This window comes from Modestobacter sp. DSM 44400 (assembly GCF_900107175.1).
Classification (GTDB): Bacteria; Actinomycetota; Actinomycetes; order Mycobacteriales; family Geodermatophilaceae; genus Modestobacter.
The window spans coordinates 285,092-396,216 of record NZ_FNOZ01000001.1; the positions used below are offsets into that span (position 1 = coordinate 285,092).

Annotated in this window: 121 protein-coding genes, 4 tRNA genes and 4 pseudogenes (2 of these 129 running past the window's edge); 20 read left to right on the top strand and 109 right to left on the bottom strand. The window is 72.0% G+C overall.

Annotated features, from left to right (window positions below):
• The 16 genes from tsaD to BLW04_RS01425 form a co-directional block, all read right to left on the bottom strand.
• Positions 1 to 339, bottom strand: the start of a protein-coding gene (gene tsaD, locus BLW04_RS01355; RefSeq protein ID WP_175483849.1) for a tRNA (adenosine(37)-N6)-threonylcarbamoyltransferase complex transferase subunit TsaD. The gene continues 702 nt to the left of window position 1, outside the view; the window shows 339 of its 1,041 coding nt (coding positions 1-339); the start codon lies at positions 337 to 339; the stop codon falls past the left edge of the window.
• A 150-nt stretch (positions 340 to 489) separates the two neighbouring features.
• The gene (gene rimI, locus BLW04_RS01360; RefSeq protein WP_091536823.1) at positions 490 to 921 is read right to left on the bottom strand and encodes a ribosomal protein S18-alanine N-acetyltransferase; all 432 of its coding nucleotides are present in this window, start codon (positions 919 to 921) and stop codon (positions 490 to 492) included.
• A 17-nt stretch (positions 922 to 938) separates the two neighbouring features.
• Positions 939 to 1,577 carry a tRNA (adenosine(37)-N6)-threonylcarbamoyltransferase complex dimerization subunit type 1 TsaB gene (gene tsaB / locus BLW04_RS01365; RefSeq protein WP_091536343.1) on the bottom strand — a complete coding sequence of 213 codons (639 nt, stop codon included), beginning with the start codon at positions 1,575 to 1,577 and terminating at the stop codon, positions 939 to 941.
• A gap of 102 nt (positions 1,578 to 1,679) precedes the next feature.
• Positions 1,680 to 1,868: an HAD family hydrolase gene (locus BLW04_RS29440; protein ID WP_371327761.1), complete on the bottom strand. Its 189-nt coding sequence runs from the start codon at positions 1,866 to 1,868 to the stop codon at positions 1,680 to 1,682.
• The gene (locus BLW04_RS27970; RefSeq protein WP_254780936.1) at positions 1,781 to 2,164 is read right to left on the bottom strand and encodes an HAD family hydrolase; all 384 of its coding nucleotides are present in this window, start codon (positions 2,162 to 2,164) and stop codon (positions 1,781 to 1,783) included. The genes BLW04_RS29440 and BLW04_RS27970 overlap by 88 nt, the downstream gene beginning before the upstream one ends.
• 167 nt (positions 2,165 to 2,331) lie before the next feature.
• Positions 2,332 to 2,784, bottom strand: a complete 453-nt coding sequence (gene tsaE / locus BLW04_RS01375) for a tRNA (adenosine(37)-N6)-threonylcarbamoyltransferase complex ATPase subunit type 1 TsaE (RefSeq protein ID WP_091536345.1) — start codon at positions 2,782 to 2,784, stop codon at positions 2,332 to 2,334.
• Positions 2,781 to 3,407 (bottom strand): uracil-DNA glycosylase, encoded by a 627-nt coding sequence (locus tag BLW04_RS01380; RefSeq protein ID WP_091536348.1) that lies wholly within the window; start codon positions 3,405 to 3,407, stop codon positions 2,781 to 2,783. The genes tsaE and BLW04_RS01380 overlap by 4 nt, the downstream gene beginning before the upstream one ends.
• Positions 3,404 to 4,570, bottom strand: coding sequence for an alpha/beta fold hydrolase (locus BLW04_RS01385; protein WP_091536350.1), 1,167 nt, complete (start codon positions 4,568 to 4,570; stop codon positions 3,404 to 3,406). The genes BLW04_RS01380 and BLW04_RS01385 overlap by 4 nt, the downstream gene beginning before the upstream one ends.
• On the bottom strand, positions 4,570 to 5,733 hold the full coding sequence (gene alr / locus BLW04_RS01390; RefSeq protein WP_091536353.1) for an alanine racemase: 1,164 nt from the start codon (positions 5,731 to 5,733) through the stop codon (positions 4,570 to 4,572). The genes BLW04_RS01385 and alr overlap by 1 nt, the downstream gene beginning before the upstream one ends.
• Positions 5,730 to 7,214 (bottom strand): NAD(P)H-hydrate dehydratase, encoded by a 1,485-nt coding sequence (locus tag BLW04_RS01395; protein ID WP_091536355.1) that lies wholly within the window; start codon positions 7,212 to 7,214, stop codon positions 5,730 to 5,732. Before BLW04_RS01395 ends, alr begins: the two co-directional genes overlap by 4 nt.
• Positions 7,211 to 7,588 carry a holo-ACP synthase gene (locus tag BLW04_RS01400; protein ID WP_091536358.1) on the bottom strand — a complete coding sequence of 126 codons (378 nt, stop codon included), beginning with the start codon at positions 7,586 to 7,588 and terminating at the stop codon, positions 7,211 to 7,213. Before BLW04_RS01400 ends, BLW04_RS01395 begins: the two co-directional genes overlap by 4 nt.
• Positions 7,589 to 7,698: 110 nt before the next feature.
• Positions 7,699 to 9,561 carry a glutamine--fructose-6-phosphate transaminase (isomerizing) gene (gene glmS, locus BLW04_RS01405; RefSeq protein ID WP_091536361.1) on the bottom strand — a complete coding sequence of 621 codons (1,863 nt, stop codon included), beginning with the start codon at positions 9,559 to 9,561 and terminating at the stop codon, positions 7,699 to 7,701.
• Positions 9,562 to 9,621: 60 nt separating this feature from the next.
• Complete coding sequence (gene glmM, locus BLW04_RS01410; protein ID WP_091536364.1) at positions 9,622 to 10,968, bottom strand: phosphoglucosamine mutase; 1,347 nt, start codon at positions 10,966 to 10,968, stop codon at positions 9,622 to 9,624.
• Between the two features lie 25 nt (positions 10,969 to 10,993).
• A complete protein-coding gene (rpsI, locus tag BLW04_RS01415; protein ID WP_091536366.1) occupies positions 10,994 to 11,413 on the bottom strand; it encodes a 30S ribosomal protein S9 in 420 nt (139 codons plus the stop codon).
• Positions 11,410 to 11,853, bottom strand: coding sequence for a 50S ribosomal protein L13 (gene rplM, locus BLW04_RS01420; RefSeq protein WP_091536369.1), 444 nt, complete (start codon positions 11,851 to 11,853; stop codon positions 11,410 to 11,412). The genes rpsI and rplM overlap by 4 nt, the downstream gene beginning before the upstream one ends.
• A 196-nt stretch (positions 11,854 to 12,049) precedes the next feature.
• Entirely contained in the window at positions 12,050 to 12,535 is a 486-nt protein-coding gene (locus tag BLW04_RS01425; protein ID WP_305777648.1) for a beta-class carbonic anhydrase, read from the bottom strand.
• Positions 12,536 to 12,672: 137 nt separating this feature from the next.
• Here BLW04_RS01425 and glp point away from each other — a divergent pair, with 137 nt between their 5' ends.
• The 3 genes from glp to BLW04_RS01440 are packed head-to-tail and all read left to right on the top strand — an operon-like array spanning position 12,673 to position 14,851.
• Positions 12,673 to 13,893: a molybdopterin molybdotransferase MoeA gene (glp, locus tag BLW04_RS01430; RefSeq protein WP_091536372.1), complete on the top strand. Its 1,221-nt coding sequence runs from the start codon at positions 12,673 to 12,675 to the stop codon at positions 13,891 to 13,893.
• Entirely contained in the window at positions 13,890 to 14,363 is a 474-nt protein-coding gene (gene moaC / locus BLW04_RS01435) for a cyclic pyranopterin monophosphate synthase MoaC (RefSeq protein WP_091536375.1), read from the top strand. Before glp ends, moaC begins: the two co-directional genes overlap by 4 nt.
• Positions 14,360 to 14,851, top strand: coding sequence for a MogA/MoaB family molybdenum cofactor biosynthesis protein (locus BLW04_RS01440; protein ID WP_091536377.1), 492 nt, complete (start codon positions 14,360 to 14,362; stop codon positions 14,849 to 14,851). Before moaC ends, BLW04_RS01440 begins: the two co-directional genes overlap by 4 nt.
• A gap of 110 nt (positions 14,852 to 14,961) precedes the next feature.
• Here the strand turns inward: BLW04_RS01440 and fdhD are convergent, their stop codons facing one another.
• Complete coding sequence (fdhD, locus tag BLW04_RS01445) at positions 14,962 to 15,792, bottom strand: formate dehydrogenase accessory sulfurtransferase FdhD (protein WP_091536379.1); 831 nt, start codon at positions 15,790 to 15,792, stop codon at positions 14,962 to 14,964.
• A 42-nt stretch (positions 15,793 to 15,834) separates the two neighbouring features.
• Here fdhD and BLW04_RS01450 point away from each other — a divergent pair, with 42 nt between their 5' ends.
• Both BLW04_RS01450 and BLW04_RS01455 read left to right on the top strand, forming a co-directional pair.
• A complete protein-coding gene (locus tag BLW04_RS01450) occupies positions 15,835 to 16,416 on the top strand; it encodes a molybdenum cofactor guanylyltransferase (protein ID WP_091536382.1) in 582 nt (193 codons plus the stop codon).
• A gap of 33 nt (positions 16,417 to 16,449) precedes the next feature.
• On the top strand, positions 16,450 to 17,115 hold the full coding sequence (locus tag BLW04_RS01455) for an SDR family oxidoreductase (RefSeq protein ID WP_091536385.1): 666 nt from the start codon (positions 16,450 to 16,452) through the stop codon (positions 17,113 to 17,115).
• A gap of 6 nt (positions 17,116 to 17,121) precedes the next feature.
• Here the strand turns inward: BLW04_RS01455 and truA are convergent, their stop codons facing one another.
• From truA to rpsL, 36 genes and pseudogenes are all read right to left on the bottom strand, one after another.
• On the bottom strand, positions 17,122 to 17,910 hold the full coding sequence (gene truA / locus BLW04_RS01460) for a tRNA pseudouridine(38-40) synthase TruA (protein ID WP_254780937.1): 789 nt from the start codon (positions 17,908 to 17,910) through the stop codon (positions 17,122 to 17,124).
• Between the two features lie 518 nt (positions 17,911 to 18,428).
• Positions 18,429 to 18,776, bottom strand: a pseudogene (rplQ, locus tag BLW04_RS27975) (50S ribosomal protein L17); the annotation flags it as partial.
• A 155-nt stretch (positions 18,777 to 18,931) separates the two neighbouring features.
• Positions 18,932 to 19,999, bottom strand: a complete 1,068-nt coding sequence (locus BLW04_RS01470) for a DNA-directed RNA polymerase subunit alpha (protein ID WP_091536394.1) — start codon at positions 19,997 to 19,999, stop codon at positions 18,932 to 18,934.
• A 139-nt stretch (positions 20,000 to 20,138) separates the two neighbouring features.
• Complete coding sequence (gene rpsD, locus BLW04_RS01475) at positions 20,139 to 20,765, bottom strand: 30S ribosomal protein S4 (protein ID WP_091536397.1); 627 nt, start codon at positions 20,763 to 20,765, stop codon at positions 20,139 to 20,141.
• A gap of 35 nt (positions 20,766 to 20,800) precedes the next feature.
• Entirely contained in the window at positions 20,801 to 21,205 is a 405-nt protein-coding gene (rpsK, locus tag BLW04_RS01480) for a 30S ribosomal protein S11 (protein ID WP_091536400.1), read from the bottom strand.
• A gap of 125 nt (positions 21,206 to 21,330) precedes the next feature.
• Positions 21,331 to 21,705, bottom strand: coding sequence for a 30S ribosomal protein S13 (gene rpsM, locus BLW04_RS01485; protein WP_091536402.1), 375 nt, complete (start codon positions 21,703 to 21,705; stop codon positions 21,331 to 21,333).
• A gap of 14 nt (positions 21,706 to 21,719) precedes the next feature.
• Complete coding sequence (gene rpmJ / locus BLW04_RS01490) at positions 21,720 to 21,833, bottom strand: 50S ribosomal protein L36 (protein WP_014742835.1); 114 nt, start codon at positions 21,831 to 21,833, stop codon at positions 21,720 to 21,722.
• 71 nt (positions 21,834 to 21,904) lie between these two features.
• Complete coding sequence (gene infA, locus BLW04_RS01495) at positions 21,905 to 22,126, bottom strand: translation initiation factor IF-1 (RefSeq protein ID WP_012950459.1); 222 nt, start codon at positions 22,124 to 22,126, stop codon at positions 21,905 to 21,907.
• Positions 22,127 to 22,495: 369 nt separating this feature from the next.
• Entirely contained in the window at positions 22,496 to 23,299 is an 804-nt protein-coding gene (gene map, locus BLW04_RS01500) for a type I methionyl aminopeptidase (protein ID WP_091536404.1), read from the bottom strand.
• An 80-nt stretch (positions 23,300 to 23,379) separates the two neighbouring features.
• Positions 23,380 to 24,003, bottom strand: a complete 624-nt coding sequence (locus BLW04_RS01505; protein ID WP_091536407.1) for an adenylate kinase — start codon at positions 24,001 to 24,003, stop codon at positions 23,380 to 23,382.
• Positions 24,003 to 25,313 (bottom strand): preprotein translocase subunit SecY, encoded by a 1,311-nt coding sequence (gene secY / locus BLW04_RS01510; RefSeq protein WP_091536410.1) that lies wholly within the window; start codon positions 25,311 to 25,313, stop codon positions 24,003 to 24,005. Before secY ends, BLW04_RS01505 begins: the two co-directional genes overlap by 1 nt.
• A 130-nt stretch (positions 25,314 to 25,443) precedes the next feature.
• Positions 25,444 to 25,887 carry a 50S ribosomal protein L15 gene (rplO, locus tag BLW04_RS01515; RefSeq protein ID WP_091536413.1) on the bottom strand — a complete coding sequence of 148 codons (444 nt, stop codon included), beginning with the start codon at positions 25,885 to 25,887 and terminating at the stop codon, positions 25,444 to 25,446.
• 25 nt (positions 25,888 to 25,912) lie between these two features.
• The gene (gene rpmD / locus BLW04_RS01520) at positions 25,913 to 26,095 is read right to left on the bottom strand and encodes a 50S ribosomal protein L30 (RefSeq protein WP_091536415.1); all 183 of its coding nucleotides are present in this window, start codon (positions 26,093 to 26,095) and stop codon (positions 25,913 to 25,915) included.
• Position 26,096: 1 nt separating this feature from the next.
• Positions 26,097 to 26,600, bottom strand: coding sequence for a 30S ribosomal protein S5 (gene rpsE, locus BLW04_RS01525; RefSeq protein ID WP_371327762.1), 504 nt, complete (start codon positions 26,598 to 26,600; stop codon positions 26,097 to 26,099).
• A gap of 199 nt (positions 26,601 to 26,799) precedes the next feature.
• Positions 26,800 to 27,231, bottom strand: a complete 432-nt coding sequence (gene rplR / locus BLW04_RS01530) for a 50S ribosomal protein L18 (RefSeq protein WP_091536421.1) — start codon at positions 27,229 to 27,231, stop codon at positions 26,800 to 26,802.
• On the bottom strand, positions 27,231 to 27,770 hold the full coding sequence (gene rplF / locus BLW04_RS01535; RefSeq protein ID WP_091536424.1) for a 50S ribosomal protein L6: 540 nt from the start codon (positions 27,768 to 27,770) through the stop codon (positions 27,231 to 27,233). Before rplF ends, rplR begins: the two co-directional genes overlap by 1 nt.
• A 15-nt stretch (positions 27,771 to 27,785) precedes the next feature.
• Positions 27,786 to 28,196, bottom strand: coding sequence for a 30S ribosomal protein S8 (gene rpsH / locus BLW04_RS01540; protein ID WP_091536426.1), 411 nt, complete (start codon positions 28,194 to 28,196; stop codon positions 27,786 to 27,788).
• A 142-nt stretch (positions 28,197 to 28,338) separates the two neighbouring features.
• Positions 28,339 to 28,524: a type Z 30S ribosomal protein S14 gene (locus BLW04_RS01545; RefSeq protein ID WP_014742845.1), complete on the bottom strand. Its 186-nt coding sequence runs from the start codon at positions 28,522 to 28,524 to the stop codon at positions 28,339 to 28,341.
• Between the two features lie 22 nt (positions 28,525 to 28,546).
• On the bottom strand, positions 28,547 to 29,131 hold the full coding sequence (gene rplE / locus BLW04_RS01550) for a 50S ribosomal protein L5 (RefSeq protein WP_091536429.1): 585 nt from the start codon (positions 29,129 to 29,131) through the stop codon (positions 28,547 to 28,549).
• Positions 29,132 to 29,136: 5 nt separating this feature from the next.
• Positions 29,137 to 29,451 carry a 50S ribosomal protein L24 gene (gene rplX / locus BLW04_RS01555; RefSeq protein WP_091536829.1) on the bottom strand — a complete coding sequence of 105 codons (315 nt, stop codon included), beginning with the start codon at positions 29,449 to 29,451 and terminating at the stop codon, positions 29,137 to 29,139.
• A 23-nt stretch (positions 29,452 to 29,474) separates the two neighbouring features.
• A complete protein-coding gene (gene rplN, locus BLW04_RS01560) occupies positions 29,475 to 29,843 on the bottom strand; it encodes a 50S ribosomal protein L14 (protein ID WP_091536432.1) in 369 nt (122 codons plus the stop codon).
• Positions 29,844 to 30,080: 237 nt separating this feature from the next.
• Entirely contained in the window at positions 30,081 to 30,392 is a 312-nt protein-coding gene (gene rpsQ / locus BLW04_RS01565) for a 30S ribosomal protein S17 (RefSeq protein ID WP_091536435.1), read from the bottom strand.
• The gene (rpmC, locus tag BLW04_RS01570; protein ID WP_091536438.1) at positions 30,389 to 30,622 is read right to left on the bottom strand and encodes a 50S ribosomal protein L29; all 234 of its coding nucleotides are present in this window, start codon (positions 30,620 to 30,622) and stop codon (positions 30,389 to 30,391) included. Before rpmC ends, rpsQ begins: the two co-directional genes overlap by 4 nt.
• Positions 30,622 to 31,038, bottom strand: a complete 417-nt coding sequence (rplP, locus tag BLW04_RS01575) for a 50S ribosomal protein L16 (RefSeq protein WP_091536440.1) — start codon at positions 31,036 to 31,038, stop codon at positions 30,622 to 30,624. Before rplP ends, rpmC begins: the two co-directional genes overlap by 1 nt.
• Before the next feature lie 2 nt (positions 31,039 to 31,040).
• Positions 31,041 to 31,961, bottom strand: coding sequence for a 30S ribosomal protein S3 (gene rpsC, locus BLW04_RS01580; protein WP_091536442.1), 921 nt, complete (start codon positions 31,959 to 31,961; stop codon positions 31,041 to 31,043).
• Positions 31,962 to 32,071: 110 nt separating this feature from the next.
• Positions 32,072 to 32,425 (bottom strand): annotated as a pseudogene (gene rplV / locus BLW04_RS01585) (50S ribosomal protein L22); the annotation flags it as partial.
• A 22-nt stretch (positions 32,426 to 32,447) separates the two neighbouring features.
• Entirely contained in the window at positions 32,448 to 32,729 is a 282-nt protein-coding gene (gene rpsS / locus BLW04_RS01590) for a 30S ribosomal protein S19 (RefSeq protein WP_091536448.1), read from the bottom strand.
• A gap of 21 nt (positions 32,730 to 32,750) precedes the next feature.
• The gene (rplB, locus tag BLW04_RS01595) at positions 32,751 to 33,584 is read right to left on the bottom strand and encodes a 50S ribosomal protein L2 (RefSeq protein WP_091536451.1); all 834 of its coding nucleotides are present in this window, start codon (positions 33,582 to 33,584) and stop codon (positions 32,751 to 32,753) included.
• Positions 33,585 to 33,653: 69 nt separating this feature from the next.
• A complete protein-coding gene (rplW, locus tag BLW04_RS01600; RefSeq protein WP_091536453.1) occupies positions 33,654 to 33,956 on the bottom strand; it encodes a 50S ribosomal protein L23 in 303 nt (100 codons plus the stop codon).
• A complete protein-coding gene (gene rplD, locus BLW04_RS01605) occupies positions 33,953 to 34,882 on the bottom strand; it encodes a 50S ribosomal protein L4 (protein ID WP_091536456.1) in 930 nt (309 codons plus the stop codon). Before rplD ends, rplW begins: the two co-directional genes overlap by 4 nt.
• Entirely contained in the window at positions 34,879 to 35,544 is a 666-nt protein-coding gene (gene rplC, locus BLW04_RS01610) for a 50S ribosomal protein L3 (protein ID WP_091536458.1), read from the bottom strand. Before rplC ends, rplD begins: the two co-directional genes overlap by 4 nt.
• A gap of 14 nt (positions 35,545 to 35,558) precedes the next feature.
• Positions 35,559 to 35,864 (bottom strand): 30S ribosomal protein S10, encoded by a 306-nt coding sequence (gene rpsJ, locus BLW04_RS01615; RefSeq protein ID WP_014742859.1) that lies wholly within the window; start codon positions 35,862 to 35,864, stop codon positions 35,559 to 35,561.
• A gap of 123 nt (positions 35,865 to 35,987) precedes the next feature.
• Positions 35,988 to 37,181 (bottom strand): elongation factor Tu, encoded by a 1,194-nt coding sequence (tuf, locus tag BLW04_RS01620; protein WP_091536461.1) that lies wholly within the window; start codon positions 37,179 to 37,181, stop codon positions 35,988 to 35,990.
• Positions 37,182 to 37,278: 97 nt separating this feature from the next.
• The gene (gene fusA, locus BLW04_RS01625; protein WP_091536463.1) at positions 37,279 to 39,378 is read right to left on the bottom strand and encodes an elongation factor G; all 2,100 of its coding nucleotides are present in this window, start codon (positions 39,376 to 39,378) and stop codon (positions 37,279 to 37,281) included.
• 105 nt (positions 39,379 to 39,483) lie between these two features.
• Complete coding sequence (rpsG, locus tag BLW04_RS01630; protein WP_091536466.1) at positions 39,484 to 39,954, bottom strand: 30S ribosomal protein S7; 471 nt, start codon at positions 39,952 to 39,954, stop codon at positions 39,484 to 39,486.
• Positions 39,954 to 40,328 carry a 30S ribosomal protein S12 gene (rpsL, locus tag BLW04_RS01635; protein WP_091536468.1) on the bottom strand — a complete coding sequence of 125 codons (375 nt, stop codon included), beginning with the start codon at positions 40,326 to 40,328 and terminating at the stop codon, positions 39,954 to 39,956. Before rpsL ends, rpsG begins: the two co-directional genes overlap by 1 nt.
• Positions 40,329 to 41,004: 676 nt before the next feature.
• On the opposite strand from rpsL, the gene BLW04_RS01640 reads away from it, so the two are divergent.
• From BLW04_RS01640 to BLW04_RS01650, 3 genes are all read left to right on the top strand, one after another.
• A complete protein-coding gene (locus BLW04_RS01640) occupies positions 41,005 to 42,006 on the top strand; it encodes a chymotrypsin family serine protease (RefSeq protein WP_091536471.1) in 1,002 nt (333 codons plus the stop codon).
• A 24-nt stretch (positions 42,007 to 42,030) separates the two neighbouring features.
• A complete protein-coding gene (locus tag BLW04_RS01645) occupies positions 42,031 to 42,246 on the top strand; it encodes a hypothetical protein (protein ID WP_091536473.1) in 216 nt (71 codons plus the stop codon).
• A 91-nt stretch (positions 42,247 to 42,337) separates the two neighbouring features.
• The gene (locus BLW04_RS01650; RefSeq protein ID WP_091536476.1) at positions 42,338 to 43,378 is read left to right on the top strand and encodes an LLM class F420-dependent oxidoreductase; all 1,041 of its coding nucleotides are present in this window, start codon (positions 42,338 to 42,340) and stop codon (positions 43,376 to 43,378) included.
• Between the two features lie 192 nt (positions 43,379 to 43,570).
• Here BLW04_RS01650 and BLW04_RS01655 read toward each other — a convergent pair whose 3' ends face one another.
• From BLW04_RS01655 to rplJ, 4 genes and pseudogenes are all read right to left on the bottom strand, one after another.
• Entirely contained in the window at positions 43,571 to 47,476 is a 3,906-nt protein-coding gene (locus BLW04_RS01655; protein ID WP_091536478.1) for a DNA-directed RNA polymerase subunit beta', read from the bottom strand.
• A 128-nt stretch (positions 47,477 to 47,604) separates the two neighbouring features.
• Positions 47,605 to 50,997, bottom strand: a complete 3,393-nt coding sequence (rpoB, locus tag BLW04_RS01660) for a DNA-directed RNA polymerase subunit beta (RefSeq protein WP_175483865.1) — start codon at positions 50,995 to 50,997, stop codon at positions 47,605 to 47,607.
• Between the two features lie 705 nt (positions 50,998 to 51,702).
• A complete protein-coding gene (gene rplL / locus BLW04_RS01665; RefSeq protein WP_091536483.1) occupies positions 51,703 to 52,089 on the bottom strand; it encodes a 50S ribosomal protein L7/L12 in 387 nt (128 codons plus the stop codon).
• 134 nt (positions 52,090 to 52,223) lie between these two features.
• A pseudogene (gene rplJ, locus BLW04_RS01670) lies at positions 52,224 to 52,748 on the bottom strand (50S ribosomal protein L10); the annotation flags it as partial.
• Between the two features lie 366 nt (positions 52,749 to 53,114).
• Here rplJ and BLW04_RS01675 point away from each other — a divergent pair.
• On the top strand, positions 53,115 to 54,434 hold the full coding sequence (locus BLW04_RS01675) for an SAM-dependent methyltransferase (RefSeq protein ID WP_254780938.1): 1,320 nt from the start codon (positions 53,115 to 53,117) through the stop codon (positions 54,432 to 54,434).
• A 71-nt stretch (positions 54,435 to 54,505) separates the two neighbouring features.
• Positions 54,506 to 55,267: a DUF1295 domain-containing protein gene (locus BLW04_RS01680; RefSeq protein ID WP_256375454.1), complete on the top strand. Its 762-nt coding sequence runs from the start codon at positions 54,506 to 54,508 to the stop codon at positions 55,265 to 55,267.
• Between the two features lie 146 nt (positions 55,268 to 55,413).
• On the opposite strand, the gene rplA is transcribed toward BLW04_RS01680, so the two are convergent.
• The 14 genes from rplA to BLW04_RS01750 all read right to left on the bottom strand — a co-directional run bounded on the left by rplA (position 55,414) and on the right by BLW04_RS01750 (position 67,090).
• Positions 55,414 to 56,133, bottom strand: coding sequence for a 50S ribosomal protein L1 (rplA, locus tag BLW04_RS01685; RefSeq protein WP_091536490.1), 720 nt, complete (start codon positions 56,131 to 56,133; stop codon positions 55,414 to 55,416).
• A 143-nt stretch (positions 56,134 to 56,276) separates the two neighbouring features.
• The gene (rplK, locus tag BLW04_RS01690; RefSeq protein ID WP_091536492.1) at positions 56,277 to 56,705 is read right to left on the bottom strand and encodes a 50S ribosomal protein L11; all 429 of its coding nucleotides are present in this window, start codon (positions 56,703 to 56,705) and stop codon (positions 56,277 to 56,279) included.
• Between the two features lie 61 nt (positions 56,706 to 56,766).
• Positions 56,767 to 57,666, bottom strand: coding sequence for a transcription termination/antitermination protein NusG (nusG, locus tag BLW04_RS01695; protein WP_091536494.1), 900 nt, complete (start codon positions 57,664 to 57,666; stop codon positions 56,767 to 56,769).
• A gap of 44 nt (positions 57,667 to 57,710) precedes the next feature.
• Positions 57,711 to 58,214, bottom strand: coding sequence for a preprotein translocase subunit SecE (gene secE / locus BLW04_RS01700; RefSeq protein ID WP_091536497.1), 504 nt, complete (start codon positions 58,212 to 58,214; stop codon positions 57,711 to 57,713).
• Positions 58,215 to 58,276: 62 nt separating this feature from the next.
• A tRNA-Trp gene (locus BLW04_RS01705) sits at positions 58,277 to 58,352 on the bottom strand.
• Between the two features lie 428 nt (positions 58,353 to 58,780).
• Positions 58,781 to 60,277 carry a gluzincin family metallopeptidase gene (locus tag BLW04_RS01710; RefSeq protein WP_139306694.1) on the bottom strand — a complete coding sequence of 499 codons (1,497 nt, stop codon included), beginning with the start codon at positions 60,275 to 60,277 and terminating at the stop codon, positions 58,781 to 58,783.
• An 8-nt stretch (positions 60,278 to 60,285) separates the two neighbouring features.
• Positions 60,286 to 60,714 (bottom strand): MaoC family dehydratase, encoded by a 429-nt coding sequence (locus tag BLW04_RS01715; RefSeq protein ID WP_091536500.1) that lies wholly within the window; start codon positions 60,712 to 60,714, stop codon positions 60,286 to 60,288.
• The gene (locus tag BLW04_RS01720) at positions 60,711 to 61,157 is read right to left on the bottom strand and encodes a MaoC family dehydratase N-terminal domain-containing protein (RefSeq protein ID WP_091536503.1); all 447 of its coding nucleotides are present in this window, start codon (positions 61,155 to 61,157) and stop codon (positions 60,711 to 60,713) included. The genes BLW04_RS01715 and BLW04_RS01720 overlap by 4 nt, the downstream gene beginning before the upstream one ends.
• A 45-nt stretch (positions 61,158 to 61,202) precedes the next feature.
• A complete protein-coding gene (rpmG, locus tag BLW04_RS01725; RefSeq protein ID WP_014742879.1) occupies positions 61,203 to 61,367 on the bottom strand; it encodes a 50S ribosomal protein L33 in 165 nt (54 codons plus the stop codon).
• A 90-nt stretch (positions 61,368 to 61,457) separates the two neighbouring features.
• A tRNA-Met gene (locus BLW04_RS01730) sits at positions 61,458 to 61,531 on the bottom strand.
• Positions 61,532 to 61,574: 43 nt separating this feature from the next.
• Positions 61,575 to 61,647, bottom strand: a tRNA-Thr gene (locus BLW04_RS01735).
• Between the two features lie 192 nt (positions 61,648 to 61,839).
• Positions 61,840 to 64,335 carry an EAL domain-containing protein gene (locus BLW04_RS01740; protein WP_254780939.1) on the bottom strand — a complete coding sequence of 832 codons (2,496 nt, stop codon included), beginning with the start codon at positions 64,333 to 64,335 and terminating at the stop codon, positions 61,840 to 61,842.
• Positions 64,336 to 64,827: 492 nt separating this feature from the next.
• Positions 64,828 to 66,801, bottom strand: coding sequence for a hypothetical protein (locus BLW04_RS01745; protein ID WP_091536509.1), 1,974 nt, complete (start codon positions 66,799 to 66,801; stop codon positions 64,828 to 64,830).
• A gap of 7 nt (positions 66,802 to 66,808) precedes the next feature.
• Positions 66,809 to 67,090, bottom strand: a complete 282-nt coding sequence (locus BLW04_RS01750) for a hypothetical protein (RefSeq protein ID WP_139306695.1) — start codon at positions 67,088 to 67,090, stop codon at positions 66,809 to 66,811.
• A 164-nt stretch (positions 67,091 to 67,254) separates the two neighbouring features.
• Between BLW04_RS01750 and BLW04_RS01755 the strand changes: the two genes are divergently transcribed.
• Entirely contained in the window at positions 67,255 to 67,695 is a 441-nt protein-coding gene (locus tag BLW04_RS01755; RefSeq protein ID WP_091536514.1) for a pilus assembly protein TadG-related protein, read from the top strand.
• A gap of 56 nt (positions 67,696 to 67,751) precedes the next feature.
• Here BLW04_RS01755 and BLW04_RS01760 read toward each other — a convergent pair.
• Positions 67,752 to 67,833 (bottom strand) — tRNA-Tyr (locus BLW04_RS01760).
• 96 nt (positions 67,834 to 67,929) lie between these two features.
• Between BLW04_RS01760 and BLW04_RS01765 the strand changes: the two genes are divergently transcribed.
• Entirely contained in the window at positions 67,930 to 68,421 is a 492-nt protein-coding gene (locus BLW04_RS01765; protein ID WP_091536517.1) for a YajQ family cyclic di-GMP-binding protein, read from the top strand.
• A gap of 29 nt (positions 68,422 to 68,450) precedes the next feature.
• Here the strand turns inward: BLW04_RS01765 and BLW04_RS01770 are convergent, their stop codons facing one another.
• From BLW04_RS01770 to htpX, 11 genes are all read right to left on the bottom strand, one after another.
• Complete coding sequence (locus BLW04_RS01770) at positions 68,451 to 68,678, bottom strand: hypothetical protein (protein ID WP_139306696.1); 228 nt, start codon at positions 68,676 to 68,678, stop codon at positions 68,451 to 68,453.
• 176 nt (positions 68,679 to 68,854) lie between these two features.
• Complete coding sequence (locus BLW04_RS01775) at positions 68,855 to 69,634, bottom strand: sulfite exporter TauE/SafE family protein (RefSeq protein ID WP_254780940.1); 780 nt, start codon at positions 69,632 to 69,634, stop codon at positions 68,855 to 68,857.
• The gene (locus BLW04_RS27320) at positions 69,631 to 69,771 is read right to left on the bottom strand and encodes a hypothetical protein (RefSeq protein ID WP_217630781.1); all 141 of its coding nucleotides are present in this window, start codon (positions 69,769 to 69,771) and stop codon (positions 69,631 to 69,633) included. The genes BLW04_RS01775 and BLW04_RS27320 overlap by 4 nt, the downstream gene beginning before the upstream one ends.
• A complete protein-coding gene (locus tag BLW04_RS01780) occupies positions 69,768 to 70,163 on the bottom strand; it encodes a rhodanese-like domain-containing protein (RefSeq protein WP_217630782.1) in 396 nt (131 codons plus the stop codon). Before BLW04_RS01780 ends, BLW04_RS27320 begins: the two co-directional genes overlap by 4 nt.
• Positions 70,164 to 70,235: 72 nt before the next feature.
• Complete coding sequence (locus BLW04_RS26470; protein ID WP_091536521.1) at positions 70,236 to 70,406, bottom strand: hypothetical protein; 171 nt, start codon at positions 70,404 to 70,406, stop codon at positions 70,236 to 70,238.
• A 15-nt stretch (positions 70,407 to 70,421) separates the two neighbouring features.
• Positions 70,422 to 71,798, bottom strand: a complete 1,377-nt coding sequence (locus BLW04_RS01790; protein WP_091536523.1) for an MBL fold metallo-hydrolase — start codon at positions 71,796 to 71,798, stop codon at positions 70,422 to 70,424.
• Positions 71,799 to 71,869: 71 nt separating this feature from the next.
• On the bottom strand, positions 71,870 to 72,172 hold the full coding sequence (locus BLW04_RS01795) for a rhodanese-like domain-containing protein (RefSeq protein ID WP_091536525.1): 303 nt from the start codon (positions 72,170 to 72,172) through the stop codon (positions 71,870 to 71,872).
• Between the two features lie 36 nt (positions 72,173 to 72,208).
• Entirely contained in the window at positions 72,209 to 72,475 is a 267-nt protein-coding gene (locus tag BLW04_RS01800) for a metal-sensitive transcriptional regulator (protein WP_091536840.1), read from the bottom strand.
• A 266-nt stretch (positions 72,476 to 72,741) separates the two neighbouring features.
• Positions 72,742 to 72,909 (bottom strand): helix-turn-helix domain-containing protein, encoded by a 168-nt coding sequence (locus tag BLW04_RS25630; RefSeq protein WP_139306697.1) that lies wholly within the window; start codon positions 72,907 to 72,909, stop codon positions 72,742 to 72,744.
• Positions 72,910 to 73,015: 106 nt separating this feature from the next.
• Positions 73,016 to 73,258 carry a hypothetical protein gene (locus BLW04_RS01805; RefSeq protein WP_254780941.1) on the bottom strand — a complete coding sequence of 81 codons (243 nt, stop codon included), beginning with the start codon at positions 73,256 to 73,258 and terminating at the stop codon, positions 73,016 to 73,018.
• A 99-nt stretch (positions 73,259 to 73,357) separates the two neighbouring features.
• Positions 73,358 to 74,236, bottom strand: coding sequence for a zinc metalloprotease HtpX (htpX, locus tag BLW04_RS01810; protein ID WP_091536527.1), 879 nt, complete (start codon positions 74,234 to 74,236; stop codon positions 73,358 to 73,360).
• Between the two features lie 230 nt (positions 74,237 to 74,466).
• On the opposite strand from htpX, the gene BLW04_RS01815 reads away from it, so the two are divergent.
• The gene (locus tag BLW04_RS01815; RefSeq protein WP_091536529.1) at positions 74,467 to 76,455 is read left to right on the top strand and encodes a 2-oxoacid:acceptor oxidoreductase subunit alpha; all 1,989 of its coding nucleotides are present in this window, start codon (positions 74,467 to 74,469) and stop codon (positions 76,453 to 76,455) included.
• Positions 76,452 to 77,561 (top strand): 2-oxoacid:ferredoxin oxidoreductase subunit beta, encoded by a 1,110-nt coding sequence (locus tag BLW04_RS01820; protein WP_254780942.1) that lies wholly within the window; start codon positions 76,452 to 76,454, stop codon positions 77,559 to 77,561. Before BLW04_RS01815 ends, BLW04_RS01820 begins: the two co-directional genes overlap by 4 nt.
• 157 nt (positions 77,562 to 77,718) lie before the next feature.
• Here the strand turns inward: BLW04_RS01820 and BLW04_RS01825 are convergent, their stop codons facing one another.
• The 19 genes and pseudogenes from BLW04_RS01825 to BLW04_RS01915 all read right to left on the bottom strand — a co-directional run bounded on the left by BLW04_RS01825 (position 77,719) and on the right by BLW04_RS01915 (position 99,795).
• Entirely contained in the window at positions 77,719 to 78,900 is a 1,182-nt protein-coding gene (locus BLW04_RS01825) for a PQQ-dependent sugar dehydrogenase (protein ID WP_254780943.1), read from the bottom strand.
• Positions 78,901 to 78,935: 35 nt separating this feature from the next.
• Positions 78,936 to 80,000: a polyprenyl synthetase family protein gene (locus tag BLW04_RS01830; RefSeq protein ID WP_091536534.1), complete on the bottom strand. Its 1,065-nt coding sequence runs from the start codon at positions 79,998 to 80,000 to the stop codon at positions 78,936 to 78,938.
• 70 nt (positions 80,001 to 80,070) lie between these two features.
• Positions 80,071 to 81,615 (bottom strand): NADH-quinone oxidoreductase subunit NuoN, encoded by a 1,545-nt coding sequence (gene nuoN, locus BLW04_RS01835; protein ID WP_091536537.1) that lies wholly within the window; start codon positions 81,613 to 81,615, stop codon positions 80,071 to 80,073.
• Positions 81,615 to 83,243 (bottom strand): NADH-quinone oxidoreductase subunit M, encoded by a 1,629-nt coding sequence (locus tag BLW04_RS01840; protein ID WP_091536540.1) that lies wholly within the window; start codon positions 83,241 to 83,243, stop codon positions 81,615 to 81,617. The genes nuoN and BLW04_RS01840 overlap by 1 nt, the downstream gene beginning before the upstream one ends.
• A complete protein-coding gene (nuoL, locus tag BLW04_RS01845) occupies positions 83,240 to 85,150 on the bottom strand; it encodes an NADH-quinone oxidoreductase subunit L (protein ID WP_254780944.1) in 1,911 nt (636 codons plus the stop codon). Before nuoL ends, BLW04_RS01840 begins: the two co-directional genes overlap by 4 nt.
• A gap of 20 nt (positions 85,151 to 85,170) precedes the next feature.
• Positions 85,171 to 85,470, bottom strand: coding sequence for an NADH-quinone oxidoreductase subunit NuoK (nuoK, locus tag BLW04_RS01850; protein WP_091536543.1), 300 nt, complete (start codon positions 85,468 to 85,470; stop codon positions 85,171 to 85,173).
• Entirely contained in the window at positions 85,467 to 86,342 is an 876-nt protein-coding gene (locus BLW04_RS01855) for an NADH-quinone oxidoreductase subunit J (protein WP_091536545.1), read from the bottom strand. Before BLW04_RS01855 ends, nuoK begins: the two co-directional genes overlap by 4 nt.
• Positions 86,339 to 86,998, bottom strand: coding sequence for an NADH-quinone oxidoreductase subunit NuoI (gene nuoI / locus BLW04_RS01860; RefSeq protein WP_091536548.1), 660 nt, complete (start codon positions 86,996 to 86,998; stop codon positions 86,339 to 86,341). Before nuoI ends, BLW04_RS01855 begins: the two co-directional genes overlap by 4 nt.
• Entirely contained in the window at positions 86,991 to 88,451 is a 1,461-nt protein-coding gene (nuoH, locus tag BLW04_RS01865; protein ID WP_175483850.1) for an NADH-quinone oxidoreductase subunit NuoH, read from the bottom strand. The genes nuoI and nuoH overlap by 8 nt, the downstream gene beginning before the upstream one ends.
• A gap of 73 nt (positions 88,452 to 88,524) precedes the next feature.
• Positions 88,525 to 91,050 (bottom strand): NADH-quinone oxidoreductase subunit G, encoded by a 2,526-nt coding sequence (locus BLW04_RS01870; RefSeq protein ID WP_217630783.1) that lies wholly within the window; start codon positions 91,048 to 91,050, stop codon positions 88,525 to 88,527.
• Positions 91,047 to 92,375: an NADH-quinone oxidoreductase subunit NuoF gene (nuoF, locus tag BLW04_RS01875; RefSeq protein ID WP_091536551.1), complete on the bottom strand. Its 1,329-nt coding sequence runs from the start codon at positions 92,373 to 92,375 to the stop codon at positions 91,047 to 91,049. The genes BLW04_RS01870 and nuoF overlap by 4 nt, the downstream gene beginning before the upstream one ends.
• Before the next feature lie 3 nt (positions 92,376 to 92,378).
• Complete coding sequence (gene nuoE / locus BLW04_RS01880) at positions 92,379 to 93,398, bottom strand: NADH-quinone oxidoreductase subunit NuoE (RefSeq protein WP_091536553.1); 1,020 nt, start codon at positions 93,396 to 93,398, stop codon at positions 92,379 to 92,381.
• Positions 93,395 to 94,717 (bottom strand): NADH-quinone oxidoreductase subunit D, encoded by a 1,323-nt coding sequence (locus BLW04_RS01885; protein ID WP_091536556.1) that lies wholly within the window; start codon positions 94,715 to 94,717, stop codon positions 93,395 to 93,397. The genes nuoE and BLW04_RS01885 overlap by 4 nt, the downstream gene beginning before the upstream one ends.
• A 13-nt stretch (positions 94,718 to 94,730) precedes the next feature.
• Entirely contained in the window at positions 94,731 to 95,450 is a 720-nt protein-coding gene (locus BLW04_RS01890) for an NADH-quinone oxidoreductase subunit C (protein ID WP_091536559.1), read from the bottom strand.
• Between the two features lie 286 nt (positions 95,451 to 95,736).
• Positions 95,737 to 96,204, bottom strand: a pseudogene (locus BLW04_RS01895) (NADH-quinone oxidoreductase subunit B family protein); the annotation flags it as partial.
• A 57-nt stretch (positions 96,205 to 96,261) separates the two neighbouring features.
• Entirely contained in the window at positions 96,262 to 96,624 is a 363-nt protein-coding gene (locus BLW04_RS01900) for an NADH-quinone oxidoreductase subunit A (RefSeq protein ID WP_091536854.1), read from the bottom strand.
• A gap of 73 nt (positions 96,625 to 96,697) precedes the next feature.
• Positions 96,698 to 97,981 (bottom strand): geranylgeranyl reductase family protein, encoded by a 1,284-nt coding sequence (locus BLW04_RS01905; RefSeq protein WP_175483851.1) that lies wholly within the window; start codon positions 97,979 to 97,981, stop codon positions 96,698 to 96,700.
• 155 nt (positions 97,982 to 98,136) lie between these two features.
• Positions 98,137 to 98,898, bottom strand: a complete 762-nt coding sequence (locus BLW04_RS26475) for a cysteine hydrolase family protein (protein WP_175483868.1) — start codon at positions 98,896 to 98,898, stop codon at positions 98,137 to 98,139.
• 177 nt (positions 98,899 to 99,075) lie between these two features.
• Entirely contained in the window at positions 99,076 to 99,795 is a 720-nt protein-coding gene (locus BLW04_RS01915) for a demethylmenaquinone methyltransferase (protein ID WP_091536570.1), read from the bottom strand.
• A gap of 38 nt (positions 99,796 to 99,833) precedes the next feature.
• Here BLW04_RS01915 and BLW04_RS01920 point away from each other — a divergent pair, with 38 nt between their 5' ends.
• Positions 99,834 to 101,099 carry an isochorismate synthase gene (locus tag BLW04_RS01920; protein WP_091536572.1) on the top strand — a complete coding sequence of 422 codons (1,266 nt, stop codon included), beginning with the start codon at positions 99,834 to 99,836 and terminating at the stop codon, positions 101,097 to 101,099.
• Between the two features lie 220 nt (positions 101,100 to 101,319).
• On the opposite strand, the gene menD is transcribed toward BLW04_RS01920, so the two are convergent.
• Both menD and BLW04_RS01930 read right to left on the bottom strand, forming a co-directional pair.
• Positions 101,320 to 103,098 (bottom strand): 2-succinyl-5-enolpyruvyl-6-hydroxy-3-cyclohexene-1-carboxylic-acid synthase, encoded by a 1,779-nt coding sequence (gene menD, locus BLW04_RS01925; protein WP_091536856.1) that lies wholly within the window; start codon positions 103,096 to 103,098, stop codon positions 101,320 to 101,322.
• On the bottom strand, positions 103,095 to 104,069 hold the full coding sequence (locus BLW04_RS01930) for an o-succinylbenzoate synthase (RefSeq protein WP_091536575.1): 975 nt from the start codon (positions 104,067 to 104,069) through the stop codon (positions 103,095 to 103,097). The genes menD and BLW04_RS01930 overlap by 4 nt, the downstream gene beginning before the upstream one ends.
• Positions 104,070 to 104,191: 122 nt before the next feature.
• On the opposite strand from BLW04_RS01930, the gene BLW04_RS01935 reads away from it, so the two are divergent.
• The 4 genes from BLW04_RS01935 to BLW04_RS01950 are packed head-to-tail and all read left to right on the top strand — an operon-like array spanning position 104,192 to position 107,515.
• Entirely contained in the window at positions 104,192 to 104,908 is a 717-nt protein-coding gene (locus BLW04_RS01935) for a CDP-alcohol phosphatidyltransferase family protein (RefSeq protein ID WP_217630784.1), read from the top strand.
• Positions 104,901 to 105,458 carry a hypothetical protein gene (locus tag BLW04_RS01940; RefSeq protein WP_091536578.1) on the top strand — a complete coding sequence of 186 codons (558 nt, stop codon included), beginning with the start codon at positions 104,901 to 104,903 and terminating at the stop codon, positions 105,456 to 105,458. Before BLW04_RS01935 ends, BLW04_RS01940 begins: the two co-directional genes overlap by 8 nt.
• Positions 105,459 to 105,491: 33 nt before the next feature.
• A complete protein-coding gene (menE, locus tag BLW04_RS01945; RefSeq protein ID WP_091536580.1) occupies positions 105,492 to 106,646 on the top strand; it encodes an o-succinylbenzoate--CoA ligase in 1,155 nt (384 codons plus the stop codon).
• Positions 106,646 to 107,515, top strand: a complete 870-nt coding sequence (locus tag BLW04_RS01950; protein ID WP_091536583.1) for a 1,4-dihydroxy-2-naphthoate polyprenyltransferase — start codon at positions 106,646 to 106,648, stop codon at positions 107,513 to 107,515. The genes menE and BLW04_RS01950 overlap by 1 nt, the downstream gene beginning before the upstream one ends.
• A 63-nt stretch (positions 107,516 to 107,578) precedes the next feature.
• Here the strand turns inward: BLW04_RS01950 and BLW04_RS01955 are convergent, their stop codons facing one another.
• Both BLW04_RS01955 and BLW04_RS01960 read right to left on the bottom strand, forming a co-directional pair.
• On the bottom strand, positions 107,579 to 107,917 hold the full coding sequence (locus BLW04_RS01955) for a DUF4229 domain-containing protein (RefSeq protein WP_091536585.1): 339 nt from the start codon (positions 107,915 to 107,917) through the stop codon (positions 107,579 to 107,581).
• Complete coding sequence (locus tag BLW04_RS01960) at positions 107,910 to 108,338, bottom strand: Lrp/AsnC family transcriptional regulator (protein ID WP_217630785.1); 429 nt, start codon at positions 108,336 to 108,338, stop codon at positions 107,910 to 107,912. Before BLW04_RS01960 ends, BLW04_RS01955 begins: the two co-directional genes overlap by 8 nt.
• Positions 108,339 to 108,457: 119 nt before the next feature.
• On the opposite strand from BLW04_RS01960, the gene BLW04_RS01965 reads away from it, so the two are divergent.
• Positions 108,458 to 108,679 (top strand): hypothetical protein, encoded by a 222-nt coding sequence (locus BLW04_RS01965; RefSeq protein WP_091536590.1) that lies wholly within the window; start codon positions 108,458 to 108,460, stop codon positions 108,677 to 108,679.
• Positions 108,680 to 108,786: 107 nt separating this feature from the next.
• On the opposite strand, the gene BLW04_RS01970 is transcribed toward BLW04_RS01965, so the two are convergent.
• The 3 genes from BLW04_RS01970 to BLW04_RS01980 form a co-directional block, all read right to left on the bottom strand.
• On the bottom strand, positions 108,787 to 109,116 hold the full coding sequence (locus BLW04_RS01970; protein ID WP_139306699.1) for a hypothetical protein: 330 nt from the start codon (positions 109,114 to 109,116) through the stop codon (positions 108,787 to 108,789).
• A 135-nt stretch (positions 109,117 to 109,251) separates the two neighbouring features.
• A complete protein-coding gene (gene ccsB / locus BLW04_RS01975; protein ID WP_091536595.1) occupies positions 109,252 to 110,223 on the bottom strand; it encodes a c-type cytochrome biogenesis protein CcsB in 972 nt (323 codons plus the stop codon).
• Positions 110,220 to 111,125 carry the 3' portion of a cytochrome c biogenesis protein ResB gene (locus BLW04_RS01980; RefSeq protein WP_091536597.1) on the bottom strand. The gene runs 750 nt beyond the window's last position, so only the last 906 of its 1,656 coding nucleotides appear in the window; its start codon lies off the right edge, out of view; it ends in the stop codon at positions 110,220 to 110,222. Before BLW04_RS01980 ends, ccsB begins: the two co-directional genes overlap by 4 nt.

Below are 111,125 nucleotides of genomic sequence, written 5' to 3' on the forward strand. Positions count from 1 at the left end.
GACCCCGTACAGCGGCACGTCCAGCGCGAGGGCGTAGGCCTTGGCCGCGGCGACGCCGACCAGCAGGGCGCCGGTCAGCCCGGGACCGGAGGTCACCGCGATCGCGTCGACGTCGCCGGCGGTCACCCCGGCATCGGACAGCGCGCGGCGGACCGTCGGGATCATCGCCTCCAGGTGCGCCCGCGAGGCGATCTCCGGGACGACGCCGCCGAACCGCTCGTGCTCGGCCATGCTGGTCGCCAGGGCGTCGGACAGCAGGGTCTGCCCGCGCACCAGGCCGACCCCGGTCTCGTCGCAGGAGGTCTCGAGGCCCAGGACCAGCGGCTGGTCAGCCACCATGACTCCATTCGCTCCCGCGGGGCGCTCCGCTCCCCGTTCCATGTCGTCGGTCGCCTCCGCGGTCGCTCCGCTCCTCGCTCGCAGGGCCCGCTGCGATGCTCACTTCCTGTCGGCTTCCGGCCGCGCTGCGATGCTCACGCCCCTGTCCGCTCATCGGGGCACCTCCCGCTGCATGACGACGGCATCGGTGCCGCTGGGCTGGTAGTAGCCCTGCCGGCGGCCGATCTCGGTGAACCCTCGACGCCGGTAGAGCCCCTGAGCGACCTCGTTGTCGGCGCGAACCTCCAGCAGCACGACCTTGCTGCGGGTGTCCGCCTCGGCGAGCAGCGTGTCCAACAGGAATACGCCGACGCCCTGGCCCTGGGCGGCGACGGTGACGCCGAGGGTGGCGATGTGCGCCTCCTCGGGATAGGCGATCAGCCCTGCGTAGCCGAGTACGGCGCCGGCGTCGTCCACGGCGACCAGGTAGTGCCGGGTGTCGGTGCGGGCGAGTTCGTCCCGGTACATCGCCGCCGTCCAGGTGTCCGGGGCGAAGAGCTCCTCCTCCATCGCCAGCACGGCGGGGAGGTCGGCGCGCGTCATGTCCCGCAGGGAGACTGTCACTGGGAGACCGCCTTCCGCAGCGTCGGCGGGACGGCATCGGGACGGCGCAGGTACAGCGGCTCGAGCGGGCCGGCGGAGCCCGGGTCGCCCAGCTGCGGAGCCGCCGCGCGCAGCAGTCCGGCTGTCGTCACCTGGGCGGCGGCGACCGGGACGCCGAGCCGGTCGGAGCCGACCGCCGCGTCGCCGACCAGCGGCGGGGTAGGGGTCATGCCGTCCGGCCGGTTGACCGCGGGCCCGATCGTCCGGGTGCCGTCGGCGGCGTAGGCCGCCCAGTAGAGCTCCTTGCGCCGGGCGTCGGTCACCACGGTGCGGGCGCCGGCGCCGATCGCGTCCAGCGAGCAGACGCCGACGACGGGCAGGCCGCGGGCGTCGGCCACCGCGGCAGCGGTCACCACCCCGACCCGCAGCCCGGTGAAGGGCCCGGGCCCCAGTCCGGTGACGACGGCATCGAGGTCGCCCATCGACCGACCGGCGTCGGCCAGCACGGCACGGATGGTCGGGGTGAGCAGTTCGGCGTGCCGGTTGGCCGAGGCGACGGCCCGCTCGGCGAGCACCTCGACCCCCTCGGCGGCCGACCAGCGCGCCAGCCCGACGACGAGGTTCGGGGTCGCGGTGTCGAGGGCGAGGACGAGCACGACCGATCAGGGTAGTTGGCGCCGGCCAGCCGTCCTCAGCCGCTGCTATGAGCCCGACCGGGCCGGAGCACGGGGAGGTGTCAGCCGGATCAGCCCCCGAGGTCAGCGGCGCTGGTCGACGAGCAGGTCCACCAGGTCACCGGGACGGTCCACGGTGTGCTCAGCGGGGGCGGTCGGGTCGTACAGGTGTCCCCATCCGGCGGTCAGCGCGTGTGCGCCGCTGCGCGTGGCCGCGAGCAGGTCGGTGGGCGCGTCTCCGATGTCGGCACTCCGGGTGGGGGCGACGCCCAGCTTTCGGCAGGCCCGCTCGATGCCCTCGGGATCCGGCTCGACCGCTCGATCTGGTCGCCGCCCACGATGATGGAGAAGAAGTCGACCAGGTCTGCGGCGTCGAGCAGGAGCTCGGCGGCACGCGTGCTGGCACCGGTGCACACAGCGAGCGCCACGTGCGGCCGCAGAGCCGCCAACGCCGCCCGGATTCCCGGGTAGGGCCGCACCGCCTCGGGCACCGAAGCTCGCCCCGGCTCCTCGTGGTAGGCGACCACGTCCGCGGTGCCCACCGGGCGCTCGAGCATGCGGGCCAGCATGATCACAGGTTCGCCTCGGGTACGACGGTCACGGAGTCGATGAGCGTGCCGTCCATGTCGCAGATCAGGGCTGCCGGCCGGATCCGCGCCTCCCGCCGGTTCGCCCTCGCTCATGCCCGCGGAGTCTGCCCGACGGCACGAGGGAGGGGCACGGACTGACCTCCACCTCAGCTGTCGTCGAGCCGCTGCTCCCAGCCCGCGCCGACCGGCACCAGCCGGGCGGTGCGGACGTCGTCGTCCCGGCGGTCGAGCTCGACGACCAGGTGCTCGTCGGTCAACTGCTCGACCAGGCCGTGTCCCCACTCCACGACGGTGACCGCCTCCCCGGCGGTCGCGTCGAGGTCCAGGTCGTCGACGTCGGCCATGCTGCCCAGCCGGTAGGCGTCCACGTGCACCAGCGCCAGCCGGCCGCCGAGGTGCACCCGGGCGAGCACGAAGGTCGGTGAGGTGACCAGCCCCGGCACGCCCAGCCCGGCGCCGATGCCCTGGGTCAGCGCGGTCTTGCCGGCGCCCAGCGGGCCGGCCAGGACGACGAGGTCCCCGGCCCGCAGCAGCCCGGCCAGCGTTCGGCCCAGTGCTTTGGTGTCCTCGGCGGTGGGCAGCTCGTGCTCACGCCTCACAGCGTCGCCGCCACCGCGGTCAGGTCGGCGAGGAGCCCGGCCCGCGGGGCGCCGTTCGGGCCGAACCGGATCGCCGCCGAGGGGTGGTAGGTCGCCCACACCGCGCGCCCGCCGACGTCGTGGGGCCGGCCGCGCACCTGCGCCAGCACGGTGCGGGGGCCGAGGAACCACTTCGCCGACGACAGCCCGAGGGCGACGACGACCGGGGCGTCCAGCAGCTCCAGCTGGCGGCGCAGCCAGCCGCTGCAGCGGGCGACCTCTGGTGCCTTCGGCGTCCGGTTGCCCGGCGGCCGGCACTTGACCACGTTGAGCACCGCGGCCTGCGCCCGGTCCAGCCCGGCCTCGGCCAGCAGCACGTCGAGCAACGCGCCGGAGCGGCCCACGAAGGGGCGGCCGGTCTCGTCCTCCTGCGCCCCCGGCGCCTCCCCCACGAGCACCAACCGCGGCCGGCCGACCGGGACGTCGCCGACGACGACGTGCTGGCGGACGGCGGCCAGCTCGGGGCAGGCGACGCACGAGGACGCGACGACCGCGAGCGCGGCCCAGTCCGGCGCCGCGGCAGCCACCCGGGCGACCTCGTCGGCCGCGGCACCCACCCCGGGCGCCGGGGGCCGCGGGGTCACCGGCGGGCGCCCTGCTCGGCGGCTACCCGCCGGAGCAGCGCCGACAGCGCGGCGGTGACCTCGTCGGGGCGCTCGAGCAGCACCAGGTGCCCGGCACCCGGGACGACGAGCAGCTGGGCGTCCGCCAGCTGCTCGACGATCCGCTCGCTGTGCGCCTGCGGGATCATCTTGTCCGCGTCGCCGGTGAGCACGAGCGTGGGCACCCGGCGCAGCGGCTCGATCGCCCCACTGGCGTCCAGACCGGCGATGGCTGAGTAGAACTCGGCGATCACGTCGACCGCGGTGCCGGCGATCATCGCGTCGACGTAACGGCCCAGCGCCGGGTCGACGTCGGTGGAGGAGAAGGACAGCGACCAGGTGGCCGCCGACACGACGTCCCTGGCCAGCCGCCTGGTGCGCTCGGCGAAGGCCGGACGCCTTCGCATCGTCCAGGCCGCCACCGGCAGCACCGCGGTGCGCAGCCGGGTCAGCAGGTGCGGCAGCCCGAAGTCGAGGTCGGCCAGGCCGCCGCTGGAGGTCGACATCAGCGCGACGCCGGCGACCCGGGTGCCGAACAGCTGCGGACGGCGCTGGGCCAGGGCGAGCACCGTCATGCCGCCCATCGAGTGCCCGACCAGCACCACCGGCCCCCGGGGCACCCGGGTGGTGAGCACCGACTCGAGGTCGGCGGCGAGGTGGTCGATGGTCGCGTGGTCGGCGTCCCCGCGGCCGGAGGAGCCGTGTCCGCGCTGGTCGTAGAAGACCAGCCGGGCGTCGGGCCGGTGGCCGTTGGCGGTGGCCAGCTCGGCGGCCAGGTCGCGGCGCTGAAAGGTCCAGGAGGCCATCGACAGCGCGTAGCCGTGCACGAACACGACGGTCAGCGGGGCGTCGAGGGGGCCGATCTCCTCCACCGACAGCAGGACGCCGTCGTCGGCCTGCACCAGCGCCGTGCGGTCGGCCGGCCGGCCGGCGGCACCGAGCGGGTCGGCCTCGCGCAGCTCTCCGACCGGCACGTCGGTCACGGCACGGTGGTCGGAGTCCCCGGCCTGACCGGCGAGCTGGTTGGCGCGTACCCGGGCGGCCGCCGTCCGGGTGACGGCGACGCCGACCGCGGTGCCGGCGGCGGCCAGGCCGACCGCGGCCCCGATCAGCCCCGCCGTCCGGCTGATGTGCGGGTGCAGCATCACGCCACCCCGGCGGTGCCGACGTAGCGCCGGCGGAAGCGGCCGCCCACGCGGGTGACGAGCTCGTAGTGGATGGTGTCGGCCGCGTCGGCCCACTGCTGGGCAGTCGGTTCGCCGGCCGCCCCGGAGCCCCACAGCACCACCCGGTCGCCGGGGGCGATCGGATCGTCGCCGACGTCGAGCACGAACTGGTCCATGCAGACCCGCCCGGCGATCGCCCGCTGCCGGCCGGCGGCCAGCACCGGCGCCCGGTTGCCCGCCGCCCGCGGCACCCCGTCGGCGTAGCCGATCGGCACCAGCGCCAGCGTCGTCTCCTGCGCGGGGTGGTAGGTGTGGCCGTAGGAGACCCCGGCCCCGGCCGGCACCCGCTTGGTGAGGGCGACCCGCGCCTGCACCGTCATCGCCGGAAGCAGCCCGTGATCGGCCGGGTCGCCACCCAGCGGGTCCAGCCCGTACAGCGCGACGCCGGGGCGCACCATGTCGTACCAGGTCTCCGGCAGCGCGAGGGTGGCCGCGGAGTTCGCCAGGTGCCGGCGGGCGTCGGTCAGTCCGGCTGCCCGCGCGAGGGAGACGGCCTCCTCGAAGACCCGCACCTGCTGGCCGATGGTGGGGTGCTGGGGGGCGTCGGCGTAGGCCAGGTGGCTCCACAGCCCCACAACGGCGACGTCCCCGTCGGTCTCCGCGCGCGCCGCCGCGGACACCAGCCCCGGCCAGTCGGCGGAGGTGGCGCCCTCCCGGCTCAGGCCGGTGTCGGCGGTGAGGTGCACCCGGGCGGTCAGCCGGGTCCGCCGGGCCACGGCGACCACCTCGGCCAGGCCCCACTCCGCGTTGACCGACACCTCGACGTCGGCGGCCAGTGCGGCGGCGACGTCCTCCCCGGGGCCGTTGAGCCAGGCCAGCACGGGTGCGGTGATCCCGGCCGCGCGCAGCGCGAGCGCCTCCTCCAGCACCGCGACGCCCAGCGCGTCGGCGCCGCCGGCGAGCACCGCCCGGGCCGCGGGGAGCAGCCCGTGGCCGTAGCCGTCGGCCTTGACCACGGCCATCAGCGGCCGGGCGACGCGCTCGCGCAGCACTGCGGTGTTGGCCGCGATGGCGTCGAGGTCGACGACCACCTCGGCCCGGTTCTCCAGCGCCTGCAGCGGGGCCTGTTCCACCTGGGTCACCAGCCCACTGTCCCAGGCGCGACCGCCGCGGCCGGGCCGCCACCGCGGAACAGCCGGCCGAGGGCCTCCGGCAGGTGCCGGACCACGTCTCCGGCGATCAGCGGGCCGCAAGCGGCGGCCAGCTGCCCGGCCCGGCCGTGCACATGGGCGGCGACGGCGGCCGCCTCCACGGTGGGCAGCCCGGTGGCCGCCTGGGTGGCGAGCAGCGCCCCGGCGATGCCGGAGAGCACGTCGCCGGTGCCCGCGGTAGCCAGCCACGGCGTGCCGGTGGCGTTGACGAAGGCGGTGCCGTCGGCGTCAGCGACCACCGTGGCGTCGCCCTTGAGCAGCACGGTGCAGCCGAGCTCTGCGGCCCCGCGGCGGGCCGCGGCGACGCGGTCGGGGCCGACGTCGCCGAAGAGCCGGGCGAACTCCCGGTCGTGCGGGGTGAGCAGGGTCGGCCGGTCGCGGTCGCGCACGAGCTCGGGGTGCTGGGAGACCAGGGTCAGCGCGTCGGCGTCCACCACCACCGGGACGTCGCCGGCCAGCACCTCGGCGAGCACGCTGCGGGCTTCCTCGTCGGTGCCCATGCCCGGGCCGACCACCCAGGCCTGCACCCGGCCGGCGTCGCGAGGGCGGCCGGCGGTGACGATCGCTTCGGGCCAGGCTGCGCGCACGCCCTCGGCGGCGGTGCCGGCGTAGCGGACCAGGCCGGGCCGGGTGCGCAACGCGGAGCCGGTGCAGAGCACACCGGCGCCCGGGTAGGCCGCTGAGCCGGCGACCACCCCGACCACGCCGCCGGTGTACTTGTCGCTGGTCGCCGACGGCGGTTCCACCCGGGCGGCCGCGTCGGCGTCGGTGAGCTGGGAGACGTCCGGGGCGGGCAGGTACGGGCCCAGGCCGATGTCGACCAGGTGCACCAGCCCGGCGCAGCCACGGCCCGCCCCCACCACGAGGCCACGCTTGACCGCGCCGAAGGTGACCGTGTGCTGGGCCGGGAACGCCGTCCCGTCGACGGCTCCGGTGTCGGCGTCCACCCCGCTGGGCAGGTCGACGGCGACGAGCAGCCCGGGGCCGGCCGCGGCCGCCGCCGCCAGTTCCGCCGCCGCGGGGCGCAATCCACCCCGGCCACCGATGCCGACGATCCCGTCGAGCACCAGATCGGCGCGGTCCAGGCCGGCGTCGTCGGCACCGGCGACCCGGCCGCCGGCCCGCCGCAGCGCCGCCAGCCCACCGGCGTGCGCACGTTCGGGATCCAGCAGCACCGCCCGGACCGATGCGCCGCGGCCGGCCAACACCGCCCCGACGTACAGGGTGTCCCCGCCGTTGTCGCCGGCCCCGACCAGCAGCACCACGCGGACGCCGTGTGCGCGGCCGAGCAGGCCCAGGCAGACGGCGCCCAGCCCGGTGGCGGCGCGCTGCATCAGGGTGCCGTCCCGAAGGGTCGCCCGGGCGGCGGTCTCGGCCGCGCGCACCTGCTCGGCGGTGTACAGCGCGATCATGCGGGCGTCCCCTCGGCGATGACCACGGCGGAGGCGATGCCCCCGTCGTGGCTGAGCGACACGTGCAAGTGGGTCACGCCGAGGGCGGCGGCGCGCCGGGCGACCGTGCCGCGGACGGTCAACAGCGGCCGCCCGTGCTCGCCGACGGTCACCTCGGCGTCGTGCCAGTGCAGGTCACCCGGCGCGCCGAGAGCCTTGGCGAGCGCCTCCTTGGCGGCGAACCGGGCGGCCAACGACTCCCCGGTGCGCGACGCGCCGGACGGGGTCTGCTGCTCGTCGGCGGTGAACAGCCGGTCGCGCAGCCCCGGGGTGCGGGTCAGGGAGGCGGCGAAGCGCTCCACCGGGCAGACGTCGATGCCGACCCCGATGATCACGCCGCCATCCTGCCCGCCGCCGCCCTACCTCGCCGGAGCGGACCCGCCCCAGGGCCGGCCACCGGGGTAGCTCCCTCCAGGATCAGGTCACCTGATCCTGGAGGGAGCCCTCACTCGACGGTAACGCTCTTGGCCAGGTTCCGCGGCTGGTCGACGTCCAGCCCGCGCGTCGCGGCGATCTCGCACGCCAGCACCTGCAGGGGCACGGTGGTGACGACCGGGGCCAGCAGCGTCGGCGTGCGCGGCACCCGGATCAGGTGGTCGGCGTAGGGCACGACGTCCTCGTCACCCTCCTCGGCGATCACGATGGTGCGCGCGCCGCGAGCTCGTACCTCCTGGATATTGCTGACCACCTTGCCGTGCACCGACTCCCGGCTGGACGGTGAGGGGACCACCACGATCACCGGGGTGCCCTGGTCGATGACTGCGATCGGGCCGTGCTTGAGCTCTCCGGCGGCGAAGCCCTCGGCGTGGATGTAGGCCAGCTCCTTGAGCTTGAGTGCGCCTTCCAGCGCCACCGGATATCCGACGTGCCGACCGAGGAAGAGGATCGTGTTCGCGTCGGCCAGCGAGCGCGCGAGCTCGCGCACCGGTTCCATGCCCGCCAGGACCGTGGCCACCGCGTCGGGCAGCGCCCGGAGGTCCTCGACGATGGCCGCCACCTCGTCGGTGTACTTGACGCCGCGGACCTGGGCGAGGAACAACCCGACGAGGTAGCAGGCCACCACCTGGGTGAGGAAGCCCTTGGTCGAGGCGACCGCGACCTCCGGCCCGGCACGCGTGTACAGGACGGCGTCGGACTCCCGCGGGATCGTCGACCCGTTGGCGTTGCAGATGGCGAGCACACGCGCCTTCTGCTCCTTGGCGTGCCGCAGCGCCATCAGCGTGTCCATCGTCTCGCCGGACTGGCTGACCACGATGACCAGCGTGGACCGGTCCAGCACCGGGTCGCGGTACCGGAACTCACTGGCCAGTTCCACCTCGACCGGGATGCGCGTCCAGTGTTCGATCGCGTACTTGGCGATCAGCCCGGCATGGAAAGAGCTTCCACAGGAGACGACGAAGATCTTGTCCACGTCCCGGAGCTCCTGGTCGGACAGCCGGACCTCGTCCAGCACCAGCTCGCCGGCGGCGCCGAGCCGGCCCAGCAGTGTGTTGGCCACCGCCTCGGGCTGCTCGGCGATCTCCTTGAGCATGAACCAGTCGTAGCCGCCCTTCTCGGCGGCGGCGGCGTCCCAGTCGACGGTGTACGCGGTCGGCTCGACCGGCGCGCCGGCGAAGTCGGTGACGCTGACCCCCCGCTCGCGGTCGATGACCACGACCTGGTCCTGCCCCAGCTCCAGGGCGTCGCTGGTGTGCGCGATGAACGCGGCGACGTCGGAGCCGAGGAAGTACTCGCCGTCCCCGACCCCCACCACCAGCGGGCTGTTGCGGCGGGAAGCGACCAGCCGGTCGGGCTCGTCAGCGTGCGAGGCCACCAGCGTGAACGCGCCTTCGAGCCCGCGGCTGACCGTGCGCATCGCCTCGGCCAGCCGGTCGTCGCCGGCTGGCGTCTTCCGGTAGGCGGCGGCCAACAGGTGGGCCACGACCTCGGTGTCGGTCTCGGAGGTGAACTCCACGCCGGCCGCCTCGCACTCGGCGCGCAGGACGGCGAAGTTCTCGATGATGCCGTTGTGGACGACCGACACCGTGCCGTCGGCGGAGACGTGCGGATGGGCGTTGCGGTCCGTGGGACCACCGTGGGTCGCCCAGCGGGTGTGCCCGATGCCGATGGTGGCGGCCGGGAGGGACTCCTCGGCCAGCACCTTCTCCAGGTTGGCGAGCTTGCCGGCCTTCTTCACCGTCGTCAGCCGGCCCCCGGCGAGCACGGCGACACCTGCCGAGTCATAGCCCCGGTACTCCAGCCGTCGCAGCCCCTCCAGGATCACGTCCAGTGAGTTCTGCGGGCCGACGTACCCCACGATGCCGCACATTCCTGCGAGGGTACCGGTGCCGGAGACGGGAACCGTCACCTCGGCAAGGTGTCGCACGCCTCAACCCGCGGCGGCGACGACCTCGGCCAGCCGCGCGGCGACGGCGTCCGCCTGCTCCTGGGTGGGCGCCTCGACCATCACGCGGACCAGCTGCTCGGTGCCTGAGGGCCGCAGCAACACCCGGCCGGAGTCGCCCAGCTCCGCCTCGACGTCGTTGACCGCCCGGGCCACGTCGTCGCTCTCCACGACCGCCAGTCGGTCGGTGACCGGCACGTTGACCAGGGTCTGCGGCAGCCGGCGGACGACGGAGGCGAGCTCGGCGAGAGAAGCGCCCGTGGCGCTCATCCGGGACAGCAGCGCCAGCCCGGTGAGCAGGCCGTCGCCGGTGGTCGCCCAGCCCAGGAAGACGAGGTGGCCGCTCTGCTCGCCGCCCAGGGACAGCCCGCGCGAGCGCAGCGCCTCCAGCACGTAGCGGTCGCCGACGGCGGTGGTGTGCACCGTGATACCGGCGGCCCGCATCGTGTGGTGGAAGCCCAGGTTGCTCATGACGGTGGCGACGACCGTGTCGTTGGTCAGGTTGCCGCTCTCGTGCAGCGCGAGGGCGCAGATGGCCAGGATGGCGTCGCCGTCCACGACGTCCCCGGTGGCGTCGACCGCCAGGCAGCGGTCGGCGTCCCCGTCGTGGGCGATGCCGATGTCCGCGCCCTGGCGCGCGACCTCGGCGATCAGCGGACCCAGGTGGGTGGAACCGATGCCGTCGTTGATGTTCCAGCCATCGGGCTCGCCACCGATGACGTGCACCTGGGCGCCGGCCCTCCGGTAGACCTCGGGCGCGCAGCGGGAGGCCGAGCCGTGGGCACAGTCGACGACCACCCGCAGCCCCGCGAGGGGTTCGCGGAGAGCTGACAGCACGTGGTCGGTGTAGTCCTCGACCGCGCTGGACAGGTCGCGCACCCGGCCCACGCCACCACCGGTGGGGCGGTGGTCGCCGGAGCCGTCCCGACCGGTGACCTGCCGCTCGATGGCGGCCTCGACCGCGTCGGGCAGCTTGTGCCCGCCGCGGCTGAACAGCTTGATGCCGTTGTCGGGCATCGGGTTGTGGCTGGCCGAGATCATCACGCCGAGGTCGGCGCCGGTCTGGCCGGTGAGGAACGCGACCGCCGGGGTGGGCACCACACCGACCCGCAGCACCTCCGCGCCCGCGCTGGCCAGGCCGGCCACGACCGCGGCCTCGAGCATCTCCCCGCTGGCGCGGGGATCACGCCCGACGACCGCGACGGGACGTGAGGTCCCGTCGCGGTCGGCGAGCACGCCGGCGGCGGCGCGGGCCACCGAGAGCGCCAGTTCCGGCGTCAGGTCGGCATTGGCCCGTCCCCGGACGCCGTCGGTGCCGAAGAGGCGCCCCATGAACGACTGACCCGTGCCGGACGCGTCAGCGCTTGGAGTACTGGGGAGCCTTGCGGGCCTTCTTCAGGCCGTACTTCTTCCGCTCGGTGGCGCGGGGGTCCCGGGTGAGGAAGCCGGCCTTCTTGAGGGCCGGACGGTCGTCGGGCTCGATCTCGATGAGCGCCCGGGCGATCCCCAGTCGCAGCGCACCGGCCTGCCCGGAGACGCCACCGCCGTGGAGCAGGCCCACGACGTCGTACTGCTCGCCCTTCTCCAGGATCACGAACGGCTCACGGATGAGCTGCTGGTGGACCTTGTTGGGGAAATACTCCTCGATGGTTCGGCCGTTGAGCTTGAACTGGCCGGTGCCCGGCAGCAGCCGGACGCGGACGATGGCCTCCTTGCGGCGGCCGACCGTCTGGATGGGACGCCCGTCGGCGTCGGTCACGGTCTGGGCGCTGGTCACTGGGACACCTGCTTGATCTCGAAGGTCTGGGGTTGCTGGGCGGAGTGCGGGTGCTCGGGCCCGGCGTAGACCTTGAGCTTGGAGATCATCTGCCGGCCCAGCGAGTTGTGCGGCAGCATCCCCTTGATGGCGCGCTCGATGACGCGGTCGGGGCGGGTCTTCAGTTCCTCGCCGACGTTGATCGTCCGCAGACCACCCGGGTAGCCCGAGTGCCGGTAGGCGACCTTGGTGTCGCGCTTGGAGCCGGTGAGGGCCACCTTGCCCGCGTTCACGATGACCACGAAGTCGCCGGCGTCGACGTGCGGGGCGAACTGCGGCTTGTGCTTGCCACGCAGCAGGATGGCGGTCTGGCTGGCCAGTCGGCCGAGCACCACGTCGGTGGCGTCGATGACGTGCCAGGCCCGGGTGATGTCACCGGGCTTGGGGGTGTACGTGCGCACGAGGCACTGTCCTTGTCGTCGTCGTCGGGCGGGTGGCTGGTCGGATCGCCCCACCGAACACGGGAGACGGACCCAGGGGGCCGAGAAGACGCGCGGGCACCAGCCGGCGGCGCGCGCCAGCAGGTCACGATACCAGCCACCGTGCCCGCGCCCCGCCGGCCCGGTGGCCACCCCGGGGCCGGCGGGTGTCGTGCAGTCAGACGACCTCGCGCAGCAGGCCGCTGGCGACGTCGTAGACGGTGCCGCGCACCTCGTCCGACAGCAGGTAGGGCGCCGCGGCGATGGCCCTCATGGACTCCCGGACGTCGGCGTCCACGTCGATGAAGGCGCGTGCCGCCCACGGCGGGCGGTGCCCGGTCCGGCTCTCGACCAGATCGGCGAACTCCTCGTCGGAGGCCTTCTGCAGGCCGCAGTCGGTGTGGTGGACGAGCACGATGGCCCGGGTGCCCAGCAGGTGCTGGGAGATCGCCAGGGAGCGCAGGGTGTCGTCAGTGACGACGCCGCCGGCGTTGCGGATGACGTGGGCGTCACCCATCCCCAGGCCCAGCATCCCGAACAGCGGCAGCCGGGAATCCATGCAGGCCACCACGGCGACGCCGCGCACCGGGGCCACCGGCAGGTCGCCCGGGAAGTGCGCCATCCACTCCCGATTCGCCGCCAACATCCGGTCGATCTCGGTCACCGTCGGTCCTCCTGTCGCCGTGGTTACCGGTCGCACGCTAGCGCCGCCGTGTTGCACCGCGTTCTCCGCGGTACCCGCACGGGCCCCGACCGCACCCGCCGGACCACGCCGGGCACCGGATCGGCGAGGATGGCCGCGTGCGCACCGTCGAGGAACACCAGGCGGTGGTCGCCGCTCTGCTGCGGCCCCTGTCGGTCGAAGAAGTGCCGGTCGCCGTCGCGGCCGGTCGAGTGCTGGCCGCCGACGTCCCGGCGCTGGTCGCCCTGCCGGGCTTCGACAACTCCGCGATGGACGGTTACGCCGCCCGCGCCGCCGAGGTCGGGACGGCGAGCGAGCAGGCGCCGGTCCGCCTGCCGGTGGCCGCCGACATCCCCGCCGGCCGCACCGACGTCCCGGTGCTGGAGCCGGGAACGGTGCACCGGATCATGACCGGCGCCCCGGTACCGGCGGGCGCCGACGTGATCGTCCCGGTCGAGCGCACCGACGGCGCCACCGACGTCGTCACCATCACCGGCGCACCGGCGGCCGGCACCCACCTGCGGCACGCCGGGGAGGACATCGCCGCCGGCGCCCTCGCGCTGCCCGCCGGCACCGCCCTGGGCCCGGCCCAGCTGGGGCTGGCCGCGGCCGTCGGCCACGCCATGCTGCCGGTGCGTCGCCGTCCGCGGGTGCTGGTGCTCTCGACCGGCAGCGAGCTGGTCGAGCCCGGCCGGCCCCTGGCACCCGGACAGATCTACGAGTCGAATTCGGTGCTGCTGGCCGCCGCAGTCGCCGACGCCGGCGGGGAGCCGCGCACGCTGCATTTCGTCCCCGACGACGTCGACCAGTTCCTGGCCACGGTGCGCGCCGAGTTGGCTGGGCGGGCGGGGGAGAAACCAGACCTGCTGGTCACCAGCGGCGGCGTGAGCGCCGGGGCCTACGAGGTCGTCAAGGACGCCTTCGGCGCACTGGGCACCGTCGAGTTCGTCAAGGTCGCCATGCAGCCCGGCGGCCCGCAGGGCGCCGGCACGGTGGACGGCGTCCCGGTGGTGACGCTGCCCGGCAACCCGGTGAGCTCCTTCGTGTCCTTCGAGGTGTTCGTGCGCCCGGCGCTGCGCCGGGCGCTCGGCCACGCGGCGCCCGACCGGCTGCGCACCTCCGCCCGGCTGAGCGAGCCGCTGCGCTCCCCCGCCGGGCGCCGGCAGTTCCTCCGCGGCCGCTTCGACGGCGGTGTGGTCACCCAGGTCGGAGGCCCCGGTTCACACCTGGTCGCCCACCTGGCGCGCGCCAACTGCCTGGTCGTCGTCCCCGAGGAGGTCACCGAACTGCCCGCCGGGGCCGAGGTCGCCGTCGTCCTGATCGAAGGAGCCCTCCAATGAGCGAGCCGAAGCTGACCCACGTCGACGAGACCGGCGCGGCCCGGATGGTCGACGTCACCGACAAGCCGGTCACCGCCCGGGTGGCGACGGCGGCCGGCCGGGTGCTGGTCAGCCCGGAGGTGGTCGCTCTGCTCCGCGGTCGCGGCGTGCCCAAGGGCGACGCGGTGGCCGTCGCCCGGATCGCCGGCATCGCCGGGGCCAAGCGGACGCCGGACCTCATCCCGCTGTGCCACCCCATCGCGCTGCACGGCGTGACGGTGGACGTCGAGGTGACCGACGACGCGGTCGAGCTCACCGCCACCGCCCGCACCGCCGACCGCACCGGGGTGGAGATGGAGGCCCTGACCTCGGTAGCCGTCGCCGGGCTCACCGTGATCGACATGGTCAAGGCGGTCGACCCGCGGGCCACCATCACCGACGTGCGGCTGCTGACCAAGAGCGGCGGCAAGAACGGGGACTGGGTCCGATGACGGAGCTGCCCGAGGGTGCGCGCGCCATCGTCGTCACCGCCTCCAACCGGGCCTCGGCCGGGGTCTACGAGGACACCAGCGGCCAACTGCTCGCCGACGGGCTGCGCGAGCTGGGGTTCGCCGTGGAAGGCCCGCACGTGCTGCCCGACGACATCGAGGCGCTGATCCGGGCGCTGCGCGCGGCGGTGGCCGGCGGCGCCGACCTCGTGCTCACCACCGGCGGTACCGGCCTGACCCCGACCGATGTCACTCCCGAGGCGACCCGGGCGGTGCTGGAGCGCGAGGCGCCCGGTATCGCCGAGGCGGTCCGCCGGTACGGCGCAGAGCACGTGCCGACCTCGGTGCTCTCCCGTGGCCTGGCGGGCACGGCCGGGCGGACCCTGATCGTGAACCTGCCCGGCTCCAGCGGTGGCGCGCGCGACGGTCTTGCCGTGCTCGGCCCGCTGCTCCCGCACGTGGTGAGTCAACTCCGCGGCGGAGATCATTGAACATCGGTGCTCGGCACCGCACCGCGGCCAGGAGCCGTCCCCGACTGTCGGTGAGCCCTTTCAGCCTCGGCTGAGCAGTTCCTCGTCCCCGGAACTCCGCTAGTCCACCGCTAGTCCGGTAGCACCAATCTCTCCGGGCGCGTGTAGACGTTGCAGCCGTCGCCGCGAAGGAAGCCGATGAGGGTGATCCCGACCTCCTCGGCCAGCTCCACGGCCAGCGAGCTGGGCGCGGACACCGCCGCCAGCACGGGCACCCCGGCCATCGCCGCCTTCTGTGTCAGCTCGAACGACGAGCGGCCGCTGACCATGAGCACGTGACCGGCCAGCGGGACCCGGCCCTCGCGGATCGCGTCGCCGACGACCTTGTCGACCGCGTTGTGCCGGCCGACGTCCTCCCGCAGGGCCACCAGCTCGCCGCCGGTGGTGAACAGGCCGGCCGCGTGCAGTCCCCCGGTGCGGTCGAAGACCTGCTGGGCCGCCCGCAGCCGGTCCGGGAGCGCGAGCAGGGTCTCCAGGGTCAGCCGGGTGTCGTCGGCGGCGACGTCGAAGGCCGTCTTGGTACGGATGGCGTCGATGCTTGCCTTGCCGCAGACGCCGCAGGAGCTGGAGGTGTAGAAGTTCCGGTCCAGTGCGGTGTCCGGGGCCTCCACGCCAGGGGCGAGGTCGACGTCGACGACGTTGTAGGTGTTCCGGCCGGCGTCGTCCACGGAGTTGCAGTACCGCAGCCCGGTGATGTCGGCGGAGGACCGGATGACGCCCTCGGTGGCCAGGAAGCCGTGCACGAGGTCGAAGTCGTCGCCGGGGGTCCGCATGGTCACCGCCAGCGGGGTGCCCGCCAGCCGGATCTCCAACGGCTCCTCGGCCGCCACGGTGTCCGGGCGGGTGCTGTGCGCGGCCCCGCGGATGCGCAGTACGGGCGTTCGGCTGGTGACTCGTCCCACGGAGGTGACGGTACTGCGCGATAGCGCCCTACCGTTCGCCCCATGGACGCGCTCCCCCCCTTCGCCGCCGTCGTGCTGGCCGGTGGCCGCGCGGTCCGGTTGGGCGGCCGGGCGAAACCGCAGCTGCAGGTGGGCGGTCACACGATGCTGGCCGCCGTGCTGACCGCCGTCGCCGACGCGGAGGTCCGCATCGTGGTGGGGCCGCACCAGCCCGTGCCCCGCGGCGTCGTCCTGGTCCGGGAAGAGCCGCCCGGCGGAGGACCGGTGCCCGCGCTGCGGGCAGGGCTGGCCGGGGTGACCCAGAACGTCGTGGCCGTGCTGGCCGGGGACCTGCCCTTCCTGACCACCGAGGTGGTCAGCGGGCTGCGCGAACGGCTCACCGGCGACGGGGTCCTCGTGGTCGACGCGACCGGCCGTGACCAGCTGCTGCTCGGCGTGTGGCGCACCCCCGCCCTGCGCGCCGCCGTGGGCGGCATCGGCGGACCGACCTCCATGCGGGCCGCGCTGTCGCCGCTGGCCGTGCGGCGCTGGCGGCCGGAGGCCCCGGCCGGAGGCCCGGCCCCGTGGACCGACTGCGACACCCCGGCCGACCTCGCCCGTGCGCGGGCCCACCGCCCGGGCTGACTGCCGGGCGCGCCCGCGGGTAGGTCGGAGACCATGCGCATCGTCATCGCAGGAGCCCACGGGCGGGTCGCCCGCCGCCTCGGCCGGCTGCTGAGCAGCCGCGGCGACGGCGTCGCCGGCCTGGTCCGCAACCCCGACCACCGGGCCGACCTCGAGTCCGACGGCATCGAGCCGGTGGTGCTCGACCTGGAGCAGGCCTCCGTCGAGGAGGTGGCCGCCGTGCTGGCGGGGGCCGACGGCGTGGTCTTCGCCGCCGGCGGCGGGTCGAACAGCGGCATCGCCCGTAAGGACACCGTCGACCGGGCGGCCGCCGTACTGCTGGCCGACGCGGCCGAGACGGCCGGCGTCCGTCGGTACGTGCTGGTGTCGTCCATGGGCGTGGACGCCGTCGCCGGCGGCGCGACGCCGGACGGCACGGACGAGGTCTTCGTCGCCTACCTGCGGGCCAAGCTGGCCGCCGAGCAGGACGTGCTGCCGCGGACCGGGCTGGACGTCACGGTCCTGCGCCCGGGCGGGCTCACCGACGCCCCCGGCACCGGGCGGGTGCGCCTGGACCGGCACGTCGCGCGCGGGCAGGTCCCCCGGGACGACGTGGCCGCCGTGATCGTGGCCCTGCTGGACGACCCGCACAGCGGTGCCGTAGTGGAGCTGGTCGCCGGCGACACCGACGTGGCGGAGGCCGTCGCCGCCATCGTGTGAGCCTGTTCAGCGGGCGTCGCGCCGGGCGCGGGTCACCGTCGCCCGGCCGGCCAGCTCGTCGTCCGCGGGGTAGTCGACCCGGACCAGGGTGAGCCCGCCGGCCGGGGCGACCGGAACGTCGTCCGCGCGGGTCGTCCGGGCGAGCAGGCCGGCCGGCCACTCCGGGGGACGCCGCCCCTCTCCGACTGCCAGCAGCGCTCCCACGAGGCTGCGGACCATGGAGTGGCAGAAGGCGTCGGCCGACGCGGCCACGGTCACCAGCGGGCCGCTACGGGCGACGTCGAGCGCCAGCAACGTCCGGATCGTGGTGGCGCCCTCCCGGCGCCGGCAGAAGGCGGCGAAGTCGTGCTCACCGAGCAACAGGCCCGCGGCCAGCTGCATCGCCCCGCCGTTCAGGCGCCGCGGCCACCCCACCGTGTCGGTCCGCCGCAGTGGCGGCGGACCGGAGTCCGCGTCGGTGAGCCGGTAGACGTAGTGCCGGGCGAGGGCGCCGAAGCGGGCATCGAAGTCCGTGGGGACGACGCGGGTACCGGTGACGGCCACGTCGGCGGCCAGGACGCCTCGTAGGCGGCGCAGCAGCCGGTCCTGGTGCTGGGCGACCAGGGCAGCAGGCAGGTCGGTGTGGGCCACCTGGCCGGTCGCGTGCACGCCCGCGTCGGTGCGCCCGGCCACCGTCAGGTCCACGTCGTGCCGGAGCACCGTGGCCAGAGCCAGCTCGAGCTCCCCCTGAACCGTCCGGAGGCCCGGCTGGCGGGCCCAGCCGTGCAGCGCAGTCCCGTCGTAGGAGACTTCCAACCGAACGCGGACGAACCCGTCACCGGCATCGGTGGCGGGCTCGTCGACGTGCGGGTCCTTCAGCGGAGCACTTACTTCGGGTCGGGTGCCGACTCGCCGCCGGGGGCCTGACGTCCGGCGGTGGCGGCGTCGGTGACCTCGGCGGCCTCCACCTCGGCAGCGGCCGCAGCAGCGACGTCCGGGGACAGGTCCGGGTCGTCGACGACGGCGACGTTCTCCCGGATCGGCTCCGGGGTGACGGCACCGTCGTCCTGACGCTCCCCGTCGGGGTTGAAGACGTCGGTGACGATCTCCTCCGCCTCCTCGAGCCCCTCGGCGTCGCCGGTGACGGCCGGGCTGGTGTCGCCGCCCGGACCGGTGGTGACGTCGGTGTCGGTGAGGCCGTCAGTCCCGGCAGTCTCGGAGGCGTCCGCGGTGATCTCACCTGCGGCGGCAGAGGCGCCTGCGCCGCGGGCGAACCGGGTGCCACGTGCGCGCTCGGCCTCGCCGACGGCCTCCTGGGCCACGGTAAGGCCCTCGACCAGTTCGATGATGGCCATCGGAGCGTTGTCGCCCTTGCGGGGACCCACCTTGACGATGCGCGTGTAGCCACCGGGGCGGTTGCCGAAGCGCGGGCCGATCTCGGCGAACAGGTGGTGGACGACGCTCTTGTCACGGATCGTCGTCATGACCTGCCGGCGGGCGTGCAGGTCACCACGCTTGGCCATGGTGACCAGCTTCTCGGCGAGCGGACGCAGCCGCTTGGCCTTGGCCTGGGTCGTGGTGATCCGCCCGTGCTCGAACAGCGAGGTGGCCATGTTGGCCAGCATCAGCCGCTCATGCGCGGGGGACCCGCCGAGACGGGGGCCCTTGGTGGGGGTGGGCATGTCGGTCCTTCCTCAGGCGGCCGGGCGGGCGCCGCCGGCTGCGTCTTCCACGTTCTTGGGCGTGCTGGCCACCTGCGGTGGCGAAATGGTGCGGACGAGCCCCGCACCGGCGGTGGGTGACCACCACCGGCGCAGGCCAGGTCACGAACAGCCTGTCAGAGCTGCTCGGTCTCCTGGAAGTCGCCCCCGCTGTACTCCTGGCCTTCGGTGTACTCGGTTGTGCCCTGGTACGCGTCGGTCTCGTAACCCTCGTCGTAGCTCTCCACCGAGCTGGGAACGAACCCGGGGGGGCTGTCCTTGAGCGCGAGGCCCATCGCCGCGAGCTTCAGCTTGACCTCGTCGATCGACTTGGCACCGAAGTTGCGGATGTCGAGCAGGTCGGCCTCGGAGCGGGTGACGAGCTCACCGACGGTGTGCACACCCTCGCGCTTGAGGCAGTTGTAGGACCGGACGGTGAGGTCCATGTCCTCGATCGGCATCGAGTAGTTCGCGATGTCGGCGGCCTCGGCCGGGCTCGGCCCGACCTCGATTCCCTCGGCGTCGACGTTCAGCTCGCGCAGCAGGCCGAACAGCTCCACCAGCGTGGAACCGGCGCTGGCGATCGCGTCGCGCGGCTCCATCGACGGCTTGGTCTCGACGTCGACCACGAGGCGGTCGAAGTCGGTGCGCTGCTCGACACGGGTCGCCTCGACGGCGTATGTCACCTTGAGCACCGGCGAATAGATCGAGTCCACGGGAATGCGGCCGATCTCCTGCCCGGGCTGCTTGTTCTGCGTGGCCGGCACGTAACCGCGGCCCCGCTCGACGACCAGCTCGATCTCGAGGCGGCCCTTGGCGTTCAGGGTCGCGATGTGCAGCTCGGGATTGTGCACCTCGACACCGGCGGGGGGCGCGATATCGGCGGCGGTCACCTCGCCGGGGCCCTGCTTGCGCAGGTACATGGTCACCGGCTCGTCGGAGTCGGAGCTGACCACGAGGCCCTTGAGGTTCAGGATCAGCTCGGTGACGTCCTCCTTGACGCCCGGCACGGTGGTGAACTCGTGCAAGGTGCCCTCGATGCGGATGCTGGTGACAGCAGCGCCGGGGATCGAGGACAGCAGGGTGCGACGGAGGGAGTTGCCGAGGGTGTAGCCGAAGCCCGGCTCGAGCGGCTCGATGACGAACCTCGAGCGCTGGCCGTCGATCGTCTCCTCGGTGAGGGTCGGACGCTGTGCGATGAGCATGGTTCTCCTCCAGATCCTCCGGCGACCGCCATATGACGCCGTGAGGGGGTGGTGCCGGCGGGACGGACATCGGTCCACCCGTCCCGCCGTCGTGCTGGCCGAACTGGTCGCGCGGTCTAGCGGTGGTGCAGGGGGCCGATCACTTCGAGTAGAGCTCGACGATCAACTGTTCCTGCACGGGGGTGTCGATGGCCTGGCGCACGGGAATGTTGTGCACCAGGACCTTGAGCTGGCTGCTGATGACCTCCAGCCACGGCGGCACCGGGCGCGAGCCCGCTTTCGCCTGGGCCAGCTGGAACGGCACCATCTCGACGGACTTCGCAGCCACCTCGAGGATGTCGTTGGCGCTCACCCGGTAGGACGGGATGTCGACCTTGCGGCCGTTGACCTTGATGTGGCCGTGGCGCACCAGCTGGCGGGCCATGTCGCGGGACTCGGCGAAGCCGGCCCGGTAGACCACGTTGTCCAGACGCGACTCGAGGATCTGCAGCAGGACCTCACCCGTCTTGCCCGACTTCTTGTTCGCCTCTTCGTAGTAACCGCGGAACTGCTTCTCCAGCACGCCGTAGATGCGGCGGGCCTTCTGCTTTTCGCGGAGCTGCAGCAGGTACTCGCTGTCCTTGCTGCGGCCACGGCCGTGCTCGCCCGGCGGGTAAGGCCGGATCTCGATCGGGCACTTCGGGGACTCGCACTTGCTGCCCTTGAGGAACAGCTTCATCTTCTCGCGCCTGCACAGACGGCAGTCGGCTCCGGTATAACGGGCCACGTCAGGTACTCCTCGTTCTTCTCGTCAGTGCCCGGTCAGACCCGGCGGCGCTTCTTGGGGCGGCAGCCGTTGTGCGGCTGCGGCGTCACGTCCTGGATCTGCCCGACCTCGAGGCCGGTCGCCTGTAGGGAGCGGATGGCCGTCTCGCGGCCGGATCCCGGGCCCTTGACGAAGACGTCGACCTTGCGCATGCCGTGCTCCTGGGCCTTGCGCGCAGCGCTCTCCGCAGCCATCTGCGCAGCGAACGGCGTCGACTTGCGAGAGCCCTTGAACCCGACGTGCCCGGCCGAGGCCCAGCTGATCACATTGCCCGTGGGGTCGGTGATCGACACGATCGTGTTGTTGAAGGTGCTCTTGATGTGCGCCGCACCGTGCGCGATGTTCTTCTTCTCCTTGCGGCGCACCTTCTTGGCGGCACCCGCGCGAGCCCTGGGAGGCATGTCTCTCCGGTCTGTGTCTGTGTTCGTGGCCTGGGTGTCCTCGGGGTGGTGCTGCAGCGAGGACGCTGCTGACGCGCCGCCGGTCCGGCCCTACGGACCAACGGCGGCGCGCCGACGAACTCAGGTCAGCGGGCCTTCTTCTTGCCCGCGATGGTCTTGCGCGGGCCCTTGCTCGAGCGCGCGTTCGTCTTCGTGCGCTGCCCGTGCACGGGCAGTCCACGGCGGTGACGAATCCCCTGGTAGCAGCCGATCTCCACCTTGCGGCGGATGTCGCCGGCCACTTCGCGGCGCAGGTCGCCCTCGACGCGGAAGTGCTCGTCGATGTAGTCGCGGAGCTTGAGCAGATCCTCGTCGGTCAGGTCCTTGGCGCGCAGATCGGGGCTGACCCCGGTCGCCTCCAAGGTGGCCTTCGCCGAGGTCCGGCCGATGCCGTAGATATAGGTGAGGGCGATCTCCATCCGCTTCTCGCGGGGGAGGTCCACTCCAGCAAGTCGTGCCATTGTCCGGTACTCCCTCAGCCCTGGCGCTGCTTGTGCCGGGCGTTCTCGCAGATGACCATGACCCGGCCGTGCCGGCGGATCACCTTGCACTTGTCGCAAATCTTCTTCACCGACGGCTGGACCTTCACCGGTGCCGCCCTCATTTCTGTGGATCGTGCGCCAGCCCCCGGACCCCTGAGGGACCCGGACCGACAGCGGGTTACTTGTAGCGGTAGACGATGCGACCGCGCGTGAGGTCGTAGGGCGAGAGCTCCACGACAACGCGGTCCTCGGGCAGGATGCGGATGTAGTGCTGCCGCATCTTGCCGCTGATGTGGGCGAGCACCCGGTGCCCGTTCTGCAGTTCGACCCGGAACATCGCGTTGGGCAGCGGCTCGACGACGCGACCCTCGACCTCGATGGCCCCGTCCTTCTTCGCCACGCCTACACGGCCTCCTCGTTCGATCGGACTGCATGTGCCCATGCCGGACAGGCAGGACGGCGGTGCTGGATGTGGTGCTGGGGGAATTCACGTGCTGCGTTCGGGTGGAGCGGGCGGTCTCGCAGAGGGCGTCCGGCGGAGTGCGGCCACAACACGACGACGGACGACGCGAACGCCAACGGCCACTCTACCCCCCGCCGGCCGCACCCTCCAACCCGGCCCGGGGTGACCGCGACCATGGCCCCGTCCCGGGCCCGGCGACGTGCTGAAGCGGCCCCGTCGCAGCAGGCCCCGTCGCAGCAGAAGGACCCCCGTCCTCCTCAACCCTCGCAAGCTCGGGCTGAGCCTCCGGACGTGGCCAAGATCTCCCTAGTGGCGGGGCGTGACCCCGAACGGCGCGAGGCCCGCGACCCCGCCGTCCTCGGCGGTGAGGACCCAGGGCCCCTCAGGCGTGATCGCCACTGTGTGCTCGAAGTGCGCGGCCCGGGAGCCGTCCTTGGTCACCACGGTCCAGCCGTCCTCGAGCTCGACGGTGGCCGGGTCGCCCACGGTCACCATCGGCTCGATCGCCAGCGCGAGCCCTGGGACCAACTTCGGGCCGCGGCCGGCCCGGCCGTAGTTCAGCACGTGCGGGTCCTGATGCATCTCGGTCCCGATGCCGTGCCCGCCGTAGTGGTCCACGATCCCGTAGCGGTGCTGGTGGGCGGTGATGGACTCTTCGACCGCGTGGCTGATGTCGGTCAGCCGCCCACCGGCGACGGCCCGGGCCAGCCCGGCCCACATCGACCGTTCGGTCACCGCGATCAGCTCGGCGTCCGCGGCGGAGGGCTCCCCCACCGTGACGGTCACCGCGGAGTCGCCGTGCCAACCGGCCAGGATCGCGCCGCAGTCGATGGAGAGGTTGTCGCCGGCGGCCAGCGTGCGCGTCAGGTCGGGGATGCCGTGCACCACCTCGTCGTTGACCGAGGCACAGATGCTGCCGGTGAAGCCGTGGTAACCCAGGAAAGACGGAACCGCCCCCGCGCTGCGGATGTGGTCCTCGGCGATCGCATCCAGCTCACCGGTGGTCACCCCGGGTAGCACAGCCGTGCGCACGGCGGCGATGGCACCAGCCACGACGAGCCCTGCAGCCCGCATGAGCTCGACCTCGTGCGGGGTCTTGATCTGGATCATACGTCCACTCCACTTCGCCAACACGGGGAGACGGGTCAGGAGCGAAACGCCCAGGTCAGCGTGCCCCGTTCCCCGCTCCTTCAACCCGCCGTCGGATCTGCGGACGACGCGCCCTCGGCTGCGCCGCCCTTGCCGAGCGCGGTCATCGCCCGCTCGGTCACCTCGTCGATCTCGCCGATGGCGTCGATCCGGCTCAGCAGCCCGATGCCCCCGTAGAACCCTGACAGCGGCGAGGTCTGTTCCCGGTAGACCTCCAGCCGGTGCCGCACGGTCCCGGGCTCGTCATCGCCCCGCTGCACCCACTCGCCGTCGACCAGCATGCGCCGGTCGGAGAGCCGGCGGACCAGCTCCTCCTCGTCGACGACCAGCTCGAGAACGCGGTCCAGCGCCTGACCGAGGCCGGACAGCGAGGTCTGCAGCTGCTCGGCCTGGGCGATGGTCCGCGGGAAGCCGTCGAGCAGGAAGCCGTCCACCGCGTCGGGCTCGGCCAGACGGTCGGAGACCATCGCCACGGTGATCTCGTCGGGCACCAGGTCGCCGGCGTCCATGTAGACCTTGGCCTGTCGGCCGAGGTCAGTCTGGCCGCTCACGTTGGCCCGGAAGATGTCACCCGTCGAGATGGCCGGGGCCGACAGTTTCCTGGCGATGATCTGGGCCTGGGTACCCTTGCCAGCTCCGGGGGGCCCCAGCAGCACGACGCGCACTAGCGGAGGAACCCTTCATAGCTGCGCTGGTTCAGTTGCGTCTCGATCTGCTTCACCGTCTCCAACCCCACTCCGACCATGATCAGCACCGCGGTTCCACCGAACGGGAAGTTCTGGTTCTGCCCCTGTTGGGTGATCGACAGGAAGAAGTTGGGCAGCACTGCCACGACACCCAGGTAGATCGACCCGGGCAGCGTGATCCGGGACAGCACGTACTGCAGGTACTCCGCTGTCGGCCGCCCAGGCCGGATGCCCGGGATGAAGCCGCCGTAACGCTTCATGTCGTCGGCCCGCTCCTCCGGGTTGAAGGTGATCGATACGTAGAAGTACGTGAAAAAGATGATCAGCGCGAAGTAGATGGCGATGTGCACCGGGCTGCTCTGGTCGACCACGTAGTTCTCGACGAACCGCCGGATCCAGCCGCTGCTGTTGCCCTGCAACTGGGTGATCAGCTGCGGCAGGTACAGCAGCGAGGAGGCGAAGATGACCGGGATGACGCCGGCCTGGTTGACCTTCAGGGGCAGGTAGGTCGAGGTCCCGCCGTACATGCGCCGGCCGACCATCCGCTTGGCGTACTGGACCGGGATGCGCCGCTGCGCCTGCTCGACGTAGACGACCGAGGCGATGACCAGCAGCGCCAGCACGCAGATGAGCGCGAACACGACACCGCCGCGGGACTGCAGGATCGAGCCGCCCTCGGCCGGGATTCGTGCGGCGATCGAGGTGAAGATCAGCACGGACATACCGTTGCCGATCCCCTTCTCGGTGAGCAGCTCGCCCAGCCACATGATCACGGAGGTGCCGGCGGTGAGGGTGACGACCAGGACGACCGTCGCCCACACCGAGTCCGACGGGATGATGTCCTGCGAGCAGCTGGGGAAGAGTTGGCCGCTGCGGGCCAGCGCGATGATCCCGGTGCTCTGCAGAACGGCGAGAGCGATGGTCAGGTAGCGGGTGTACTGGGTCAGCTTCTGCTGGCCCGACTGCCCTTCCTTCTTCAACTGCTCGAAGCGCGGAATGACCACGACCAGCAGCTGCACGATGATGCTCGCGGTGATGTACGGCATGATGCCGAGCGCGAAGACCGACAGCCGGAGGAGCGCACCGCCGGAGAACAGGTTCACCAGCGAGTAGACGTCTCGCTGGTCGGAGGCCTGGGCCTGCTCGAGACAGCTGTTGATCGCCGCCACCGAGACACCCGGTCCAGGGACGCTCGCGCCCAGCCGGTAGATGGCGATCATCGCCAGGGAGAACAGCAGCTTGCGCCGGAGGTCTGGCGTCCGGAACGCCGCGGCGAACGCCTGCAGCACGTGCCCTCCCCGAGTCGGTCGTGTGAGGCTATCAACGGGCCCGCCCGGCGCTGGTGCCGGGCGGGCCCGAAAAGGCCCCCTGCAGGCCCCTCCGCGAGTTTGCGAGCGGTGGGGGCAGGGGGGTCGTCTTTCAGATCTGGGTGGTGCTGCCCCCGGCCGCACCGATCTTCTCGGCCGCAGAGGTGGAGAACGCGTGCGCGTGTACGTGCACCTGCACGCCGCCGAGCTCACCGGTGCCGAGCACCTTGACCGGCTGCCCACGCCGCACGGCGCCGGCGTCGGCCAGGGTGCCGGGACTGATCGACCCGCCGTCCGGGAACAGCGAGGCGATCCGGTCCAGGTTCACCACCTGGAACACGACCTTGTTGATGTTCGTGAAGCCCGAGAGCTTCGGCAGCCGCATGAACAGCGGGGTCTGACCGCCCTCGAAGCGGGCCGAGACCTGCACGCGGGCACCGGAGCCCTTGGTGCCGCGACCTGCCGACTTGCCCTTCGAGCCCTCACCACGACCCACGCGGGTCTTCTTGGTGTGGGCGCCGGGTGCTGGACGCAGGTGGTGGACCTTGAGTGTCATGACTGTCTTCCTTCTCGCCCGCGGCTCAGACGATCTCTTCGACGGTGACCAGGTGCGGCACCGTCGCGACCATCCCGCGGATCTCGGGACGGTCTTCCTGGACGACCGAGTCGTGGATCCGCTTGAGTCCCAGCGAACGCAGCGTCTCACGCTGGTTCGGCTTGGTGCCGATGCCCGACTTGATCTGGGTGACCTTCAGTTGAGCCATCTCAGACCCCCTGCCCGGCCCGCGCGCGCAGCATGGCCGCCGGGGCGACGTGCTCCAGGGGCAGACCGCGGCGGGCCGCGATCTCCTCGGGACGGACGAGGTCCTTGAGCGCCTGCATGGTCGCGTGCACGATGTTGATCGGGTTGGAGGACCCGAGGCTCTTGGAGAGCACGTCGTGGATACCGGCGCACTCGAGGACGGCGCGCACCGGGCCGCCGGCGATGACGCCGGTACCGGGGCTGGCCGGCTTGAGGAGCACGACACCCGCGGCCGCCTCACCCTGCACCGGGTGCGGGATGGTACTGGCGATGCGCGGCACGTTGTAGAAGTGCTTCTTGGCCTCCTCGACGCCCTTGGCGATCGCCGCGGGCACCTCCTTGGCCTTGCCGTAGCCGACGCCCACCTTGCCGTCGCCGTCGCCCACGACCACCAGGGCGGTGAAGCTGAAGCGACGACCACCCTTGACGACCTTGGACACGCGGTTGATGGCCACGACCCGCTCGATGAACTGGCTCTTCTCGGCGGCGCCGCCGCCGGGGCCGCGCCCGCCGTCACGCCGGTCACGACGGTCGTTGCCGCCGCCCGCTCCGCCGGGGCCGCCGGGGCCACCGGTCCCGCCGGCGCCACCGCCGCGTCGCTGTGGTCCTGGCATCAGACGTCCCTCTCGATCATGCTCGGCATCTCACTCGACAGTGGAGTGCTCATCAGAAGTCCAGCCCACCCTCGCGGGCGGCATCGGCCAGCGCCGCGATGCGGCCCTGGTAGCGGTTGCCACCGCGGTCGAAGACCACCGCGGTGATTCCCGCCGCCTTGGCGCGCTCGGCGACCAGCGCGCCGACCCGGCCGGCCAGGGCGGACTTGTCGCCCTCGGCGCCCTTCAGACTGGCGTCCAGCGTCGAGGCACTGGCCAGGGTGTGACCGACGGTGTCGTCGACGACCTGGACGTGGATGTGCCGGGAGCTGCGCTTGACCACCAGACGCGGACGCTCCGGCGTGCCGGAGACGCGCTTGCGCAGCCGGTTGTGCCGGCGGAGCTTGCCGATGCGTCGGGCGGTGCTGATGTCGGTGCCGACGGGCTTGTGCACCCGGGCACCCTTCGCGGCGGTACCGCTCGTGGAGTTCGCTGCCTGTGCCATCACTTGCCCGTCTTCCCGACCTTGCGCTTGACGACCTCGCCCTGGTACCGCACGCCCTTGCCCTTGTACGGGTCGGGCTTGCGGATCTTGCGGATCTTGGCGGCGACCTCGCCGACCTGCTGCTTGTCGATGCCGGTCACCCGCAGGCGGGTGGGGGCCTCGACGGTGAAGGAGATCCCGTCAGGGGCCTTCACCAGCACCGGGTGGCTGAAACCCAGCGCGAACTCCAGGTCCGAACCACGGGCCTGGACGCGGTAACCCACGCCGACGATCTCCAGGGTCTTGTCGTACCCCTGGGTGACGCCGGTGATCATGTTGGCGATGAGGGTGCGGGAGAGGCCGTGCAGGGCCCGGCTCTCACGCTCGTCGTTGGGACGCTGCACCAGCAGCGTGCCGTCCTCACCGCGTTCGACGGTGATGGGAGCTGCGACCGTGTGGCTCAGCTTCCCCTTCGGGCCCGAGACGTTGACGGTGCGCCCCTCGAGGGCGACGTCCACTCCGCTCGGCACCGGAATCGGGAGTCGACCGATCCGTGACATGTCTGCTCGCTCCTCTTACCAGACGTAGGCGAGGACTTCCCCACCCACGCCCTTCTTGTTCGCCTGCCGGTCGGTGAGCAGTCCGGTGGACGTCGAGATGATCGCCACACCCAGGCCGCCGAGCACCTTGGGCAGCGCGGTGGACTTCGCGTAGACCCGCAGGCCGGGCTTGGACACCCGGCGGAGACCGGCGATGCTGCGCTCGCGGTTGGGCCCGTACTTGAGGTCGACCACCAGCTCCTTGCGGATGTGGCCGTCCTTCTCGACATCTTTGACGGTCCAGCCGCCGATGTAACCCTCCTGTTGGAGGATCTCGGCGACCTTCGTCTTCAGCTTCGACGACGGCATGGCCGCGGCGTCGTGGTACGCAGAGTTGGCGTTGCGGATCCGCGTCAGCATGTCCGCGATCGGGTCGGTCATCGTCATGGGTGCGTCGTGCCTCTCTCGCCGCGGTTCCGCACGCTATGGTGCGCGGGCCTCTCGGCGACGTGGGTGATGCCTCGGTGGTTTCCCGTGTCCGGGAGGTCAGCACCGCCGGGTGACCGGCGGGCTGACCGACGTGCAGGTGTTACCAGCTGGACTTGGTCACGCCGGGGAGCTCCCCGGCGTGGGCCATTTCCCGAACGCAGATCCGGCAGAGGCCGAACTTGCGGAATACAGCGTGGGGGCGACCGCACCGCTGGCAGCGGGTGTAGCCGCGCACCTTGAACTTCGGAGTGCGGGCCGCCTTGTTGACAAGCGCCTTCTTGGCCATCTCTTCAGTCTCCTCGCCCGCGTCAGCGGGTCGCGTTCACGACGGTCAGGCCGGCGAAGGGGAAGCCGAGCAGCGTGAGCAGCTCGCGACCCTCCTCGTCGGTGGTGGCGGTGGTGACCAGCGTGATGTCCATGCCACGCGGGCGGTCGATCCGGTCGACGTCGATCTCGCGGAACATCGACTGCTCGGTCAGACCGAAGGTGTAGTTGCCGTGACCGTCGAACTGCTTGGGGTTGAGCCCGCGGAAGTCACGGATGCGGGGCAGGGCCAGCGAGAGCAGGCGGTCCAGGAACTCCCACATCCGGTCGCCGCGAAGGGTGACCTTGGCGCCGATCGGCATGCCCTCGCGCAGCTTGAACTGGGCGATGGACTTGCGGGCACGGACGACGATCGGCTTCTGGCCGGTGATCGCGGTGAGATCCCGGACGGCGCCGTCCATCAGCTTGGCGTCGCGGGTGGCCTCACCGACCCCCATGTTGACCACGATTTTGGTCAGACCGGGGATCTGCATGACGTTGGAGTAGCCGAACTCGGATTGCAGGGCCGGCGCGATGTCCTCGCGGTAGCGGGCCAACAGCCGGGGCAGCTCACGGGTGGGTGCGGTCATGGGGATCAGAGGTCCTTACCGGTGCGCCGCGAGACCCGGATGCTGCGGCCTTCCTCGTCCTTGCGGTAACCGACCCGGGTCGGCTTGTCCTCGGAGTCGATGACCATCACGTTGCTCACATGGATCGCCGCCTCCTGGGTGACGATGCCGCCCGACTGGGCGCCGCGCTGGCTGGTGCTGATCCGGGTGTGCTTCTTCACCCGGCCGATGCCCTCAACGAGCACCTTCTGCGTCTTCGGGAAGGCCGCGATGACCCGCCCCTTGGCGCCCCTGTCTTTGCCGGACAGGACGACTACCGAGTCGCCCTTCTTGACCTTCATCGACGGGGTCTTGTCCGCCATGATCACAACACCTCCGGAGCGAGCGAGATGATCCGCATGAAGCGCTTGTCGCGGAGCTCGCGGCCCACCGGGCCGAAGATGCGCGTCCCGCGCGGGTCGCCGCTGTCGCGGATGATGACCGCGGCATTCTCGTCGAAGCGGATGTAGGAGCCGTCGGGACGACGGCGCTCCTTCACCGTGCGGACGACGACGGCCTTGACGACGTCGCCCTTTTTGACGCCGGCGCCCGGGAGGGCGTCCTTCACGGTGCCGACGATGACATCGCCGATGCCCGCGTAGCGCCGCCCGGAGCCGCCGAGCACACGGATGCACAAGAGCTCCTTGGCACCGGTGTTGTCGGCGACTCGCAGTCGCGACTCCTGCTGGATCACTACCTGCTCCTATGTCTCTGTGGTGACAGCCGGGCCGGATCGGTGAACCGGCTGTCCGGGTCCGACGTGCCGACGCACCGGCGGCGTACGCCACCGGTGCGTCTGAGCGCGTGACCCGGGATGCGGCGCTCCCTCGCAGGCGCGCCAGTCGTCCAGAGTAACCGCTCGCGACGTGCACTGCGCGGCTGGGTCTGTTCCGAGGAAGCTTGCTCGCTTCGCTCGGATTCTCGGTCGGGCTTACTTGGCCTTCTCGACCACGGTCACCAGCCGCCACCGCTTCGTGGCGGAGGTGGGCCGTGTCTCCATGATCTGCACGCGGTCGCCGATGCCGGCGGTGTTCTGCTCGTCGTGCGCCTTCAGCTTGCTGGTGCGGCGCAGGACCTTGCCGTACAGAGCGTGCTTCACGCGGTCCTCGACCTCGACCACGATCGTCTTGTTCATCTTGTCGCTCACGACCAGGCCCACGCGCACCTTGCGGTACCCGCGACCGGCCAGACCCGGGCCACTGCTGGCCTGGTCCTCCGCGGTGGTGTTGCTGGACTCGCTCATGCCACACCCTCGTTCGGGGCAACGGAAAGACCCAGCTCGCGCTCGCGCATGATCGTGTAGATCCGGGCGATGTCGCGGCGGACGGTCTGCAGTCGCCGGTTGTTGTCCAGCTGGCCGGTGGCCACCTGGAACCGCAGGTTGAACAGCTCTTCGCGCGACTCGCGCAGGCGCGTGGCCAGCTCGTCGGCTGACAGCTCACGCAGCTCGGGGGCGGACAGTCCGGCGGCCATCACACCTCTCCTTCACGGGTGATGAAGCGGCACTTCATGGGGAGCTTGTGGATCGCGCGGCGCATGGCCTCGCGGGCCACCGGCTCGTCCACCCCGGCGAGCTCGAAGAGCACCCGGCCCGGCTTCACGTTGGCCACCCACCACTCCGGCGAGCCCTTGCCTGAACCCATGCGGGTCTCCGCGGGCTTCTTGGTCAGCGGACGGTCCGGGTAGATCGAGATCCACACCTTGCCGCCACGCTTGATGTGGCGGGTCATGGCGATACGAGCGGATTCGATCTGCCGGTTGGTGACGTACGCCGACTCGAGGGCCTGGATCGCGAAGTCACCGAAGTTGATCGCGGTACCGCCCTTGGCAGCACCGGACCGGCTCGGGTGGTGCTGCTTGCGGTGCTTGACCCGGCGAGGGATCAACATGGTCAGGCCCCCTGCTCTGGCGCGGTGTTCTCGGTACCGGCCGCTGTGGCGGTCGCGGTGCCCTCGGTGCCGACGGCCTCGGCGACGGTCTGCTCGACAGCCACGTCACCGGAGCTCCTCGCCACGGCCGAGGTGTCCTGGGCCGGACCGGTCGAGTCCTCAGCCGCGGCCCGGCCGGCCTCGGTGCCACCGGCGGTGGTGCCGGTCGAGCCGGACCTGCGCTGCGGGCGCTGGGCGCGCTCGCGGCGCTGCTGACGCTGGGCGAGGGCCTCGAGAGCCTCCCGCTCGGCGCGCGAACCGCTGGCGTCACCCTTGTAGATCCAGACCTTCACGCCGATGCGGCCGAAGGTGGTCCGGGCCTCGTAGATGCCGTAGTCGATATTCGCCCGCAGAGTGTGTAGGGGCACACGACCCTCGCGGTAGAACTCCGAACGGCTCATCTCGGTGCCGCCGAGGCGACCCGAGCACTGCACCCGGATGCCCTTGACCTGCGGGCTGCGCTGCGCGGACTGCATGGCCTTCCGCATGGCGCGACGGAAGCTGACGCGGCTGGAGAGCTGCTCAGCGACGCCCTGGGCGACCAACTGCGCGTCGGACTCGGGGTTCTTCACCTCGAGGATGTTCAGCTGCACCTGCTTGCCGGTGAGCTTCTCCAGCTCTCCGCGGATGCGGTCGGCCTCCGCACCGCGGCGACCGATGACGATGCCCGGCCGGGCGGTGTGGATGTCCACGCGGACGCGGTCACGGGTGCGCTCGATCTCCACCTTCGAGATCCCCGCGCGCTCCATGCCCTTGCCCATCAGCTTGCGGATCGCCACGTCTTCCTTGACGTAGTCCGCGTACAGCTTGTCGGCGTACCAGCGGGACTTGTAGTCGGTGGTGATGCCCAGCCGGAACCCGTGCGGGTTGACCTTCTGACCCACTAGCGGGTCCCTCCCCTCGAATTGCTCTTCTGCTGGACGGCGGGACCGGACTGCCCGGTCTGCCGGCGTGCCTTACGGGAACGCAGTGCGAGCTCAGCGCTGGTCGAGACCTCGCTGACCTCCACGGTGATGTGGCTGGTCCGCTTGTTGATGCGGAAGGCCCGGCCCTGGGCCCGCGGACGGATCCGCTTGAGCGTGGGCCCCTCGTCGACGAACGCCGCGCTCACGACGAGCGCAGCCGGGTCGAGGCGCAGGTTGTGCTCGGCGTTCGCGACCGCGCTGGCGACGACCTTGGCCACCGGCTCGCTGGCCGTCTGCGGAGCGAAACGCAGCAGCGCCAGCGCCTCGCCGGTCGGCAGGTAGCGGATCATGTCCACCACCCGCCGCGCTTTCATCGGGGTGACGCTGACGAACCGGGCGGTTGCCCGGGCGACCGGCGTCTCCTGTCCCAACTGGGAAGTCATTGGCTGTCTCTTCTCTACCTGGTCAGCCGCGCCGCGACCGGCGGTCGTCCTTGATGTGCCCACGGAAGGTGCGCGTGGGCGCGAACTCGCCCAGCTTGTGCCCGACCATCGCCTCGGTCACGAAGACCGGGACGTGCTTGCGGCCGTCGTGCACGGCGAGCGTGTGCCCGAGCATGTCGGGGATGATCGTCGAGCGCCGCGACCAGGTGCGGATGACGTTCTTGGTGCCCTTCTCGTTCTGGGCGTCCACCTTGGCGAGCAGGTGGTCGTCGACGAAGGGGCCCTTCTTCAGGCTGCGTGGCATCTCAGTCGGCTCCTAACCCGCTCAGCGCTTCTTGCCGGTGCGCCGGCGGCGCACGATCATGGCGTCGCTGGCCTTGCGCTTGCGCGTACGGCCTTCCGGCTTGCCCTTGGGGTTCACCGGGTGGCGACCACCAGAGGTCTTGCCCTCACCACCGCCGTGCGGGTGGTCCACCGGGTTCATGGCCACACCACGGACGGTCGGGCGCTTGCCCTTCCACCGCATCCGGCCGGCCTTGCCCCAGTTGATGTTCGACTGCTCGGCATTGCCGACCTCGCCGATGGTGGCGCGACAGCGGACGTCGACGTTGCGAATCTCGCCCGAGGGCATCCGCAGCTGTGCGAACCGACCCTCGCGGGCGACCAGCTGGACGCTGGTCCCGGCCGAGCGGGCGATCTTCGCCCCGCCACCGGGCCGCAGCTCGATGGCGTGGATGACCGAACCGACCGGGATGTTGCGCAGCGGCAGGTTGTTGCCGGGCTTGATGTCGGCGGCCGGACCGCACTCGACGGTGTCGCCCTGGTTGAGCTTCGCGGGGGCGATGATGTAGCGCTTCTCCCCGTCGGCGAAGTGCAGCAGCGCGATGCGCGAGGTGCGGTTCGGGTCGTACTCGATGTGCGCGACCTTGGCCGGCACGCCGTCCTTGTCCGCCCGGCGGAAGTCGATCAGCCGGTAGGCACGCTTGTGCCCACCGCCCTGATGGCGAGTCGTGATGCGCCCGTGGACGTTGCGCCCGCCACGACCGTGCAGCGGTCGGACCAGCGACTTCTCGGGATGGTCGCGGGTGACCTCGGCGAAGTCGGCGACGGAGGAGCCGCGGCGGCCCGGCGTCGTCGGCTTGTACTTACGGATGGCCATGGTTCCTCAGAGTCCCTGTCTGTTCTCTCTGGTCCGGTGGGTAGGGCCGAGCGTCTGACGGCATGGCCGTCAGGTGCCCGGGCCCCCGAAGAGCTCGATGCGGTCGCCGGGGGCAACGGAGACAATGGCGCGCTTGGTGTCCTTGCGCTTCCCCATCACAGCGCCCTTCGAGCGCTTCCTCTTCCCCTGGCGGTTGATCGTGTTGACGGCGAGGACCTTCACGTTGAAGACCTGCTGCACAGCGATCTTGATCTGCGTCTTGTTCGCGTCGGGACGAACGATGAACGTGTACTTGTTCTCGTCCAGCAGCCCGTAGCTCTTCTCCGAGATGACCGGGGACAGCAGGACGTCCCGGGGGTCGCGGACGCTCATGCCTTCTCCTCGGTGGTCTCGTCGCCGGTCCCGACGGTCTCGGGATCGGCCTTGGCAGCCTCGGCCGGCGTGGTCACGTCGGCCGCGTCGACCTTGGCCGCCCCCTTGCGCGGAGCTGCGGTCGCCTCGGGCGCGGACACCGTCTCCACGGTCCCCTCGCCCTCGGCCGGGGCGATCGACGGCAGGCCACCGGGGGTCTCGTGGGTGGCGAGATCGGGCAGTTCGTCGGACGAGGCGTGCCCGACGGCACCCTTGCCCTTGGCCGGGCCGGCCACGTACTCGGCGAGCGCGGTCTCGGTGAAGACCACCTCGTCAGCGACCAGCACGTCGTAGGTGTTGAGCTGGCCGGCCTCGATCAGGTGCACCCGCGGCGCGTTGCGCAGGCTCACCCAGTTGAGGACGTCGTCCCGGTCCAGGACGACGAGCACGCGCTTGGCGGTCGTGAGGGCATCGAGCACGGCCAGGGCCGACTTGGTCGACGGGCTGTCGCCCTCGACGAACGCCGACACGACGTGCACGCGGTCCTCCCGGGCCCGGTCGGAGAGGGCACCGCGCAGGGCGGCGACCTTCATCTTCTTGGGGGTCTTCTGCTCGTAGTTCCGCGGCTGCGGACCATGCGAGACACCACCGCCGGCGAACTGCGGCGCACGCAGCGAGCCCTGGCGGGCGCGACCGGTGCCCTTCTGGCGGTAGGGCTTGGCGCCTGTGCCGCTGACCTGGGCCCGCGTCTTGGTCGAGTGGGTACCCTGGCGCGCGGCGGCCAGCTGGGCCACCACGACCTGGTGCATCAGGGAGACGTTGGCGCTGGCGTCGAAGAGCTCGCCGGGCAGCGTGACGCTGCCGGTGCTCTCCCCCGCCGGCGTCCGGACAGCGACCTCACGGTCCGTCCGGGCCTGCGCCCTCGACTCGGCGATCGACTGGCTCACTTCGTGTCACTCCCCACGGGGCCGCCCTTGACCGCAGAGCGGACGAGCAGGAGCCCACCACGCGGACCGGGGACAGCGCCCTTGATGAGCAGCAGACCCTTCTCCGCATCGACCTTGTGGACCGTCAGCGACAGGGTGGTCGTGGTGACCGCCCCCATGCGCCCGGCCATGCGCACGCCCTTGAAGACGCGACCGGGGGTGGAGGCCCCGCCGATCGAGCCGGGGGCGCGGTGCTTGCGGTGCGTGCCGTGTCCGGCGCCCAGGCCCTTGAACCCGTGACGCTTCATGACACCTGCGGTGCCCTTGCCCTTGCTGGTGCCGGTGACGTCGACCTTGGCCACGCCGTCGAGTGTGGAGACGGTGAGCTCCTGCCCGACCTCGTAGTCGCCGGCGTCCTCGGTGCGCAGCTCGACCAGGTGCCGCCGCGGCGTGACACCCGCCTTGGTGAAGTGCCCACCCTCGGGCTTGTTCACCTTGCGGGGGTCGATGGCGCCGAAGCCGAGCTGGACGGCGGAGTAGCCGTCTCGCTCGGGGGTGCGGACCTGAGTGACCACGCACGGGCCCGCCTTGACCACGGTCACCGGCACGATGCGGTTGTTCTCGTCGAAGACCTGGGTCATCCCCAGCTTCTCGCCGAGGAGACCACGGAATGTGCTCGCCATGTCTGGGACAGCCTTTACTGGATGTTGACGTCGACCGAAGCCGGCAGGTCGATGCGCATGAGCGCGTCGACCGTCTTCGGCGTCGGGTCGAGGATGTCGATGAGCCGCTTGTGCGTGCGCATTTCGAAGTGCTCGCGCGAGTCCTTGTACTTGTGCGGAGACCGGATCACGCAGTACACGTTCTTCTCCGTCGGCAGCGGCACCGGGCCGACGACGCGCGCTCCGGTCTTCGTCACCGTGTCCACGATGCGCCGCGCCGAGGCATCGATCGCCTCGTGGTCGTAGGCCTTCAGCCGGATGCGGATCTTCTGTCCCGCCATCGCCTGTCTTCGCTCCTGCCGATCGGGTGTTTCGAAAGTCACAGCTGGGTCGGATGACCCGGGGGTCCCGGGGCGACCCGGGAATGGTGGGCGACGACCGTCAGGCCGCCGCCCACCAGGGGCTCACTGGAGGATCTTGACGACCCGGCCGGCGCCGACGGTGCGGCCACCCTCACGGATGGCGAAGCGCAGGCCCTCCTCCATGGCGATCGGCTGGATCAGCTCGACCGTCATCTCGGTGTTGTCACCGGGCATGACCATCTCGGTGCCCGCGGGCAGCGTGACCACGCCGGTGACGTCCGTCGTCCGGAAGTAGAACTGGGGACGGTAGTTGTTGAAGAACGGCGTGTGCCGCCCACCCTCATCCTTCGAGAGGATGTAGACCGAGCCCTCGAAGTTCGTGTGCGGGGTGATCGAGCCCGGCTTGACGACCACCTGGCCGCGCTCGACATCCTCGCGCTTGATCCCGCGCAGCAGCAGACCGACGTTGTCGCCGGCCTGGCCCTGGTCGAGCAGCTTGCGGAACATCTCGACGCCGGTGACGGTCGTCTTCGACGAGGTCGGGCGGATGCCGACGATCTCGATCTCCTCGGAGACCTTGACGATGCCGCGCTCGACGCGACCGGTCACCACGGTGCCGCGGCCGGTGATCGTGAAGACGTCCTCGACGGGCATGAGGAACGGCTTGTCGATCTCACGCTCCGGCTCGGGGATGGCCGTGTCGACGGCGTCCATGAGCTCCATGAGCTTGTCGGCCCACTCGGCGTCGCCCTCGAGCGCCTTGAGCGCCGAGACGCGGACCACGGGGAGGTCGTCGCCCGGGAACTCGTACTCGGACAGCAGCTCACGGACCTCGAGCTCGACGAGCTCCAGGATCTCCTCGTCGTCCACCATGTCGGCCTTGTTCAGAGCCACCACGATGTAGGGGACGCCGACCTGACGAGCCAGGAGCACGTGCTCCTTGGTCTGCGGCATCGGGCCGTCGGTCGCCGCGACCACCAGGATGGCGCCGTCCATCTGCGCCGCACCGGTGATCATGTTCTTGATGTAGTCGGCGTGCCCGGGGCAGTCGACGTGTGCGTAGTGACGCTTCTCGGTCTGGTACTCGACGTGGGCGATCGAGATCGTGATCCCGCGCGCCTTCTCCTCGGGCGCCTTGTCGATCTGGTCGAACGCGGACGCCTCGTTGAGCTTCGGGAACTTGTCGTGCAGGACCTTGGTGATCGCCGCGGTCAGCGTCGTCTTACCGTGGTCGATGTGCCCGATGGTGCCGATGTTGACGTGCGGCTTGGTCCGCTCGAACTTGGCCTTGGCCACTGGGTTCCTCTCTTCGTGTGTTTCGCAGTCGTACGCGAGTCTGGGGTTGCGGGCGGTGCTTGGCCGGCTGCGGGCAATGCCCGCGGCCGAGTGTTCGTTACTCGCCAGTCGCCTTGGCGATGATCTCCTTGGCGACGTTGGCCGGGACCTCGGCGTACGAGTCGAACACCATGGTGTAGCTCGCCCGTCCCTGGGTGCGGCTGCGCAGGTCACCCACGTAGCCGAACATCTCCGACAGCGGGACCAGGGCCCGGACGACGCGAGCGCCGGAGCGCTCCTCCATCGCCTGGATGGTTCCGCGACGGGAGTTCAGGTCGCCGATCACGTCACCCATGTTCTCTTCCGGGGTGACGACCTCGACGGCCATCAGCGGCTCGAGCAGGGCCGGGCTGGCCTTGCGGGCGGCCTCCTTGAAGACCATCGAGCCGGCGATCTTGAAGGCCATCTCCGAGGAGTCGACCTCGTGGTACTGGCCGTCGAGGAGGGTCGCCTTGACGCCCACCATCGGGTAGCCGGCGAGGATGCCGTACTGCATGGCGTCCTGCATGCCCGCGTCGACCGACGGGATGTACTCCCGCGGGATGCGCCCACCGGAGACAGCGTTGACGAACTCGTAGGTCGGACCGTCGGCGGCGACCACGAGCGGCTCGATGCTGATCTGGACCTTGGCGAACTGGCCGGACCCACCGGTCTGCTTCTTGTGGGTGTAGTCGACCTTCTCCACGGTCTTGCGGATCGTCTCGCGGTAGGCCACCTGCGGCTTGCCGACGTTCGCCTCGACGTTGAACTCGCGCCGCATACGGTCGACCAGGATTTCCAGGTGGAGCTCGCCCATGCCGGAGATGACCGTCTGGCCGGTCTCCTCGTCCAGGCGGACCTGGAACGTCGGGTCCTCCTCGGCGAGCTTCTGGATCGCGGTGCCCAGCTTCTCCTGGTCGCCCTTGGTCTTCGGCTCGATCGCGACGGAGATGACCGGCGCCGGGAAGGTCATCGACTCCAGGATCACCGGCTTCTGCGGGTCGCAGAGCGTGTCACCCGTCGTCGTGCCCTTCATGCCGTTCACGGCGACGATCTCGCCGGCGCCCACGCCCGCACGCTCTTCGCGCTTGTTCGCGTGCATCTGGTAGATCTTGCCGACCCGCTCCTTGCGGTCCTTGGTGCTGTTCAGCACCGGGGAGCCGGCGTCCAGCTTGCCGGAGTACACGCGGATGTAGGTCAGCTTGCCCAGGTGCTGGTCGGTCTGGATCTTGAAGGCCAGGGCGGCGAACGGCTCGTTCTCGTCCGCGTGCCGGAGCACCTCCGTCTCGCCGTCCAGCGCAGTGCCGACGATCGCCTCGATGTCCAGCGGGCTGGGCAGGTAGTCGGTGACGGCGTCGAGCATCGGCTGGACGCCCTTGTTCTTGAACGCCGATCCGGTCACGACCGGGTTCACCTGCCCGGCGATGGTCGCCTTGCGGATGGCGGCCTTGAGGGTCTCGACCGAGATCTCCTCGCCAGCGAGGTAGGACTCCATGATGGCGTCGTCGAAGTCGGCCAGGTTCTCCAAGAACTTGGTCCGGTACTCGGCGGCCTGGTCGGCCAGCTCGGCCGGGATCTCCTCAACCTCGTAGTCCTCACCGAGCTTGGTCTCGCCACGCCAGGTCAGGGCACGCATCTGCACCAGGTCGACGACGCCGACGAAGTCACCCTCGGCGCCGATCGGGATCTGCAGCACCAGCGGGTTGGCGGCCAGGCGCTCGACCATCATGTCGACGCAGCGGAAGAAGTCGGCACCGGTGCGGTCGAGCTTGTTGACGAAGCACATGCGCGGGACGCCGTACTTCTCCGCCTGCCGCCACACCTGCTCGGTCTGCGGCTCGACGCCGGCGACACCGTCGTACACGGCGACCGCACCGTCGAGCACCCGCAGCGAGCGCTCCACCTCGACGGTGAAGTCGACGTGCCCGGGGGTGTCGATGATGTTGATGTCGAAGCCGTTCCAGATGCACTTCGTCGCGGCCGACGTGATGGTGATGCCGCGCTCCTGCTCCTGCTCCATCCAGTCCATCGTGGCCGCGCCGTCGTGGACTTCACCGATCTTGTAGTTGATGCCGGTGTAGAAGAGGATCCGCTCGGTCGTCGTCGTCTTGCCGGCGTCGATGTGCGCCATGATCCCGATGTTGCGGGTCTTGGCGAGGTGGGCCGCGTTCTGGGCCATCGCTCTCACTCCTCTTCTTTCTCGTCCGTTCGCGGTGCCCGGGGGTCGCCCGGGCCGACCGCGGGCAGCGGCTGCCGATGGGCTGGGCGCATCAGCGGTGGTGGATCACCAGCGGTAGTGCGCGAAGGCCTTGTTCGACTCGGCCATCTTGTGCGTGTCCTCGCGGCGCTTCACGGCGGCACCGAGGCCGTTGCTGGCGTCGAGGAGCTCGTTCGTCAGACGCTCGGTCATCGTCTTCTCGCGACGGCCCCGGCTGTACTGGATGAGCCAGCGCAGGCCCAGGGTCGTACTGCGGGAGGGACGCACCTCGATCGGCACCTGGTACGTCGCACCGCCGACGCGGCGGCTGCGGACCTCGAGGGCCGGCTTGACGTTGTCCAGCGCGCGCTTGAGCGTGACCACCGGGTCGGTGTCGTTCTTGGCGCGAACGCCCTCGAGGGCGCCGTAGACGATCGCCTCGGCGATCGACCGCTTGCCGTCGACCAGCACCTTGTTCACCAGCTGGGTGACCAGCTGCGACTGGTACACCGGGTCGACGACGAGGGGACGCTTCGGGGCGGGGCCCTTGCGCGGCATTAGCTCTTCTCCTTCTTCGCGCCGTACTTACTGCGCGCCTGCTTGCGGCCGCGGACTCCCTGGGTGTCCAGCGAGCCTCGGATGATCTTGTAACGGACGCCGGGGAGATCCTTCACCCGGCCGCCGCGCACGAGCACCATGGAGTGCTCCTGCAGGTTGTGCCCGACGCCCGGGATGTAGGCGGTCACCTCGATACCACTGGTGAGGCGGACGCGAGCGACCTTGCGCAGCGCCGAGTTCGGCTTCTTCGGCGTCGTCGTGTAGACGCGCGTGCACACGCCGCGGCGTTGAGGGGAACTCTTCAACGCCGGGGTCTTGGTCTTCTCGACCTTGTCCTCGCGGCCCTTGCGGACCAGCTGCTGGATCGTGGGCATGGGTGGCCTGGATCTCCTGCCTGCGCTGGGTCGTGCTGTGGATGGGTGGTGCGGTGCTGTTGTGTGCCCGGTCGCCCGGCCGTGCTCTGCGCGTCCGGCCGCAAGTCACCGTCCGGTACCCGCGGTCGGGCGTGTCCGCCCTTCGCCAGAACCGGCCAGCTGATCGAGCCGGACTCGTCGCCCCTCGCGACTCGGCACCAGCCTGCCCACTTGACGGTGGGCGGGACCCTCGGAACCGGTGATCGTCAACGACCTCCGGGCACCCAGGTGCACCGCGAACGGGAGCAAGGCCCAGATATCCCTGGGCACGGCTGACCACGATACCCGGGCATCGGAACCCGGTCAAAGCCGGGGTCCGACGCCTGCGCGGGCACCGCGCCGGCCGTCGGGAGAGGGAACGGGTCCGCGGGCCCGACACATTCCCCTGCGACGCGCCGTCCGTGGGTACCGGCCACCGCGGGCGGCCGGCGCGGGAGTGGCCGTGGAGGCCAGTATCGCGCGCGAACCGGTCGGAGCGCCGGCCGGAACCGTACCTCCCGGTGAATGTGTAGCCCGGCGCGCGTCCGGGCGGGATGGTCACCGGGCCACGTGTCGTTCTCGCCGTTCGCGTCGCTCCCGTCACCCCCTCCCCCTACCGTCGGGGCCGACCCGCTCACCCCGATCCCTGGAGGCCGCCGTGCTCCCCGACTCCGCCCGTGAGCTCAAGGCTCGTCTGTCGCGCCTGCTGTCCGAGGCGCCGCCCGGGAGCGTCACCACCAGCGCCGTGAACGACGGTGAACTCGCCGGTACCGGGGCGACCCGCTGGAGCGGGGTGGCGCTCGGCCTGGCGCCCGTAGGGACGGACTCTGTGCACCTGGCGATCCGGCTGGTCGACCGCGCCGACGCCGAGGTGGTCCTCAGCGGTCTGGGCGACGCCGCCCGGGCCGAGGTCGACGTCCGGGTGATCGGTCGGGTGCAGGCTCTGTCCTCACTCACCCCGGGCGAGCTGCAGCAGCGCGTGCGGCCACTGCGCCCGGGCCTCTCGATCGGTCATCCCCACGTGACCGCCGGGACGCTGGGCGGCTTCGTCCGGCGGCCGCGGTCCAGCGGGCTGCTGGTGCTGAGCAACAACCACGTGCTGGCCGACAGCGGGTCCGGCCGTGCAGGCGACCTGGCGCTGCAGCCGGGCGCGGCCGACGGCGGCGCCACGGCCGACCGGATCGGCGTGCTGAACTCCTTCGCGAACCTGAGCGCCGAACCCGGCAACCTCGTCGACGCGGCGCTCGCCACGCTCGACGACGGCGTCGAGGCCGACCCGGGCGGCTATCCCGGGGGCCAGCTGGCCGCCCTGGTGGCCGCGGTGGACGACATCGACCCAGAGGAGGCGGTGGAGAAGGTCGGGCGTACGACCGGGCACACCCACGGTCGGGTCACCGCGGTGGAGGTGGACGGGGTAGGGGTCCAGTATGACGACGGAGTGCACACGTTCGACGATCAGGTGGAGGTCGAGGGGCTCAGCGGCGGGTTCAGCGCCGGTGGCGACAGTGGCTCGGTCATCTGGCGCAGCCGCGACCGGGCGCCGCTGGCCCTGCTGTTCGCCGGCTCGGAGACCGGGGGCAGCGCCGGCGGCGGGGTCACCTTCGGCAACCCGTTCGCCACCGTGCTGGCCACCCTGGGGGTGGAGTGGGTGTCCTCCTGAGCCGTTGAAGAGCACCATGGGTGCATGACGGACCGTGCCACTGCCCGTGCCGCGAAGATCACGCTGGCCACTCGCTTCGCCGGCGACCCCGGGGTAGCCGCGGTCGGGCTGACCCGCCGGGACGCGGAGTACGTGGTGCGGGTCGACCTGGTGGAGGCCGGCGCCGGCGCCCGGGTGCCCGACGACGTCGACGGCGTCCGCGTGGTCACCCACGTGATCGGGGTGGTGCGGGCGCTCTAGCCACTCTCGCCACCCGGGTGGCCGGGCCCGGCCGCGCTACGGTCCCCAGCGGTGGCGCCGACGAGTGCGCCACGAACGCCGAGGAGGGCACGTGCGCATCGGTATCCAGGCCAGCTATTCAGGGGGCTTCACAGAGACCGCGGCCGAGATTCGCGACCTGGAGGCGGCAGGGCTCGACGTCGTGATGTGCGCGGAGGTCTACACCTTCGACGCGGTCAGCCAGCTGGGCTACCTGGCGGCGGTGACCGAGACCGTGGAGCTGATGAGCGGCATCCTGCCCATCTACAGCCGCACCCCTGCCCTGACCGCGATGACCGCCGCCGGCCTGGACTTCGTCTCCGGTGGCCGCTTCACCCTCGGGCTGGGCGCCTCCGGCCCGCAGGTCATCGAGGGCTGGCACGGGTTGCCGTACGACGCCCCGCTGCAGCGCACGCGCGAGGTGGTGGAGATCTGCCGCCAGGTGTGGCGCCGCGAACGGCTGGTGCACGACGGCCCCAAGTACACCGTGCCACTGCCGGCCGACCAGGGCACCGGGCTGGGCAAGCCGCTCAAGCTCATCAACACCCCGGTGCGCGAACGGATCCCGGTGCTGCTGGCCGCGATCGGTCCGAAGAACGTCGAGCTGGCCGCCGAAATTGCCGAGAAGTGGGAGCCGATCTTCTTCCACCCCGAGCGCGCCGCCGACGTATGGGGCGCGCCTCTGGCGGCGGGCAAGGCCAAGCGTGACCCCACCCTGGGAGAGCTCGACGTCGTCGTCGGTGTGCCGGTTGCCATTGGTGGGAACGTCGACCACCTGCTGGAGGCAGTACGCCCCGGGGTGGCCCTCTACGTCGGCGGAATGGGCGCGAAGGGCCGGAACTTCTACAACGACCTGGCCCGCCGCTACGGCTACGAGGCCGAGGCCGAGGCCATCCAGGAGCTCTACCTGGCCGGCCGAAAGGACGAGGCAGCGGCCGCGGTGCCCGAGGAGCTGGTGCGGGCCACGTCGCTGATCGGACCGGAGTCCTACGTCGCGGAGCGGATCGCGGCGTTCGCCGAGGCCGGCGTCACGACGATCAACGTGCAACCGATGGACGACAGCCGCAAGGGGCGTCTGCGCACCGTCGAGACGATGCGCCGGCTGGCCGGCTGAACTCGCCGGGCCGCATCCCGGGACCTGCCCCCCCAGAACCCGTTGATCATCGGCGGGTGGCTGCTCGACACGCCACCCGGGGCAGCCACCCGCCGATGATCGACGGAAGCGCAGGCGAGGACTCCCCAGGACACCACAGACCACAGAGGGCCCCCAGGCATCGCCTGGGGGCCCTCTCTGTCACTCAGCGCGTCAGCGCCAGTCGTACTCCTCGAGCCGGACTGCCTCACCGGTTCCCTGACCGAAGACGTCCGGGCTGTAGTACTGCCCGTCGTCGTAGCCGGCCATGGTGTACACCGCGGCGCGGGCCTCCTCGGTGGGCTCGACCGTGATGTTGCGGTAGCGGCTGATGCCGGTACCGGCCGGGATGAGCTTCCCGATGATCACGTTCTCCTTCAAGCCCAGCAGGCTGTCGCTCTTGCCCTGGATCGCCGCGTCCGTGAGCACCTTCGTCGTCTCCTGGAAGGAGGCCGCGGACAGCCACGACTCCGTCGCCAGCGACGCTTTGGTTATCCCCATCAGCACCGGGCGCGCCGAGGCCGGCTCGTTGCCCTCGGACACGACCCGACGGTTCTCGGTCTCGAACAGCGTCCGCTCGACGAGCGCACCCGGCAGGAACTCCGTGGCACCCGAGTCGATGATGGTCACCCGCTTCAGCATCTGCCGGATGATCACCTCGATGTGCTTGTCGTGGATCGACACGCCCTGGCTGCGGTAGACCTCCTGGACCTCGCGGACGAGGTGCAGCTGCACCTCGCGTGGGCCCATGATCCGCAGCACCTCGTGCGGGTCGACTGCACCCTCGGTCAGCTGCTCGCCGACCTCGACGTGGCCGCCGTCCTCGACCCGCAGCCGCGAGCGACGCGACAGCTTCTCGTAGACGACCTCGTCGGAGCCGTCGTCCGGGGTGATGGTCAGCTTGCGGAACTGCTCGCTGTCCTCGATCCGGACCGAGCCCGCCAGCTCGGCGATCGGGGCCTTGCCCTTGGGAACACGGGCCTCGAAGAGCTCGACCACGCGGGGCAGACCGTGCGTGATGTCCGACCCAGCCACACCGCCGGTGTGGAAGGTGCGCATCGTCAGCTGCGTGCCGGGCTCGCCGATCGACTGGGCGGCGATGATGCCGACCGCCTCGCCGACGTCCACGAGCTTGCCCGAGGCGAGCGACCGGCCGTAGCAGGTGGCACAGGTGCCCAGCAGCGACTCACAGGTGAGCACGCAGCGGACCTTGACCTCGGCCACGTTGGCGTCGACCAGGTGGGCGATCAGCACGTCGCCCAGGTCGGCACCGGCCTGCGCGATGACCGTCCCGTCCTCGGCCACCACGTCGGCGGCCAGGGCGCGGGCGTACACGCTGGTCTCCACGTGCGGGTCACGGGTGACCCGCCCGTCGATGAGCGTGCCGATCGGCATGACCACGCCACGCTCGGTGCCGCAGTCCTCCTCGCGGATGATGACGTCCTGCGAGACGTCGACCAGCCGGCGGGTGAGGTAACCGGAGTCGGCGGTGCGCAGCGCGGTGTCGGCCAGGCCCTTGCGTGCACCGTGCGTGGAGATGAAGTACTCCAGCACGGACAGGCCTTCCCGGAAGTTGGCCTTGATCGGCCGCGGGATGATCTCGCCCTTCGGGTTGGCCACCAGGCCACGCATGCCGGCGATCTGGCTGATCTGCATCATGTTGCCGCGAGCCCCGGAGTTGACCATGACCCACACCGGGTTGGTGGTCGGGAAGTTGTCGACCATCGCCTGGCTGACCTCGGCCCGCGCACGGGTCCAGATCTCGATGAGCTCGGCACGCCGCTCGTTGTCGGTGATGACACCGCGCTCGTACTGCCGCTCGATCTTGCGGGCTTCGTCCTCGTGCCGGTCCAGGATCGCCTGCTTGCTCGGCGGGGTGACCACGTCGTCGATGGCGATCGTGATGCCCGCGCGGGTCGCCCAGTGGAACCCGGCCGCCTTGAGGGCGTCCAGCGTCGCCGCGACCTGCACCTTGGGGTAGCGCTCGGCGAGGTCGTTGACGATCGCCCCGAGTTCCTTCTTCGGCACCTGGTAGTTGACGAAGCGGTAGTCCTCGGGCAGCGCCTCGTTGAACAGCACCCGGCCCAGGCTGGTGTGCACCAGCGCCGGCTGACCCGGCTCCCAGTCCTCGGGGGCGACCCACGGCTCGTTGACCTTGCCGTTGTCGACGCCGAACACCTCGTCCAGGCGGATCCACACCCGGTCCTGGAGGCCCAGCACGCCACGGTCGTAGGCCATGACGGCCTCCGCTGTCGTGGAGTAGGCCACCGGCAGCTCGCCCTCGACCGGCTGGTGCTCCGACGCCTTGAGCGTCGTCAGGTGGTAGATGCCCAGCACCATGTCCTGCGTCGGCGCGGTGATCGGACGACCATCGGCCGGGCTCAGGATGTTGTTCGACGACAGCATCAGGATGCGGGCCTCGGCCTGCGCCTCGGCCGACAGCGGGAGGTGCACCGCCATCTGGTCACCGTCGAAGTCGGCGTTGAACGCGGTGCAGACCAGCGGGTGGATCTGGATGGCCTTGCCCTCGACCAGCTGGGGCTCGAAAGCCTGGATGCCCAGGCGGTGCAGCGTCGGCGCCCGGTTCAGCAGGACCGGGTGCTCGGTGATGACCTCCTCGAGCACGTCCCAGACGACCGGCCGCGCGCGCTCCACCATCCGCTTGGCGGACTTGATGTTCTGCGCGTGGTTGAGGTCGACCAGCCGCTTCATCACGAAGGGCTTGAACAGCTCCAGGGCCATCTGCTTGGGCAGACCGCACTGGTGAAGCTTCAGCTGCGGGCCGACGACGATGACCGAACGGCCGGAGTAGTCGACGCGCTTGCCGAGCAGGTTCTGGCGGAACCGGCCCTGCTTGCCCTTGAGCAGGTCGCTCAGGGACTTCAGCGGGCGGTTGCCCGGACCGGTCACCGGCCGGCCACGCCGACCGTTGTCGAACAGCGCGTCCACGGACTCCTGGAGCATCCGCTTCTCGTTGTTGACGATGATCTCCGGCGCGCCCAGGTCGAGCAGTCGCTTGAGCCGGTTGTTCCGGTTGATCACCCGGCGGTACAGGTCGTTCATGTCGCTGGTGGCGAAGCGGCCACCGTCGAGCTGCACCATCGGGCGCAGGTCCGGCGGGATGACCGGTACGCAGTCCAGCACCATGCCCATGGGCGAGTTCCGGGTCTGCTGGAACGCCGCGACGACCTTCAGCCGCTTCAGCGCGCGCAGCTTGCGCTGGCCCTTGCCGTTGCGGATGGTGTCGCGCAGCGAGATCGCCTCGGCGTCGAGGTCGAAGCCGGCGAGCAGCTTCTGCAGCGCCGCAGCACCCATGCCGCCCTCGAAGTACTCGCCGAAGCGGTCACGCAGCTCGCGGTAGAGGCCCTCGTCGGCGATCAGCTGCTTGACCTCGAGCTTGCGGAAGGTGTCCATCACCTCATCGAGGCGGTCGATCTCCCGCTGCGAACGGTCGCGCATCTGGCGCATCTCGCGCTCGCCGCCCTCGCGCACCTTGCGGCGCACATCGGACTTGGCGCCCTCGGCCTCGAGCTCGGCGAGGTCAGCCTCCAGCTTCTGCTGGCGACCCTCCACGTCGGCGTCGCGGCGACCCTCGAGGTTGGACTTCTCCGCGCTGATCTCGGCCTCGACGGTCGGCAGGTCGCGGTGACGCGCCTCGTCGTCGACAGAGGTGATCAGGTAGGCGGCGAAGTAGATGATCTTCTCGAGGTCCTTGGGCGCCAGGTCGAGCAGGTAGCCCAGGCGCGAGGGGACGCCCTTGAAGAACCAGATGTGGGTGACCGGGGCGGCGAGCTCGATGTGGCCCATCCGCTCCCGGCGGACCTTGGCCCGGGTCACCTCGACGCCGCAGCGCTCACAGATGATGCCCTTGAATCGGACCCGCTTGTACTTACCGCAGTAGCACTCCCAGTCCCGGGTGGGACCGAAGATCTTCTCGCAGAAGAGACCGTCCTTCTCCGGACGCAGCGTCCGGTAGTTGATGGTCTCCGGCTTCTTCACCTCACCGTGCGACCACTGGCGGATGTCGTCGCCAGAAGCCAGACCGATGCGCAGTTCGTCGAAGAAGTTGACGTCGAGCACGTGGCTACCCCTTTCCCGGGGCTAGATAGCTCTTGTTTCTCTGCACTTTGTCTGTGCTTGTTGCTGTGGCCTGGAGGCCGGGGAGAGTTTTCGCGGAGCTTGCGGAGCGAAAACTTTCCCCGGCCTCCTTAAACGTCCTCGACGCTGGAGGGCTCGCGGCGGGACAGGTCGATGCCCAGCTCCTCCGCGGCCCGGAAGACCTCGTCGTCGGTGTCGCGCAGCTCGATCGCCTGCCCGTCGCCGGAGAGCACCTCGACGTTGAGGCACAGCGACTGCAGCTCCTTGAGCAGCACCTTGAACGACTCGGGGATGCCCGGCTCGGGGATGTTCTCGCCCTTGACGATGGCCTCGTAGACCTTCACCCGGCCGAGGATGTCGTCGGACTTGATGGTCAGCAGCTCCTGCAGCGCGTACGCGGCACCGTAGGCCTGCATCGCCCAGCACTCCATCTCACCGAAACGCTGGCCACCGAACTGTGCCTTACCACCCAGCGGCTGCTGCGTGATCATCGAGTACGGACCGGTCGAACGGGCGTGGATCTTGTCGTCGACCAGGTGCAGCAGCTTCAAGATGTAGACGTAGCCGACCGAGATCGGCTCGGGGAAGGGCTCCCCGGACCGGCCGTCGAACAGCCGTGCCTTGCCGGTCTCCTTGACCATCCGGTTGCCGTCGCGGTTGGGGGTCGTCGAGCCCAGCAGGCCGATGATCTCCTCCTCGCGGGCACCGTCGAACACCGGCGTCGCCGTCCGGGTGCCCGGGCCGGAGGCCCGCGCGCCCTCGGGCAGGTTGGCCGCCCACTCGGGGGTGCCCTCGACCTGCCAGCCGGTCTTGGCCACCCACCCGAGGTGGGTCTCGAGGACCTGGCCGACGTTCATCCGGCCGGGCACGCCCAGCGGGTTGAGCACGATGTCGACCGGCGTGCCGTCCTCGAGGAACGGCATGTCCTCCTGCGGCAGGATCTTGGAGATGACGCCCTTGTTGCCGTGGCGCCCGGCCAGCTTGTCGCCGTCGCTGATCTTGCGCATCTGGGCCACGTAGACCCGGATGAGCTCGTTCACGCCGGCGGGCAGCTCGTCGCCGTCCTCGCGGGAGAAGACCCGGACGCCGATGACCTTGCCGGACTCGCCGTGCTTGACCTTGAGGCTGGTGTCGCGGACCTCGCGGGCCTTCTCACCGAAGATCGCCCGGAGCAGCCGCTCCTCGGGCGTCAGCTCGGTCTCGCCCTTGGGCGTGACCTTGCCGACGAGGATGTCGCCGGGGACGACCTCGGCACCGATGCGGATGACGCCGCGCTCGTCGAGGTCGGCGAGGACCTCCTCGGAGACGTTCGGGATGTCCCGGGTGATCTCCTCGGCACCGAGCTTGGTGTCGCGGGCGTCGACCTCGAACTCCTCGATGTGAATCGAGGACAGGACGTCGTCCTGCACGAGGCGCTGCGACAGGATGATCGCGTCCTCGTAGTTGTGGCCCTCCCACGGCATGAAGGCGACGAGCAGGTTCTTGCCCAGCGCCATCTCGCCCTCGTCGGTGCACGGACCGTCGGCCAGCACCTGGCCGACCTCGACCCGCTGACCCTCGTCCACGACCGGCGACTGGTTGATCGACGTGCCCTGGTTCGAGCGGCGGAACTTCAGCAGCCGGTAGGTCTGCCGGGTCCCGTCGTCGGCCATGACGGTGATGTAGTCGGCGGTGGAGTCCTCGACCACACCGGCCTTCTCGGCCACCACGACGTCGCCGGCGTCGACGGCGGCACGCAGCTCCATGCCGGTGCCGACCAGCGGCGCCTCGCTGCGCAGCAGCGGCACCGCCTGACGCTGCATGTTCGCGCCCATCAGGGCGCGGTTGGCGTCGTCGTGCTCGAGGAACGGGATCATCGCCGTCGCGACCGAGGTCATCTGCCGCGGCGAGACGTCCATGTAGTCGACGTTCTCCGGGGCCAGGTAGTCGACCTCACCGCCCTTGGTGCGGACCAGGACCCGCTCCTCGGCGAGCCGGCTGTTGGCGTCCAGCGGCGAGTTGGCCTGGGCGACGACGAACCGGTCCTCCTCGTCGGCGGTCAGGTAGTCGATCTGGTCGGTGACGGTGCCGTTCTCCACCTTGCGGTACGGCGTCTCGATGAAGCCGAAGGCGTTCACTCGGCCGAAGGAGGACAGCGAGCCGATCAGGCCGATGTTCGGGCCTTCCGGGGTCTCGATCGGGCACATCCGGCCGTAGTGGCTGGGGTGCACGTCGCGGACCTCCATGCCGGCCCGCTCACGGGACAGACCACCGGGGCCCAGCGCCGACAGGCGGCGCTTGTGGGTAAGGCCCGCGAGCGGGTTGGTCTGGTCCATGAACTGGGACAGCTGGCTGGTGCCGAAGAACTCTTTGATGGAGGCGACGACCGGCCGGATGTTGATCAGGGTCTGCGGCGTGATCGCCTCGACGTCCTGGGTCGTCATCCGCTCGCGGACCACGCGCTCCATGCGGGACAGGCCGACCCGGATCTGGTTCTGGATCAGCTCGCCGACCGTGCGCAGCCGCCGGTTGCCGAAGTGGTCGATGTCGTCGACGCCGTGGTCGGGCTCGCCGGCGTGCAGACGCACGACGTACTCGATGGTGGCGACGATGTCGTCCTCGGTCAGCGTCGAGGTGCCCTGCGGGACGTCGACACCCAGCTTCTTGTTCACCTTGTAGCGGCCGACCTTCGCCAGGTCATAGCGCTTGGGGTTGAAGAAGAGGTTCTCCAGCAGTGCCTGGGCCGACTCACGCGTCGGCGGCTCGCCCGGGCGCAGCTTGCGGTAGATGTCCAGCAGCGCCTCGTCCTGCCCGGCGATGTGGTCCTTCTCCAGCGTGGCCAGCATCGTGGGCGACCACTGGAAGTGCTCGCGAATGCGGTCCTCGGTCCAGCCGAGCGCCTTGAGCAGCACGCTGACCGGCTGACGCCGCTTGCGGTCGATCCGGACACCGACGGTGTCGCGCTTGTCGACGTCGAACTCCAGCCACGCACCACGGCTGGGGATGACCTTGGCGCTGTAGACGTCCTTGTCCGACGTCTTGTCCAGGGTCTTGTCGAAGTAGACACCGGGGCTGCGGACCAGCTGGGAGACAACGACGCGCTCGGTCCCGTTGATGACGAACGTGCCCTTGCTCGTCATGATCGGGAAGTCGCCCATGAACACCGTCTGGCTCTTGATCTCGCCGGTGGTGTTGTTCATGAACTCGGCGGTGACGAACAGCGGCGCCGCGTAGGTCATGTCCTTGTCCTTGCACTCCTCGAGGGACGCCTTGACGTCCTCGAAGCGCGGGTTGGAGAAGGACAGCGACATCGAACCGCTGAAGTCCTCGATCGGAGAGATCTCCTCGAGGATCTCGGCGAGCCCACCGATGGCCGCGGCCTGGTCGGCCTCGGCAAGGGTGGCCTTCCACTGCGGGCTACCGACCAGCCAGTCGAAGGAGGCGGTCTGCAGGGCCAGCAGATCCGGCACCTCGAGCGGCTCACGGATCTTCGCGAAGGAGACGCGGAGTGGGGCGCCGGGGATCTTCTGGGCGTCGGCGTCACCGGTGCGGGGGCCGGCCTGCGGCTCCTGCGGGGTGGTCTGAGTGGTACCGGACTCGGTGGTGCTGGGGGAGATACTGGTGGGGCGAGAGCCTGCCAAGATGCGTCCTTCCAAGGACCTCACGACGTGCGGGCGTACGGGTGCGGGTCGTCCTGGGTCGTCGTCGGTTTCGGCGGGGCTGCCTGCGACGGCCGGAGCACCCACCAGTGGGGTCAACACGAGGTGACCGGGATTCGATTCCGGGCACTCCAGGTGACCCGTGTCGGCGGGTCGGCAGTCAGAGGGCAGCGCAACAGGAGACCCTACCCCTGCTCTGCGCCGGTGTCCACGTCGGGCCGCCGGAGCGGCCGGGGACCCACCCCGAGGGGCGGCCGGCGCCGCCCGCCGCACCGGCGGCCGGGGAGACCGGCCAGCGGGTACGGCGCGAGCGGGGCGCTGTCAGCTGCAGATGATGCCAGCGGACCGGCACCGTGGGGACCGCCACGCCGATGACATGTGGACGGGCCGGCGGCAGCCAGTCGTCGGTGAGCAACGGGAGTTCGCTGCTCGCCCCGTCGGACGTGACGCACATCGCCGGGACCTCCGTCCAACGCAGCGAGGGCCGACCCACCGGAGTAGATCGGCCCTCGCTGGAGTGCGGGCGGTGCTGGTGGTGCTACCCGGCGGCCGGAGCCGCCGGGCGGGGGGTCACTTGACGGTGACGGTCGCCCCGGCGCCCTCGAGGGAAGCCTTGGCCTTTTCGGCGGCGGCCTTGTCGACCTTCTCCAGGACCGGCTTCGGCGCACCGTCGACCAGGTCCTTGGCCTCCTTGAGGCCGAGCGAGGTCAGACCGCGCACCTCCTTGATGACCTGGATCTTCTTGTCGCCGGCAGCCTCGAGGATGACGTCGAACTCATCCTGCTCGGCCGGGGCCTCGGCAGCGGCGCCACCGGCGGCCGGGGCGGCCGCAGCGGCGACCGGAGCGGCCGCGGTGACGTCGAAGGTGGTCTCGAACTCCTTCACGAAGTCCGACAGCTCCAGGAGGGTCATCTCCTTGAAGGCGTCCAGCAGCTCGACGGTGGAAAGCTTGGCCATGGTGTCTCCTTGGGGGGTCAGTCGGTGCTGGCCGCGGTGTCCGCGGCAGCAGCGGTGGTGTCGGGTGTGGTATCAACAGCAGCGGTGTCGTCGGCAGCAGCCGGAGCGGCCGTGTCGTCGGCGGCAGGAGTCGCGGAGCCCTCGGCGGACTCCTTCTTCTCCTGCAGCGCGGCGGCCAGCCGGGCGACCTGCGACAGCGGGGCCTGGAACAGCCCGGCAGCCTTGGTCAGGTTGCCCTTCATCGCGCCGGCCAGCTTGGCCAGCAGGACCTCGCGGGACTCGACGTCGGCGAGGCGGGTGACCTCGGCGGCATCGACCGTGCGGCCCTCGACGACGCCACCCTTGACGACGAGCATCGGGTTGGTGCGCGCGAAGTCGCGGATCGCCTTGGCGGCCTCCACCGGGTCGCCGGAGACGAAGGCGATGGCGGTCGGGCCGTTGAGCAGCGGGGCGAGGTCGGAGTGACCGACGGCGTCCACCGCCCGCTTCGTCAAGGTGTTCTTGACGACGGCGTAGCTGCTGCCCGCACCGAGGGAACGGCGCAGCTGGGTCAGCTGCGCCACGGTCAGCCCGCGGTACTCGGTGAGCACGGCCGCACTGGACTCCTGGAACAGGCTGGTGATCTCCTCGATCACCGCGGCCTTGGCCTGCGTGGGCATGGGCCTCCTCTCGTCTGTCGGGCGACCACCGGCCGGCGTGCACACGGACGTCGATGGCCCCGGAGACGGCGAACGCCCCGGCGCAGGGCGCACGGGGCGAGGTACGGCCGCGACCCGCGGGCACGGGGCCCAGGTCACGACGCGTTCGTCGTACCGTCCACCTGCGCGGGTCGCCCGGAGGTCCGGGACCTTCGATCGCACGCACGCGTGCGACGACCAGCGGTCTTGGGGGGAACGCAGGCAAGGGTACGCCATCGGCCGCGGGCGTCGGCCGGCGGTGCGGGGACGACGGCAGCACCGGGGCCATCCGGGCGTCGGGGTAGCACCGAACGCCTTCGCGGACCCGCCCCCGACGACAGGATGCCCGTGCCCACCACCCCTCCCCCCGACCGCTCCGTCGCCGGGCGCCTGGCCGCCGTCGCCACCGACGTGCTCGGCGACCTGCCGGTCCGGATCCGCGCCTGGGACGGCAGCCAGGCCGGCCCCGAGAACGCGCCCGTCGTCGTCCTGCGCAGCCGCCGGGCGCTGCGCCGGCTGCTGTGGAACCCGAACGAGCTGGGGCTGGCCCGGGCCTACGTCGCCGGCGAGCTGGACGTCGACGGGGACCTGGCCGAGGGGCTGTCCCAGGTGTGGTCGGTCATCGGCAGCCGCCCGCCGGCAGTGCCCCGCCGGCGCGACCAGCTGCGCTGGGCGGGGACCGCGCTGCGGCTGGGCATCCTGGGCCGCCGGCCAGCCGCGCCGCCGGAGGAGGCCGTGCTGTCCGGGCAGCGGCACACCACTGACCGGGACAGCGACGCGATCAGCTACCACTACGACCAGAGCAACGACCTCTACGCCGCCCTCCTCGACGAGCAGATGGCCTACTCGTGCGCGTACTTCCGCGCCGACCCGGCGACCGACCCGGGAGCCGCCGACGGCAGCTACACCGTCACCGAGGCACAGCGGGACAAGCTGGATCTGGTCTGCCGCAAGCTCGGCCTGCAGCCGGGCAGGCGACTGCTGGACGTCGGCTGCGGCTGGGGGTCGCTGATCCTGCACGCCGCCGAGCACCACGGCGTGCACGCCACCGGCGTCACCATCTCCGCCCAGCAGCGCGACCACGTGGAGAAGCTGGTCGCCGAACGCGGGCTCGCCGACCGGGTCAGCGTGCGGCTGCAGGACTACCGGGACGTGCCGGTCCCGCCCGAGGGTCGCTACGACGCGGTGTCCTCGATCGAGATGAGCGAACACGTCGGCCAGGGGCAGTACCCCGTCTACGCCGCCACGCTGCACCGCCTGGTGCGCCCGGGCGGGCGGGTGCTCGTGCAGGCCATGAGCCACGCGAGTGCCCCGGGCGGGGGCGCCTTCATCGAGCGCTACGTCGCCCCGGACATGCACATGCGGCCCACCTGGGACACCGTTGCACTGCTCGCCGCGCCGGGCCTCGAACTGCGAGACGTGGAGAGCCTCCGCGAGCACTACGTATGGACCGTGCAGGCCTGGGCCCGGCAGCTCGAAGACCGCTGGGACGACGTCGTCGCGCTCATCGGGGTCGCCGGTGCCCGCATCTGGCGCCTCTACCTGGCCGGCGGCGGGCTTACCTTCCGCGAGGGCCGGATGGGCGTGGACCAGCTGCTGTTCGTGCGGCCCACCGAAGGGGGTGGGTCCGGCATGCCGGCCACCCGCCGGGACTGGGTCCTCGGCTGACCGCACCCGGGCTGGACTGGGGCACCTTCGGCCTCGACGCGGCCCTCACCGCGGGAGCGGTCTGGCTGCTCCTGACCGCCACCTGGGTCGTCGCGCTCCAGCTCGGCCGGCACTCCGTGGTCGACATCGTCTGGGGCGCCGGGTTCACGGTGGTCGCCGTCCTCAGCGTGCTGCTGGCCGCCGCGCACGGCGTCGGGAACCCCGGACGAGGGTGGCTGGTCGTCGTCCTCACCGGCGTGTGGGGGCTGAGGCTGGCGGTGCACATCGCCCGGCGCAACGCCGGGCGCGGCGAGGACCCGCGGTACGCCGACATCGCCGCCCGGGCCGCCGGCTCCCCGGCCGCGCACCTGTACCGCCGGGTCTACCTGGTGCAGGCCGCGGCGATGTGGGTGGTCTCGCTACCGCTGCAGGTCGCTGCCCACCAGGAGGGGCCGCTGACCTCGGGTTGGGCCCTGCTGGTCATGGTGCTGGGGATCCTGCTCTGGGCCGTCGGGCTGTTCTTCGAGGCGGTCGGCGACGCGCAGCTGGCCCGGTTCACCGCCGATCCGGCCAACGCTGGGCGGGTCAACGACCGGGGTCTGTGGCGGTACACGCGGCACCCGAACTACTTCGGTGACGCCTGCGTGTGGTGGGGGCTGTTTCTGCTGTCGGCCCGGCACTGGTCGGGGTGGGTGTTCGTGTGCGCCCCGGCGCTGATGACCTGGACGCTGGCCCGCGGCACCGGAGCGCCGCTGACCGAGAAGCGGATGGCGACCTCGCGCCGCGGCTACGCCGAGTACGTGCAGCGGACCAGCGGCTTCGTGCCGCTGCCGCCCCGGGCCCGGAGACGGTGAGGGCCCTGAGACGCCAGAAGGGCCCCGCAGCGTACGCTGCGGGGCCGTTCTGCGGAGTCCTGTCGTCAGGCGGAGTGGAACGGCCCGACTCCGCGGCCCGGTCCGCTCCTCGCTCGTTCCTCGCTGCGATGCTCCCGGGCCTGTCGTCAGGCGGAGGGCTCGTCCACCAGCAGGTTGCGCGTCCGGTTCGGGTCGACCTGGATGCCGGGGCCCATGGTCGTCGAGACGGTCACCTTGCGGACGTACCGACCCTTGGCAGCCGAGGGCTTGGCGCGCAGTACCTCGTCGAGGGCGGCGGCGTAGTTCTCGACCAGCTTGGACTCGTCGAAGCTGACCTTGCCGATGACCAAGTGCAGGTTCGACTGCTTGTCCACGCGGAAGTTGATCTTCCCGCCCTTGATGTCGTTGACGGCCTTGGTGACGTCGGGGGTCACGGTGCCGGTCTTCGGGTTCGGCATCAGGCCACGGGGGCCGAGGATGCGGGCGATGCGGCCGACCTTGGCCATCTGGTCCGGCGTCGCGATCGCGGCGTCGAAGTCCAGGAAGCCGCCCTGGATACGCTCGATCAGGTCGTCGGAGCCGACGACGTCGGCGCCCGCGGCCTCGGCCTCGGCGGCCTTGTCACCGGTCGCGAAGACGATGACGCGGGCGGTCTTGCCGGTGCCGTGAGGCAGGTTGACCGTGCCGCGGACCATCTGGTCGGCCTTGCGGGGGTCGACCCCGAGGCGGATCGCGACCTCGACCGTGGCGTCGTACTTCGTGGTCGAGGTCTTCTTCGCCAGGCCTGCGGCCTGCAGCGGGCTGTACAGCGTGGCCTCGTCGACCAGCTCGGCGACCTTGCGGTAGTTCTTGCCGTGCTTCGCCATGGTGATTCCTCTCGGCCGTCCTCAGGACGGCGATCGTGTGGTGAACGGGCCTGGCGAGGCCCTCCCACTCGTGACTTGCTGGAACGGCCCCGGTGCAGGGACCCGGCCCGAGCGGAGCTAGGGCTGGGGGGCACCGGGGTCCTTCACTTGACCGTGATGCCCATCGACCGGGCGGTGCCGGCGATGATCCGCTCGGCCTGATCCAGGTCGTTGGCGTTCAGGTCGGCCATCTTCGTCTGAGCGATCTCCCGGACCTGGTCACGGGTGACCGTGGCGACCTTGGTCTTGTGCGGCTCGCCCGAGCCCTTCTCCACCCCGGCGGCCTTCAGCAGCATGCGGGCTGCCGGGGGCGTCTTGGTGACGAAGGTGAACGACCGGTCCTCGTAGACCGAGATCTCGACCGGGATGACATTGCCGCGCTGCGGCTCGGTCTCGGCGTTGTAGGCCTTGCAGAACTCCATGATGTTCACGCCGTGCTGACCGAGGGCGGGGCCCACGGGCGGCGCGGGGGTGGCCGCACCGGCGTTGATCTGGAGCTTGATGACCGCGGTCAACCGCTTCCTGGGGGGCATGACTTCCTTCTTCTGTGTACCTGGTGGTGGCTCTGAGGGGAGCTGGGTGGGACGGACGGAGTCAGATCTTCTGGACCTGGCTGAACGACAGCTCGACCGGCGTCTCGCGGCCGAAGATGGAGACCAGCACCTGCAGCTTCAGCTGCTCGCCGTTGATCTCGTTGATGGTGGCCGGCAGGGTGGCGAACGGCCCGTCCATGACGGTGACCGACTCGCCGACCTCGAACTCGACGACCGCAGCGGTGCCGCCGGTGGCCGTGCTGGCCTCGGCCGCGGCGGCCTGCTTGGGCGCGGTGGGCGGAACGAGGATCTTCACGACCTCGTCGAGGGTGAGCGGCGAGGGACGGGAGGTGGCCCCGACGAACCCGGTGACCCCGGGGGTGTTGCGCACCGCACCCCAGGACTCGTCGTTGAGGTCCATCCGGACCAGCAGGTAGCCGGGGAAGACCTTCCGGTTGACCTGCGTCCGCTTGCCGTTCTTGATCTCGGTGACCTCCTCGGTGGGCACCTCGATCTGGTAGATGTAGTCCTCCATGTCCAGCGACGTGATGCGGGACTCGAGGTTTGTCTTGACCTTGTTCTCGTAACCGGCGTAGGAGTGCACGACGTACCAGTCGCCGGGCGCGGTCCGTAGGGCCTTGCGCAGCGCCTCGGCCGGGTCCTCGTCCTCCTCCTCGGCGGCCGCGAGGGTCTCGGCGACCAGCGGATCGTGGTCCGGGGCCGGGGCGGCCGCCGGATCGCTCACCAGCGGGTCGCGGCTCCCGTTGTCGGCGTCGGGGACCACGTCGGCCACGCCACTGGCGATGTCCTGGTCCGCCGTGTCGGAGGAGCCTTCGGCGGACCCGGGCTGGTCGGCGCCGGTCTCGATGTCGGCAGTGCCGCGCTCGTCGAACCGGGCGTCGTCGAGGTCGATCGCCTCGACGTCGCTGTCGGTGTCGAAGGGCTCGCGGGGGTCGGTCACAGGGTCTCTTCCTTCTCGGGTGTGGTGCAGTCGCAGGGGGCGGATCAGCCGAAGACGGCGACCACGCCCTTGGCGAAGGCGATGTCCAGGCCGGCGACGAGCGCCACCATCACCGCCACGAAGACGATCACCACCGTCGTGTAGGTGATGAGCTCCTTGCGGCCGGGCCAGATGACCTTTCGCAGCTCGGCGACGACCTCGCGCAGGAACCGGCCGAGGCTGCGCTTGTCCCGCAGCTCGGCCGCGCGGGCCCGTTCGGCGTCGGCCCGCGATCGGGTGCTCTCACCGCTGCGCGGGGAGTCGTCCGGCCGGCCGGCCGGACGGCTGCCCGCCCGCCGACGGCGGGTCGGGGTGGCGACGACCTTGTCCTCGTCGACCTCGGCCTCCTCGGCCACCTCCGCCTCGGCCGCCTCGAGCTCCTCGACGTCCTCGACGCCGGGGGCCTCGCGGTCGATCTGCTCGTCGCTCAGCTCACCGTCGGCACCGGCGCCGTCGGGACCGGACGGGCGCGTCGGCTCGTCCCCATGTCCCGGCTTGTCCTCGCTCACAGCGCCTCGCTCGTCTCGGTCGTGCCCGGTGTCGGTCTCTCGGTGTCGCTTGTTCCCTGAGGTGGCAGGGGTGGCAGGACTTGAACCTGCAGCCTGCGGTTTTGGAGACCGCTGCTCTGCCAATTGAGCTACACCCCTAGTGCCCCGGTCGGGTGCGTACACCCGGTCAGGACCCTCCGGGACGCGGGGCGCGCCATGGCACGACCGGGCTCCTGCACAGGGCCCCGGGCACGCCGGTGGCGGGGTCCCACGGCCCCAGGGCGTCGACTGTACGGGACCGCATGGACCGGCAGCCAACACGCCAGGTCACCGAGGCCCCCGAGGCGCCTCCGACGGGCCCCGGGGCCCTTGTGACCCGGCGAGGTCATGACCGCCCCGTACCCGGTGATGCGCGCCGCGTTCGACCAGCGGTGGCACCACCGGGCCCATGCTGCGTGAGATCGGCGGGGGGACCACGCACGCCAGCGCGGTGCCAGCCGAGCTGCTGCCGGAGGATGCGGACGACGACCTGGTCAGGGGCCGCCGCCGGACGAGCGGCTGCTGGGCGGCGCGAGGTGGTGGCCGGCTCAGCCAGGCAGGTCGTCGACGTCCAACGCGCCGGCCGCGACGAGCACGTCCCGGGCCGCGGGGAGGCCGGCCAGCGCCGTCGCGACGTCGGTGGGGGTGGCGATCGCCCAGGCCCGGGCGTCGACGTAGCAGCGGACGGCGGCGTCGAACGCCGCCGCTCCCGCCGCCTCCCGGGCGGCGAGCAGCATGGCCGCACCCTTGCCGTAGACGGCGGTGACGTAGCTGCCGTTGCTGGGGAACTCCTCCATCGAGGCGCCGACGTCGCCTGCCCGGGCCACCACGGTCGCCACCGCCGGAGGGTCGACCGGGGTGACCACCGACTCCGCGTAACTGGCGAAGGCCTCGTCCATCCACGGGTCGCGGAACTGCGAGTTGCCGACCATCCCGTAGAACCACATGTGGGCCACCTCGTGCACCAGCACCCCGGCCGGCGGGCCGAGCAGCAGGATCGAGGACGGGTACTCGATGCCACCGCCCAGGATCGTCAGCTGCGGCACGGTGAGGGTGCGGTAGGGGAACGCCCCGAACCGGTCCACCAGCGCCGTGAGGGCCGCCGCGGTGGCGTCGGTCAACGCCTGCGCCCGGGTCTCCGCCCCGTCCCCGCCGTCGTTGCCGGCGGGCAGCACGCCGGCGGTGACCCGGACGCCGTCCACGATGGTCTCGGCGGTGGTGAAGTCGCCGGCCGCGACGCTTACGTCGCGGGCCGCGGGCTCGCTGGACGTCCAGGTGCGCCGCCCGTCCCGGGGCGCGGAAGGTTCCGCCTGGTCACCGGTCATCAACACCGTCATCCCCGCGGGGACCTCGACCGAGAGCGTCGTGTCGGCGGCCGGGCTGATGGCGGTCTCGCCCAGCAGGCCGGCGAAGGGATCGTGTGCCCAGCCGACGCCGGGCTCCCAGGCCAGCAGAGGCGCACCGCTGGCCCACCAGGAGGCGCCGTCGGCGGTCCCGACCCGGTCGAAGGCGCCCTCGCCCAGTGCCAGCGTGAAGTCCAGCAGCACCTCCGTGGACTCCCCCGCCGCCAGCCGCCGGGTGAGCGGCAGCACGTAGCGACCGCCGGGCGGGCCGGCGGCAGCGGGCTCGTAGTGGCCGCGGGTCACGTCGTCACCACGGACGCGGTCGACGGTCAGCCGGTTGCCCTTCTCACTGGACCCCGGCCCGTTCGGCACCAGCCGGAAGACCAGCTCGCCGGTGGGCAGGTCGGGGGTGAAGACGACGCTTTCGGAGCCGGTGACGGTGCGCCCGTCGTCGGAGAGGGAGAAGTCCACGTCCACCACCGGCCGGTCCGGGTCCGGTGCCGCCCGCTCGGCTGGGCATGCGCCCGTCCACGGTCCCGCACTGGAGTGCGGGTCGTCCGACGGCGCGCTGCGCGACGACGCACTGGGGACGGCGGTGCCGGTGGCTCCCGCGTCGGGGGACGGCGGGCTGCCCGACTCACAGCCGGCGGTGGTCACGGCGAGCAGCAGCACGATCCCGGCCAGGCCGCGTCGCCGGGACACCGGTGCGGTCAGCTCAGCGCGACGACGGCCCGGGCGAGGGAGAGCACCTTCGCGCCGCCGCTGGTAACGGTGAGGTCGATCCGGACCCGGCCGTCCTCGAGCAGCGCGGCCACCCGGCCGCGGACGGTTAGCTCGGCGCCGGCGTCGTCGTCGGGGACGACGACCGGCCGGCTGAACCGGACCTGGTAGTCGACGACCGCCCCGGGGTCGCCGACCCAGGCGGTGACGGCGCGGGCGGCGAGGCCGGCGGTCAGCATCCCGTGGGCGATGACGCCGGGTAGGCCGACCTCGCGGGCGACCCGCTCGTTCCAGTGGATGACGTTGAAGTCCCTCGACGCGCCGGCGTAGCGGACCAGGTCGGCACGGGTGACGCGGGAGACCTGCTCGGGGAGCTCGGTGCCGACCGCAACGTCGGCCAGCCCGACGGCCGCACTCACGCCGCGCCCCGGGCGACCAGCATGGACGTGGTGGTGCACACCGGTTCGCCGTCCTCGGTGGCCAGGTCGACGCGCGTGGTGAGCATGTCGTTGCCGGCCACGCTGCGGACCGCGTCGATCGAGGCGGTGGCGACCAGCCGGTCGCCGGCCGTGATCGGGCGGTGGTGGGTGAAGCGCTGCTCGCCGTGCACCACCCGGCTGTAGTCGATGCCCACGTCGGGGTCATCGACTACCACGTCGCCGGCACCCAGGCTCAGCACGATGGCGAAGGTGGGCGGGGCGATCACGTCCGGGTGACCGGCCGCCCGCGCCGCGACCGGGTCGCGGTAGAGCGGGTCGGGGTCACCGAGCGCCGTGGCGAACTCGGCGATCTTCTCGCGGCCGACCTCGTACACGGCAGAGGGCGGGTAGCTGCGCCCGACCAGTCCTGCGTCCAGCGCCATGCTCCCCGCCCTCTCGCCCTGCTCGTCTCGCGGTGACCGCCTGCGTCAGCGGGTCTCGCGGTGGACCGTGTGCTTCCGGTCGGTCGGGCAGTACTTCTTCAGCTCGATCCGGTCGGGGTCGTTGCGCCGGTTCTTGCGGGTGATGTAGTTGCGGTTCTTGCACTCCTGGCAGGCCAGGGTGATCTTCGGACGGACGTCAGTGGCTGCCATGAGCTTCCTCGCCTTGTCGTTCTCGGATGCTGCCGTGTCCAGCGGGTGCCGGACGCGACGACAAACCCCGGTGCCGGGGTCCGTCTGGGGTAGCGGTGACCGGACTTGAACCGGTGACACAGCGATTATGAGCCGCTTGCTCTACCAGTCTGAGCTACACCGCCGGGTGACCGAACGGCCCGGTCTCGCGACAGGACCGGTGGTCGGAGCCCCTTTACGGAATCGAACCGTAGACCTTCTCCTTACCATGGAGACGCTCTGCCGACTGAGCTAAAGGGGCATGCTCGGATCGAGTGGAAACTCTACCTGGCGGAGACACGGTGGGTGTCGCCGGGGTCGAGCCCCGCGCGTCCGGGCGCAGGAAGACTCTAACAGTCGGCTGCGCGGCCAGCCGTTGTCCCCCGCACCGGAGGTGGGTCGGTCAGGTGGCGGCACGGCGTAGCCGTTCCGCCCTGCACCGGAGGTGGGCCGGTCAGGTCCGGACGAACAGGCGCCGGTGGATGGCGCCCGGCGCGGCACTGCGGACGCCGGTGCGGGCGAGCAGCCAGCCTTCCAGTCGGTCCTCCGGCAACGGGCGGCTGACCAGGAAGCCCTGCACCTTGTCGCAGCCCATCTGGGCCAGCAGGTCGCGGGTCACCTCGTCCTCGACGCCCTCGGCGACGACCCGCAACCCCAGGTTGTGCGCCAGCTCGACGATCGACCGGGCGATGAAGGACTCATTCTGGCTGGTGGACATGCCCAGCACGAACGACTTGTCGATCTTCAGTTCGTCGATCGGGAGCTGGCGGAGCTGGGACAGCGACGAGTACCCGGTGCCGAAGTCGTCCATGGACAGTCGCAGACCCAGGGAGTGCAGGTCGGCCAGCACCGTGCCGTTGCGCACCGTGTCATCGACCACACTGCCCTCGGTGAGCTCTAGGGTGAGCAGCTCACCGGGTACCCCGTGCCGCCGGAGCGCTCGGCGCACCCGGTCGACGAGGTCCGGCTCGGACAGGCAGCGCGCCGACAGGTTCACCGCGACCGACAGGGCGATGTCCTGGTCCAGCCAGCGGCGGCAGCGGTCCAGCGCCCGGTCCAGGACGTAGTCGGTGAGCGAGCCGATCCGGCCGATCTGCTCGGCCAGGCTGATGAAGTCGTCGGGCGGGACATTGCCGTATCGCGGGTGTGCCCAGCGGACCAGCGTCTCGACCGAGACGATGTCGGACGTGCGGGTGTCGACGATCGGCTGGAAGACCACAGTGATCTGCCGCTCGGCCATCGCCGTCTCCAGCTCCGCGCCCAACTGCAGCCGGCGCAGGCTCTGCTGGTCCAGCACCGGGTGGTAAGTGGCCACCCCGCCGGAGTTCTGTGCGGCGAGCAGGGCGACGTCGGCGCGCTGGATGAGCGTGCCGGAGTCCGATCCGTGCACCGGGGCGGCCGCGACCCCGATGGTCAGCGACACCTCCAGGTCCAGCCCGGCCACCCGGGCGCGGGTGGAGGCCGCCTCCCGCAGCCGGCGGGCCGCGCGCTCGGTCGCCGCCAGGGACAGCGAGGGCAGCAGGACGGCGAACTGGCCGGCCTCCATCCGCGCGACCACGGCCTGCGGCGGTGCGTGCTCACGCAACAGCCCGGCGGTGACCAGGAGCAGCTCGTCGCTGGCAGCGTGGCCGAGGGTGTCGGTGACGTTGGTGTAGCCGTCGAGCGAGGCCAGCACCAGGCCCACCCGGTCAGCCGGACCGGCCAGCAGCAGCGCGTCGATCTCGGCACCCAGCCGCTGCCGGTTGGGCAGGCCGGTCAGCCGGTCGTGGTCGGCGTCGTGCCGGATCTGGCTGAGCAGCTGCTGCTGGCGGATCGCCGCGTTGACGTGGGTGAGCATCGAGTCCAGAGCTCCCCGGTCGCCGTCGGCGAAGGAGACGACGTCGCCCCGGCGGTCGCAGACCTCCAGATAGCCCGGCTCACCGGCGGCGGTGGTGACGGGCGCGCCCAGCACCTCGCGGGCGCCGCGGCGCTCCAGGGCGGCGGCCTCGGCGCCGTGCGACCGGCCGGCGGACACCAGGACCGGGCCGGTGACCCCGCCGGCCAGCGCCCGACGGCGCAGCGGGTCGTCGGGGTCGCCCGGTCCGTCGTACCAGGCCAGCTCGCCGTCGGCGGCGTCCACCACGAGCCTCGGCCCCTCGTCGAGGTACGGCGGTAGCCACAGCGCCACCCGGTCGGCGTGCAGCAGCTCGCGGACGGCGCTGACGATCTCGCGGGTACCGGCCTCGTCCGGGCTGACCAGCTCCACGCGACGGGCGAAGTCGTAGACCCGCTGCACGGTGCGCCGCTCACGCACAGCCCGGGCGGACTGGCGGAAGATGGCCAACACACCGAGCAGCAGCGGGGCCATGAGCGCCCACGCCCAGGTGGTCTTCGCGGTGAGCAGCAGGGCGATGACGGCGACCACGACGCCCAGCGGGCCGACCACCGCATTGGGCAGCGCGGCGAGGAAGAACGACCAGCCGGGGAAACCGTCGGCCAGGCTGATGGCGGCGCCGACGCCGATCACGCTGACCAGCCACACCACGAGGATTGTCACGACCAGGGCGAGCCAGGTGAGCGGGCGGTTGACGTCCACCGGCGGGAACAGGGCCAGCACGGCCACCCCGGCGGCGAGCTCGGTGACCGCCAGCGCGCCGTTGAACACCAGCTTGGCCAACGGATAGCCCTGCACTCGCATGACCACGGCGATGGCGCCAACCCAGGCCACCGCCGTCCAGAAGCCGCCGATCTCGACCAGGCCGAAGATGATGGCTATCTCGGTGGGCGAGGCGGAGATGGTCTGTTTGCGAAACTCGAGGTCCAACTGGACGGACTCGGTGAGGACGAAGATCAGCAGCAGCCCCAGCACCGCCCACCAGGGCGGTGTCGCCCAGGTAGTGGAGAGCGCGGGGACGCCGACGACGACAGCCACGGCGACCGCCAGGCTGGCGATCGTCCACGGTTGCCGCATCAGGAGGGGCCCCGGGGACCCGGGGACCAGGGGCTCGGCCAACGTCAGCCTGTCTGTAAGGGGGAGGCGTCAACCGAAAGTAACAGTGCGCCGGACCCTTGCGGGGCAACTCACCCCGATGAGGCAGCCTTACATCGAGGCTGCCTCATCCACGAGGGAACGGAGGTCAGCGACCCCACTTCCAGGTGCGGCCCCACTTCCAGGTGCTGCGCGCGGTGGCGGTGCGGGTGTCCAGAGCGATGGTGCGGGTCATGACGCCTCCTCAGGCATGGTTCGACTGCGTGACGTGCGGCAGCCGCCCACGCGGGGGCAGAGCGTCGTCCGGCAACAGACCGCGTTCAGAAGAGTGCAGCCTGTCACCCACACGGTGCAAGCGCTGACACCGGAGCGTGATCTTCCTCGGGGGAGTCATCACGCTCCGTGTTCGACATTCATATCGTTGTTACCGACGGGTGACTCCGTGACACCATCAGGGGCCCGGGCAGCGGCCTGTCACCGGCGCCGAGTCCTCCGCCCTCCCTTCGGGCGCTGCCGGTCCGGAATGTCGACGTCGTCCAGCGGGTCGAACGGCGAGGAGGTCACGGGCAGCTCGGGCACGCCCAGCAGTGCGGCGGCCCGGCCGAACCCCACCCGCCCCGCGGCCCCACCTCCGGGCACCACCTCGTCGGCCAGCCGGGCCGCGTCGGCGGCAGTACGCACCGGGCGGGTGTCCCGGGGGACCACCACCTCGCTGTCGGCCCGGAACGCGCGGGCCGCCAACCCCTCGAACGCAACCAGGAACGGACGGGCCCGACCCTGGACCGCGAGGGAGGGCAGCGTCACCGCGACCGTCCAGTTCAGCTGCCGGTCGACGGCGTTGGCGAACTCACGGGCGCAGTCGAGGGCGTGCCGCACCCGCATCCCGTACTCCTGCACCGCGACGTAGGCGCCGGCCACCTCCCCGACCTCCGCACCTTCCGGCCCGTTGCGCAGCGCCGCGGTGAGGGCGCCGGTGACCACGGCGTCCTGGCCCGGCTGGCTCAGCAGAAACCCCAGCCCGCGGAGGGCGGCGTCCGTGGCGCCGTCGAGGGCTCCACCGCCGACGGCCGACCGGAGTGCGCCGGCCACCGGGCCGCCGACCTGGGCGGCCACCAGCCCACCGGTCGCGTCGCGGACGGCGGGGAGGAGCGCCCGGTCGTCCAGCGCGGGGCTGCGGGAGCCCGGGGCCAAGCCCCGCCCCAGGGCCTCGAGCCCAGCCAGGGCGGTACCAGCACCCTCCGGCACGGCCGCCCCCAGGTCGATGACCCCAGACAGCGCCGCCCCTCCGTCCGGCCAGTCCCGCGCCAGCGCCGCACCCCAGGCCGCCGGGGTGGCCAGCAGATCGGCGGCGGCCGTGCCGTCGGACGCCCGCAGGAGCACGTGCAACGCGGCGTCCACCGGGTCGGGCGGCGTCCCCGTCGTCCGGTCGACGGCACTGACGCCCTGGACGCGTTCGCGCTCGAGCATCGCGCGCCCCCAGGTGGCCGCCAGCCGCGGGCCGGCACCCGGGGCGGCCAGCACGACGCCCATGCCGACGGCGACCACGTCCACGCCTCCGTCAGGAGCGCGGGGATCGAGCAGCCCACCGGCCGGCCCGTCGCCGTGCAGCGTGCGCGCGAGCAGAGCGGCCAGCTCCTTCCCTTCGCCGGTGTCGGCCGTCGAGCCGAGCACCGCCAGCAGGTAGGTGGTCCCCTCCGGGCCCAGCCCCCGGGCCAGGGCCTCGGCGAAGGCGGGCATGTCCGCGTAGGCGGTGTAGCGGCCGGCGGTCGCGTCGATCCCGGCGAAGTTGCGGGGTGCGGTGAGTGCCGTCGCGGCGTCCAGCCCCAGCCCGGTCATGGCCTGCATTCCCCAGCCGGGTAGCACCGTGGCCAGCCGCACGGTCACCCGCGGCGCCTCCCCCGGTCGCCCCACGCCACCCAGCGGACCGGTGGCCGCGGCCAGCACCGCAGCCGAGCGCTGCGCGTCGTCGGCCAGCTCCGCCAGCAGAGCACGGTGTTCGGCGGCCCGGGCCGCCTCCGCGGCGACCATGTCGGCGAGGAGCGCCGCGGCCTCCGGCGGCGGGCCGGCGTCGAGCGGGCCCGGCTCTCCGACCAGTGCGGCCAGCCGCGGCGCCGCCACGGCGTACTGCTCTTGCTGGCGGGCCCGCAGCACGGCCAGCCGTCGCTCGACCAGCAGCCAGGCCTCCGCGTGCGCCTGCAACCGGGCCACCGCGTTGGTCACCGCACGGTGCACGTCGCCGGCCACCGCCGTCGCCGCAGCCATTTCCGACCCCGCTCGCGCGGCGTCGGCTCCTCGCCAGCCACGCAACACCGCGACCGGTTCCAGCTGGTGGCACAGCACCCCCGCGGAGAAACCGGCCGATGTCAGCTCCCCGACCGCGGACAGCAGACCGGCTGCGGAGCCCGGCGGGTCCGGCAGCGGGACGGGCGGCGGCAGGACGGCGCTCACCGGCGATTCACTCGGGCACCCCGGCGTCGCGGCCGGACAGCAACGAGCCGTCCAGCCCCAGCCAGGAGTCGGCCGCACCGGCCACGGCCGTCCCGAGCCACCGCAGCTCCCCGGCCAGGCAGCCCGCCGCCGTCCGCAGCGTCTCGCCGAAGGCCTGCAGCGCCTCGCCCACCGCTCCGGCCACCGGGTCGCCAGGCACCGCCGCCGCCATCCGGTCGCCGGAGTCGGCCGCGGCCTGCAGGACACCGGCGAGGGAGTACAGCTCGGCGGGCACCACCTCGATCGGCATGCCGGGGAGTCTGCGTGCTCCGGAGGACACCGCGGCGGCGTCGTCCACAGGCACACCGATGCAGGGCGGCCTCCGCACCCCCGCGGTCCACACCGTCCACAGGCGTCGTCCACAACCGGTGGACGACGGGAGCCGATCCGCGCCGGCGGACTTATCCTGCGCGGGTGTCCGACCTCGAGCCCCGGCCGGCCGGCCGCGAACGCGGCTCGACGCTGCCGTTCGTACTGGTCTGCTGGCTGGTCGCGGCACTGATGGTCTTCGGCGCGATCGCGGCCTCCGACGCCTTCCTGGAGCAGCAACGGGTGCAGGCGGTCTGCGACGGGGCCGCGCTGGCCGCTGCCGACCAGGCCGACGAGGCCGCCGTCTACACCCAGGGAGTGGGCGCTCAGCTCCCGCTGACCCGCGCCACTGCCGAGGCGGCGGTGGCCGACCAGCTTGCCGACGCCGATGCCCGGCTGGATCGCTGGTCGGCGACCACCGACGGCGTGGAGGTGACAGTCTCGTGCACCCGGTCGGTGGAGATCGCCTTCTCCTGGCTGTTCCTGGCCGGCCAGCCGCTCGAACGCACCGCGGTGGCCAGCGCCCGCGCGCCCACGGCACCCTGAGCCCGGACGGCAGACGGCCCCCGACCATGCAGGTCGGGGGCCGTCCGTACCGGGTGTGGCGGGTGAAGGATTCGAACCTTCGTAGGCTAAGCCGACGGATTTACAGTCCGCTCCCATTGGCCACTCGGGCAACCCGCCGCGTTTGGTACCGGGAGAGCGTACAAGACGACGGACTCCCACTCGGGGGGGTCCTCGGGCGATGCGGGTCCACCCGCGCGAAAGGAAGGAACGGACATGGCCGACGCGTCCTTCGACGTCGTGAGCAAGGTCGACCGCCAGGAGGTCGACAACGCCCTGAACCAGGCGGCCAAGGAGCTCTCGCAGCGCTTCGACTTCCGGGGCACCAACGCCAGCATCGCCTGGGCCGGCGAGGAGGGCGTGATGCTGCAGGCCGACACCGAGGAGCGGGTCGCCGCGGCGCTCGACGTCTTCAGGGAGAAGCTGGTCAAGCGCGGCATCTCGATGAAGGCGCTGGACGCCGACGAGCCGCAGGCCTCGGGCAAGACCTACAAGTTGTCGGCGCGGATCCAGCAGGGCATCGCCTCGGACAAGGCCAAGGAGATCGCCAAGGCCATCCGCGACGAGGGACCCAAAGGAGTGCAGGCCCAGATCCAGGGCGACCAGCTGCGAGTCAGCGGCAAGAAGCGGGACGACCTGCAGGCCGTGCAGCAGCTCCTCAAGAGCCGGGACTTCGAGATCGCCCTGCAGTTCGACAACTACCGCTGATTGAGCGTATCTCCGCAATCAGCGGCGTGTCAGAGCTCGTTGGTCCGCACTGGGTCCGCACCAGCGCCCAGCGCGGCGGCCATGAGGTCGCCCGCTGCGGCGGGCGTGCGGGTCCTCGGCGGCTGCGGGGCCTCGTACTCAGCCAGCACCTTCAGCTTGTACTCAGCGGCGAAGGAACGCCGTCGGGGACGCTCGGCTCGAGGACTCACCGCACCATAGTCGGCGGCCACCACCGCGTGCAGCTTTGCGTCCGTCATCGTCATTCGTGGTCAACCTGTCTCACCCTGTGCAGTGCAGAGGGAAGAAGAACTACCCGAGGTGTCTCACGCCAGCTGACGTACAGGTCGAGCCCCCCGCTCAACGGATCAACCACCCGTAGATTCAGGACGTTATCCATGTCGCTTGGTGCTCGAGCCGGAGCGTGAGCGCGGAGTCAGCCCGAAGCGGCGCTGATGCCGACCTGTCCGAGCACGAGAGCAGCTACGGCGAAGACGAGCCAGGCGAACCAGCGCTTGAGTCGGCCGGTGTCCAGCCGTGCGCCGAGGCGCCCGGCGACGAGAGCGGCGACGACTGCGGCTGCCGTGAAGCCGACAGTGATGGGGACGTCGATGGGGGCGTCGCTGGCGTGGGCGGCGAATCCTGCTGCGGAGTTGACGGCCACGATCACAAGCGAGGTGCCGATGGCCGTGGTCATCGGGAGGCCGAGCGCGATCACCAGCACGGGGATGATCAAGAACCCGCCGCCGACGCCGAGCAGCCCGGTGAGGAACCCGACGACGAGTCCACCGGCCATGGTGCGGGGCAGGCAGCGGCGCCAGTTGACGGTGCCGTGGTCAGTGGCGCAGGCGGCGCCGGTGCTGGGCTTGTCCTGAAGCATCCGGACGCCGGCCGCGATCATCAGCAACGCGAAGACCGCAAGCACGACATCGTCGGGCAGCAGTCGGTTGACCCCGGCCCCGGCGAAGGCCGTCGCCACCCCGGCTGCGCCGAAGAGCAGTGCAATCCGCCAGGCGATCTGGCGGGCGCGCAGTCTGGGCAGCAGGGCGACGACGGCGGTGATGCCGACGACCAGCAGCGATGTGGCCACGGCCTGGGGCAGCGGCTGCCCGACGACGTAGACCAGGGCGGGCACGGCCAGGATCGACCCGCCCCCGCCGAGGAGTCCGACGAGGACGCCGATGACCAGGCCGAGGCAGATCGCTGCGGCGATCACGAGCTAGTGGTGTCGCGGGTCGGCCTGGTGGTGGCCGTACGCAGCACGTCCAGGACGTCGTCGAGGCGGACCGACTGATTGCCCCGGTTGTAGGGCAGGGCCAAGAGGGCCGCGCCCATGGCGCAGGTGCCGGTCACCGCAGCCACGGTGAGACCTGCGCCGATGCCGCCGGCCGGGAAGCGGGCCTTGGGGAAGCGGATGGAGGCCAGGACGCTTCCGGCGACGAGGCCGCCGGCGACCAGGCGGACCTGGCGCTCGAGTGCCCAGCGCCGGCGGCCGCGGCGTACTGGGTGCCCACCGCGGTGCGGGCGCGGTTGCCGGCCTGGCAGACCAGCACGACCGGGTCGTCGAGAGCGGCAGCCAGGGTCTCGGCGTGCTCGTGGACCAGCGGCAGGGGGACGTTGACCGAGCCAGGCACGTGCGCGGTCTCGTACTCAGCGGGAGCGCGGACGTCGACGAGGGTCGGGGCGACCGGATCGTCGACCTGGGCGGCCACGGCGTCGGGGGCCATGAGGACAGGGCTGGTCATCGGGTGGTGTCTCTCTCTGTTCGAGGAAGGGGCCGGTCGCCACCGGGTGGGGGGACCGGTGGCGGCCGGAGTTCAGAAGCGGCGCAGCAGCCGGCGCAGCCGGCCCCCACCGGTGGATGTATCGGCGAAGGCATGGCCGGGGCAGCGCTGGGCGGACGGGACGCCGGCGGGAACCCGGTCGACGTGCCGACCACAGCCGGCCCAGGTGGTCAGGCAGGTTCGAGAGGCAACTGCTCGACACATCGGAGCCTCGACTCCTCAGATCGAGACCGAGGCGATGTGCAGCCCGGCCGCAGCCGAGCCGGTGTCGGGGTCGCCGTAGCCGCCGTCGACCAGCACGGGTCGACGGCCGGTGCGGGCGAGGATGGACGCGGCGATCGAGGCGCGGTAGCCCGAGCCGCAGTAGACCCAGACCTCGCCGGCCGGGACATCGTCGACCCGGCCGGAGAGCTCGTGGATGGGGATGTGGATGGAACCCCGCACCCCGCCGGCGGCGCGCTCGTCGTCGCGGCGGGCGTCCAGGACGACGGTGTCGTCGTGATTGTCGAGCTGAGCAGCCAGGCCAGCGAAGTCCGTCACCGGGTAGCAACCCAGCTCCCGGCCCGCAGCCAGCTCGTCCGGGTTGCCTACGGCGGCACCGGCGAGGCGGTCGATGCCGATGCGGACCAGCTCCCGGCGGGCGTCGGCGACCTGCTGCTCGGACTCCCCGATGAGCGTCAGTGGGGCGCCCCAGTCGTAGAGCCAGCCCAGATAGGTGACGAAGTTGTTGCTCAGCTCGAAGTTCAACGCCCCGGGCAGATGGCCGGCGGCGAAGGCGGTGCGAGCCCGCAGGTCGACCACCCACTCACCTGCCGCCAGCCGGGTGGCCAGCTCTTCAGGGTCGACCGCTCGCGGGGTGGACAGGTCCACCGGATCGGGGCCAGCGGCGTTGGTCGGCCCCATGTGGGCGTAGTAGGCCGGGTAGGCGCCGAGGCCGGCGATGAGCTGGTCGACGAAGGCCTGTTCATCCTGGGTGAGCGCGGGGTTGACCTTGCGCTGCTCGCCGACTGTGGAGGAGTTCCCGCTGGTCGGCGTTGCGGCGCAGAAGCTGCCGAAGCCGTGGCTGGGGAACACCGCGGTGCCCGCCGGCAGCTCGTCGACCAGGCGCCGCACCGAGTGGAACTGGGCGTGGGTGAGCGTGTCGGTGTGCTCGGCGCCGAGCAGGTCGGTGCGCCCGGTCGCGCCGTAGAGCATCGAGCCGCCGGTGAAGACCGCTTGCACACTGCCCTCGGCGTCGGCGAGCACGTAGGCGACGTGATGATGGGTGTGCCCCGGCGTGTGCAGCACCTGCAGGCGCATCGGGCCGGCGACCAGCACGTCGCCGTCGGAGGCCGGAACCCGCTCGTAGGACACGCTGTCCCCGGCGGGGACGACATAGGCCGCACCGGTCACCCGGGCCAGCTCGAGCCCGCCGGTGACGTAGTCGTTGTGCACGTGGGTCTCGAGCACGTGGCTGATGGTGACGCCCCGGTCAGCAGCCAGCGCCTGGACCCGGTCGATGTCGCGTTGGGGATCGATGACCACGCCCACCCCGGCATCGCTGACCAGGTAACTGCGGTCCCCGAGGCTGGTCGTCTCGATGATGTCAATCTGCACGGTTCAGTCCCAGGTACGGTACGGGGTAGGGGTACAAAGCAGCCGAACGAAAGCGTCGGCGTTGCGGTCGCTCAGGCGACCGGCTTGCCGTACTCGGTCCAGGCGTTCATGCCGCCGTCGAGGTTGGACACCTCGTAGCCGGCAGCCGACAGAGCCTCGGCGGCCTTCTGGCTACGCCGCCCGCTCTGGCACACGGTGATGATCGGGGTGTCCGTGTCCAGCTCGCCCTGACGGGCGGCCAGCTCGCCGAGAGGAATGTTGGTGCTGCCGGCAATCGCGCCGGTTGCGACCTCATCAGGCTCACGCACGTCGAGCACGCGGGCAGAAGTCTCTGCGGCGACCTGGGTCGGCGTCAGCTGTGGGATCGTTGCCATGAGTTTTCCTTCGAGTCGTCGTAGGTGTCGTGAACATCAGGCGAGCGAGAGCAACAAGCGCTCGAGTTCGCGGAGATCGACCTCGCGGGTCTCCTCCTCGGAGTTGATCGAGCAGTACCGCATCCCGGTACTGACAACGGCAAAGCTCGCCTTGTTCAGCGCCTTGGACGCGGCCGCCAGCTGGGTGACCACGGCGGCACAGTCGCGGCCGTCCTCGATCATCCGGACGACGCCGCCGATCTGGCCCTGAATGCGATTGAGGCGCTTCACGACGTCGCCGAGCTCGCCCTGGGGGATGTCCACGTGCTCCACTGTAGATACCCCCGGGGGTATGCGCAAGGATCGACTTCCTCCGCACAGGCTTTCGCGTGACAGGGGGCCAGCTGACCGTCAGCCGCCTCGGCTCACCGCAGTTATCGCTGATGCCCTGGCCGTCGAGGAAGGCCGCGAAGCCGAAAGGGGCGAAAGCTGCTGCGCACCCAACGCCTTCAGTAGGGCGGCATCCAACGACACCCCTGAGGCGTGTGGCTGCGGAGAAGCCTGCGCAGTGAAGCCGACGACGTCCCGAGTCAATCGTGGACGGGCTGACCGCTGACGTGATGGTCGGCGTGGAAGAGGGCCTCGTTGAGGAGGTTGCGCACGTGGCCACCTCGCAGGCGGTAGAGCACTCGACGCCCGTCTCGGGGTCCGTCGACCACGCCGGCAAGGCGCAGCTTGAACAGGTGCTGACTGGCCACCGTGGGTCGATCCGCAGGTCGAAAGCAACCTTCAGCATTCCCCACAAGCAGGCCACTCGGCGGGTCGGAGTGGCCGACCGGGGGACAACTCTGCCCGGCCCCGCTCTCAGGCGTCGGCGCGCGGGTCGCCCCGCCGCCCGGGCGTTGTCTGGCGGACCAGCCGCCGGGCCGTGTCCACCTCCCGGGCGACCGGACCGCGAACGCCCCCGGCGTGGATCTCGGCGTCGTCGGGCGGCCGGTGATTGCGCAGGTCGTCCTCGAGCTGCCGGATCGCCCGCCCCAGGACGGCGACCTGGCCCGGCTCACGCACCGGCTCCCCGGCCCGCATGGCGATGACCGCCTCGGTCACCGCGTCCGACGTCCGCTCCAGCAATACGCCGAGAATCAGTTCGACGACTACCGCTGACGTCCCAAGGGCGCCCGGCGGGCCGCCGGGCGCCGCCGGCGTTCACCGCTGGCCGAGGTCCCGGGCCATCTCCTCCAGTCGCGCGATCCGCTGCGGCATCGGCGGATGGGTGGCGAACATGGTGGCCATCCCGGCCCCGCGGAACGGGTTGGCGATCATCAGGTGGCTCTGGGCCACCAGCCGGTCCTCCTGCGGCAGCGGCCGGGCGGCGACGCCGCTCTCCAGCTTGCGCAGCGCCCCGGCCAGCGCGAGTGGGTCCTGCGAGAGCTGGGCACCGGATGCATCGGCCTGGAACTCGCGGCTGCGGCTGACCGCCATCTGCACCAGCCCGGCGGCCACCGGCCCCAGGAAGACCAGCAGCAGTCCACCCATGGCGTTCCCTCCACCCCGCTCGTCGGAGCGACCCCCACCGAACAGCGACGCGAACATCGCCATGTGCGCCAGGTAGGTCACCACCGTGGCCATCGCCCCGGCGACGGAGCTGATCAGGATGTCGCGGTTGTAGACGTGGGAGAGCTCGTGGGCCAGCACGCCGCGCAGCTCCCGGCGGTCGAGCAGCTCGAGGATGCCTTGCGTGCAGCAGACGGCGGCCTTGCGCGGGTTGCGCCCGGTGGCGAAGGCGTTGGGCTGGTCGGTGGGGCTGACGTAGAGCCGGGGCATGGGCTGGCGGGCCTGGGTGGCCAGCTCCCGGACGATCGTGTAAAGCTGCGGCGCCTGGGTCTCGGTGACCGGGAAGGCACGCATGGCCCGCAGCGCCAGCTTGTCCGAGTTGAAGTAGGCGTAACCGTTGACGGCCAGCGCGATGACCAGCGCGATGAACAGGCCGCCGCGTCCGCCGATCAGCGCGCCGACGGCCAGGATGACCCCACCCATCAGGCCCAGCAGCAGAGCGGTCTTCAGAGCGTTGTTCCAGCGGTGCACGCCCGCTCAACGCCCGCTTGCCGACGCCCGTTCCCCCGACGGGCCCGACGACCGGCGGGTGAGAGCCAGCGCACGCGACCAGGCGCAGCACCGGGGGAATCGACGCGGCCCCGGCGGTGCTGCCCACTGAAGAGCAGGCTCTCTCCTGTGTCCCGTCCCTCACGTTGGCACAGCGGCGAGTCACACCCGGCAACGCGCACGTAACCTGACCGGTCGGAGGTCCACAACAGATGACTGGCATCACACCAGGCAGCACCGCCCCCGCCGGCGCGGCCGTCGACGCCCCCAGCTCCGCCCCCGGCGGACTGGTCAAGAGCGTCGTCGCCCTCGACCGGGTCGTCATCCGCTTGGCCGGTGACTCCGGCGACGGCATGCAGTTGACCGGCGGCCGCTTCACCAGCGAGACGGCGACCTTCGGCAACGACCTATCGACGTTGCCGAACTTTCCCGCCGAGATCCGGGCGCCAACGGGAACCCTGCCCGGCGTCAGCTCCTTCCAGCTGCATTTCGCCGACCACGACATCATGACCCCCGGGGACGCCCCCGACGTGCTGATCGTGATGAACCCGGCCGCGCTGAAGGCCAACCTGCCCGACCTGCCCGGTGGCGGCCTCCTGATCGCCGACGCCGACGAGTTCACGCCGCGGAACCTGGCCAAGGTCGGCTACGCGAGCAACCCCCTCGAGGACGGGTCGCTGGACGGGTGGCAGCTGGTCAGCGTGCCGCTGACCTCCATGACGACCGACGCGCTCGCGGACTCGGGCCTGGGCAAGAAGGAGGCCGAGCGGAGCAAGAACATGTTCACCCTCGGTTTGCTGTCGTGGATGTACCACCGGCCGACCGAGGGCACGATCCGCTTCCTGGAGCGACAGTTCCGCCGCAAGCCGCAGATCGCCGCGGCGAACATCGCCGCGTTCCGGGCCGGCTACAACTACGGCGTCACGACCGAGGCCTTCGCGGTCTCCTACGAGATCAAGCCGGCCCCGATGGCACCGGGGAAGTACCGCAACATCTCCGGCAACCAGGCGCTCGCGCTGGCCATCGTCGCGGCCGGGCAGCGCTCCGGCCTGCCGGTGTTCCTGGGCGCGTATCCGATCACGCCCGCCTCGGACGTGCTGCACGAGCTGTCCAAGCACAAGGCCTTCGGGGTGCGGACCTTCCAGGCCGAGGACGAGATCGCCGGAATCGGCGCAGCGCTCGGAGCCTCCTTCGGGGGCGCGCTCGGCGTCACGACGACCTCGGGTCCCGGCGTGGCGCTCAAGTCCGAGACCATCGGCCTGGCGGTGATGACCGAACTTCCGCTGGTCATCGTCGACGTGCAGCGCGGCGGGCCGTCGACCGGCCTGCCGACCAAGACCGAGCAGTCGGACCTGCTGCAGGCGCTCTATGGCCGCAACGGTGAGGCCCCGGTGCCGGTGATCGCGCCGCGGTCCCCCGGTGACTGCTTCGACGCCGCCCTCGAGGCAGCGAGGATCGCGCTGACCTACCGGACGCCGGTGATTCTGCTGTCCGACGGCTACCTCGCCAACGGTGCCGAGCCGTGGGCGGTGCCGATCATCGACGAGCTGCCCGACCTGCGGGTGGACTTCGCGACCGAGCCCAACGGCGAGGACGGCGAGTTCCTCCCCTACCTGCGCGACCCGGAGACCCTGGCGCGCGCCTGGGCCGTCCCGGGGACCGCGGGTCTGCAGCACCGCATCGGCGGCCTGGAGAAGGCCGACAAGACCGGCAACATCTCCTACGACGCCGACAACCACGACTTCATGGTGCGCACGCGCCAGGCCAAGGTCGACGGCATCGCCGCCTCCCTCCCGCCGACGGAGGTCGACGACCCCGACGGGGATGCCCGCGTCGCCGTCATCGGCTGGGGCTCGACCTACGGGCCGATCGGGGCCGCCTGCCGTCGGATCCGGGCCTCGGGTCGGTCCATCGCCCAGGTCCACCTCCGGCACCTCAACCCGCTGCCGGCCGACCTCGGCGAGATCCTCGCCCGCTACGACCGCGTCGTCTGCCCGGAGATGAACCTCGGGCAGCTGGCCATGGTGCTGCGGGCGAAGTTCCTCGTGGACGTGCAGAGCCACACTCAGGTGCGCGGCCTGCCCTTCCGGGCCGCCGAGCTGGCCGCCGTCCTGCAGGACGTCATCGACGGCACCACCGGGACGGTCGCCACCTCCGACAGCAGCTCCGACACCCCTGCACAGACGGGAGCGGCCCTGTGACCGCCATCGAGTCCACCAACGCCCACGTCCACGACCTCGGCATGCCGGGCAACCCGATCTCCGCTGCGATCGCGGACTCGGTCGCCGTCTCCGGGGAGAAGCAAACCGCGCTCAAGGCCAAGGACCTCAAGACCGACCAGGAGGTCCGCTGGTGCCCCGGTTGCGGTGACTACGTCATCCTCAACGCCGTCCAGAGTTTCCTACCCAGCCTGGGCATCGCCCGCGAGGACATGGTCATCGTGTCCGGGATCGGCTGCTCCTCGCGGTTCCCGTACTACATGAACACCTACGGGATGCACTCGATACACGGCCGCGCGCCGGCGATCGCCACCGGTCTGGCCGCCTCCCGGCCGGACCTGTCGGTGTGGGTGGTGACCGGGGACGGCGACGCGCTGTCGATCGGCGGCAACCACCTGATCCACACGCTGCGCCGCAACGTGAACCTGACGATCCTGCTGTTCAACAACCGGATCTACGGGCTCACCAAGGGTCAGTACTCCCCCACCAGCGAGATCGGCAAGGTCACCAAGTCCACCCCGATGGGCTCGCTGGACCACCCGTTCAACCCGGTGTCGCTGGCGCTGGGCGCGGACGCCACGTTCGTCGGCCGGGCGATGGACTCCGACCGCAAGGGGCTCACCGACGTGCTGCGCCAGGCGGCGGAGCACCAGGGCACGTCGCTGGTGGAGATCTACCAGAACTGCAACATCTTCAACGACGGCGCGTTCGAGCTGCTCAAGGACCCGGCCACGGGCACCCAGTGGACGATCCCGCTGGTGCACGGCGAGCCCCTGGTCTTCGGCCCGGGCGGGGCGTCCTGCGTGGTGCGCGACGAGGTCGGCGGGCTGCGCATCGCCGAGCGCAACCAGGTCGACGCCTCGGAGATCGTGGTCCACGACGCGCACCGCAACGACCCCTCCTACGCCTTTGCGCTGTCCCGGCTGTCCTCCCAGGATCTCCGGTACACCCCGATGGGTGTGTTCCGCTCGGTCGACAAGCCGGTCTACGACCGGATGATGGCCGACCAGCTCGAGGAGGCCCGCGCCGAGCGGCCGGCCGACCTCGCCGCCCTGCTGGCCGGCGGCGACAGCTGGACCGTGAGCTGAGCACATCGTCATCCTCACGGATGACACTGCGCCCACGTGCCGTGCCCCGGCTGCACAGCGCCGTTTCCTGTGCCACCTCGGGAGGGCCTCCGGCCCTCCGCTCGGCGTGACCCGCTTTGCGGTCACGCAACACGGGGGCATCCGGATGACGATGTGCTCAGTGCGGCGTCACCCGCAGCAGCAGGTCCTCGCCGTCCCCGTTGTCGGTGGTGAGGTACAGCGCCCCGTCGCTGCCCAGCTGGGGGCTGCGGATGCGGCCGTAGTCGTCTTCCACCTCCGGCAAGCGGAACTGCTCCACGAGCGCCCCGTCCGGACCGATCCGCAGCGCGAGCACGCCGGTGTCCTTCTGCACGCCGACCAGTAGCAGTCCCTCGTAGCTCCCCCACTCCTCCCCGTCGAGGAAGGTGGCGCCGGAGGTGGCGATCGTCGGGTCCCCGGACGACCACACGGCGGGCACGGCCCCGGGCAGGTCGAGGTCGGTCATCGGGACGCTCTCGTCGTAGCCACCGTGGGCACCGTCGGGGTCGTACCCGAAGTTCCCGCCGGCGACCGAGGAATTCACCTCGTCGTCGCGGCCCGTGCCCTGCTCGACGGTGTAGACCGCGTCGGTCCCCGGCTGGACGGCGATGCCCTGCACGTTGCGGTGCCCATAGCTGAGCACGAGCCGGGTCCGGGGGCCGGCGTCGGCGGCGAACGGGTTGCCGGCAGCCGGTCCCCCGGTGGCAGCATCGATCCTCAGCACCTTGCCGGCCAGCGAGCCGAGGTCCTGCGCGTTGCTGCCTACTGCGTTGTCTCCGGTGCCTACCAGCAGGGCGCCGGTCCGGTCGAAGCGCAGCCGGCACCCGCCGTGCCGTCCGGAGGCGGCGTTGACCGGGATGCCGCCGAGCAGCGGATCGGCCACCCGCGTGGCCGCCGTCCACTGGGCATCGACGGCCCAGGCGACCAGCTCGATGCCCGGCCCGCCGTCCGCACCGCCGTCAGTGACGCCCTGACAGGTGTAGAACCGCCGGTTCACGGCGAAACCGGGGTCCAGGACCAGGCCCATCAGCCCGGTCTCGCCGCGGGCGAACAGGTCACCGAAGTCGGCCGCCACCGGCTGCACGGTGCCGTCGGGCAGCACGGCGGTGAGCCCGCCGGGGCGCTCGTCGAGCAGCAGCGTGCCGTCGGGGGCCTGGGCGACGTCCCAGGGGTGGTCCAGGCCATAGGCGACCACCTCGACCTGCAGCCCGGGCGCGCCGGCGGGCGGGGCCGTCAGGGAGGAGCCGGAGGGCACGCCGGCGACGGCGCCGCCCCCGCAGCCGGACAGCACGAGGACGGCGGTCAGACCGGCGAGGGGCACGGAAAGGCGGCGCACTCCTCCAGGATGCGCGACGCTCAGCTGGTGCGGGTGACCACATAGGTGCACAGCGACGACAGTGCCTGGCGCACCGGCCCGTCCGGCACGGCCGACAGCCGGCCCCGGGCACGGTCGGCGTACTCGCCGAGCACCTCGTTCGCCCGGGCCAGGGACGCCGAGGATCGCAGCAGTGCCAGCGCCTCGGCGTGCAGGTCGTCATCGATGACCGGGCCGGCGACGAGTTCCCGCAGCCGCGCCTCGGCCGGGTCGTCGCCGGCCAGCGCGAACAACACCGGCAGGGTGGCGATGCCTTCGCGCAGGTCGGTGCCAGGTGACTTCCCGGAGGCAGTGCTCTCGCTGACGATGTCGATCAGGTCGTCGGAGAGCTGGAAGGCGACCCCGACCTCCTCGCCGAAGGCGGTCAGCGCGGTCACCAGCTCGTCGTCGACGCCGGCGAAGGAGGCACCGAAGCGGGCCGAGGTGGCCACGAGCGAGCCGGTCTTGTCGGCCAGCACGGCCAGGTAGTGGGCGATCGGGTCCTCGCCGGGGCCGGCTCCCACGGTCTCCCGGAGCTGCCCGGTGACCAGCCGCTCGAAGGTGCGGGCCTGCACCCTGACGGCCTCGGGCCCCAGATCGGCGAGCAGGTCCGACGCGCGGGCGAAGAGGAAGTCGCCGGTCAGGATGGCGACGCTGTTGCCCCAGCGGCTGTTCGCGCTGGGGGCGCCGCGGCGCACGGACGCCTCGTCCATCACGTCGTCGTGGTACAGCGTGGCCAGGTGGGTCAGCTCGCAGACCACCGCCGACTCGACCACCCCCGGGGCGCGCGGGTCGCCCAGCTGCGCGGCCAGCAGCGCCAGCATGGGCCGGAAGCGCTTGCCGCCGGCGGCCATCAGGTGCCCGGCGGCCTCGCTGACGAAGGGGTGCTCGCTGGCCACGGACGAAGTCAGGGCGGCCTCCACCCGGGCGAGGCCGTCGGCGAGGGACTCGCCGAGCTCCCCCTCGGGCAGCCAGGCCCCGATGGTCGAGGCGGGAGTGGAAGGCCGGTGCCACAGCTGGGCGTCGCCCCCGCTGCCCCGTGCGCTGGTGGTGCCGGCTCCGCTCATCAACCGACGAAGATAGCGGCCGCGCGAGTCCACCCGAGCACCGGGCTCCACCGCCGTCCCCGCTCGGCCCTCAACCCACGAGCACCGCGGCGGACCGGGCGAGGTCCAGCACCGAGCCGGGCACGATGCCCAGCACCAGCGTGGCGGCCGCGGTCACGGCCAGCACGGTCGTGGTCGGCAGGCCGGCCACCCCGACGGTGGGCCCGTCGGGCGCGGGGTCGGAGAAGTACATGAGGACCACCAGGCGCAGGTAGAAGAAGGCCGCGACGGCGCTGGCCAGCAGCGCGATGACCGCAAGCGGCCAGGCGCCGACCTCGATGGCCGCCCGGAAGACGGCGAACTTCCCGGTGAACCCACTGGTGAGCGGGATGCCGGCCAGCGCGAGCAGGAAGAACGTCATCAGCCCGGCGGTCAGCGGCGAGCGCTGGGCCAGGCCGGCCCACTGGGACAGGTGGGTGGCCTCGCCGTCACCGTCGCGGACCAGGGTGACCACCGCGAAGATGCCCAGCGTGGTGAGCCCGTAGGTGAGCAGGTAGAACATCGTCGCCGCCAGCCCCGACCCCGAGCCGTCGTTGCTCAGCCCGATGACCCCGGTGAGCAGGAAGCCGGCGTGGGCGATGGAGGAGTAGGCGAGCATTCGTTTGACGTCGGTCTGGGTGAGCCCCAGCACCGCACCCACGACCATGGACACGATGGCCAGGCCGTAGACGAGCGGCCGCCAGGTCCAGTCGGCGGTGCCGAAGCCCACGTAGAGCAACCGCAGGATGGCGCCGAACGCAGCGACCTTGGTGGCCGCGGCCATGAAGGCGCTGACCGGGGTGGGAGCACCCTGATAGACGTCCGGCGTCCAGGTGTGGAACGGCGCGACGCTGGCCTTGAACATCAGCCCGACGACGAGCAGGCCGAGACCGAGCACGAGCAGCGTGTCGGTGCCGTCGGCGCTCGACGCGGCGCGAATGTCGGCCAGCTGCACACTGCCGGTCGAGCCGTAGACCAGCGCCAGGCCGTAGAGGAAGAAGGCCGAGGCGAAGGCGCCGAGCAGGAAGTACTTGACCGCCGCCTCCTGGGACAGCAGCCGGCGGCGCCGAGCCAGCCCGGACATCAGGTACAGCGGGAGGCTGAGCACCTCGAGGGCCACGAACATGATCAGCAGGTCGTTGGCCGCGGTGAACAGCATCATCCCGCCGACGGCGAAGGACGCCAGCGGGTAGACCTCGGTCTGCACCCGCTCGGACGTGGCCAGTTCCACGTCGCGCAGGCTGCCGGCCGGGACGGCCGCGGAGGCGACGAACGCCGAACGGGCCGGGTCGAGGGACCGTTCGGCGAACAGCAGCACCGACAGCGCGCCCAGCGCCGCGATGATGGCCTGCAGGAACAGTGCGGCGCCGTCGACGGCCAGCGCCCGGCCGGCGGTGACCTCCCTGGTGCCGGCCAGCAGGATGGTGGAGGCGAACGCGCCCACCATGCCGACCAGGGCGAGGGTCACCTGCACCGGGTGCCGGACGTCGCGCGGGGCGAACGCCTCCACGAGCACCCCGACGGCTGCGGCGCCGAAGACGAACAGCAGCGGGGCCAGCGCGGCCAACGACAGGTCGGGGGCCTGGATGGCGCCCATCAGTTGGTCCCCTCGGAGCCGGGATGGGTGGGGGTGATGCCGCCGGGATCGGAGCCGACGTCGTCCATCGTGGCCGCCACGGCCGGCCGGACCAGGTCGATCAGCGGCTGCGGGTAGACCCCGAGCGCCACGATCAGTGCCACCAGCGGCGCGACCACGGCGAGCTCGCGGCGGGAGAGGTCCTGCACCCGCAGAGAGCGGGTGCGCGCCGGGGCGTCCATCACCGCGGTGGCCCCGCCGGAGGTCCCGGCCGGCACCGCCGCAGCGGGCTCGTCATCGGCGAGCAGCACGCCGCGCGGCGGGCCGTGCATCGTGCGCTGATACATGATCAGGATGTAGAGGGCGGCCAGGATGATGCCGGTGGTCGCCAGGATGGTGAACACCGGGCGGGTCGGGAACGCGCCGATGAGCACCAGCAGCTCGCTGACGAAGCTGCTGGTGCCCGGCAGCGACAGGGAGGCCAGCCCAGCGATGAGGAACACGCCGGCCAGCAGCGGCGCCTTCGCCGCGACACCGCCGTAGTCCCGGATGTGCCGGGAGCCGCCGCGCGCGATCAGCATGCCGATGACCAGGAACAGCAGGCCGGTGGCGATGCCGTGGCTGACCATGTAGAGCACCGCGCCGGTGGCCGCCTCGGTGGTGAAGGCAAAGATGCCCAGCGCGATGAAACCGAAGTGCGCGATCGAGGTGTAGGACACCAGGCGCTTCATGTCGCTCTGTCCCATGGCCAGCAGCGCGGCGTACAGCACGCCGATGACCGCCAGGACCAGGATCCACGGTGCGAGGTCGCGCGACGCGTCGGGGAACAGTGGCAGGCAGTAGCGCAGGAAGCCGAACGTGCCGACCTTGTCCAGCACGCCCACCAGGAGCACCGCACCGCCGATGGGCGCCTCCGCACCGGAGTCGGGCAGCCAGGTGTGGAAGGGCACCAGCGGGGCCTTGATGGCGAAGGCGACGAAGAAGCCGATGAACAGCAGCTTCTGCACGCCCGGGTCGATGTCCAACTGGCGCAGGGCGTCGAAGGCGAAGGTGCCCTGCCCCAGCTGGGAGTTGCTGACCACGTAGAGGCCAATGACCGAGGCCAGCATGACCAACCCACCGACCAGGCTGTAGAGGAAGAACTTCATTGCCGCGTACTGCCGGCGCGGGCCGCCGTAGCTGCCGATCAGGAAGTACATCGGGACGAGCATCGCCTCGAAGAACACGTAGAACAGGAAGACGTCGGTGGCGGCGAAGACCCCGACCATCATCGCCTCGAGCAGCAGCAGCCAGGCGACGTAGGAGCGCATCGACCGGTGCGCCGGCATCGTGTCGGCCCAGGAGGCCACCAGCACCACCGGGACCAGGAGCCCGATCAGCAGCAGCATGACCAGCGCGATGCCGTCGACGCCCAGGGCGAAGCTGACCCCGAAGTCGGCGATCCAGGACACCGAGGTGGTCAGCTGGAAGCGCGGTCCGCCGGTGTCGAAGGCGACGGTGGCCAGCACGGCGAGCAGGAAGACCAGCAGGCTGACACCGAGGGCCACCTGCTTGGCCAGCAGGTCACGGCCGCGGGGCAGGGCCGCGACGACGGCGGCACCGGCGGCCGGGACGACGATCATGGCCAGCAGCCACGGGAAGTCGCTCATCCCGCCGTCACCGCCACCAGCGCACCGGCCACGAGAACCGCGCCGCCCAGCATGCCCAGCGCGTAGCTGCGCACGAAACCGGTCTGCGCCCGGCCGAGCCGGGACGATGAGCCGCCCAGCGCCGCGGCTGTCCCGTTGACCACGCCGTCCACTCCTCGGTTGTCGACGAACACCAGTGCCCGGGTCAGCCACATCCCCGGTCGCATGAGCAGCGACTCGTTGACCGCGTCGGCGTAGATCGCGTGCCGGGCGGCCCGTACCACCGGCGAGACCCGGGCCGGTGCGGTGACCGGCACCTCGCGCCGGCCGACGAACAACCACGCGACGACAGCGCCCAGGAGGACCACCAGGCTGACCAGCACGCTCACCAACAGCGGCGGGATCGCGTGCGCCGCGGCCTCCGCGGGCTCGCCGAAGACCGGCGCCAGCCAGTCGGCCAGCGGAAAGACCTCGACCAGCAGGAAGCCGGCGGCCACCGACCCGACGGCCAGCACGACCATCGGGACGGTCATGACGCCGGGTGACTCGTGCGGATGGACCCCGTCGTCCCAGCGTGGCCGGCCGAAGAAGGTCAGCAGCATCAGCCGGGTCATGTAGAAGGCGGTCAGCCCAGCACCCAGCACGGCGACGCCACCGAGCAGCCACCCCGACACGCCCCCGCGGTCGAAGGCCGCCTCGATGATGGCGTCCTTGGTCCAGTAGCCGGACAGCAGCGGGAACCCGATGAGTGCCAGGTAACCCAGGCCGAAGGTGACGAAGGTGGTCTTCATCTTCCCGGCCAGACCGCCGTACCGGCGCATGTCGGTCTGGTCGCCCATGCCGTGCATGACGGAGCCGGCGCCGAGGAACAGCCCGGCCTTGAAAAAGCCGTGGGTGAGCAGGTGCGCCAGGCCGGCGACGTAGCCCACCGGGCCGAGCCCGACGGCCAGGAACATGTAGCCGATCTGGCTCACCGTGGAGTAGGCGAGCACCTTCTTGATGTCGTCCTGCGCGCAGCCCGCTATCGCGCCGATCATGAGGGTGATGGCGCCGACGACCAGGACGACGGTGCGCGCGCTCGGGCTGGCGTCGAAAATCGGGGCGCTGCGGGCGATCAGGTACACCCCCGCGGTCACCATGGTCGCGGCGTGGATGAGCGCCGACACCGGGGTGGGGCCCTCCATGGCGTCGGGCAGCCAGGCCTGCAGCGGGAACTGCCCGGACTTGCCGCAGGCCCCCAGCAGCAGGAGCAGCCCGAGCGCGGTGACGGTGCCGCCGGCCAGCAGCCCGACGTTGCCCAGGACGCCCGCGTAGGACGTGGTGCCCAGCTGGGCGAACATGACGAAGACCGCGAGCGCCAGGCCGACGTCGCCGACCCGGTTCATGACGAACGCCTTCTTGGCCGCGGTGGCCGCGGCCGGGCGGGTGTACCAGAAGGCGATCAGCAGGTAGGACGCCAGGCCCACGCCCTCCCAACCGACGTAGAGCGCCACGTAGCTGTTGCCCAGGACCAGCAGCAACATCGCGGCGACGAAGAGGTCCAGGTAGGCGAAGAACCGCCGCCGGGCCGGGTCGTGGGCCATGTAGCCGATCGAGTACACGTGGATCAGCGCGCCGACCCCGGTGATCAGCAGGACGAAGACCGCCGAGAGCGGGTCGAACAGCAGGCCGGCGCCGACGTCCAGCGAGCCGGTCTGGATGAAGGTGAACAGGTCGACGTCCACCGACCGCCCGTCGACCCCGGCCAGCTGGACGGTGCAGGCCAGCCCCAGCACGAATGCGGCCACCACAGTGCCGGTGCCCAGTAGGTGGCCCCAGCGATCGGTGCGCCGCCCGCCCAGCAGCAACACCGCAGCGCCGGCCAGCGGCAGCGCGATCAGCAGCCAGGAGGCGGCGAGCAGCCCGGTGGCGGGCAGCGTCTCAGACACGTCGGTCGGTCCCGTCTCGCTCAGTACTTCAGCAGGTTGGCGTCGTCGACGGACGCCGAGCGGCGGGTCCGGTAGATCGACATGATGATGGCCAGGCCGACGACCACCTCGGCGGCGGCGACGACCATGACGAAGAAGGCGATCAGCTGACCGTCGAGCGTGCCGGTGGAGCGCGCGAACGTGACCAGTGTCAGGTTGACCGAGTTCAGCATCAGCTCGACGCACATGAACACGACGATGGCGTTGCGCCGCACCAGCACGCCGACGGCGCCGATGGTGAACAGGACCGCGGCCAGCACCAGGTAGTTCGCGATGGTCATGACGGGTCCCCTTCCCGGCTCGAACCGGTACCGTCCAGCGTCCCGAGGGCGGCGTCGGTGCCGCCGCGGTGCGGGATACCGGCGCGCTCGGCCCCCAGGCTGGCCGGCGGGAGCTCGTCGACGTCCTGGGGCTCGATGCCGGTGCTGAAGCTGGCCACCGACGGCGTGCCGTCGGGCAGCCGGCCGGGGGCGGCGATGGAGTTGGCCCGGGCGTAGACACCGGGTCCGGGCAGCGTCTGCGGGTGGTCGGCGGTGAGGAAGCGGGCGCGGGACAGCTCCTTCTGGCTCTGCCGGCTACCGGGCTCGCGCTCGGTGTGGGCCAGGATCATCGCGCCGACCGCGGCGGTGATGAGCAGCGCGCTGGTGACCTCGAAGGCCAGCAGGTACCGGGTGAACAGCAGCCGGGCGATTGCCTCGATGTTGCCGTCGGCAGCGTCCCCGCTGCCGCCCTGGACGGCGTCCAGGCCGCGCACCACGGTGCCCTCGGTGGCCCGGGCGATGCCCGCGCCGACCAGCCCGGCGAAACCGACGCCGAGCACGATGGCCGCGACCCGCTGTCCGCGCAGGGTCTCCACGACGGAGTCCGATGTGTCGCGGCCGACCAGCATCAGCACGAACAGGAAAAGGATCATGATCGCGCCGGTGTAGACGATGATCTGCACCGCGCCGAGGAACGGCGCCTCCTGGACGACGTAGAAGATGCCCAGCGCCAGCATCGTGTTGACCAGGAACAGCGCCGAGTGGACGGCATTGCGGCTGAACACCATGCCGAGGGCACCGAGGACGGCGATCGGCGCGAGGATCCAGAACGCGACGGCCTCGCCGGTGCCGAGCTGCACGCCGGTGTCGGCGGCCGCGGCAAGCGCGCTCATACCTGCTCCCCGATGACCGGTTCGGCGGCCGACGACGTCTCCGGGACGCGCAGGTAGTAGTCCTTCTCGTCGTTGCCCAGCCGCATCGGGTGCGGCGGGGCCTCCATGCCGGGCAGCAACGGCGCCATCAGCTGCTCCTTGGTGTAGATCAGCGCCTGCCGGTCGTCGTCGGCCAGCTCAAAGTCGTTGCTCATGGTCAGCGAGCGGGTCGGGCAGGCTTCGATGCACAGGCCGCAGAAGATGCAGCGCAGGTAATTGATCTGGTAGACGCGGCCGTAGCGCTCACCCGGGGAGAACCGGGCCTCCTCGGTGTTGTCCCCGCCCTCGACGTAGATCGCGTCGGCCGGGCACGCCCAGGCGCACAGCTCGCATCCCACGCACTTCTCCAGGCCGTCGGGGTGCCGGTTGAGCACGTGTCGGCCGTGGTAGCGGGGCTTGGTCTGCTTGGGGACGTCGGGGTACTTCTCGGTCGTCACCTTCTTGAACATGGTGGCGAAGGTGACGCCGAAGCCCTGGGCCGGGCCGGGCAGCCAGCTGGCCCGCTTGGCCGGTGGCGCACCCGTCTCGGCAGGGCGCTCGACGTCGGCGCCGCTCCCGCGAAGAGGGATGGCGCCGTCGCGTCGGGCAGGGGTGGAGCCGGTCGTCGGCTCAGACATCGCCGTCCTCCTCGAGCGTGGGGGCGGAGCTGCGCCGTCCGGTGCCGACGACCACCGACTCCCGGCTGCGCAGCCGGGGCGACGGGGGCACCGCGAGGTCCATCGGTGGAATGGGGAACCCGCCCTCGGACCGGCTGGGTCCGGTGCGGCCGGCCGATCCGCGGCGCGGTCCTGCGGCGGGCAGCACCTCGGGCTCGGTCGGGTTGATCGATCCGGCCGCGGCCCTGGCCGCGGCGATCCGGGTGGACCGGTTGCTGACCCGGGAGGCCACCAGCAGCCCCGCGAGCACGACCAGGGCGATCGGCACGCCGACGAACACGGCGATCTCCCCGCCGTCCAGGTCGGCCTCGCGGGAGACGGTGCGCATCGTGGCGACCACCAGGATCCAGACCAGCGCGGTGGGGACCAGCACCTTCCACCCCAAGCGCATGAACTGGTCGTAGCGGAGCCGGGGCAGCGTGCCGCGCAGCCAGATGAAGACGAACAGCGCGACCACGACCTTGGCGAAGAACCACAGCAGGGGCCACCAGCCGGTGTTCGCGCCGTCCCAGATCGAGATCGGCCACGGCGCCCGCCAGCCGCCCAGGAACAGGGTGGCCGCCAGCGCCGAGACGGTGACCATGTTGACGTACTCGGCGAGGAAGAAGAGCGCGAACTTCAGCGACGAGTACTCGGTGTGGAAGCCGCCGACCAGCTCGCTCTCGGCCTCGGGGAGGTCGAACGGTGCTCGGTTGGTCTCCCCGACCACGGCGATGACGTAGATGACGAAGGAGACCGGCAGCAGGACGGCGAACCAGCTGGGGCCGGTGAAGTCCGCGCCGAAGAAGCTCAGCGCGGTGCCGTTGGCCTGCGCGGCGACGATTTCGGAGGTGGACATCGACCCGGCGTAGAGGAACACCGCGACGATGGACAACCCCATGGCGATCTCGTAGCTGACCATCTGCGCGGCGCTGCGCAGGCTGCCGAGCAGCGGATAGGTGGATCCGGACGCCCACCCTCCCAGCACGATGCCGTAGACGCCCATCGCCGAGGAGGCCAGCACGATCAGCACGCCGATCGGTGCATCCGTGAGCTGCAGCGGCGTGCGCTGGCCGAAGATGCTCACCGTCGGGCCGAGCGGGATGACCGAGAAGGCGAGGAACGCCGGGATGGTGGCGATCACCGGGGCGAGGAAGTACACCGGCCGGTCGGCCAGCGTAGGCATGATGTCTTCTTTGAAGGCCAGCTTCAGGCCGTCGGCGAGGCTCTGCAGGTAGCCGCGCGGGCCGACCCGGTTTGGGCCGATCCGCTGCTGCATGCGGGCGACGACCTTGCGCTCGAAGACGATCGCGAACAGCGTCATCACGACCAGCAGGCCGAAGACGCCGACGATCTTGATGAGTACGATCCACCACACGTCGTGCCCGAAGTCCTCCAGCGTCGGCTGGTCGCGGGCGGCGATCAGGTCGATCACTGGTCCTCCTCGCTGGCGCTCGGCGGCACCGCGCCCGACGATGCTGTGCCCATGCGTGACCTCGCAAGCTCGGTCACGAGGCACCTCCGCTCAGGCTCGACACGGCGGTGGCGCCGGGGGCCGGCGGCCCGGCAGAGAGCCGGACGACCGTGCCCGGGCCCGCGCCGAGGTCGGTGCGGACCGCGCAGCCCGGGGAGCGCATCGGCAGCCAGACCACCTGGTCCGGCATGTCGACCACCGCCACCGGCAGGGTCACCGCGCCGGCCGGACCGGTGACGGTGAGCGGGTCACCGTCGGCCACCCCGAGCCGCAGGGCGGCGTGCTTGCCGAGCCGGGCGACCGGTGGTCGGGCGGTGCCGGCCATGGCCGGCTCGTCGCGCTGCAGCGTGCCGACGTCCAGCAGCTGCCGCCAGGAGGCGAGCACCACCTCGTCCTCGCCGAGCGCCAGTGCGGGGGCCGGCCGGACGGTGAGCCCGCGCGGTGTCGCAGCCTGGCCGGCACCGCCGAGGGCCACCAGCTCGGCGCGGGCCGCAGTCACAGTGGCCAGGCCCAGGTCGACGCCCAGCTCCTCGGCCAGTCCGTGCAGCACCCGGCCGTCGGGAAGCTGGCCGGTGCCATGCAGCGTGGCGTCGAAGGACCGGACCCGGCCCTCCCAGTCCAGGTAGCTGCCGGCCTTCTCCGGCGCAGCGGCGACCGGGAGCACGACGTCGGCGTGCGCGGTGACCGCGCTGGGGAACAGCTCCAGGCTGACCACGAACCCGGCCGCGGCCAGCGCCGCCTCAGCCAGTCCGGCGTCAGGGAGGTCGGCCGGGTCGATGCCGCCGACCAGCAGCCCGCCCAGGGCGCCGTCGCGCGCCGCGGTGAGAATCGCGGTGAGGTCCCTGCCTGGTGTCCCCGGGACGTCGGCCCCCCAACGCTGGGCGACGTGGGCCCGCGCCGCGGCGTCGGTGACCGTGCGGCCGCCGGGCAGCAGACCGGGCAGAGCGCCGGCCTCCAGCGCGCCCCGCTCCCCCGCCCGGCGCGGCACCCACCCCACCCGGGCACCGGTCGCGGCGGCGAGTGCGGCGAGCGCCGAGAAGCCACCGGGCACCTCGGCCAGTCGCTCACCGGCGAGGACCACCGCACCGGGACGGAACAACGCCGCCGCGGCCTCGGCGAGCAACCCTTCGGCCGGCGCGGCGCCCAGGGCGCGGAGCACCTGGGCCTCCTGGCCCGGGACGGTGGGCAGCAGCCTGGCGGACAGCTTGTCGGCCGCCCGGCTCACGAACGGGGCGATGTCGAACACCTGCAGGCCCCGGGTGCGGACCGCGCGGCGCAGCCGCAGGAAGACGATCGGCGACTCCTCTTCGGGTTCGAAGCCAACCAGCAGCACGGTCGGAGCGGCGGCGAGGTCGTCGTAGGTCACCGCCCCGGCGCCCGGCGCGGTGCCGGCGACGTGTGCGACGAGGTAGGCCAGCTCCTCGGCCGAGTGGGCCCGCGCCCGCGCGTCGACGTCGTTCGTGCCCAGGGCGACGCGGGCGAACTTGGCGTAGGCGTAGGCATCCTCGACCGTGAGCCGTCCGCCGGGCAGCACGCCCACTCCGCCGGCCGCCCGCGCGGCACGCAGCCCGGCGGCCGCGGCCGCCCAGGCCTCGGGCCAGGACGCGGGCTGCAGCTCGCCGTCCCGGCGGACCAGCGGGGTGGTGAGCCGCTCGTTGGCCGCGGCGTAGCGGAAGGCGAAGCGCCCCTTGTCGCAGTTCCACTCCTGGTTGACCGCCGGGTCCTCACCGGCCAGCCGGCGCATGATCGCGCCGCGGCGGTAATCGGTGCGCTGGGCGCAGCCACTGGCGCAGTGTTCGCAGACGCTGGGCTCGCTGCGGAGGTCGAACGGACGGGAGCGGAAGCGGTAGGTCGCGCTGGTGAGGGCGCCAACCGGGCAGATCTGGATGGTGTTGCCCGAGAAGTAGGACTCGAACGGCTCGTCAGGGGAGATGGCGACCTGCTCCAGGGCACCGCGCTCGTACAACTGGATGAACGGGTCGCCGGCGACCTGCTCGCTGAACCGGGTACAGCGGGCGCAGAGCACGCAGCGCTCTCGGTCCAGCAGCACCTGGCTGCTGATCGGCAGCGGCTTGGGATAGGTGCGCTTGACATCGATGAAGCGGCTCTCGTTGCGGCCGTTGCTCATCGCCTGGTTCTGCAGCGGGCACTCGCCGCCCTTGTCACACACCGGGCAGTCCAGCGGGTGGTTGATCAGCAGGAACTCCATGTTGCCCTGCTGCGCCTTGTCCGCGACTGCGCTGGTCAGCTGGGTCTTGACGACCATGTCCGGGGTCACCGGGGTGGTGCAGGAGGCAACCGGCTTGCGCTGGCCCTCGACCTCCACCAGGCACTGCCGACAGGCGCCGATCGGGTCCAGCAACGGGTGGTCGCAAAACCGCGGGATCTGTACGCCCATCTGCTCGGCGGCGCGGATGATCAGCGTCCCCTTCGGGACCGCAACCTCGAATCCGTCGATGGTGCAGTGCACGGCGTCCGGCGGTGTCTGCGGCCCGGGCACCGCCGGCACGGCGGCGGGTGCAGGCGCGGGGGTGGCCGGGGTGGGTTGCGTGGCAGTCACGAGGCGGCTCCAACCGGCTCCAGTCGCAGCGAGCGACCGAGGCGGGCCTGTTCGTCGGTGGGCAGCAGAGCGACGTAGTCGTCCTTGAAGTACTTCAGCGAGCTGGCGATGCAACTGGTGGCGCCGTCGCCGAGCGCGCAGAAGGCCCGGCCGAGGATGTTGTCGCAGGTGTCGAGCAACAGATCCAGGTCGGTAGCGGTGCCTCGGCCGTGCACCAGCCGCTCGAGAATCTGGACCAGCCAGTAGGTGCCCTCCCGGCAGGGGGTGCACTTGCCGCAGCTCTCGTGCGCGTAGAACTCGGTGAACCGCAGCGTCGCCTCGACGATCGAGTCCGTCTCGTCGAAGACCATCAGCGCCGTGGTGCCGAGCATGGAACCGGCCGCGGCCACCGAGTCGAAGTCCAGCGGGACGTCGAGGTGCTCGGGGGTGAAGTACGGCGTCGACGAGCCCCCCGGCGTCCAGAACTTGAGCTGGTGCCCGGGACGGACGCCGCCGGCCATCTCCAGCAGCTCTCGCATCGTCGTCCCCATCGGGGCCTCGTACTGGCCTGGGCGGACGACCCGGCCCGACAACGAGTAGATCTTCGGTCCGGGCGACTTCTCCGGTCCGAACTGCTTGAACCAGCCGGCTCCACCCCGGACGATGAAGGGCACGCTGGCCAGCGTCTCGACGTTGTTGATCACGGTCGGCGCGCCGTAGAGACCGGCGACCGCGGGGAACGGCGGCTTGAGCCGCGGCTGACCCCGGTATCCCTCCAGGGAATCCAGCAACGCTGTCTCCTCCCCGCAGATGTAGGCGCCGGCGCCGGCGTGCACCACCAGCTCCAGGTCGTAGCCCGAGCCCAGCACGTCGGTGCCGAGGTAACCGGCCGCGTACGCCTCCGCCACGGCGGCCTGCAGCCGCCGGTGGGCGTGCACGGCCTCACCGCGGACGTAGATGACGGCGAAGTGCGAGCGGATCGCGTAGGCGGTGATGATCACCCCCTCCACGAGGGAGTGCGGGTCGGCCATCATCAGCGGGATGTCCTTGCAGGTGCCCGGCTCCCCCTCGTCGGCGTTGACCACGAGGTACTTGGGCGCCGCGGCCGGGCCGGTCGGGGTCTCCCCCGGCTTGGGCTGCGGGATGAAGCTCCACTTCATGCCGGTCGGGAAGCCGGCGCCGCCGCGGCCGCGCAGGCCGGAGTCCTTGACCAGACCGACCAGCTCGTCGGGGGTCATGGCCAGCGCCTGCCGCAGGGCGCGGTAGCCGTCCAGGCACTCGTAGCTCTCCAGCGTCCAGGAGCGTTCGGCGGCGAAGCGCTGGGTGAGCACGGGGGTGAGCGGCATCGGTCAGGCCTCTCGCTCGACGGAGGTGCCCTGGCCGGAGGCGCCGGGGTTCCGCGTGGGTGGGGTGTCGGTGCCGTCGCTGCCGCGCTCCGCCGGCTGACGGCCTGCGGGCTCCGGAGCGTCGGTGTGCACCTGGGCGGCACCGGCCTTCTCGGCCGGGTTGCCGGCCGCGGCCACCGTGGCGTCCCCGGCCTTCGCGGCAGGTGTGCCCCCGCCGGCGATCGCCGGCTCGGGCGTGGGCTCGGGGGTGGCCGCCTGCTGAGCCTCGTCCATCGGCGGAGCCGACTCACCGCGCTCGGCAGCCAGCCGGACGCCGATCAGGGTGGGTTCGCCGGCCGACGGACCGTCGATCGCGGCCCGCTCGGCGGCGGCGTCGGCGTGCTGGGAGAACCCGGCCAGCTGCCGGGAGATGCCGCAGAAGTCGGTGAGCGGGGCGCCGCGGGTGGGCGCGGGCTTCTCACCGCGGCGCAGCGCCGCGACCAGCTCGCGGGCGCTCTCGACGTCCTGCTGGTCGTAGAACTCGTAGTCGACCGTGACCACGGGGGCGTAGTCACAGGCCGCCAGGCACTCGGCGTGCTCGAGGGTGAGCGAGCCGTCGGCGGTGGTCTGGTCGTGGCCCACCCCGAGGTCCTCGGCCACGGCGTCGTAGATGGCCTGCCCGCCGAGGACGGCGCACAGCGTGTTGGTGCAGACGCTGACCAGGTGCCGACCGGTGGGATGCCGCTTGTACATCGTGTAGAAGGTCGCGACCGCGCCGACCTCGGCCTTGGTCAGCCCCAGGATGCGCGCGCAGAAGCCCGTGCCCTCGGGCGAGACGTAGCCCTGCACCGACTGGACCAGGTGCAGCATCGGCAGCAGAGCGGAGCGCGGCTCCGGGTAGCGGGCGATGATCTCGCGCGCCTCCCCCTCGTTCTGCGCGGTCAGCGGCGGCAACGCGGCCACCGTCTCCGGAGTGGAGTCCACCGGGCTGGAGTCCAGCCCGGTGACCGCCGTCCCCTCGTAGGAACCGGGAAGAGCACTCACCTGTCGACTCCTCCCATCACGGGGTCGATCGAGGCGATCGCGGCGATCACGTCGGCGATCATGCCGCCCTCGCTCATCGCCGCCGTCGCCTGCAGGTTGGTAAAGCTGGGGTCGCGCACGTGGACGCGGAAGGGACGGGTGCCACCGTCGCTGACCACGTGGAAGCCGAGCTCGCCGCGGGGGGACTCGATCGCCGAGTAGACCTGCCCGGCCGGCACCCGGAAGCCCTCGGTCACCAGCTTGAAGTGGTGGATCAGCGCCTCCATCGACTGGCCCATGATGTGCCGGACGTGCTCCAGTGAGTTGCCCATACCGTCCGCGCCGAGGGACAGCTGAGCCGGCCAGGCGATCTTCTTGTCCTCGACCATCACCGGGCCGGGTTCGAGCCGGTCCAGTGCCTGCTCGACGATCTTCAGCGACTCGCTCATCTCCGCCACCCGCACCAGGTAGCGGCCCCACGCGTCGGCGCTGTCGGCGGTCGGCACCTCGAAGTCGTAGGTCTCGTAGCCGCAGTACGGCTCTACCTTGCGCAGGTCCCACGGCAGACCGGCGGACCGCAGGATCGGGCCGGTCACGCCGAGGGCGAGGCAGCCGGTGACGTCGAGGTAGCCGGCGTCCTTGAGCCGGCGCTGCCAGATCGGCTGGCCGGTGAGCAGCCGGTGCATCGTCGTGATCAGCCCCGGCATCACGGCCAGGAACTCGCGGACGTGCTCGACCGCGCCCTCGGGGAGGTCCTGCGCCAGGCCGCCGGGGCGGACGTAGGCGTGGTTCATCCGCAGCCCGGTGATCTCCTCGAGCAGGTCGAGGACGAGCTCCCGCTCGCGGAACCCGTTGGTCATCCCGGTGAGCGCGCCCATCTCCATGCCGAACGTCGCGATGCCGACGAGGTGGGACGCGATCCGGTTGAGCTCCATCACCAGCACCCGGATGGTCTGCGCCCGCTGCGGCACCTCGATGCCCAGCAGCTTCTCCACGGCCAGGCAGTAGGCGGTCTCGTTGAACAGCGGAGCCAGGTAGTCCATCCGGGTCACGAACGTCGTGCCCTGCGTCCAGGTGCGGTACTCGACGTTCTTCTCGATACCGGTGTGCAGGTAACCGATGACCACCCGCGCCTTGGTCACCGTCTCACCCTCGAGGTCGAGCACCAGGCGCAGCACCCCGTGGGTGGAGGGGTGCTGCGGGCCCATGTTGACGACGAGCCGTTCCTCGGTGTGCGGATCGGCGCCGAGAGTGGCGTCCCAGTCGCCACCGGTGACGGTGTAGACCCGCCCCTCGGTGGTCTGCCGGGAACCGGCGTACGGGTCGCTGGTGGTGGTCATCGGGTTGCTCCGGTCATCGGTAGCTCCGCCGCTCGTCGGGGGGCGGGATCTGGGCACCGTGGTACTCGACCGGCACCCCGCCCAGCGGGTAGTCCTTGCGCTGCGGGTGCCCGTCCCAGTCGTCGGGCATGAGGATGCGGGTCAGCGCCGGGTGGCCGTCGAAGACAACCCCGAACATGTCCCACGTCTCCCGCTCGTGCCAGTCCGCCGTCGGGTACACCCGGGTCACCGACGGGATGTGCGGGTCCTCGGCGGTGACCGCGACCTCCAGGCGGATCCGCCGGCGGTAGGTCATCGAGGTCAGGTGGTAGACGACGTGCAGCCGAGGCCGGCCGGGGCTCGCCGCCGGGCCGCCGCTGTCGAGGTAGTCGACGCCGGAGACGCTGCTGCAGAGCTCGAACCGGAGGGCGTCGTCGTCCCGGAGCGCCTGCACCAAGGTCAGCACGTGCTCGCGAGCGACGAAATAGGTGATCTCGCCGCGGTCGACCAGCACGCGGGAGACGGCCGCGTCGTAAGTGGCCTGGCCGACGGCCTCGATGAGGGCGTCGGTGACCTCGTCGAACCAGCCGCCGTAGGGCCGCTCGGTGGAGTGCAGGGCGACCGCGCCACCCGGCTCCACCCGGACCAGGCCACCGAAGCCGGAGGTGTCACCGCTCCCGCTGACCCCGAACGCGCCCTTGCGGAAGCCTCCGCCAGGGCCGGTGGCCGCCCCGTAGCCCGCCTCGTCGCTCATCGGTCGACTCCGGACTCGTTCCGCTCCTCGGTCGCTGGCGCTCCCTGCGATGCTCGCTCGCGCGTCACCTTCCCGTCGCTCATCGCCGGTCCCCCGCACCAGGCAACAGGACGGCGTTACCACCGCGCTGCTCGATGGCGAACTGCCCGGTGCGGCCGGCCGCGGCGGCCTGTTCGTACGCCTGCCGGGCCGCCTTGTCGGCCCGGACGCTGGAGGGCATCTCGAGGTGCAGGTCGGGGGCAGTGCCGTCGGCGCGAGCGGCGGCGAGCTGCTTGGCCCGCTTGGGCCCCAGCGGCTCGTGCTGGATCTTGTGGTGCAGCTTGAGGATCGCGTCCATCAGCATCTCCGGCCGCGGCGGGCAGCCGGGCAGGTACATGTCGACCGGCACGATGTGGTCGACGCCCTGCACGATCGCGTAGTTGTTGAACATGCCGCCGGAGCTGGCGCACACGCCCATGGCAAGCACCCAGCGGGGCTCGGGCATCTGGTCGTAGATCTGGCGCAGGACCGGGGCCATCTTCTGGCTCACCCGGCCGGCGACGATCATCAGGTCGGCTTGCCGCGGCGAGGCCCGGAAGACCTCCATGCCGAAGCGCGCGAGGTCGTAGCGGCCGGCGCCGGAGGCCATCATCTCGATCGCACAGCAGGCCAGCCCGAAGGTGGCCGGCCACAACGAGGACTTGCGGGTCCAGTTGACCAGCTTCTCCACCGTGGTCAGCAGGACGCCGCCGGGCAGTTTCTCCTCGAGCCCCATGTCAGGCCTCCCTGTCCTTGTGCTCGGGTGCGGGACGGCCGGGTCCGCGGTGGCGCGTCATTCCCATTCCAGCCCACCGCGGCGCCACACGTATGCGTAGGCGATGAAGACCGTCACCAGGAAGACCGCCATCTCGACCAGGCCGAAGACGCCGAGGGCGTCGTTGGCGACGGCCCAGGGGTAGAGGAAGACGATCTCGATGTCGAAGATGATGAAGAGCATCGCGGTCAGGAAGAACTTGACCGGGAAGCGGCCGCCGGTCAGCGGCTGGTCGACCGGCTCGATGCCGCACTCGTACGCCTCGAGCTTGGCCCGGTTGTACCGGCGGGGGCCGATGAACGGCGCCGCGGTCACCGAGAACAGCGCGAAGGCCGCGGCCAGCGCACCCAGGCCCAGCAACGGCACGTACAGCGACAACATCAGCGGCACCCTACGGTGGTCGACGTCACTTTCCGTACACCGGGTGGTGACGGAGCCCACGGTCGTGTCGGCATCACGCCACCCGCGCCAGCCGGGTGAGGGCGTGCACGGTGCGGTCGACCGCGTCGCCTTCCCTGCCGTCGGTGAGGTTGCCCATCAACCGCAGGGCGGCGCGCACGAGTGCAGGCCGCTTGAGGCCGTGGGCGGTGGCGAAGCGGACCAGCTCCGGATGGCTGAGCAACGCCAGGAAGCCGGCGCCGAGGCGGTGGTGACCGGCGTACTCGTCGGCCAGCCGCTGCGGGTACCGCCGCAGCGCCACCTCGCGGGCCGGGCCCTCGGCCGCGGCCAGCGCCTCGATCGCGGTCTCGGCCGCCATCCGGCCGGTCTCCATCGCGTAGCTGATGCCCTCGCCGTTGAAGGGGTTGACCGCGCCCGCCGAGTCACCGGCCAGCAGCAGCCCGCGGGTGTAGGCGGGCTGCCGGTGGAAGCCCATCGGCAGGCCGGCCCCGCGCAGCGGGCTGACCGCGTGCTCCTCGTCGAGCTCCCATTCCGGCGGCAGACAGGCCAGCCAGCGGCGCAGGACCGCGCGGTGGTCGACGTCGCCGGCCGAGCGGGTGTCGAGCAGACCGAAGCCGACGTTCGCCGTCCCGTCGCCCATGCCGAAGACCCAGCCGTAGCCGGGCATCGACTCCTTCGTCGGGCCGGTCTCGGACAGGTCGAAGGAGATGTCGAGGTAGTTGTCCTCACCGCGGGGGCTGCGCACGTACCTGCGGACGGCGACGCCCAGTGGCCGGTCCTCGCGGCGGAGCAGGCCCAGCGACTTCGCCAGCCGCCCGGACAGCCCCTCGGCAGACACCACCAGGGGCGCGCGCCAGGTCTGCGGGCTCCGGTCGTCGCCGGCGGTGGCGTGCACGCCGACGACCCGGCCGGCGTCGTCGAGGAGTGGCTCGGTGACGGTGACGCACTCGTGCAGCCGTGCGCCGGCGGCGACAGCGTGCCGGGCGAGGAGCTGGTCGAACTCGCGGCGGCTGCGGATCAGCCCGTAGTCGGGCCACCGGTGCAGTTGCGGCCAGTCGACCTCGATGACCTGGCCACCGCCGTACACGCGCAGGCCGCGGTGCCGCACCCAGCCGGCGGCGGGCGAGGTATCCACGCCCATGGCGTCGAGGCCGGCCACCGCGCGCGGGGTGAGGCCGTCACCGCAGACCTTCTCCCGGGGGAAGGAGGCCTTCTCCAGGACCGCGACGTCCAGCCCGGCGGCAGCCAGCCAGTAGGCAGCCGAGGACCCGGCGGGGCCGGCACCGACCACGAGCACGTCGGCGGTGTGGCCGCTGGCAGCCGGGACTGGGCTGGGCACGTCGACCACCTCCGATCCGCACCGGCCGTAGCCGGGATGAGCTTGTGAACATCTTCACAAGGCCGAGCGGTCGAAGCCTATGCCCGAGGGCGGACAGAACCCAAGGACCCCCGGAGAAATCGGATCGCCGGGGGTCCTCGGGTGTTGCGGAACGGTCAGACCGGGCCGGGCGAGGGGGTGGGCGGCGGCACGGTGGGGTCGCTGGGGGTCGGCTGGGGCACGGGCGCCGGGGTCGGCGGAGGTACGGGGTCGACCGGCGACGGCGACGGCGAGGGGGGCTGCGGCTGCGGGACCGGCGGGGAGGTCATGCCGCGTGCGGTGCCCTCGTGGCTTGGCGCGAAACGGCAGCGCCAGGCTTCGAGCAGCTCCGCTGACGAGTGGACGACCCGGTCGGCGTGATTGTGCCGGAGGAGGTTGCGGGCAGCCGCATTGTCCGTCCCCTCAGTGACGTCCTGACCCGACACGAGGTCCAGCGGGACGGCGTAGTCGTAGCCACGCTCGGCGGCGCCGAGGACGGCGTAGAGCACGCAGCAGGCGATCTCGACACCGCCGAGGACCAGCCCCTCGATGCCCCAGTCGTCGAGTTGTCGGGTGAACTCGTCGCTCTGCCAGATGTCGAAGCGGTGCTTCGTCACGACCGCGGCGCCATGCAACGGTGCGACGGCCAACTCTGCGCCCGGGGTACCGGCCCGACAGAGCTGCTCGCCGGCGGCTGCCCGCTGCTGGCGAGCGGTCAGGTGGAGCGGGTCGAGGACCTGGCGGGTGTAGACGACGCGAGCGCCGAGCGCGGCAGCTTCACCGGCGAACGCCTGAGCGCGCTGCGCCGTGGCGACGTTGGCGGTCTGGCCGCGCGCATCCGGGTCGCAGAAGTCCGCCTGGAGGTCGATGAGGATGACGGCGACGCGGGCGGGATCCAGCTCCTCGACTCGGGGGACGCCTGCACCCTGTCACTCCGGCGGCCCTGGAGGGCCACCGAAAGGAGGGTGGTGATTCGTCGAGCAAGTCTGGCGGTCCGGCCGGCGCCTGGCTGGTGCGGCCAGATGGTCCATGTCCGGTGTTCGCGTGATCCGGGTGGGCGGGAAAGGGTCGGCGACTCAGCCGCGGGTGCCGCGGGTGCCGCGGTGCAGCGCGACGACGCCCCCGGTCAGGTTGCGCCAGGCGACGTCGGACCAACCCGCGCCCTGCAGCCACCCGGCCAGCTCCGCCTGCGCCGGCCACGCCCGGATCGACTCGGCCAGGTAGACGTAGGCCTCGGGATTGCTGCTCACCGCCCGGGCGATGCGGGGCAGCGCCTTCATCAGGTACTCGGTGTAGACGGTTCGGAACGGCGACCAGGTGGGGCTGGAGAACTCGCAGACCACCAGCCGCCCGCCCGGCCGGGTGACGCGGGCGAACTCCCGCAACGCCGCCCGTGGGTCGGCGACGTTGCGCAGCCCGAAGGAGATGACGACGCCGTCCACGCTCTCGTCGGCCAGGGGCAGCGCCATCGCGTCGCCGGCCACCTTGGGTACGGCGCGCGCCGCACCGGCGCGCAACATCCCCTGCGAGAAATCGCAGGCAATGGCCCGCACACCGCCGGCGGCCAGCTCCACCGTCGACACCGCGGTGCCGGCGGCCACGTCCAGCACGGTCGACCCGGGCCGGGCGCCCATCGCGTCCCGGGTGGCCCGCCGCCAGCCGGCGTCGAGCCCGCCGGAGAGCACCGTGTTGGTCAGGTCGTAGCGCCCGGCGACCCGGTCAAACATCGCCGCCACCTCGGCCGGCCGCTTCTGCAGGTCGGCGCGCACGCCGTCGGTCGGTGATCCGGTCGCCACGTGGCTGACGCTACCGGCGGGCCTCCTACCCTGGAGCGGTGACCACGGCAGCCCTCCCGTCGACGACCAGGACGGCGACGGTCACGACCACGTCGCTGGGCGCCCGGCGCACGCCGTTGCTGACGTTGCTGCCCGCCGACGGCGCCCTGGCCTGGGTGCGGCGCGGCGAGGGCCTGGTCGGCTGGGGCGAGGCCGATCGGCTGGAGGTGTCCGGTCCGGATGCGCTGGCCACGGCCGCCGCATGGTGGGCCGAGCGCTGCGCCCGCAGCGAGGTGACCGACCCACTCGGCATCCCCGGCTCGGGGCCGCTCGTCTTCGCCTCCATCGCCTTCGACCCGGTCGCCGGGACGTCGGTGTTCGTCGTCCCCGAGGTGGTCGTCGGGCGGCGGGCCGGGCGCACGTGGGTCACCATGACCGGCGACGGCGGCCCGGCGGTCGTCGAGACCTCCCCGCAGGACGCCGCCACCTCGATCGGCCGGCTCGCCTACGCCGACGGCGCACTCGACCCGGTGGCCTGGTGCGGCGCGGTCGCGGCGGCCGTCGGGCGCATCGACGCCGGCGAGCTGGACAAGGTCGTGCTCGCCCGCGACCTGCTGGTCACCGCCGACCGGCCGCTGGACCCACGACGACTGCTGTTGCGGCTGGCCGAGCGCTTCCCCGACTGCTGGACCTTTGCCGTCGACGGACTTCTCGGCGCCACTCCCGAGCTGCTGCTGGGCCGCACCGGCCGGGAGCTGTCCGCCCGGGTGCTGGCCGGCACCGCCCCGCGCGGCGCGGGAGCCGACGACCACCGGCTCGCCGAGGGCCTGGCGCACTCGGCCAAGGACCACGCGGAGCACGCCTACGCCGTCGACTCGCTCGCCGCGTCGCTGGGGCCCTTCTGCGCGGAGCTCGTCGTCCCGGCGCAGCCGGAGGTGCTCACGCTGCCCAACGTGCGCCATCTGGCCAGCGACGTGCACGGCCGCCAGCGGGACGACGATGGGACCGGCCTGCTCGAACTGGTCGGCGCCGTGCACCCCACCGCCGCCGTCTGCGGCAGCCCGACCCCCGCGGCGGCCCGGGTGATCGTCGAGCTCGAGGGCATGGACCGCGGCCGCTACGCCGGGCCGGTGGGCTGGCTCGACGCCCGCGGGGACGGCGAGTTCGGCCTCGCCCTGCGCTGCGCCCAGCTGACCGGCGCGGAGGACGGGCGGCAGGCCCGGCTGTTCGCCGGCTGCGGCATCGTCTCCGGCTCCGACCCGATCGCCGAGCTCGCCGAGACCCAGGCCAAGTTGGCCGCGTTCCAGGCCGCGCTGGAGGACTGACCCCTCGAGGTGACCTCGCCGGGCTGACGGAGCCAGCTGCCGGACAGGTCCTCCGGCTCGTTGTGCTCTGACCCAGATCCGCGAGTAGCGGGTGGGTTGGAACGGCCGCCCGCTCCCGCGGCTGCAACAGACGCGACACGGTCAGCAGGCCGGACCAGGCGCCACATGCGTGTTCAGCGACGGGTGTTCCGGCGCGGCCCGGGCGGACTGACCGGCCAGCTCAGCCCAGCGCCGCCGCGGCGACGTCGCGCAGCCGGGTCGCCAGCCGGGCCTCGGCCAGCTGGTCGGTGCGGACGACGACCACCCGCGGCCCGCCTGCGCCGAGCGCGGCGACCAGCTGGCCGGGGACGCCGACCGCAGTCGCCGCCCACCCGAGCGCCCGGGCGATCGCCACCAGGTCGCGCCCGTGCGGCGTGCCGAAGACCCGCCGGTAACCGGCCTCGTACCGGGCCTGCCCGGGCTCGAGCTGGACGAAGATCCCGCCCCCGTCGTTGTCCGGGACGACGACGGTCAGGTTCGGCAGCGGCTCACCCTCGCCGGTGAGCAGGCCGGTCAGGTCGTGCAGGAACGTCAGGTCGCCCATCAGCGCGAACGCCGGTCCCCCGCCGCCGCCCTGGTGCGCCAGCGCCGCGCCGATCGCGGTCGAGATCGTGCCGTCGATGCCGGCCACCCCCCGGTTGGCCAGGACGGTCAAGCCCGGCCGCGGCACGGCCAGCCGGTCGACGTCGCGCACCGGGGTGGACGAGCCCAGCACCAGCAGCGCCCCGGCAGGCAGCGTGGCGACCACGTCGCGGGCCAGCCGGGCGGCGGTGAGCCCGCGCGGGGGGACGTCGTCCAGCTCGGCGTCGACCGCGGCGCCCACCCGGGCGGCGGCGGCGCTCCAGGCGGCGGCCCACTCACCGGTTGCCGCACGGGCTGCCGGGTCGCGCAGCACCATCCCCGGGTCCAGCGCGACGCCGCCCACCGTGATGCTCTCCCGGCTCGGGTCGGCCCACCGGGGGCTGGGCCCGTAGGCCTCCACCTCGACCTGCGGGTCGGCCAGCAGCGCGGCGACCGGCCGGGACAGCGTCGGCCGACCGACCACGAGCACCCGGTCGGGCCGGTGGGCCGCAAGCCACTCCGGGACGCCGAGCAGCAGCGCCGCCCCGCGTACGGCGCCCGATGCCCCCCAGGCACCACTGCTGGGTTCGGCGAGCACCGGCCAGCCACGCTGGTCGGCGACGACGGCGGCGCCGCGGCCGACCGCTGGCGGCGCGTCACCGGCGATGACGAGGATGCGTCCGGACCCGGCCGGCGCCGCGGCCAGGCCGACGCCGCGGGAGACCGCCGGCCCGGCGGCCCGGGTCCACGGCGCGCCACCAGGGCGCCCGGCCCACGGCCCGGTGGGCGGGCCGGGTCGGACGCCGGGGACGCCGTCCCCGGGCAGCAGCGGCTCCCGCAGCGCCAGGTTCAGGTGCACCGGTCCTGGGTCGGCCGACAGTGCACCGCGGGCGACGAGCAGGGCACGGGCCACCACCGAGCGCCAGTACTTGTTCTGCGCCGCGGCCCGGCCGGGCTCGGGGACGCCCACGTCGGCCGCCCAGCGCACCGCGCCGCCGTAGAGACCGGCCTGCTGCACGGTCTGGTTGGCCCCCGTGTCGCGCAGCTCGGGGGGCCGGTCGGCGGTCAGCGCCAGTAGCGGCACGCCGCTGTGCGAGGCCTCGAGCACCGCGGCGTGCAGATGTGCGGTCGCCGTACCGGAGGTGGTCAGCACCGGCACCGGCCGGCCGGACGATTTCGCCAGGCCCAGGGCGAGGAAGGCCGCGGTGCGCTCGTCGATGCGCACGTGCAGCCGCAGCCGCCCGGTCGCCTCGGCGTCGGCGAGCGCGAGCGCGAGCGGCGCGGAACGGGAGCCGGGGGCCAGCACGGCGTCGGTCACGCCGCCGCGGACCAGTTCGTCGACGAGCACCCGCGCGAAGGCGGTGGCCGGGTTCGGCTCGTCGGCGACGCCGGTCGTCACGTGGGCACCCCGGCGGCCAGCACCGCGGCCAGCCGCTCCCGCCACCGGCGGTCGGTGTCGGCGTCGGCGCGGACCTCGGCCAGCCGGTCGGGCACCGCCCGGACGACCGGCAGCGCACCATCGACCGGCAGCAGCGGCGCACTGGCGACGTCGGCGGTGAACAGCGCCACGGTGGCCAGCCCGCAGGCGAACGGCAGCTCGGGCAGCGCGGCGGCCAGCGCGACCCCGGCGGCGATGCCCACCGAGCTCTCCAACGCCGAGGAGACGACGCAGGGCAACCCGTGCGCCTCGGCCACCTCGAGCGCCGCGCGCACCCCGCCCAACGGCTGCACCTTGAGGACGACGACGTCCGCCGCGGCGGTCAGGTCGATCCGGCGCGGGTCGGCCGCCCGCCGCACCACCTCGTCGGCGGCGATCCGGACGTCGACCCGCCGGCGCACCGCGGCCAGGTCGGCCAGCGTCGGGCACGGCTGCTCGGCGTACTCCAGCCCGACCCGGTCCAGCTCACGCAGCCGGGCCACCGCGGTGTCGACGTCCCAGGCGGCGTTGGCGTCGACCCGGATGGCGCCGGCCGGCCCCAGTGCGTCGCGCACCGCCTCCGCCCGGGCGAGATCCTCGGCCGGGGACTGCCCGGGCTCGGCGACCTTCACCTTCGCCGTCCGGCAGCCCGACGCCGTGACGATCGCGTGCGCCCGCTCCGGACCGACCGCCGGCACCGTGACGTTCACCGGCACGCTGGCCCGCAGGGGGTCCGGCCAGCCCAGCACCGCCGCCTCGTGCGCGCACGCCCACCAGCGGCGGCTCTCTGCGATGTCGTAGTCCCAGAACGGGGAGAACTCGCCCCAGCCCGCCGGGCCGCGCACCAGTACCCCGTCGCGGACGTCGATGCCGCGGAACCGGGTGCGCAGCGGCACCCGGTACACGTGCGCCTCCAGCGCCGGCCCGGCACCGGCGGAGAGGGCATCGACCACGCCGACAGCCTAGGTGGGCGGCCCGGACACACCGCGCCGATCCATGTCCTGCATACCGGGTCTGGCTTACGGTGCACCCGCGCCGTCGCCCGTCCACCCAGCCGCGAACCCCGGAGTCCGCAGTGGCCCTCTCGATCCTGCACCGCAGCTCCGCGCCTACCGCCGGGACCCCGGTCGCGTCCTGCGGAATGCGTGGCTGCGGGGTGCGTGGCTGCTGCTGCGCCGACCGGCGGCAACTGCTCAACGGCCCCAACGCGGTCACCGTCGTCCGGACCGTCGCCTCACTGATCCTGGTGACGCTTGCGGCGGTGCAGCACTCCTGGCCGCTGCTGCTGGCCGCCTACCTCACCTACTGGGTCGGCGACTCCGCCGACGGCTGCCTGGCCCGCTGGCGGGGCCAGGAGTCCCGGTTCGGCGCGGTGTTCGACGTGGTGTGCGACCGGATCAACTGCACCAGCTGCGCGCTCGTGCTGCTGATGTTCGTGCCGGCGCCACTACCGGTGGCCGTATTCCTGTTCCAGTTCGTCGTTGTCGACCTGCCGCTGACGCTGCTGCCGATGCGCTGGCCGGTGCTCTCCCCCAACTACTTCTTCCTGGTCGACCGGCTGGCGTACACCCTGAACTGGCACGTGGTCGCCAAGGTCACGAACACGACGCTGCTCGTCCTACTGCTGGTCTTCGTGCCCGACCAACGGGTCGCCCTGGTCGCTGCCAGCGCCGTGCTCTGCATCAAGGTCTTCTCGCTGGTCCGCGTGCTGCGGCTGCGGCTGCCCGCCGACCGGGCGCACGTGACGCCGCCCGCCGCCGCGGCAGTGCGGAGCGCTCCCGCCCGTGCCTGACGCCGGGCCCCTCGGGCTCATCGCCCTGGGCCTGGTGTTCGGCGCCGTCTCGGCGGTGACCCCGTTCCTGCCGGTCGAGGCGTACGTGATCGGCCTGGCCGTCACCCATGCGACCGGCATCGCCCTGGCCGGCGCCGTCGCCGCCGCCCTGGGCCAGACCGCCGGGAAGCTGGTGCTGTTCAGCGCCGCGCGCTCGGCCGGCCAGTCACGGTGGTTGCGCCGGCTGCGCGAACGGGGCGCGAAGGCGGCCGCCGAGGTGACCGCCGGGGACGGCGCGCGGGAGGACGCCCCCGCCGGGCGGACCCGCCGGGGCCTGCAGCGGCTCGGCGTCTGGACCCGGCACGCCAACGCCGTCGGCACCCGGTTGCTGTCCGGCCGCGCCGGGCCCGTGGTCGTGCTGGTCAGCGGCGCGGTCGGGCTGCCTCCACTGCTCGCGATCGCCTTCTACGCGGGCAGCTCGAGCATGAAGGTGCGCAGCTTCCTGGCGGCGTGCCTGGTCGGCCGCACCATCCGGTTCGTCGTCCTGGCCCTGGTTCCCGACCTGTTCTGAGCGGCCGGCGCCCCCGCCGTAGGCTCGCTCCCCGTGGCCCGGCAGCTGACCCTCGTGCCCGCTCCCGGCCCGGACGACGCCGCCGCGGTGCTGGGCACCGTCTGGCCAACGCTGCAGGCCTGCCTGGACGGCGACGCCCCGCTGGCCGTCCTGCCCGCCGGCACCGGGCCGGCCGGCACCGCCCGTGCGGTGCTCCGCCCGGACCAGCCGCTGGAGCCGGGCACCGACCTGGTCGTGGTCACCTCCGGGTCCACTGGCGGCGGTCGCGGGGTGCTGCTGTCCGCCGGCGCGCTGCGCGCCTCGGCCACCGCCACGCTCGACCGGCTGGGTGGCCCGGGGAGCTGGCTGCTGGCGCTGCCTCTCTCAGCCGTCGGCGGCCTGCAGGTCCTCTGCCGCAGCGCGTTGGCCGGCCGCGCCCCCGCCGTGCTGGGCCGACACGAGCCGCTGGGCTCGGCGCTGGCCCGGCTGCCGGCCGGCGACCGGCGGTACACCTCCCTGGTGCCCACCCAACTGCGCCGGTTCCTGGCCACCGAGCCCGACGCGCTCGCCACCTTCGACGGCGTCCTGGTCGGCGGAGCAGCCACCGACGCCGCCCTGCTGCAGGGGGCCCGGGACGCCGGGGTCGCGGTGCGCACCACCTACGGGATGAGCGAGACCGCCGGCGGCTGCGTCTACGACGGCGTGCCGCTGGCCGGCGTCGGCGTCCGGGTGGACGACGAGGGCGTGCAGCTGTCCGGCCCGACCCTGGCGCACGGCTACCGGCTCGACCCGGCTGGCACGGCGGCGGTCTTCGGCGCCGACGGCTGGTTCCGCACCCGGGACGCCGGCTCGCTGGACGCCGACGGCCGGCTCACCGTGCACGGCCGGCTGGACGACGTCCTGGTCACCGGCGGGGTGAACGTGGCGCCGCAGGCCGTGGAGGCGGTGCTGCGCGAGCACCCGTCGGTCGCCGACGCCGTCGTCGCCGGTCGACCGGACCCGGAGTGGGGCCAGCGGGTGGTCGCTGCCGTCGTCCCCGCGCCCGGCGCGACGCCCACCCTGGCCGAGCTGCGGCCCTGGGTCACCGCCCGGCTCGGCGCAGCCGCCGCCCCCCGCGAGCTGCACGAGATCGCCGCCGTCCCCACGCTGCACACCGGCAAGCCCGACCGCCGCTCGGTCGCGACGCAGCTGACCAGCGGAGAGCAGTAGTGGCCACCCCCGCCCAGTGGCTGGAGGGCGCCCGCCCCCGGACCCTGCCCGCCGCACTCGCGCCGGTCTTCGTCGGCACCGGCGCCGCGGCCGCCCTGGACGGGTTCCGGCTGGGCCCGGCCGTGCTCGCGCTCGTGGTGGCGCTGGCCCTGCAGGTGGCGGTGAACTACGCCAACGACTACTCCGACGGAAAGCGGGGCACCGACGCCGACCGGGTCGGCCCCATGCGGCTGGTCGGCTCCGGTGCGGCCGGCCCCCGGCAGGTGCTCGTCGCCGCCGGGATCGCCTTCGCGGTGGCCGCAGTCGCCGGCCTCGGCCTCGCCGCGCTGTCCAGCTGGTGGCTGGTCGCCGTGGGCGCGGTGAGCATCCTGGCCGCCTGGACCTACACCGGCGGCCCGCTTCCCTACGGCTACCGGGCACTCGGCGAGGTGTTCGTCTTCGTCTTCTTCGGCCTGGTCGCCGTGGTGGGGACCACGTTCGCCCAGACCCGGCACCTCGACTCCCTCGCCGTGGCCGCGGCCGTCCCGATCGGACTGTTGTCGGTGGCCCTGCTGGTGGTCAACAACCTGCGCGACGTGCACGGGGACGCCGCGGTCGGCAAGCGGACCCTGGCCGTGCTGCTGGGCGAGCAGGGCACCCGGCGGGCCTACACCGTCCTGCTGCTCGTCGCCTTCATGCTGATCGCGGTCATCGGCAGCGCCCGCCCGTGGGCGCTACTGGGGCTGCTGGCCGTACCGCTGGCCGTGCCGCCGGTGCGCCGGGTGCTGGGCGGCGGCCGCGGTCCGGTGCTGATCGGGGCGCTCAAGGCCACCGGTCGGCTGACGCTGGTCACCGGGGTGCTGTTCGCGGTCGGGCTCGCGCTGAGCTGAGCAAGGACCCGCTGCCCCCCGCCGCTCGCAGGCTCGCGGCGGGACCCTGCAGCGGGGCCTCCTTCAGGCGGCGGCGTCGTCGGCGTCGGTGCCGCGCAGTCGGGCCCGCAGCTCCTGCTTGGCGAGGCTGCGGGTGGCCAGGGCCTCGGTGAGCTTGCCGCGGGCCGGCCGCAGCAGCACGTAGGCCACCGGCATCGACAGCAGCAGGCCGAACAGCACGCCCGGGAAGCTGCCCAGTCCGACCAGCCACAGCAGCGCGACGAGCGCGACCGCAATGACGACCCGGCCCAGGCTGTAGGCCAGCGCCCAGGGCAGCACCTTGGGCGCCTGCGCCGGCCCGCCGGTCGGGCCGACCGCGGCAGGACCGGGCTCGGGGGTGGTGTTCGCGTACCGGTCAGCCATGACGGCCCTCCCACTTGGTCGACAGCACAACGGTCGTCCGGGTTCGGGCGACGCCTCTGATCCGGTTCAACGCGCTGATGGTGTCCTCCAGTGCCGCGATGTCGGACACGCGCACCTTGAGCACGTAGCCCTCGCTCCCGGCGACCCGCCAGCAGTCCTCGACGTAGGGCAGCTCGCGCATCGCCTCCTCCAGGCCGGTGTCGTCGACCGAGTCGCTCTCGATCACCCCGACCAGCGCGGTGACGCCCAGGCCCACCGAGGCCGGGTCGACGACCGCCCGGTAACCGGTGATCACCCCCGAGCCCTCGAGCTTGCCCACCCGCTCGTGCACGGAGGGAGCCGACAGGCCCACCTGCCGCGCGAGCTCGGCGTAGCTGGCCCGGCCGTTGGCCCGCAGCAGGCCGATCAACTGCTCGTCCACCGCGTCGATGACGCCCTCCGGTTCGGGATCGGTCGGGTCCGGCCCCGGGTGGGACTCAGATCCCCGCCCCCGAGTATCGCTGCCGAGCTACATTGGAGTCCGACGAGGGGGGAACCGGCATGGTCGTTCTGGTCATGATGGCGATCGCTGTAGGCGTGGTCGTGCTGGCGATGCGGGCCGCCGCGGCGCAGGGGGGTCCGGACGTGACCACCCGGCCGGCGCGCCCGGCCCGGCGTCCCCGGGTGGCCCGGCCGATCCGGCCGCTGGCGCCCGACGACGACCCGGAATTCTTGCGGGAGCTCGAGCGGCGGGCACGCCGGGACGACGGCGCCGCGAGCTGACCGCCCGATCAATCGCGGAGCCATTCATCGGGCGGCCCGTAGGCCATCGTCTGCAGTGCTTCTGAGCACGGCGTAACCGTTCCGCTGTTACACCGGAGGTGGGGGGTTCAGGCGGCGCTGCTGCCCCGCGGCTTGTCCACGGCGGCGCCGCCGAAGAACCGCCGCCAGCCGGCCCGGCGCCGCGTCGGCTCCTCCGGGAGGACGGCGACCGCACCGGTTCCGGCGGGCGTGCGGTCGATCTGCGCGTCGGCCGGCCAGCCCAGGCCGGTCCCGTCCGGCGGCGAGCCGGGCCAGCCGAGGCCGCCGTCGGCCGCGGTGGCCGGGCGCCGGCCGCTCGCGTGCCGGAGGCCGCCGAGCGACTCCGGGGCCTGGCGCTGCAGAGCAGCCGCCACGATCGGGTGGACACCGGCGCCTTCGTCGGCCGCGTGCCTACCCACGGTGAGCTCCACCGCGATCAGTCATGCGGCCAGGATGCCACGTTCGGCAGCGAGCGACACGGTTCCGCGACGTCTGACAGGCAGAACCACCCGATCCAGTGACTAAGGGTGATCGGTCGGGCGACGGAATCCAGCTCAGTTGACGCCGGCGTAGCTGTGCAGACCGGTCGACACCATGTTCACGTAGAGCAGGTTGAACACCATCACAGCCAGCCCGACGACGTTGACCCAGGCCGAGGGCCGGCCGCGCCAACCGGCGGTGGTGCGGGCGTGCAGGTAGGCGGCGTAGACCACCCAGGCGATGAAGGCCCAGGTCTCCTTGGGGTCCCAGCCCCAGAACCGGCCCCAGGCGCTCTCCGCCCAGATCGCGCCGGCGATCACGGCGAAGGTCCAGATCGGGAAGCCGAAGACCGCCGTGCGGTGGGCGGTGCGGTCCAGAGCCGCGGCACTGGGCAACCGGGCCAGCAGCGAGGACGACGGCGCCAGCCCCGCAGCGGCCTTCTGCTCGTACCGGGACCGCAGCAGGTACAGCACGCTGGCGATGCCGCTGACGAAGAAGATGCCGAAGCCGAGGATCGCCGTCGTCACGTGGACGCCCAGCCACCACGACCGCAGCGCCGCGACCAGCGGGCCGGCCGAGGCGTAGAGGAACAGCCCGATCAGCACCATCGCCAGGACGACGGGGCCGAGCACGAACGCACCGATGTGCCGCAGCACCGGCGCCCGCAGCGCCAGCACCGTGTAGGCCACGACCGCCACGAGCACCACGGCGGTGGCGAACTCGTACATGTTTCCCCACGGCAGCCGGTCGGCGGCCATCCCGCGGGTCACCAGCACCGCGGCGTGGGCGACCCCGCCCAGCACGGTCAGGGCCATCGCCACCCCGCCGAGCCGCCGCGCCCCCGGCGACTCGGCGGGCGGGCCGTCCAGCGCGCCCGGTTGCACCACCGTCGGCGCCCCGGCGCCGACGGCGACCAGCTCGCGGGACCGGGCCGGCCAGTTGCCGAAGGCCAGCTCGGCACAGAACGCCACGACCGCCAGCGAGTACAGCACCACGGCGACTGAGAACAGGTTGTCCGACAGCGCGGCGAGCGACGGGTCGATCACGAGGACGGGATCTCCTTCTCCGGTGCGCCACCGCGCGCGGACGGTGCGGCGGCGTCAGGTGCGGACGTGCGGTTGCGGTCGGCCAGCGCCGTCCTGACCTGGTCGGTCAGTGCGGTGAACCGCGGCGCCGTGTCGGCGCTGCCGCGGGTCAGCGAGCCGATCGACAGCACGGTACCCCCGCCGTCCGGGGCCGGCCCGACCCGGGCGAACACCCGCTCGCGACGCACCAGCAGCATTCCGAGCAGCCCGACGAGCAGCGAGATCGCCGCTGCCAGCACCCAGCCCTGGCCGGGGTCGTGGGACAGCTGCAGGGCGGCGAACTCCTTGAGGCCGCTGAAGGTGACCACTGTGCCGTCGTCCAGCGTGGTGGACTCTCCGACCGACAGGTTGGCCGTGCCGACCTTGGTCAGCTGGTCACGGTCGATCTGGGTCTGGTCCAGCGAGTACACCGACTGGGGTAGCCCTGAGTCCAGACCCAGGTAGCCCCGGTAAACGAAGATGGCGACCTGCGGGTTCAGCGGCCGTGGGTCGGTCGAGACCAGCACACTGCCCTGCAGTAACCCGGTCGGGGCGAAGAAGCCCTGCAGGGCCAGCTGGTCGGTGGCCCCGGCGCCGAGGTCGGGCAGCTTGAGCGCGCCCTCGCTGGCCATCGTCGCGGTCTCGGTGGGCAGGAACGGCGCCGAGACGTCGTCGAAGGACCGGCCGTCGGGCAGCACCACGGTGAAACTGGGGCTGAACCCGTGGCCGGTGACGTAGACCCGGTCGCCGTCCACGCGCAGCGGGTGGTTCACCCCGATGGTGGTGGCCCGCATCGCCGCCCCGGCCAGGCCGTAGTCGAGGTCGGCGGTGAAGGACGCCGCGGTGCCGTTCGCCTCGTACTCGGCCCGGAAGTCGGTCAGGTC

Excerpts from the sequence above, each read along its gene's own strand:
- rimI (WP_091536823.1), bottom strand. The coding sequence starts at position 921 with ATGACGCGCGCCGACCTCCCCGCCGTGCTGGCGATGGAGGAGGAGCTC.
- BLW04_RS27970 (WP_254780936.1), bottom strand. The coding sequence starts at position 2,164 with ATGCTGGCCCGCATGCTCGAGCGCCCGGTGGGCACCGCGGACGTGGTC.
- BLW04_RS01385 (WP_091536350.1), bottom strand. The coding sequence starts at position 4,570 with ATGCTGCACCCGCACATCAGCCGGACGGCGGGGCTGATCGGGGCCGCG.
- BLW04_RS01395 (WP_091536355.1), bottom strand. The coding sequence starts at position 7,214 with ATGATCGCGCTGTACACCGCCGAGCAGGTGCGCGCGGCCGAGACCGCC.
- glmS (WP_091536361.1), bottom strand. The coding sequence starts at position 9,561 with ATGTGCGGCATCGTGGGGTACGTCGGCCCGCAGAACTCACTGGACGTG.
- glmM (WP_091536364.1), bottom strand. The coding sequence starts at position 10,968 with ATGGGGCGCCTCTTCGGCACCGACGGCGTCCGGGGACGGGCCAATGCC.
- moaC (WP_091536375.1), top strand. The coding sequence starts at position 13,890 with ATGAGCGAGCCGAAGCTGACCCACGTCGACGAGACCGGCGCGGCCCGG.
- BLW04_RS01440 (WP_091536377.1), top strand. The coding sequence starts at position 14,360 with ATGACGGAGCTGCCCGAGGGTGCGCGCGCCATCGTCGTCACCGCCTCC.
- BLW04_RS01450 (WP_091536382.1), top strand. The coding sequence starts at position 15,835 with ATGGACGCGCTCCCCCCCTTCGCCGCCGTCGTGCTGGCCGGTGGCCGC.
- BLW04_RS01455 (WP_091536385.1), top strand. The coding sequence starts at position 16,450 with ATGCGCATCGTCATCGCAGGAGCCCACGGGCGGGTCGCCCGCCGCCTC.
- BLW04_RS01470 (WP_091536394.1), bottom strand. The coding sequence starts at position 19,999 with ATGCTCATCGCACAGCGTCCGACCCTCACCGAGGAGACGATCGACGGC.
- rpsK (WP_091536400.1), bottom strand. The coding sequence starts at position 21,205 with ATGCCTCCCAGGGCTCGCGCGGGTGCCGCCAAGAAGGTGCGCCGCAAG.
- rpsM (WP_091536402.1), bottom strand. The coding sequence starts at position 21,705 with ATGGCACGACTTGCTGGAGTGGACCTCCCCCGCGAGAAGCGGATGGAG.
- map (WP_091536404.1), bottom strand. The coding sequence starts at position 23,299 with ATGATCCAGATCAAGACCCCGCACGAGGTCGAGCTCATGCGGGCTGCA.
- rplO (WP_091536413.1), bottom strand. The coding sequence starts at position 25,887 with ATGACACTCAAGGTCCACCACCTGCGTCCAGCACCCGGCGCCCACACC.
- rpmD (WP_091536415.1), bottom strand. The coding sequence starts at position 26,095 with ATGGCTCAACTGAAGGTCACCCAGATCAAGTCGGGCATCGGCACCAAG.
- rplR (WP_091536421.1), bottom strand. The coding sequence starts at position 27,231 with ATGGCACAGGCAGCGAACTCCACGAGCGGTACCGCCGCGAAGGGTGCC.
- rplF (WP_091536424.1), bottom strand. The coding sequence starts at position 27,770 with ATGTCACGGATCGGTCGACTCCCGATTCCGGTGCCGAGCGGAGTGGAC.
- rpsH (WP_091536426.1), bottom strand. The coding sequence starts at position 28,196 with ATGACGATGACCGACCCGATCGCGGACATGCTGACGCGGATCCGCAAC.
- BLW04_RS01545 (WP_014742845.1), bottom strand. The coding sequence starts at position 28,524 with ATGGCCAAGAAGGCGCTTGTCAACAAGGCGGCCCGCACTCCGAAGTTC.
- rplE (WP_091536429.1), bottom strand. The coding sequence starts at position 29,131 with ATGACCGCACCCACCCGTGAGCTGCCCCGGCTGTTGGCCCGCTACCGC.
- rplX (WP_091536829.1), bottom strand. The coding sequence starts at position 29,451 with ATGAAGGTCAAGAAGGGCGACTCGGTAGTCGTCCTGTCCGGCAAAGAC.
- rpsQ (WP_091536435.1), bottom strand. The coding sequence starts at position 30,392 with ATGAGCGAGTCCAGCAACACCACCGCGGAGGACCAGGCCAGCAGTGGC.
- rpmC (WP_091536438.1), bottom strand. The coding sequence starts at position 30,622 with ATGGCCGCCGGACTGTCCGCCCCCGAGCTGCGTGAGCTGTCAGCCGAC.
- rplP (WP_091536440.1), bottom strand. The coding sequence starts at position 31,038 with ATGTTGATCCCTCGCCGGGTCAAGCACCGCAAGCAGCACCACCCGAGC.
- rpsS (WP_091536448.1), bottom strand. The coding sequence starts at position 32,729 with ATGCCACGCAGCCTGAAGAAGGGCCCCTTCGTCGACGACCACCTGCTC.
- rplB (WP_091536451.1), bottom strand. The coding sequence starts at position 33,584 with ATGGCCATCCGTAAGTACAAGCCGACGACGCCGGGCCGCCGCGGCTCC.
- rplW (WP_091536453.1), bottom strand. The coding sequence starts at position 33,956 with ATGAGCGTCCGCGACCCCCGGGACGTCCTGCTGTCCCCGGTCATCTCG.
- rplC (WP_091536458.1), bottom strand. The coding sequence starts at position 35,544 with ATGGCGAGCACATTCCGTGGTCTCCTCGGCGAGAAGCTGGGGATGACC.
- rpsJ (WP_014742859.1), bottom strand. The coding sequence starts at position 35,864 with ATGGCGGGACAGAAGATCCGCATCCGGCTGAAGGCCTACGACCACGAG.
- fusA (WP_091536463.1), bottom strand. The coding sequence starts at position 39,378 with ATGGCCCAGAACGCGGCCCACCTCGCCAAGACCCGCAACATCGGGATC.
- rpsG (WP_091536466.1), bottom strand. The coding sequence starts at position 39,954 with ATGCCGCGCAAGGGCCCCGCCCCGAAGCGTCCCCTCGTCGTCGACCCG.
- rpsL (WP_091536468.1), bottom strand. The coding sequence starts at position 40,328 with ATGCCCACGATCCAGCAGCTGGTCCGCAAGGGCCGCGAGGACAAGGTC.
- BLW04_RS01645 (WP_091536473.1), top strand. The coding sequence starts at position 42,031 with ATGACGGACCGTGCCACTGCCCGTGCCGCGAAGATCACGCTGGCCACT.
- rplL (WP_091536483.1), bottom strand. The coding sequence starts at position 52,089 with ATGGCCAAGCTTTCCACCGTCGAGCTGCTGGACGCCTTCAAGGAGATG.
- rplA (WP_091536490.1), bottom strand. The coding sequence starts at position 56,133 with ATGGCGAAGCACGGCAAGAACTACCGCAAGGTCGCCGAGCTGGTCGAC.
- rplK (WP_091536492.1), bottom strand. The coding sequence starts at position 56,705 with ATGCCCCCCAGGAAGCGGTTGACCGCGGTCATCAAGCTCCAGATCAAC.
- BLW04_RS01720 (WP_091536503.1), bottom strand. The coding sequence starts at position 61,157 with ATGGCGCTGGACGCAGGACTGGTCGGGCGCAGCTACCCGCCCTCTGCC.
- rpmG (WP_014742879.1), bottom strand. The coding sequence starts at position 61,367 with ATGGCAGCCACTGACGTCCGTCCGAAGATCACCCTGGCCTGCCAGGAG.
- BLW04_RS01740 (WP_254780939.1), bottom strand. The coding sequence starts at position 64,335 with ATGCGGCAACCGTGGACGATCGCCAGCCTGGCGGTCGCCGTGGCTGTC.
- BLW04_RS01750 (WP_139306695.1), bottom strand. The coding sequence starts at position 67,090 with ATGCCGATCGAGGTGGTGCCCGCCGAGCTGTACTCCCTCGCCGGTGTC.
- BLW04_RS01765 (WP_091536517.1), top strand. The coding sequence starts at position 67,930 with ATGGCCGACGCGTCCTTCGACGTCGTGAGCAAGGTCGACCGCCAGGAG.
- BLW04_RS01770 (WP_139306696.1), bottom strand. The coding sequence starts at position 68,678 with ATGACGGACGCAAAGCTGCACGCGGTGGTGGCCGCCGACTATGGTGCG.
- BLW04_RS01780 (WP_217630782.1), bottom strand. The coding sequence starts at position 70,163 with ATGACCAGCCCTGTCCTCATGGCCCCCGACGCCGTGGCCGCCCAGGTC.
- BLW04_RS26470 (WP_091536521.1), bottom strand. The coding sequence starts at position 70,406 with ATGTGTCGAGCAGTTGCCTCTCGAACCTGCCTGACCACCTGGGCCGGC.
- BLW04_RS01795 (WP_091536525.1), bottom strand. The coding sequence starts at position 72,172 with ATGGCAACGATCCCACAGCTGACGCCGACCCAGGTCGCCGCAGAGACT.
- BLW04_RS01815 (WP_091536529.1), top strand. The coding sequence starts at position 74,467 with ATGACTGGCATCACACCAGGCAGCACCGCCCCCGCCGGCGCGGCCGTC.
- BLW04_RS01830 (WP_091536534.1), bottom strand. The coding sequence starts at position 80,000 with ATGAGCGGAGCCGGCACCACCAGCGCACGGGGCAGCGGGGGCGACGCC.
- nuoN (WP_091536537.1), bottom strand. The coding sequence starts at position 81,615 with ATGGGCGCCATCCAGGCCCCCGACCTGTCGTTGGCCGCGCTGGCCCCG.
- BLW04_RS01840 (WP_091536540.1), bottom strand. The coding sequence starts at position 83,243 with ATGAGCGACTTCCCGTGGCTGCTGGCCATGATCGTCGTCCCGGCCGCC.
- nuoK (WP_091536543.1), bottom strand. The coding sequence starts at position 85,470 with ATGACCATCGCGAACTACCTGGTGCTGGCCGCGGTCCTGTTCACCATC.
- BLW04_RS01855 (WP_091536545.1), bottom strand. The coding sequence starts at position 86,342 with ATGAGCGCGCTTGCCGCGGCCGCCGACACCGGCGTGCAGCTCGGCACC.
- nuoI (WP_091536548.1), bottom strand. The coding sequence starts at position 86,998 with ATGTCTGAGCCGACGACCGGCTCCACCCCTGCCCGACGCGACGGCGCC.
- nuoF (WP_091536551.1), bottom strand. The coding sequence starts at position 92,375 with ATGCCGCTCACCCCCGTGCTCACCCAGCGCTTCGCCGCCGAACGCTCC.
- BLW04_RS01885 (WP_091536556.1), bottom strand. The coding sequence starts at position 94,717 with ATGACCACCACCAGCGACCCGTACGCCGGTTCCCGGCAGACCACCGAG.
- BLW04_RS01890 (WP_091536559.1), bottom strand. The coding sequence starts at position 95,450 with ATGAGCGACGAGGCGGGCTACGGGGCGGCCACCGGCCCTGGCGGAGGC.
- BLW04_RS01900 (WP_091536854.1), bottom strand. The coding sequence starts at position 96,624 with ATGTTGTCGCTGTACGTGCCGTTGCTGGGCCTGGGTGCGCTGGCCGCG.
- BLW04_RS01955 (WP_091536585.1), bottom strand. The coding sequence starts at position 107,917 with ATGGCTGACCGGTACGCGAACACCACCCCCGAGCCCGGTCCTGCCGCG.
- BLW04_RS01965 (WP_091536590.1), top strand. The coding sequence starts at position 108,458 with ATGGTCGTTCTGGTCATGATGGCGATCGCTGTAGGCGTGGTCGTGCTG.